The following is an 84,995-nucleotide window of genomic DNA, read 5'->3' as shown; positions in this document are numbered from 1 at the left end:
CGTCGCGGGTCATCGGGCCGGTGGTGTCTTGCGAACCCACGGTGGTCATCTTCGGTTCGCAGTAGGTACCCGGACGTACGCCCTGGCCTTCCGGCAGACCACAGGCGCGGCCAACCATCTTCTGTGCCAGCGAGAAGCCCTTGCCGGAATTGGCCGGATCCTTGGGCAGACGGAATACGGTGGACGGAGCCAGACCCAGCGCTTCACGCGCCTTGGAAGTCAGGCCACGGCCGATGATCAGGTTGATACGGCCGCCTGCGCGCACTTCGTCCAGCAGCACGTCGGACTTCAGCTGGAAGTTGGCAACGGTGGCACCGTTCTTTTCGATCTTGCCGTCGTACGGGTAGATGTCGATCACATCACCCATTTCCAGCGCGGATACGTCCACTTCGATCGGCAGCGAGCCGGAGTCTTCCTGGGTGTTGAAGAAGATAGGCGCAATCTTGCCGCCCAGGGTTACACCGCCAAAGCGTTTGTTCGGTACAAACGGGATGTCCTGGCCGGTGGCCCATACTACCGAGTTGGTGGCGGACTTGCGGGAAGAACCGGTACCCACCACATCGCCCACGTAGGCAACCAGGTGGCCTTTTTTCTTCAGGTCTTCGATGAACTGCATCGGACCGCGCTTGCCATCTTCTTCCGGCACGAAGGCAGCACCCGGACGGGTGTTCTTCAGCATGGCCAGGTAGTGCAGCGGGATGTCCGGGCGGCTCCAGGCGTCCGGTGCCGGCGACAGGTCGTCGGTATTGGTTTCGCCCGGCACCTTGAATACGGTAACGGTGATTTTCTTTTCCACTTCCGGACGGCTGGTGAACCATTCGGCATCGGCCCAGCTTTGCAGCACGCCCTTGGCGTTGGCGTTGCCACCATCGGCCAGCACTTGCACGTCATGGAAGAAGTCGAATACCAGCAGGGTTTTCTTCAGGCCTTCGGCGGCGATGCTGCCCACTTCGGCGTCAGCCAGCAGGTCGATCAGCGGCTTGACGTTGTAGCCACCCAGCATGGTGCCCAAGAGTTCGGTGGCCTTGGCGCGGGAAACCAGCGGCGAAGCCACGCTGCCTTCGGCAACGGCGGCCAGGAAGGATGCCTTGACCTTGGCCGCATCATCCACGCCCGGCGGCACGCGGAAGGTGATCAGCTCGACCAGCAGATCTTCCTCGCCCTTGGGCGGGTTTTTCAGGAGTTCGACCAGTTGTTCGGTTTGCTTGGCGTTCAGCGGCAGGGGCGGAATGCCCAGTGCAGCGCGCTCTGCAACATGCTGACGGTAGGCTTCGAGCATAGCTTGGGACCTTTTTGCTTGGGTTGTTTGCAATGAGTCAGCCGCCAGCGCGGGATCAACTGGCGGCAACCGTCCGGGGAGATTTCCTTCTACCCCGTTTTGATTGCTGGAAGATTACGCTCTCTGCATGCCAGTTACAAACGAGTAATCGAAACATCGTCTGTGAGTTATACTCACACCATGAGCACTTACCCCCCTCTTAATGCGCTGCGGATATTCGAGGCCGCAGCAAGGCTGGAAAGCTTTTCCTCGGCGGCAGACGAACTGTTTGTCACCCACGGTGCTGTGAGCAAGCAGATCAAGCAGCTGGAAGAATGGTTGGGCGTACGCCTGTTCGAGCGCGCCGGCGGACGGGTGAAGCTGACCGACACCGGCTGGCGCTACCTGATCCAGGTGCAGGACGGACTGGACCTGATCGCCAATGCCACCTCGCAGTTGCTGCAACCGGACAACCAGCGCCGGCTGACCATCAACTCCACCCCCACCATGGCCATGCACTGGTTAATGCCGCGCCTGCATGTATTTCGCGAAAGCTACCCGGATGTAGAACTGCATCTGGTGACATCCGACCGCGACATCAGCCGCCTGGACAGCCCGTTTGACATTGCCATCCGTCGCGGCCCCGGCGACTGGCCCGGCCATATTGCCAAACCGTTTCTGGAAGAATGCGAGCTGCCCTTGTGTTCGCCGGCGCTGCTCAAGCGTTTTCCGATTGAAAGCCCGGCCGATCTGGCGCAGCACACCCTGCTGTACGCCGACACACGCCCCACCGCCTGGCAGCGCTGGCTCACCCTGGCTGGCGTACCCGAGCTGAAACCGGCCTGCGGCTTGCATTTCGACCGTTTCTCGCTCGCCTTGCAAGCAGCGCTGGATGGCCTGGGCGTGGCACTGGGGCCGTTACCGATGGCGCAGGCGCTGGTGGATTCCGGCCAGCTGGTGGCGCCGCTTTCCAGCCCGGTGGTGCCGGTGCGGGATTATTGCTGGATCGTGCCGCGCACGGCATCGGGCGATTCCACCGTAGCTTCGTTCTGCCGCTGGCTGGAGCAGGAAGCCGGCCAGATGCGGCCCTTTCCCGCGGCCGGGCTGAATGCCAACATGATTGCCCACGCCTTCCCGGCGGATTGACCCTGCCCTGCACCAGCTCTTGCCGGTGCAGGAATCAGGGCGCAGGAGTCAGGCCGATTTCCCGTATTTCAGCCGGGGCGACTTCACGCGGCAGCCACTTGTTGTAGATGCGGCGGAAGCTGCCATCCTTTTTCATGGCGGCCAGCGCGTCGTACCAGCGCTGGATCACCTTTCCCGAAGTGCCACGGGAAAATGCCAGATACAGCTCCAGCGACTCCAGCACCTTCACAACTTCCACCGCGTCGGGTGGCTGACGGATATCCTTCAGCACCGCCCCCACCACAAAACTGCCCTCCACCCACAAGTCATAACGTCCGCCCAGCAGTTTTTGCGCCGTTACCTGTGGCGTGGGCGCCAGATCCACCTCCACAAATCCTGCCGCCGCAGCGGCATCGGCAAATATGCTGCCGCGGTAGGCACCCACCGGCCTGCTGTACAGCGCGGTTCCCGAAGCCAGCAGCCCTGCTGCTTCGCCCTTGCGACACAGCAGCACGGTTTGCGAAATGGCTACCGGTCCGACCAGCGTCATGATTTTTTCGCGCGCATCGCTGCGCCCCACGGTAAACAGCATGACATTGGGCGTGGTTTCCAGTTCGCGGTAGCCACGCACCCAGGGCACGACATCGATACCGCTATTGTCATGGATGCGGCTCTGGATCTCCCTGACCACTTCCACCGCCATGCCATCGGCCACGCCATGCCGCGAAAAGGTGATTGGCGGCCACTCTTCCGTATAAATGGACAGTGCAACGGCAGGCAGCGTATTCAGCAACAGGATCAGTAGCAGATTCAGGCGCATGGCAGCTCTCGTCACGAAATCATCTTTTATTGATAGCTGTTTGCGCATGACGATGCAGGCATATTCGTTATAATGACCGCCTGACATGAAATTCGCTGTGCCAGAACCAGGTCTGTTTTGCACATCCACCGCACGCAAGGAACGACATGAGCCGCATCACCCTTTCCCGCTTTCTGATCGAACAACAGCGCAAGGCGGGCACCCTGCCGCCGGAACTGCGCCTGCTGATCGAAACCGTTGGCCGCGCTTGTAAAGCCATCAGCTACTCCGTGAACAAGGGGGCATTGGCCGGCATTCTGGGTGAGGCCGGCACCGGCAACATCCAGGGCGAGGCACAAAAGAAACTGGACGTGATTGCCAACGACTTCCTGCTGGATGCCAATGAATGGGGTGGCAGCCTGGCCGCCATGGCATCGGAAGAAATGGAACTGCCCTATCACATTCCGGGCGAATACCCGAAGGGCGAATACCTGCTGATGTTCGACCCGCTGGATGGTTCCTCCAACATCGACGTCAACATTTCGGTTGGTACCATCTTCTCCATCCTGCGCTGCCCGGAAGGCATTGATCACCCGACTGAAGAAGCCTTCTTGCAACCGGGCACCAAACAGGTTGCCGCCGGTTACACCGTTTACGGCCCGCAAACCATGCTGGTACTGACCTTTGGCAGCGGCGTGCACGGCTTTACGCTGGATCGCGAACACGGCTCCTTCGTGCTGACCCACTCCGACATGCAGGTTCCGGAAAGCACACAGGAATTTGCCATCAACATGTCCAATATGCGTCACTGGGAAGCCCCGGTAAAACGCTATGTCGACGAAATGCTGGCAGGCAAGACCGGCCCGCTGGGCAAGGACTACAACATGCGCTGGGTGGCTTCCATGGTGGCCGAAGTGCATCGCATCATCACCCGCGGCGGCATTTTCATGTATCCGAAAGATGCCCGCGACCCGGGCAAGGCCGGCAAGCTGCGCATCATGTACGAAGGCAACCCGATGGCCTTCATCATTGAACAGGCCGGTGGCGCAGCCACCAATGGTTATCAACGCATCATGGAGATCCAGCCGCAAGGCCTGCACGAACGCGTGGCCGTGTTCCTGGGTTCCAAGGAAGAAGTTGAGCGCATTACCCGCTACCATCAGGAACAGTAATCAAATCAACCCTGTCGCTTGCGGCAGGGTTTTTTTATTGCCAATACTGACAGTTGCTCCAAGCAGCCTATAGTGAATCAACGTTTATCAGATAACGGATACCGCGCATGCTGTCTACCCAACACCTGATTGTCGCTCTGGCAGAAAGCTCTTCCGTGCAAGCGCAGATCATTCGCAATGAACTGGGCGAGCTGGGCATTACGCGCATGGAGGTATTTGAAACCGGCGCAGACTTGCTGGACTACATCAGCCAGTACAAGCCTGATGTGGTGATGAGTGCTTTCCACCTGCCGGACATGACGGCGGGCGAAATGATTTTCCGTATGCGCGGCCATCTGGAATTGCGTGACATCCCCTTCATTCTGGTGTCCAGCGAGACCAATCCGGAACTGATCGACCCTATGCGCCAGGCCGGGCTGATGGGTATTTTGCCCAAGCCCTTCGACCTGCCCCAGCTGCGCAAGGTCATCAACGACACAATGGATTTCCTGTCCGTCAACCAGAGTGACAACGACAGCGATATTGACTACGCCGACCTGAACATTTTGCTGGTGGATGACAGCGTGATGGCACGCCGCCATATCCGCACGGTGCTGGAACGGCTGGGCTTCGAGAAGATCACCGAATCCTGGAGCGGCAAGGATGCCTTGCCGCTGATAGACAGCACACTGTTTGACCTGGTGCTGACCGACTACAACATGCCGATGATGGACGGTTGCGAGCTGACCCGCTACATCCGCACCAACAGCATGCAAAGCTCGGTGCCAGTCATCATGATTTCCAGCGAGGAAAACATGGAGAAACTGGCCGCCGCCGAAGCTGCCGGCGTATCGGCCATCATGGGTAAACCCTTCGAAACATCGGCGGTGCGCCAGATTCTGCGCACCCAGCTGGCACAGCGCTGATCAGCGCGGCATCACCCACACCAGGCGCGAGCCGCCCTTTGCGTCGCTCAGCGCCTGGCGTCGCCAGTAGCCCTTGCTGGTATATACCGTAGCGGCCTCGGCCACCCCAGCCATGCGGCAATAGCTGACTTCCTGAAAACCTGCCTGCAACAATTGGCTGCGGCCCTTCTTGCGCGACTTGAAGCAAGTCGGATGACTGGCCAGCGCCACCGCATCTGCCGGGGCAGACTCCTCCCAGCCACGCACCATTTCCAGCCTGGGCTGGGTCATGACGGCCAGTCCACCCAACACCGTGCTCAACAACGCATGCCACTCCGGTGCCACCGTCGCCATTGGTGCGGCCAGTTCGCCGGGATAATTCACCAGCAAGGCCAGGCTTTGTTCGGTATCCGCCAGCCAGTCGCTTCCCGGCAGGGAGAAATCGGCCGCAATCAGCAGCAAGGCCACCGCGCGGCTATCCGGCAGGTGCATGACAAAGGCAGCACCTTGCTCACCGGCATGCAAGAAGAAGGCTTCGGCAGGCAAAGTGAGGCGATCCGGCATATTGCCTGGCAAGCGGGTATGCGACAGCGCCTGCATCAGGCCGGAGTCCAGATGCGCCATGACCCGGCCATGCTGGCAAAACTGGCCATAGGCATCGGCCAGCCGCTGTTCGGTGGCAATGCGTGCCGATGCAGCCGGATACACCTGGGCTGCGCGTTCCAGTTCGCGCGCCACCAGCGCCATGCCTTCCTGCTGAACTGCTTCGGCTTGCACCGCCTGGGTATAGAGTTGCCCGACACGTCTGGCCCAAGGCCGCGTGGCGGCATAACGTTGCACGGCATAAAGCATTTGGATGACAGCCCCCGGACAAGAAAAAAAGGGCCGCATTGTAAGCGCAAGAGGTGGTTTACCGCCAGTCCGGGCCAGGAGACGCCGTCGCGCGGGCAGTGAATCAGGCCTGGCTGTTACCGCTGGAAATATAGGAATAGCGGCAAATATCCTCGCGCCGCTGCCAGCCCTGCTTGTCCCAGAAACTCTGCGCCGCCGTATTGCTGCGGAAAACATCAAGATGGGTTTTGGCGATACCCTGGCGTGCCAGTTCGGCAATGCAGGCATCCACCAGACGCCGCGCCAGGCCCTGACGGCGGTAGGCTGGCAGCACCAGCAGATGCTGCAGATAACCACGCCGGCCATCGTGGCCGGACATCACACAGCCCACGATCTGGCCGTCGCACTCCGCCACAAAACTCAGGCCGGGATTGCGCGCCAGATAACGTGCGGTGGCTTCTGCCGAATCCGCATCGCGGATGGAAATACCAGGGGTTTGCTGCATCAGTTGCAGTACGGTGGGGTAATCATCCAGCGTCATCAAACGTATGACAGGCATGACAGTCCTTTCCTTGAGGCACACGCATCATGTTATGCCCGAAGGCCGCAGTTAGAAAAGGCCGGTGCAAATGCACCGGCCCTCAGACTGCTGACAACGTGAGTTGCTGCGATTTCACCAGACCCGGCAAAGCCGGGCCTGTCGATGAAGTGACTGATTGCGCAGCCGTCGCATCTACCACCCGCCTCCGTCCTTACCCTGCCAATTGAAGCAGAAAGCAAGAAGGGATTTGGGACTGCCAGCAGGTTTGCGTCACCACTTAATGCCGCCGTGCCAGTCGCTGCAATACTGCTACCAGGGTATCAACCTCTTCGCAGGTATTGTAGAAAGCCAGCGAAGGACGAACCGTGGCCTCCAGTCCGAAGCGCCGCAGAATCGGTTGGGCGCAGTGGTGGCCGGAGCGCACCGCAATGCCTTCCTGATTCAGCGCCTTGCCCACTTCCTCGGTGCGATAGCCCGGCAACACAAAGGACAGCACGCTGGCCTTGTTGGCTGCCGTGCCGACCAGGCGCAAACCCGGTACCGATTGCAGGCCGTGGGTGGCATACACCAGCAGGTCGTGCTCGTAATGGGCAATGGCTTCCAGCCCGATACGCTCGACATAGTCGATGGCTGCGCCCAGGCCCACCGCGTCCGCGATATTGCCAGTGCCCGCCTCGAACTTGTTGGGCGCCGGCTGATACAGCGTTTTCTCGAAGGTGACATCGGCAATCATGTTGCCACCCCCTTGCCACGGCGGCATGCTGTCCAGCAACTCCTTCTTGCCGTACACCACGCCGATGCCGGTGGGTGCAAACACCTTGTGCCCGGAGAACACAAAGAAGTCTGCATCCAGCGCCTGCACGTTCACCCGCATGTGCGAGACCGACTGCGCCCCGTCCACCAGCACCCTCGCCCCGGCGGTATGCGCCAGCGCCACGATTTCCTGCACCGGTGTCACCGTGCCCAGCGCATTGGATACCTGGGTGATGGCCACCAGTCTGGTGCGGCTGTTCAGCAGCTTGCGGTATTCGTCGAGCAGGATCTGGCCGCTGTCATCCACCGGAATCACCCGGATTTTGGCGCCGCTGGCTGCTGCCAGCATCTGCCAGGGCACGATGTTGGCGTGGTGCTCCAGCTGCGACACCACGATTTCATCGCCCGCGCCGATATTCTGGCGCCCCCAGGTATTGGCCACCAGGTTGATGGCCTCGGTGGCACCGCGCACGAAAATCACCTGATCCGGGCTGGGAGAGCCAATGAAACGGGCTACTTTGTTACGGGCCGCTTCGTAGGCATCCGTCGCCCGCGCCGCCAGTTCATGCGCGGCACGGTGGATGTTGGAGTTTTCGTGCTGGTAGAAATAGGCCAGCCGGTCGATCACCGCTTGCGGCTTGTGCGTGGTGGCAGCGTTATCCAGCCAGATCAGCGGCTTGCCATTCACCCGTTCGGCCAGGATGGGGAAGTCACGTCGCACGGCATTGACATCGAAGCCATGGCCGCGACTGGCCACCTTGCGGTCGAAATCCGGTGCCTTGCCATGCTGCGGCCATTCCTCGACAAAGTAATAGCCATGGCTGTTACCCTGCACCGCAGTTGCCACCACCGGCTGGCGACTGTCGCCGGCCAGCAAGGCGCGCAGCTCATCCGCCCCCGGCAGCCCGAAGGACTGTGCCGTCACCCGGTCATCCACCGCAACATCCGGCGCTGCGGAAGGATAACCGGCAGACTCACCGATAAAGTAATACGGCGAGGACGGTACGGCTGCTCCGGCAAAGGACGGGGCCGAAGGCTGGGCTGCGGCCAGTTGCGGAATGGCCGCGCCATAGCCCTCCGGGACAGCATAGGCATGCGGGCCGCCACGGCCAAAGCCATCCAGCGCCGCCGGTTCCGGCGTATGCGCGGCGGCAGCGGCCGGTTGTGGCGACAGCTGCGGACCGGCCACATCCAGATTCAGCCCATTGGATGCCGCTGGCGCACTGCCCGGCACCTGACCCGGCAAGGCGCTGAAGAAGGCATTGGCCAGATTCGCCAGCTGGGCGACATCCGGCAGGCCGTCTGGCAGGCCGGAAGGCTTACTTGTAGGTATCTGGGTAGTCATGGTACTTGCCAATCTCCACGTCTTCGAGCACGGCCAGCGCATCTTCGGTCAGCACGGCCAGCGAGCAATACAGCGAAATCAGGTAGGACGCGATGGCGTTGCGGTTGATGCCCATGAAGCGTACCGACAGGCCCGGGCTCTGTTCGCCAGCCACACCCGGCTGATACAGGCCGATCACACCCTGGCGCTTTTCACCCACGCGCAGCAGCAGGATCTTGGTCTTGCCGTCTTCGTCGATAGGCAGCTTGTCCGACGGGATGATGGGAACACCGCGCCAGGTGATGAACTGCGAACCGAACAGGCTCACGGTCGGCGGCGGTACGCCACGACGGGTGCATTCGCGACCGAAGGCGGCAATGGCCAGCGGGTGAGCCAGGAAGAAGCCGGGCTCTTTCCATACCTTGGTCAACAGCTCGTCCAGATCATCCGGAGTCGGTGCGCCGGTCAGGGTGGAAATGCGCTGGGTATCGTCCACATTGGCCAGCAAGCCGTATTCCGGATTGTTGATCAGCTCGGATTCCTGACGTTCCTTGATGGTTTCAATGGTCAGGCGCAGCTGCTCCTTGATCTGGTCGTGCGGGCTGCTGTAGAGGTCGGACACACGGGTGTGCACGTCCAGCACGGTGGTCACCGCATTGAGGAACAGTTCACGCGGCTGTTCTTCGTAATCGACAAAGGTTTGCGGCAGTTCGGATTCATCGCGCTGCGAGCAGGCCACCTGCACGCCAGCGGCATTTTCACCCGGTTCAGACGGAAAATGCCCGCTTCTACCGGCGACCATTGCAGCAGGTGCACCAGCCAGCGCGGGCTGATGGTGGACAACTGCGGTACGGTTTTGGTGGCATTGGCTAGCTGGCGCGCTGCGTTGTCGCCCAGTGCCTGTTTGACGTCCTGATGTTGAGACATGTCTGCTCCATAAGGGATGGTGGAAGAAACAAAACTGCAGACAACACAGCCCCCTTGCCGGCGGCCTGCAGGCAAAGCTCCGCCCTGTCCGCTGTCCATGCAGCGGGACGAGGTGGTCAAACAGTGATTGGTAGTGCTGCGATCAAGAAGGGGCTGCTTGCAGGCTGGCCTGGCTAATCTGGCTACCCGGCGGCACGCTGCGGGTGAGCCAGACATTGCCGCCTATGCTGGAACCCCGCCCGATGGTGATGCGCCCCAGCACAGTGGCTCCGGCATAAATCACCACATCATCTTCCACGATGGGATGGCGCGGCTGGCCCTTGAGCAGGCTGCCATCCTCGCCCTGTTCGAAGCGTTTGGCACCCAGGGTTGTCACTGCGGCACAGCAGCACCACGATGCTGGCCTTGCCGCCGGCCTTGCTTTCCAGTTCGCGCAGGAAGCGCGGGTTCTTGATCAGCGCCGTACCGGTCTGCCAGGCCACATGCAGCGAGCCTGGTACCTGGCCAACGAATTTGCGCTCTTCCGCCGTGCGTACATCCACCAGCGTGGCAACGCCCGCCTCCACCAGCGACCAGGCTTCCAGCGGGTAAAGCGCGCCGGTATAGGCAAGGCCGCTGTCCGCGGCACGCAGGCGGGCAATTTCCAGCAGCTCTTCGCTGGCACTGACTGCGTCGGTGGCACTGAGTTGATGGCCGCTAGGCCCGGCCTGGTTGGTATTCGGGGTGATGCTGGAGGTAGTGCTGGTGTGCAGTTGCGTCATCTTGGTCTCCCTGACTGGTGCCATCTGGCTTGCAGACCAATATACGCGGCAGCGTGCCGCTGACTAAGCAAGAAAAACTGCAGTGATTATGAAGAAAATGGATAACCATGCCGCTCTTATGGCATTTTCTGGCATAACAAAAAGAATCTTCATGCTCTGAGCAGGCAGGTGCTTACAAAACGATTGAAAGCAGGTAATGCATGGCTTGAAAAAACAAAAACGGGATGGCCGTAGCCATCCCGTCCGGGGCAGTCAGATCGTGCGTTTCAGGCTTAGAAAGCCGGAATCACCGCACCCTGGTACTTGGTTTCGATGAACTTCTTGGCTTCCGGGCTGTTCAGTGCAGCAGCCAGTTTCTTGATGGCGGCACTGTTCTTGTTGTCCGGACGGGCTACCAGCAGGTTGGCATACGGCGAGGTGGTTTCGGTGAACAGGCCATCCTTCTTCGGGTTCAGCTTGGCTTCCAGCGCATAGTTGGCGTTGATCAGCGCAACATCAACCTGGTTCAGCACGCGCGGCAGGGTAGCGGCTTCCAGTTCCTTGATCTTGATGTTCTTCGGGTTGGACACGATGTCCTTGGTGGTCGGGTAGATGTTCTTGCGGTCCTTCAGCTTGATCACACCGCCCTGATCCAGCAGCAGCAGCGCACGGCCGGCATTGGTCGGGTCATTCGGGATGGCCACGGTAGCACCCTGCGGCAGGTCAGCCACTTTCTTGTACTTGCTGGAGTAAGCGGCAAACGGCTCGATGTGCACCGGCTTGGAAGCCACCACCAAGTGGGTGCCACGGTCCTTGTTGAACTTGTCCAGGTACGGAATGTGCTGGAAGAAGTTGGCATCCAGCTGCTTTTCTTCTACCTGGGTGTTAGGCAGCACGTAGTCGTTGAACACCTTTACTTGCAGATCCACACCTTGCTTGGCCAGGGTGGGCTTCAGGGCTTCCAGGATTTCAGCATGCGGTACTGGCGAAGCAGCCACTACCAGTTTTACGTTTTCGGCGTGTACGGCCAGTGCGGCCACGCTCAGGCTCAGTGCAGCAAACAGCTTGGAAACGCGTTTCATCGTTTTTTTCTCCAGATCAATGGGCAAAGGGGGTCCATACAGCCGGTCACGCCCGGCTGCACAGGGATTCACAACAAAGGGAATTCAGTAATGTACTGGCGGCTGAATCAGCCGAAGCGACAGCGGCGTACCAGGGCATCGCCTGCGGTTTGCAGGGCTTGTACCAGCACCAGCAGCAGGGCCACGGTGACGATCATCACCTCGGTCTGGAAGCGCTGATAGCCATAGCGGATGGCCAGATCGCCCAGACCGCCGCCGCCGATCACACCGGACATGGCGGTATAACCCACCAGCGCCACGGCGGTGACGGTAGCCGCGCCAATCAGACCGGGCATGGCTTCGGGCAGCAGTACCTTGAACACGATCTGCGGCAGTTTGGCTCCCATGGATTGGCTGGCTTCAATCACGCCGCGGTCGATTTCGCGCAGCACGTTTTCCACCAGGCGGCCAAAGAAGGGAATGGCCCCCACCACCAGCGGCACGATGGCACCGGCCACGCCGATGGAGGTACCCACCAGCAACAGGGTGAGCGGAATCAGCACAATCAGCAAAATGACAAACGGCAGCGAGCGCAGCACGTTCACCAGGAAAGACAGCACCGCATACAGACGCGGGCGGGCGCGCAGCTGGCCTGGTGCGCTGATGTACAGCAGTACGCCCAGCGGCAGGCCGAACACGATGGTAAACAGCAGGGACACGCCCAGCATGGTCAGGGTATCCAGGGTGGCGGTGCCGATTTCCGGCCAGTCCACCGTCAACAACAGGCTTGGGTCGAATCCGCTCATGCCAGCACCTCGCAACGTACACCCTCGCGGGCAAAAATCTCCGGCAGGGCCGGCAGTTCCACATCAGACGCCACCACGCCCACCAGCAGCTGGCCGCAAGGCGTGTCTCGGATTTCGCTCAAGGTACCGCTGAGCAGGTTGACGCGCAGGCCGGTTTCGCGGCCCACCTTGTCCAGCACCGGGCTGAGCGTGGGTTCACCGACAAAGGTGAGCTTGAGCAGCGGCACGCCGATGCGCGCACGCCAGGCCTCCACCCGTTCGCCCTGACCAAAACCGGTTTCGGCCAGCAGGCTGCGGGTGACGGCATGCTGCGGTTGCAGGAACACATCCAGCACGCTGCCCTTTTCCACCACCTTGCCGTGATCCATCACCGACACGTGATCGCACAGTTGGCGAATCACGCGCATGTCGTGGGTAATCAGCACGATGGTGAGATTAAGCTGACGGTTGATGTCGGCCAGCAGGGCCAGGATCGAATCCGTGGTTTCCGGGTCCAGTGCTGACGTTGCTTCGTCACACAGCAGCAGGTCAGGATGATTGGCCAGTGCACGGGCAATGCCCACGCGCTGCTTTTGCCCGCCGGACAATTGCGACGGACGTTTGTCCTTGTGATCGGCGAGGCCCACCAGTTGCAGCAATTCGTCCACCCGCGCGTCCATTTGTGCCGGGGTCAAGCCACCGGCCAGCTCCAGCGGGAAGCGCACATTGCCGCCCACGGTGCGCGAACGCAGCAGATTGAAATGCTGGAACACCATGCCGATGCGCTGGCGGCGCAGTTGCAGCTCGGCCTCCGGCAAGGCGGTGAGTTCCTGCTTGCCCAGTGTCACGGTGCCGCTATCCGGACGCTCCAGCAGGTTGAGGCAACGGATCAGGGTACTTTTACCGGCCCCCGAGCGGCCGATGATGCCGTAGATTTCTCCGGCAGCCACTTGCAGGCTGACATCGTCCAGTGCGGCGATGCGGCGGCCTTCATGGCTGAAATGCTTGCTGAGATTGCGTACTTCTATCATACCGTCTGCGTTCTATCCCCTGCCCTGATCGGGCAGAAAGCGGGTGAGCGACGGGGGATAACCCGTCAGGAGTGGCAAGTCTAGCGGCTGCAAGCACAAACCAAAAATAATAAAAATTTCGTTGTATATCGTTTTGGAGAATATTGGATACAGAAAACTGCATGCACTCATCCTCCACCGCACGCCAGCGCGCAGCCAGCTTGCGGCGGAAGACAGGTGTCAGATCAGGCCAGCGTGGCGATCGACACTTCAGTGGATTTGACGAAAGCCACCACCGGCGAACCTACTTTCAACTGCAATTCGCGTACCGAGCGGGTGGTGATCACCGAGGTGACAATGCCGGAGGGGGTTTCCACATCCACTTCGGACAACACCGGTCCTTCGATGATTTCCTTGATCACGCCCTTGAACTGGTTGCGGACATTAATGGATTGAATGCTCATGATCTGCTTTCTATGTAATGGGGTTACAAGGCCCAGTGCAGCTGCGAGAAATGCAGCGACGCGAGCGGTGTTTCATTGATAAGCGGCGCATTGAAGGAAGGCCCTTGCAGTACGCGTTGCAGGATGTGCTGCTCCAGCGCGACAAAGCGGCTATCGGCCGGGTCGCGGCTGCGTGGCAGCTCCACCGGCAAATCCAGCGCCACCCGGCCCTCTTCCAGCAGCACCACGCGGTCGGCCAGGGTCACGGCTTCGCTGACATCGTGCGTCACCAGTACCGTGGTGCAGCCATGCTGCTGCCACAAGCGCTCGATCAGGCCCTGCATTTCCAGCCGGGTGAGTGCATCCAGCGCGCCCAGGGGTTCGTCCAGCAACAGCAGCGAGGGCTGATGCACCAGCGCCCGCGCCAGTGCCACCCGCTGGCGCTGACCGCCGGACAGCCGGGCCGGCCATTCCTGCGCCCGGTCAGCCAGCCCTACTTCGGCCAAGGCCTGCTCGGCTTCGCCACGGCGGCTGGCTGGCAAGCCCAGTGCCACATTGTCCAGCACGCTCTTCCACGGCAGCAGGCGGGCTTCCTGAAACATCACCCGCACGCTTTGCCCGGCCGGCTGCTGCAGCAGGCCGCCATCGGCCTGATCCAGCCCGGCCAGCAAACGCAGCAAGGTGCTCTTGCCGCAACCGGAGCGGCCGACAATGGCCAGGAACTGACCTTGCGGAATGTGCAGGTCCAGCGCGTCCAGCACCACGCGCTCGCCAAAGCGGCGGATGAGACCCTTCAACACAATCGGGCTGGCCGTCTTGAGATCATCCAGTTTCATCATGTTCTCCTCAGGCGGCCTTGAAATAGGACGGATGCCAGCGCAACCAGCGCTTTTCCAGTGCGCGGGCGGCCACATCCACCACCTTGCCCAGTGCGGCATACAGCAGGATGGACAGCACCACGATGTCGGTTTGCAGGAATTCCCGCGCATTGGATGCCAGATAACCAATGCCGCTGGTGGCAGACAGGGTTTCCGCCACGATCAGGATGATCCAGGCAATGCCCAGTGCGTAGCGGATGCCCACCAGAATGGACGGCAAGGCACCGGGTAGCACCACCTGACGGAACAGGGCATTACCGCTCAGTCCATAGCTGCGCGCCATTTCCAGCAGTTGCGGGTCCAGCGAGCGAATGCCGTGATAGGTGTTGAGGTAGACCGGGAACAACACCCCGAAGGCCACCAGGAACACCTTGGCGGATTCATCAATGCCGAACCACAGAATCACCAAGGGCAGGATGGCCAGCGGCGGGATATTGCGCAGCATCTGCAAGGTGGTATCGAACAATGCCTCGCCCAGCCGGGATACCCCGGCCAGCAGGCCGAATGCCAGACCAAGCCCGGCACCGATGACAAAACCGCTGGCCACGCGGCCAAAACTGACCGCCAGATGACGGAACAGGTCGCCACTGCTGAGCAATTGCCAGAAGGCCACCAGCACTTCGGTGGGTGCGGGCAGAACCCGGTGGTTCAGCCAGCCGGCCACCGAGGCCAGTTGCCAGAACAGCAGCAACAGGATGGGCACCAGCCAGGGCAGCAAACGCTGCCACAGCCCTTGTGCCAATGCATGTGTACGTGACATGGGCATGCTCCTCAGGAGGCCGCCGCCTGGCGGATTTCATTGGGCAACAGCTGGTTGGCCATCACCTCGCCTGCCGGTTGCTGGCCGATGCTGGCCTTGAGACGGTCCGGCAGATGCGGGAACAGCAGCTCGGCCACGCGGTAGGCTTCGTCCAGATGCGGGTAGCCGGAGAACACAAAGGTTTCGATACCCAGCTCAGCGTACTCCTGCATGCGTGCTGCCACGGTAGGGCCATCGCCCACCAGCGCCGTGCCTGCACCGCCACGCACCAGACCGATGCCCGCCCACAGATTGGGCGAGATTTCCAGCTTGTCACGGCTGCCACCATGCAGCGCAGCCATGCGGCGCTGGCCTTCCGAATCGGCCCGCGCCAGGGTTTTCTGCGCATTGGCAATGGTGGCGTCATCCAGACGGCTGATCAGCCGGTCGGCCGCGGCCCAGGCTTCCTCATTGGTTTCGCGCACGATGATGTGCAGGCGGATGCCAAAGCGCACCGTGCGGCCCAGTTTTGCGGCCCGCGCCCGCACATCGGCAATCTTCTTGGCCACTTCCGCTGGCGGCTCGCCCCAGCTGAGGTAGACATCCACATGCTCGGCCGCCAGATCATGCGCGGCATCGGACGAACCGCCAAAGTACAGTGGCGGATAAGGTTTGCTCACCGGCGGATACAGCAACTGGGCATCGCTCACCTTGATGTGCTTGCCGTCCAGATTCACCTTGTCACCGGCCAGCACACCCTTCCAGATATGCAGGAATTCGCTGGCGGCTTCGTAGCGCTCGTCGTGGCTGAGCCAACTGCCATCACCGGCCAGTTCCACCGGGTCGCCCCCGGCCACCACATTCACCAGCAGGCGGCCTTGCGACAGGCGGTCAAAGCTGGAGGCCATGCGCGCCGCCACCGTGGGCGACATGATGCCGGGGCGCACTGCCACCAGGAATTTCAGCTTGCGGGTCGCCGGAATCAGCGTGGCGGCGGTCACCCACGGGTCTTCGCAAGAACGGCCGGTGGGAATCAGCGCGCCATCAAAACCCAGGCTGTCTGCCGCGCGGGCAATCTGGGTGAGGTAGTCCAGGTCCACGGTGCGTGCCCCTTCCGGGCTACCCAGATAACGTCCGTCACCATGGGTGGGGAAAAACCAGAAAATCTGCATGTCCATTATTCCTGTCTTGTTCTTTGCTTGTTCTTGAATTGCGCTCAGGGCTTCCACACCGCGTCCTGCACCTTGATGGCCTTGGGAATCAGGCCCAGTGCATGGAAGGTATCGGCCACTTCCTGTTGCTGCTGGATGGTTTTGGCGTTGACATAGCTGACGCTGTAGTCCGGATGACGGCTGAGCATGGCGGCATAGGTTTCCGCTTCCAGCCCGGTGTAGCCGGACAGGGTTTTGGCTACTTGCTGCACATCGCCACGCAGCTGTTTGTTGTTGTCGGTCAGCGCCTTGAACACGATGGCAATCACCTTGGGGTTGGCCTGGGCAAAGTCACGTGCCGCCAGATAGAAGGTGTTGTTGGCGCTCAGGCCCTTGCCGGTGGACAGCACCCGCACACCACCGGCGCGGGTTGCCGCGGCGTAGTACGGGTCCCAGATGCTCCAGGCATCCACGCTGCCACGCTCGAAGGCGGCACGTGCCTCGGACGGCGTCAGATAAACCGGGGTGATGTCGCTGTACTGCAAGCCGGCCTTTTTCAGTGCAGCCACCGTCAGGTAGTGCGCACTGGAGCCCTTAGTAAAAGCCACGCGCTTGCCCTTGAGATCGGCCAGCTTCTTGATGGGCGAACCGGCAGGCAGCAGGATGGCGGAGGATTCCGGCTTGGAAGGCTCCTGGCCGATGTACACGATATTGGCCCCGGCAGCCTGGGCGAATACCGGCGGCGAATCGCCGGTCATGCCGATGCTGACACTGCCGGCATTCATGGCTTCCAGAATCGGCGGGCCGGCCTGGAATTCATACCATTTCACTGTCACACCCAGCGGTGCCAGCTGCTTTTCCAGCGTGCCTTGCGCCTTGAGTGACACCAGATTGATGGCACTTTTCTGATAGCCCACGTTCAGGTCCAGCGCGTGGGCTGCCAGCGACCAGCCCGCCAGCACGGCAAGACCCAGTGTTTTTTTCAGGAGAGATAGAGTCATGATGAAGTCCGGAATTACAGGCTGATCAGCCGGGAAATGAAATCGTTGGCATAGCGCGGGGCATGCGGGGCCGGGGCATTCACCCCCAGCAGGGCGGCAAACTCATGCACGGCGGTTTGCAGGCGCTGTTCCAGCTCCTCGGCCAGTTCAGCCTCGCCATTGGCATTGGCACCAATCTGCGACTCCACCGCATACACGCCCTGATGGATGGCGCTGGCCTTGAGCGCCGCCAGTACCGGCTTGATGGAGTAATCCACCGCCAGCAAATGGCCGGGGCTGCCGCCGCTTACCAGCGGCAACACCGGCTTCCCAGCGAGTCCGCCTTCCGGAATCAGGTCCAGCAGCACCTTGAGCGCACCGGCATAAGCCGCCTTGTACACCGGGGTGGCGATGATCAGCCCGCTGGCCGCACCGACCCGCTGCTGGAATTCCTGGATTTGCGGATGGGAAAACTGGCCATGCAATAGTGCATCGGCCGGAAAGTCGTGAATGCTGATGGTTTGCAGCTCGATATCCAGTGCAGTCAGCGCAACGCGGCTGCGCTCGATCAGGCGCGCAGTGCGCGAGGTTTTACTGGGGCTGCCGAGAATGGCGAGAACGGTCATGGGTGGGTTTTCCGCAGTGCGTCATGGCAATGGACTGCACCTTAGCAGAGCTGTTTTATATCCATAAGCAAGAAAAAACGAACTTGTTATCAGCAAAAATGCTTATGGAAAATGCAGATATGCTTTGCCGGAAAACCGCGCATGGTCAGCGGGGCCAAGAGGGAGCAAGAGATGAAAAAAGCCAGCCCGCAAAGGGCTGGCTTTGCCAGACAGGACTGCTTGACGCGTCTTCAGTGCTGAATACGCAGCCCCTTGCAGCACATGGGGCCGTGCAGGCTTACATCTGGAAGGAGCGGAACTTGTCCTGCAAACCGGCGGCCAGCCGGTCCAGCTCGGCCAGCGTATCGGTAGCATTCTGCAGGTCGGCCTCGGACTTTTGCATGCGGCCGGTCATTTGCTCGGCACTTTGTGCCATGGACGTGGTGGCCGATTGCTCTTCGCTGGTGGACAGGGCAATTTCTTCCATCTTGCGCCTTACCGTTTCCATGTTCTGCTGGATGGAGGCAATCTTCAGCGCTGCCTGCTCGGAGCAAGTCGAACCGGCGTGGGTGGATTCCAGCGTCTGCTTCATGTCGCTGACCGCGGCATTGGTTTGCGCCTGCATGCTTTCGGTCATCCGGGCAATCTGCTGGGTGGCGCTGCCAGTGCGCTCGGCCAGCTTGCGCACCTCGTCGGCCACCACGGCAAAGCCGCGGCCCTGTTCGCCGGCACGTGCTGCCTCGATAGCCGCATTCAAGGCCAGCAGATTGGTCTGGTCGGAAATATCCTTGATCACACCGGTGATGCCGCTGATCTGCTGCGAGCTCTTGCTGAGTTCTTCCAGCAGGGTGGACAGGCTTTCCACATCGCGCGCGGACTGGCCGGCCTTCTGTGCCACTTCGGCTACGGTCTCGGCAGATTCACCGGACAACTGGTTGGTATCCTTCACCAGGTTGTCCGCTTCGTTGGCGTTGTCGGCAATGTGCGAAATGCTGACGGTGATCTGTTCGATGGTGGCGGCATTGCTGGAGCTTTGGTCGGCCAGCGCACGGAAATCATCGGACATGGTGGCCAGCACCTGGTTGACGCTGTGCACGCCGTCCGTCAGCCGGGCCGCTTCGGTACGGATATCAAGGAACAGGCGGCGCAGGTTTTCCAGGAAAGTATTGAAATGCGCTGCGGTTTTGCTGATTTCGTCATTGCCGTCCAGCTGGATGCGACGGGTCAGGTCACCACCACCCTGGGCAATTTCCTGCATCAGCACATTGATGCGGCGAATACCCGAGGTAATGCCATTGGACATGGCATAGGCCAGGATAATGGCCAGCACGGTAAAGGCCAGGCCAACCAGGCCCACTTGCAGCATCAGCTGATGGGCACTGGACAGGATTTCGCTGCGCTCGATCACTGCCACGATCTTCCAGCCGCCACGCGAAGCGGCCAGTACCTTGCCCTCTTTTTCCACCCCGTTCAGGGTGTAGCGGAAGGTTTCCTTGTTGTTCTTGACCGCCTCGGTCAACTCCGGAATGTTCAGGCTGTCGACATTCTTGGCAATCAGGTCTTTCAGCTTGGGATGGGTCAGCACCGTGCCATCGCGTTCCACCAGAAAGATATAACCGGTGTCGCCAATCCTGATGGCATCCATGATTTCCGACAGATGCTTGAGGGAAATGTCGATGCCGCTGGCAAACTCCACATTACCGGCGGTATCGGTATAGGCCTTCACCACGGCAGTGACATTCTCACCACTGGTGGAGCGATAGGCCTTGGCGATGGTGGCCTTGCCCTTGTTGTACACGGCATCGGCGTACCAGGGGCGCTTGCGCGGGTCGTAACCGGCCTTCACCGTGCCGGTGTCGCTGGTGATGAAGCCGCCAAACCTGGTGCCCATGTATAGCTCGACATAGTCCGGGTGGGTGGCGCTGATCAGGCTGAAGTGGTTGAACAGGCCCTGCTCCAGCGGCGCACGGCTCAGGGTTTTCAGTTCGGTGACCGCGCTTTTGTCGGCATAGGACGTGATGCTGGCATCCACCTTGTGTACTGCCGGCTGGCTCATCATTTCCAGGTTGAGCGTGGCATTGTCCAGCAGGATGGAAATGACGTTATCCACCTGATGCAACTCACCGTCGGCACGGGCCAGGAAGTCCTGCTCCGACTTCTGGGTAACCGAATAATTGATCAGCATGATAATGCTGATAATGGGAACAATAACCAAGGCTGCCGAGGTCAGGAACAGTTTTTTCCTGATTCCTCCGCCAAACAATGCTGACACTGCCATACCACCTCCATTTATTATGTTTGCATTCGTGTCACCGCACGAATTTGCGCACAGTATTCCGCATGTCATCGATACTGACCAGTGCATTTTCCAAGCAGGCCGCAGACAGCCGACTGATCAGGATCAAGCGTGCATCATCCGGCATGGCAGCATGTCTCGGCTGAATGGCATGTTTTTTGCCGAAATGCGCAATTTTCTTGCGCATTAAAAAAGGCGTGCTTGCGCACGCCTTTTTGCTGGAACTGCAATATTCTCAATCAGTCACGCTTCACCGTCGCCAATGCAGGCTGATGATGACGGCCGAGATTGAACATCTTGTACACCACCGACACCGCCAACAGCAGGCCGGTACCGACAAACAGCGATACGCGGGTATCCGGGTTCACCAGCATGCCGAACAGCACGCACACCAGGAAGGCAATGGTCAGCCAGTTGGTGAAGGGGAACAGGATGGACTTGAACGGGTGGCTGTGCATTTTTTCGCTGTGCGCCAGGCGGAAACGGGCCTGACATACCAACACCACAAACCAGGGCACCATGCCCGGCAATACACTGGCGCTGTACACGTACACGAATACACGTTCCGGATTCGGAATGATGTAGTTGAGTGCGGAACCCAGCCCAATGCAGGCAATGGTCACCCAGATGGCGTTGACCGGCACCCCGCCCTTGGACACCTTGCCCAGGAAAGACGGCAGCTGCTTGTTCTGCGCCAGGGTATACAGCATGCGGCCACAGCTGTAGATGCCGCTATTGCAGCCGGACAGCGCGGCGGTAAGCACCACGAAGTTGATGACACCTGCCGCTGCAGCAATACCCACCTTGGCAAAAGTCAGCACGAAGGGGCTGCCGCTGGTGCCGATCTGGTTCCACGGGTAAATGGCAACGATGACGAAGATGGCACCGACATAGAAAATCAGGATGCGCCAGATGATGTTGTTGATGGCACGCTTGAGGGTGACTTGCGGGTCCTTGGCTTCACCAGCGGTAATGCCGACCAGTTCCACCCCCTGATAAGCAGCCACCACCAGACAGAGCGCAAACAAAAAGCCCTTGGCGCCACCGGCAAAGAAGCCGTCATGCGCGGTGAGGTTGCCAAAGCCGACTGCCGGCATGTCACCACCACCCACCAGGATCAGCTTCAGGCCCACCAGAATCATCACCACGATGGTGGAGATCTTGATCAGGCCGAACCAGAACTCGAACTCGCCGTACAGACGTACCGCCAGCAGGTTGGAGGCCGCCAGGATGGCGACAAAGGCAATGGCCGGAACCCACTGCGGCACGGTGGGGAACCAGTACTGCACATACACCCCGGCCGCGGTGATTTCCGAAATGCCCACGGCAATCCACATCAGCCAGTAAGCCCAGGCGGTGAGGTAGCCCCAGTAGGGGCTGAGGTATTTGTAAGCGTAATGGGCAAAGGAGCCTGCCACCGGCTCGGTGTGCAGCATCTCGCCCATGGTGCGCATGATGAAGAAAATGAAGACCCCGGCAATGGCATACGCCAGCAAGACCGAAGGCCCCGTCCATTTCAGCGTGCTGGCCGAGCCCATGAACAGACCGACACCGATTGTCCCGCCAAGGGCAATCAGTTCGATATGTCGTGCCTCAAGCCCGCGCTGCAGCTTTTTGTCACTCTGATTTTCTGACACGATTTTTATTCCCGTTGGTTTCACATATTTATCGAATATCCAATCCTGACGCTTATTCTGACAAACGCGGATTGCTTATTCTTTGATCTGACTACGGGACAATGCTAAACCCTTCATTTCTCTGTCGCAATAAAGGGAATCCCCTTTAAAACAAGGGAAAATTTGCAATTCGGAAACCCGAACAACAAAAACGGTATTTATTCGGTTATTCGAATACCAATTCGCAACAAACAAACAATTAATATCAGCCAAATGATTAATCATGTCGCAAATGCATAAATAAGCTCACCAAAAAAATTTACTTGTCACCAGACAAACTGGCCGCTTGCACAGTGGCATTCCTGCCCTGCTCCACCCCACGCCCTGCTTGCCATGACAGCTTCCGCAGCGGCCTTTGCGATGCTGCGCCACAGCAAGGTGGTCTGGCTTTGCGAGTTATTACTTTCAATACGCATTTTCGTTACCCATAATGGATAATTGCTCGCAACCCCAGGCAGGGCGGACCCGACGTATGGAAAAACTGCTCGCGGATTTACTGCAAACCTCCCCCATCGGCATTGCGGTGCTGGACAGCCAGCTGCGCTATGTCCACATCAACCGCCAGCTGGCCGACTCCAATGGCCTGAGCCCGGAAGAGCATATCGGCCGCACCCCGCGTGATGTGCTGCCCGATGTCGGCCCCGGGCTGGAAGACATCATGCGCACGGTAATGGCCAGCGGCCTTGCCGAGTGCAATTTCGAAGCCAGCGCCGAAATCCCCCCCGGTTCGGGCTGCATCACCTACTGGAATGCCAGCTACCACCCGCGCTTTGACAAGCAGGGCGAGCCTTGCGGCATCATCGCCATGGTGGAGGATGTCTCGCTGAAAAAGCGGGCCGAACTGGCCATCCGTGCCAGCAGCGAACGCATCCGCAAGGTGCTGGATGCCTTGCTAAGCTTTGTCGGCGTACTCAGTACCGACGGCATCCTGCAGGAGGCGAACCGTGCGCCGCTGGAACAGGCGGGGCTGGAGCTGGCCGACGTACAGGGCAAACTGTTCTGGGAGTGTTACTGGTGGAGCCACGACCCGCTGGTGCAAAGCGAGCTGCAACAGGCCATTGCCCGTGCAGCGGAAGGCGAAACCGTGCGCTACGACGTGGTCGTGCGCATGAAGAACGACAGCCGCCTGATCATCGACTTCATGCTGCGCCCCTTGCGCGATGAAAACGGCGTCATCAACAACCTGATTGCCTCCGGCATCGACATTACCGCGCGCAAGCAAAATGAACTGGCACTGCAAATCAGTGAAACCTATTTCCGTGAAGTGGTGGAATCCACACCGGACGGACTGATGATGGTGGACCAGCACGGCGTCATCCGCCTGATCAACACCCGCATGGAGCAGCTGTTCGGTTACAGCCGGCACGAGCTGGTGGGCGAACAACTGTCCAGCCTGCTGCCGGCAGATTTTCGCGCCACCCATGACAGCTATGTCACGCAGTTCTTTACCGCACCAATGGCGCGCGGCATGGCCAATCGCAAACCCTTGCTTGCCCAGCGGCGTGACGGTTCGCAGTTTCCCTGTGAAATCGGCCTCAACCCGATGCGGGTGGGCGATGAAGTACTGACGCTGGCCTGCATTTCCGACGTTTCCGAGCGCTACTATGCCAAGCTGGAACTGGAAAAGGCCCTGCAGGAAAAAACCGTGCTGCTGGGCGAAGTGCATCACCGGGTGAAGAATAATCTTCAGGTGATTTCCAGCCTGCTGAACCTGCAAGCACGCACCGCCACCCCGGATGCCAACAAGGCCTTGCTGGACAGCCAGAACCATGTGCGATCGATGGCGCTGATTCACCAGCTGCTGTACGAGCGCAATGATTTTTCCCGGATTCCGATGTCGGTCTACATAGAAAGGCTCACCCATCTGCTGCGCGACGTCAGCACCGGCTATGGCAACCATATTGCCTTCGTGTTCGAGCGCACCGGTCCCGAGGCCTTTCTGGAACTGCAAAACAGCATTCCCTTTGGCCTGATCCTCAATGAAATCGTGGTGAATGCCTGCAAGCACGCCTTCATGCCCGGCCAGCCCGGTCAGGTGAAAATCCACATGAATACCGAACAGCAGGTACAGCTGCAGATTCGTGACAACGGGCGCGGCTGCCCACCCGGCGTGTCACTGGGGCATGCCAACACGCTTGGCTTTCAGTTATTGCCCATGCTGACCGAACAGCTGAAAGCCACATTGGCACTGGAAACCGCACCGGATCAAGGCTGCTGTTTCACCTTGACCATTCCAGACCTTATCCGGGAGTAAAGGCATGGCTTACCGCATCCAGATTGTCGAAGACGAACGCATTGTCGCGCTGGACCTGAAAATGGCGCTGCAAAGCCTGGGCTTTGATGTGGTCGCCAGTTGCGCGTCCGGTGAGGAAGCCATCGCACGCGCCAAAGAACTCAAGCCTGACCTCATCCTGATGGACATTCATCTGGAAGGAAGCATGCCGGGTACCGAAGCCGCGCTCATCATCCGCCAGACGCTGGACATCCCGGTGATTTACCTGACTGCCTTTGCCGAGGAAAACATCCTGCAGCAGGCAGAAAAAAGTGCGCCCTATGGCTATCTGCTCAAGCCCTTCGAGCTGCGCGAGCTCAATGCCACCATCCGCATGGCACTGTCTTGTCGCAAGGCCGAGATAGAAGTCCACAAACAGCAAAAGCTGTTGATGCTGGCGGTGGAAACCGCCCAGCTGGGCATCTGGGAATGGGACCAGCAACAATCGCTGTTCACCGGCCAGGGCTACTTCGGCAAGATTACCGGCCTGGACATGGCACCGCGCCAGGAAAAAGTGCCGCCCTTCCTGCGCCTGCTGGAACATGCCGACCAAAGCCGGCTGAACCAGCTGCTGAAAGACCGTGGCCGGGTGGACATGATCACCACCATCACCCCGGACGATGGCGATTCGGTATGGGTGGAAATGTCGGTGCAGGAATACGAGCCGCAATGGCAGGAAAGCGCCAAGCAGATTGGCGTGCTGCGTGACATTACCGAACGCATCAAGTCCGAACAGCTGTTGCAACAGGCCGGTGCGGTATTCCAGTCCACCGCCGAAGGCATTGTGGTGGTGGACAGCGACCGGCTGGTGAAGTCGGCCAACCCGGCTTTTCTGCGCCTGACCGGCTTCAGCCTGATGGAAATCCTGGGGCAGGACATCGACGAGGTATTGCATGTCAAAAAGCACACACCGGACTTCTACCAGGGGCTGAGCCAGCTGGGCGACGCAGGCTGGCATGGCGAGGTGATGTGCCGCCGCAAGAATGGCGAAACCTTTCCCGCCTGGGAGCATATCTGCCTGGTGTCCTACGACCTGGAGCTGCCCGCCCATTACATCATCGGCTGTACCGATGTCAGCTCCATCAAGAAGGCCGAGATCGAACTGAACCGCATGGCGTTTCATGACGCCCTCACCGACCTTGGCAATCGTCACTTGCTTAACGAACAGCTGGCCATCGAACTGACACGGGCAGCCGGGGATGGCAGCCAGATGGGCCTGGTGTTCATCGACCTGGATGGCTTCAAGCTGATCAACGACGGCCTGGGTCATGCCACCGGCGACCAGCTGCTGAAGGTGGTTGCACAGCGCATCCGCGAGACCATCCGCCGGGCGGACATACCGGTGCGTTTTGGCGGCGATGAGTTCTTCATCATCTGCCCGCACAGCAGCGAGCAGGACTGCACCAGCATGGCCAGCCGCCTGCTGGAAAAACTGGAACAACCCATGCCGGCGGGCAAGGACAATATCGTGGTTACCGCCAGCATCGGCATTGCCCTGTATCCGCAACATGGCAGCAGTGCCGAAAAACTGCTCAGTGCCGCCGACAGCGCCATGTATCAGGCCAAGCTGGCCGGCAAGCGCCGCTACTGCACTTTTAATGAGTCCATGGCAGAAAAAGTGCACGAACGACTGCGGCTGGAACAGCGCCTGCGCCAGGCAGTGAAACAGCACAGCTTCACCCTGCACTACCAGCCCTTGATTCGGGTGGATGATGCCAGCCTGATCGGCTTTGAAGCCCTGCTACGCTGGCAGGACGAAGGGGTGAACATTCCGCCCGACCTGTTCATTCCGGTGGCGGAAGAATGCGGGCTGATCCAGGAGCTGGGCAGCTGGGTGCTGCAACAGGCCTGCATCGAAGCGCAGCACTGGAATGAGCGCTTTCACTACCCGCTGAAAGTGGCGGTGAATGTATCGGTGATGCAGTTTGTCGAATCAGACTTCCTGGAGGGCGTGGCCCGCGAGCTGCAACACAGCGGCCTGCAGCCGCACTTGCTGGAACTGGAAATCACCGAGAGCGTGTTGCAGTCGCTGGAAAACAGCAAGCGCATCCTGAAAGACCTCAAGCGCATTGGTGTATCGGTGGCGATTGACGACTTTGGCACCGGCTACTCGTCCATGGCAGTACTGAAAGACTTGGCGGTGGACCGGCTGAAAATCGACCGCTCCTTCATTTGCAATACCCCGGCACAGACGCAGGATGCCGCCGTATGCAAGGCCATCATCATGCTGGCACGTAGCCTGATGCTGGGCATCACCGCCGAAGGGGTGGAGGAAAGCGCGCAGGTGGAGTTTCTGCGCGAAAACGGCTGCGACACCATTCAGGGCTATTACTACTCCAAGCCACTGGATGCCGCAGCGCTGGAACGCTACCTGCAACAGGCTTTCAGCGCCGGGCAGGCCAGCACGACCAAGCCCGACAGCTGACACCTCCCAGGCAGTTTACTCGGCAGCCATTCCATTCAATCCCGATCTCCCTGCCTTTGCACTGCCATTTGAATAAGGCAGCTTCGCTTTCATTTCAGCAAGCGAGAAGGGTTTGTCAAAAATGAGGGCTGGCGCTTGCCAGCCGTTTTTCATGGCGATGTCAATTGATGTAAATGCAGGTAAAGAACCTCAAGCAGATCGTGATTTCACCGATAGTTCTTATAAATGCAATAAGGAATCCAACCATGTTTCTGGGCGCAGTCGGTTCATTCATCAGCACTTCGGGCGGGGCCCTGCTCAAGGCAGGCTCCTCCGTGGTGACCGAAGCGGCCTCCATTGTCGAAGCGCACCCGCTGCTGGCGGGCGTGGCGCTGGGGGTGGGCATTTACGAATACGCCACCAGCAATCCCGGCCATCTGGGTAATACGGTGGATACCAAGGCATGAGCAAGGCGCAAAAAAAATACGGAGAAGCCAGGCTCCTCCGTCAAACACTGACTGAGTCAGTTTCGGATTGCTACAGAGAAAAACCTACTGCGCCGCGGTAGCCGCGATAGCCGCGCGCAGTCCCAACAGATAGCTTTCGGTGCCAAAGCCGCAGATCTGCCCCTTGGCAATGTCGGCAAACACCGACTGGTGGCGGAATGGCTCGCGGGCGTGGATGTTGGACATATGGATTTCCACGATGGGCACGGTGAGAATGGCCAGCGCATCGCGAATGCCATAGCTGTAGTGGGTCCAGGCTCCGGCGTTGATCAGTACCGCGTCCACCCCGTCAGCATAGGCCTGATGGATGCGCTCGCACATTTCCCCTTCGTGATTGGTCTGGAAGCTTTCCACTTCCACACCCAGCTCACGGCCCAGCGCCTGCAGGCGCGCGTCAATTTCGGCCAGTGTCACCGTGCCGTACTGCTTCGGGTCGCGCTTGCCGAACATATTGTGGTTGATGCCGTGCAGCATCAGCATTTTCTTCATGATGCCAACCCTCAGTAGTTCAGCGTGGCCACTGCACGCAGTTCTTCCGGCGTGGCGCTGCCAAAGCCAAAGAATTCCAGGTAAGCCGGAATCATTTCAAACAGCATGTCGGTACCCAGCTGGATCTGACAGCCCTTGGCCCGAGCCGCCGCCAGCAGCGGGGTGATTTCCTTTTTCATCACCACTTCGCCAACAAAGGTGTCCGGGCTGACGCGGTCCATGTCAAAGGGCAGCGGGTCGTCGTCCTTCATGCCCAGCGGGGTGGCGTTGACAATCAGCTCGAACCCGGCCGGGTCGTTGCTGCCGACGGTAACAATCAGCTGCGGATAATGCTGACGCAAGCGTCCGGCCAGTGCTTCAGACGAAGCGGTATTGCTGTCGAACAAGGCCATTTCGGCCACACCGGCAGCCGCCAGCGAAGCGGCAATGGCACAGCCTACGCCACCATTGCCGGATACCAGCACCTTGCGGCCCTTGAGCGCAAAGCCCTTGCGCTCCACGCCACGCACAAAGCCGGCACCGTCAAACTGGTCGCCCAGCAGCGTGCCGTCCGGACGTACCAGGATGGCATTGCACGCACCGGCAATGGCGGCGGTGGGGGTGATTTCGTCCATCAGGCCCAGGGTGGTGACCTTGTGCGGCATGGTGACCAGTGCGCCGCGCAGATTGGTGAACTTGCGGATGCTGGCGATCGCCGCCACATAGTCTTCCGGCCTGACGCCGATGGGCATCACCACGGCATCAATACCCTTGCTGTCAAACCAGGGGTTGTAAATCATCGGAGCCTTGAAGCTCTCGGTGGGATAACCCAGATGGGCAATCAGCGTTGTCTTGCTACTAATCACACATGTCTCCAATCGTTTTGCTATCGAGATGCGCGTGCATCCGGCGGGATCAAACCGTCCCGTGACATGGCTGCATCATGGGCTGTTTGGCCGGGGCATCCAACAGCAAAATCGCTCTAACTGATATAGCAAAATCAGTTGTTCGACCGGGGAATATGTCATTGCAGGCATAGCAGCCCGCTGCGGCAGCGAGGTGAAAAGACGCAAAAAAGCCGGCGCACGCACCGGCTTTCAGTTTGGCAGGAAAAGCGCACTAACCCGCAGCAGCCAGCAGGGACTGACCGAGATACCCTCCGGCCTCCACACCGGGCAAGGCAAAGAAGTAGCCACCGCCAAAGGGCTTGATGTATTCCTCCAGCGGCTCGCCATTCAGGCGCTGCTGGGTGGCGATGAAACCGGTCTGCAAATTGGCCTGGAAGGAAACAAACACCAGCCCCATGTCCAGCTGGCCGGACCTGGTCAGCCCCAGCGAATAGCTGTAGCTGCGGCGCAGCAACCTGGCATCGTGGCGGCCATGCAGGCGCGGTTCGGCGCGGCGCATGTGGGAATCCAGCGGCACCTGCTGGCCATGCGGATCGGCGGCAAACTGCGGGTCGTCAAACTCCTGTTTTTTACCCAGCGGCGCACCGCTGTGCTTGTCGCGGCCAAAGATGCCCTGCTGCTCGCCCAAGGGCGTGCGGTCCCACTGCTCCATGGTGAAGCGAATCAGCCGTACCACGGCATAACTGCCGCCTCTGGCCCAGGAGGGTTCCTGGTCCTTGTCGCCCACCCACACCAGCGCATCCATCTGTTGCTTGTCCGACGTCGCGGGATTCCCCGTACCATCCTTGAAGCCGAACAGATTGATCGGCGTGCTGGCATGCCGTACCGCTGCGGCAGGCTGGAAGCCATCCATTTTCCAGCGCGCGGCCAGTTTGTCCGGGCAATGCTTGATGATGTCACGCACCGCGTGAATCACGGTCTCGCGGGAATTGGCACAGCATTGCAGCAGCAGGTCGCCGTCGCACCAGGCGGCATCCAGCGCGTCGTTGGGGAAGGCAGGCATGGCCGTCAGGTGTCTGGGACGCAGTGCCTGCAGTCCGAAGCGCCCGTCAAACAATGAAGCGCCCAGCGCCACAGTGATGGTAAGCGCGTCCGGCGACACGGTATCGCCCAGCAGGCCGGAGTCCGGCGGCGGCAGTTTGGGTGCATCCACCGGGGCCGGGCCACCCTGGGTCAGGAAGGCAATGCGCCGTGTCAGCAATTGCAGGGTTTCCTGCAGGCCCTTGCGGTCGCGGGCCAGTACGTCAAAGGCGATGAAAATGGCTTCTTGCGGTGTCGGGGTTGTCACCCCGGCCTGATGCACACCGGCAAACGGCACGCGCTGCGCTGCAGGGTCCGGTGATGCCTGCAGCTTCAACCAGCCGCCCGCCCCCACGGCCCCCGCCAGCACACCGCCGCCAAACAGGCCGGCACCACGCAGCAGATTGCGCCGCTGCCTGTCTGGCTGGCTGCCGGATGCGGACAGGGTATGGTTATTGTCTTGTTCTGTCATGAGTGAAATCAGTCCCGATGATGCTTGTTCGATGCTTACTCGACGATCAGCACACCATGCGGATTGCTCAGCAGGCCGCAGGTCATTTCGTATTTGCCGGGTTCCAGTTTTGCCGTCAGCTTCTGGCTGAAGCCGGGCGCGATGTTTTCCCGCTCCTCTACCACATACACGCCTTTGAGGATTTCCCACTCCACAGCGCGCGCGCTGTTGTTCTTGATCAGGAACTGGGTTTTGCCGCGCTTGACGGTCAGTTGCATGGGTTCGCAGGCTTCGTCGTTAACGCCGACATTCACCACGGGAATGGCCGGAGCAGTGGCCACAGTAGCAGGGGCTGCGCCTTGCTTGCCGCAGGCCGCCAGCAATACCAGCAGCACACACGGTGCCAGGGTTTTGAACATGAGTATTTCCTGAATGCTTGCTCGGGGCCGCCGGCTTACTGCTGGCTGCCCGGCATGGCTGATTGCCGCCGTGGGTCAGTTCACGGCGGCGGCAGTTGAATCAATCCAGACCCAGCACGCCACGCAGCTTGGACAGGTCTTCGGCCAGTGCCGTGATCGGGCCCTTCATCGCGGTGCGGTCGGCGTCGGTCACCTTGTCGTAGCTGACAAAGCCTTTTTTGTCCTCGCTACGGTATTTGTCCAGCAGGCCGTCCACTGTCTTGAAGTTTTCATCCACCTTGGCCAGCAGGTCCGGGCTGGCTTGTTGCAGCAGCGGGCGCAGCAGTTCGACAATTTTCTGCGCACCGTCCACATTGGCCTGGAAGTCCCACAGGTCGGTATGGCTGTAGCGGTCTTCTTCTCCGCTTACCTTGGTGGCCGCGACTTCTTCGATCAGGCCTGCTGCGCCACCCACCATCTTGGCCGGCGGAATGTCCAGTGTGGCCACGCGCTTGTTCAGCTCGGTGATGTCAGCCACCAGCTTGTCAGCGAACTCGGCCTGGCCCTTGGTGGTGTGGTCACCAAACAGTGCTTTTTCCAGACGATGGAAGCCGGTGAACTTGGGGTCGGCCGCTTTTTGCTTGAAGTCGTCTTCACGGGCGTCGATGGCAGAGTCCATGTCGGAGAACAGCTCGGCAATCGGCTCGATGCGTTCGTAATGCTGACGGGTGATGGCGTACAGGCCTTGCGCCTTTTTAAGGTCACCGGCCTTGATGGCGGCAGCAAAGGCCTTGGACTGGGTCAACAGGCCTTCCAGCTCGCTGCTGACATATTTCTTGTATTCAGCAATGGGGGCTGCCAGTTGTGCACTGTAGTCCACGGCAGGAGCGGATGCCGCTGCCGCCGAAGCCGCGGCCTCGGCCACAGGGGCGCTGCCTGCAGCATCAGCCGCCGGCGCATCCCCGGTTTTACCGCATGCCGCCAGCGTGGACAGCAGCAAGGCCAGAACGGACAGCTTGCACAGGGAAGTCTTTTTCATCAGTCAACTTTCTTCAGGATGGATAAACGGGGATTTCAACGAGAGGACAGCGAGGCGGACGACACGCCGGCCAGCGGCTTGCCATCACGCAGGAACAGAAACAGTGCCGGCAGCAGGTAGAGCAACCAGGCCAGCAGCTCGCTGACCGTGGGGGTGTCGTCATAGCCGAACATGCCGGAGAGGATGACGCCCAGCGGTGTATCCACCGGCAGCACACGGCTCAGGTCGATCACCACTGTTTGCAGCTGGTTCCACAGCCCGGCTTCGTGCAAGGCCTTGACGGCACCGGCCAGCAGCCCGGCGGCCACCAGGATGATGAACATGCCGGTCAGGCGGAAAAAACGGCGCAGATTGATGCGCACCCCGCCCTGGTAAATACCCCAGCCCATGGCCGTGGCCACCAGCAAGCCCAGCAAGGCGGCCAGCCAGGCCAGCGGATTGCTGCTTTGCTGCTGCACGGTGGCCAGCAGGAAGAACACCGACTCCAGCCCTTCCCGCGCCACGGCAAAAAAGGCCATGCCGACCAGCGCATAAGCCTGGCCGTGGCCACGGCTGAGTGCCGCATCAATGGAGTCCTGCAGCTGGCCCTTGATGGAGCGGGCGGCCTGCTTCATCCAGAACACCATGGAAGTGAGAATGCCTACCGCAATCAACGCGACGACAGCTTCAAACAGCTCCTGCTGCTTTTGCGGGAATTCCTGCTCGGTCAATTCCAGCACCACGCCCACGCCCAGGCTGAGCAGGCAGGCCAGCACCACCCCCAGCCATACCGCAGGCATGAAGCGCTGCTGACCGGACTGACGCAGATAGCTAGCGATGATGCCGACAATCAGTGCGGCTTCCATGCCTTCGCGCAGCATGATGAGAAACGGGATAAGCATGATGATGTCTTTGCTGATTCATGTAAATGCGAATCATGATCATTATCAATTGAACTGTCAACGCCAATTCTTGTCGTCATCCCGCGCTGCAATACTGCTTAACAATTAGCCCAAACCGGACAGCCATAAAAAAAGCCGGTCGGCACCAGACCGACCGGCAGGCAGCCAGGGGCTGCAGGCTCCGTTACAGCGTTAACTCAGTATTTGCATTTCAGTATTTCCACTTTACTGTGACACTGGCATTGACCGGTGCGGCATAGTAGGACTGGTCCCAGTACACGCTGGTCAGGTATTTGCGGTTCAGCACGTTGTACAGGTTTGCCGCCACGGTCAGGTGCTTGTCCACGTCGTAGCTGGCCATCAGGTTCCATACCGAATACCCGCCCTGGTAAGCGGCAGACGTGCTGCTGTAACGCGTTTCGCTCTGGTAATTCAGGCTGGCACCCAGTTTCAGCTGCTCCAGCTGCGGTACGCGCCAGGTGGTGGACAGCCGTAGCTGACGGCGCGGGACATACAGGCGCACATCCTCGCCGTTCTGGCCGGTAATCTGCTGTGCCACCACACCCAGGCTGGCCTGCCAGTTGTGGGCCAGCTCGCCGGACAAATCAAACTCCACCCCGCGCGACTTGGCCGAGATGCCACGGTAGTAAGCCTTGCTGCCAACATAACCGGCCTGTTCGGCAATATTGTCCTGCTCCACTTCAAACAGCGACAAGGCAGTGTTCAGTCGGCGTTGCAGGAATTCACCCTTGAGGCCGATTTCCTTGCCTGTGCCACGGGCGGCGGCCAGTGTGGCACCGCTGGCATCGGTCTTGGTTTCCGGGTTGAAAATCTTCGACAGGCTACCGTAAGCGGAAATCTCGCTGCTCAGGTCCACCACCAGGCCGACATAGGGCGAGGTGGCCGACTGCTCCAGCGCATGGGCCACGCCATAGCTGGCACCGGTGGAGCTGGCCTGGGTGTAATTGGCACCCAGCAGCAGCTTGACCGGGTCGGCCAGGTTCAGGCGTGTTGCCGTATAAACGGTCTTGCGGGTGTCCACATAGCTGCTGCCATCCACGCTGGCGTCAAAGCTGGGCGTGGCATAGCTGCCATTGAATGCACTGTTGCCAAACAGTTCGGTACCGATGCCCTCGCCGTAATGGCTGACGTCCGTCATGCGCGAGCGTGACAGGTTCACCCCGAAATTGAAGTCATGCTGACGTCCGGCCAGTGCGTACTTGCCACCCAGATTGCTGTCGAAATACACCTGCTTGTTACTGCTGTCATACAGCGAGGGATAGGCATACAGCCCGCCGCCAGTGCTCTTGTTGGGCGTGCCGTACACATAGAACAGCGCGCTGTCGGTATCTGCCTGGTTGTAGCCCAGCGTGCTGTTCCACTGCCAGCCGTTGTCCAGCGCATGCGCCAGCTCGGCAAACACGCGTTGATCCGTGGTGTTCAGGTAGGACCAGCTGGCCGAGGTGCTGGTGCCTACCGGGTAATTGGTGGCACTGCCGTCGCTGTACGCCATGGGCAACGCGCCCCATATGGCGCCCTTGCCTTCCTGTTTCTGATAGCTGTAGCCCACGGTCAGCGTGGTCTTGTCGCTCAGCTTGTTGGCCAGCACACCGTAAAACACATCACGGGATGGCTGGTAGCGGTCCAGATAGGAATGGCCATCCTCATGCGCCGCCACCACCCGGCCACTGAGCGTACCTGCCTCATTCAGCGGGCCGGACACGTCCACGTCCAGCCGTTTGGTATCCCACGAACCGATGGTGAGGCCGGCCGAGGCCTGGAAGTCGTCAGTCGGGCGCTTGCGGATGAAATTGACTGTGGCGGACGGATTACCGGTGGAGCTGGACAGACCATTGGCACCGCGCACGATTTCCACCCGGTCGAACATGGCCATGTCGATGTCGCCATATTGCAGGCCATAGGTCATCGGCACGCCAATGCCGTCCATCTGGAAATTGGTGATGTCAAAACCGCGGGCGGTGTAATACGTCCGGTTGGTTTCCACCTTCTCCACCGTCACCCCGGTGGTATTGGCCAGTACGTCGTTGATGGTAGCCAGCCGGAAATCTTCCATCTGGGCATGCGTCACCACCGAACCCGCTTGCGGGGTTTCCCGCGGACTCATGTTGAGCCGGGTGGCAGAGGTGCTGTGCTTGATGGTGTAGGTTTCCTGCTGATCGGTTGGTAGCTGGGTGCTGACCGCCTCGGCCGATACCGAAACCGCGGGCAGAACGGCAAGCCCGCCCGCCTTGTCGCTGGATGAGGCCGCTGTTGTTCCATCATCGGCCAGAGCCTGGCCGGCCACACCGGCAGCAGCCAGCCACACAGCCAGGCACAAGGGACGCAGGGTAAAACCGGGAATTCGGGAATGACGGGCAGCAGCAGGCCGGTGAACTTGCATGGGGTAAATATCCAGGATGTTAAAAAACGGAAATGAGTACACATTATCAAATGCGAATGGTTCTCGTTTTTATTTTCTGCATGGCATTTACCTGCTGTCAATCATCTTTACATCGGCAATTCACACCCTCTGCCGCGCTGCAAGTGGATGTTTCTGAATTTATTGCTATTGATTCGCATTTGCATATACACTGCGCAGCCATCACCCGGCCATGACCCACGGCAAGGCCGGTGATCACCGCCCGTCACAGGCAGGCAAGCAATCCTCCCCCACCCCGATGGCAACAGACATGAAACCGCATTTCCGACAGAACTTGGTCCTGATACACCGCTGGCTGGGCCTGACCATGGCCGGTTTCCTGCTACTGGCAGGCTGTACCGGTGCCGTTCTGGCGTGGAACGAGGAACTGGATCACTGGCTGAACCCGGAGTTGTTCTACAGCAAGGCACCCACTGCAGCAGCCCGGCCGCTGGACCCCTTGCTGCTACGCCAACACGTGGCGCAGGCATTTCCCGACGCGCAGGCCAATACGGTGCCGCTGGCACAGGAAGCAGGCAGAAGCGTGATTTTCTGGCTGTCCGGCCGGATGCAAGCCGATGGCACGCTGAGCGAACCTGCCAATGACCAGATATTTGTCGATCCTTACAGCGGGCGGATTCAGGGTGCGCGGCACTGGGGCGACATCAGCCAGGGCAAGCAAAACCTGATTCCCTTCATTTACCGCCTGCATTACTCGCTGGCGCTGGGGGATTGGGCCGGCACGGTGTTTGGCATCATCGCCCTGTTGTGGACTGTCGATTGCTTTGCCGGGGCCTGGCTGACATTCCCGGCTCCCCAGCGTAAAAACGTGGCCGCCCTGCCGACAAAAGCAGGCAAAAGCTGGCGGCAACGCTGGGCAGTGTCCTGGAAAATCCGCCGTGGTGGCGGCGGTTACAAGCTGATATTCGACTGGCACCGCGCCGCCTCGCTGTGGCTGTGGGCCATGTTGCTGGTGCTGGCCTGGAGCAGTGTGTCCTTCAATCTGCCCGCCGTGTACAAGCCGGTGATGCAGGCGCTGTTTGCCAGCCAGCCGGAACCCGGCCTGCAAGCTGCGGTGCGCCCGGGCGGGCAAGCGCCAAAACTGGGCTGGGATGCTGCCCGCACGCGGGGCCGTGCGCTGATGACGGCGCTGGCAGCACGCAAGGGCTTTGTCATTCTGGAAGAAGATGACCTGAGCTACGACGCGCGCAGCGGACTCTACAGCTTCAGCACGCGCAGCAGCCTGGATGTGAGTCGGCGCTGGGGCAGCACGCTGGTTTACTTTGACGGAAACAGCGGTGCCGAACGCGGGGCATGGCTACCGACGACAGAGGCCAGCGGCGACACCATCCGCAGCTGGCTCACCAGCCTGCACATGGCGGCAATCGGCGGCCTGCCTTACAAGCTGTTCATCATGCTGCTGGGCCTGGTAGTGGGTTCGCTCAGTGTGACTGGCGTGGCTATCTGGTGGAGGAAACGGCGTGGCCGGCAAAGCCAGGCCAGAGCACGGCAGCAGCAGTCATTGACGCTGCAGGATGCGGAGCAAGGCTGAATGTGCCGCTCAGTCCGCCGCCTGCCGTCTGGCATTCTTGTGGCGGTACATCAGGGTGTCGGCCTGCTCGATGGCGGTTTCCACCGTCCAGCGTTGCGGCGGCAGTGCCACCACACCGACGCTGGCACCGGCGTAATCCAGCTGATGCTCGCCCAGCTGGTAGTGCCCGGCAATCAGCTGCTCCAGCCTTTGCTGGGTGCGCAGGGCCGCGTGTTGCGGGTCGCCCTGCTGCGGGCCGGGGCCGATGAACAGGAATTCGTCGCCACCCAGCCTGCCAATGAGGTCGCTGCCACGCAAACCTCCCTGCACGCGCCGGGCAATCGCCTGCAGGAATTCGTCGCCGCCCTGATGACCATAACGGTCGTTGATCTGCTTGAAACCATCCAGATCTATCACCCCCACCAGGGTGGACACACCACTGCGCTCGGCCTGGGCCAGCAGGCGTTCCAGCTCAGCCACCATGGCGCGGCGGTTGGGCAGTCCGGTCAGCAGATCGGTCAGCGCATGGGTAGCCAGCTGGTCGTTGGCAGCCTGCAGTTTTTCCATCAGCACTTCGCGCTCGATGAAATTGCCGACGATATTGGCAAACAGGCGGAACAGCGCTTCCACCTGCTCGGTAATCTGCACCGTCCGGGTACTGGCAGCGCACAAGGTACCCAGCAGCTGCCCGTCGGCGTTGCTGATCGGCGCACTGACATAAGACTGGATATGCAAACTGGCGGCAGCGGTGGAATCGCCCCAGCGCTGCGGCACGCTACTGCAGGCCAGCTGGCCGCTATCGAGCGCACGCTTGCACAAGGTGTCCTCCCACTGCACGGTAAGTCCCTCGGCAATGTCCAGCTCGCCGCTATTACGCGCAAAGCGGATACGCTGGCTGTGGCCGTCCAGGTCCACATCGGTGAGGTAGGTGGACTCCATATTGGTAATCATCGCCAGCATTTCCAGCATCGGGCGCACCAGCTGATCGATGGTCTGTGCCGTGTTCAGCGAGGAGGACAGCTGCGACAGGATTCGATCCATTCCCATTCCCATACCCGATTCAATTTCAATGACGAGGAAAACCGCACCCAGCACATGCACGATGTGGAATAAACATATTCTAGTAGAAACACTTAGTTTATTCACCTAAAAGCGTGCACAGCACCAAGCAACCTTATTGCAACTGTGGCTTTACTGATATGCACCCTGCCACGGCCAGCAGCTTGCCCACAGCACTGCGACAATATGCCGCAGTCGCGATTGCGGTGACCTTCTTACAATGGCCACCGGATATCACTGCTGCACGGTGCAGCCAGCAGCCTGCACAAGCCAGCTGCAGCAGCGCCGGTGACGACGAAACAGACTACCGGTGCCAGCGTCAATGCGTTAGCATCCTGCCTCCGCGCCAGGGTGCCATATACAACCGTTTTACTTACCCGATAACAGGAGTTGTCATGCAAGCTTCCATCCGCTCTACCTTGCTGGTGCTGGCCACCGGCCTGCTCACCACCACGGCAGCCTGGGCTCATGCGCATCTGAAAGCTGCCGAACCGGCCGCCAACAGTGTGGTCAGCAGCCCGGCCAGCCTGAACCTGAGCTTTTCCGAAGCACTGGAAGTGAAGTTCAGCGGCATCAAGCTGAGCAATGCCGACAAGCAGGACATCGCACTGGGTGAACCCACGCTGGCCAATGGCGGCAAAACCCTGGTGGTGAAACCCGCCCAGGCCCTGCCTGCCGGCAACTACAAGCTGGAATGGCATGTGCTGTCGACCGATGGCCACAAAACCAAAGGCACTTACAGCTTCAGCGTTGGCAAGTGAGCATGGCTGAAGGCTTGCTGTGGCTGTGCCGCTGGCTGACTGATGGCGCAGCCATGTGGCTATGGGGCAGCAGCCTGTTTGTGCTGGCGCTGCTGCCTGCCGCATTGCGCCAGGACTTCTGGCAGCAGCAGGCCATCTGGAATCGCCGTGCCGCTCGCGCCCTGCTGCTGGCCACCCTGTCGGCCCTGCCCTTGCACAGCGCAATACTGGGTGATGGCTGGGCCGACAGCTGGCAAGCGGCCAGCCTGCTGGCCGTGGTGCGTGACAGCGGCATTGGCCATGCCTGGTGCTGGCAGCTGCTGGCAGCGCTGGCACTGTGGCTGGTAACAAGCCGTGCGGGCCATCGCCATACACTGCCTGCCACCGCAGGGCTGAGCGCCCTGCTGCTGGCCAGCCTTACCCTGAGTGGACATGCCGCCATGCAGCAGGGCTGGCCGGGGCTGCTACACCAGGGCAATGACTGGTTGCACCTGCTGAGCGCTGCAGCCTGGCTGGGTGCCTTGCCGCTGGTGCTGCAATTGCTGCGTCAGCCACCTGCAGCACTGCATGCCGCCCTGCCCGGCATCCTGCGCCGCTTCTCTACCACCGGTCATGCGGTGGTGCTGGTGGTGTTTGCCACCGGCCTTGGCAATCTGTACCTGATCAATGGCAGCCTGCTGCCGGACACACTGTCCGCCTATGCCATGCTGCTGGACCTGAAGCTGCTGCTGGTGGCCGGCATGACCGTGCTGGCGCTCTACAATCGCTACCATCTGGTGCCCCGCATGCCGCAAGGGCTGCCCTGCCTCAAGCGCGCCATCTGTCTGCAAATTGCCTTGTGCCTGCTGGCCCTGGCTCTGCTGGCAGTACTGGGTACGCTGGACCCGCATCAGGCCGGCTGATAAGGCTGCACCGCTTCCCTATCATCTGACAGCGCACCCTGGCGAATCAGGCAAGAGATCGCCAGCAATGGGCTACCGTCGCCCGCCTCCCCTCTCTTAGGCTTTGCACACATTGCGGACCGGCTGTCAGCAGCCGGCCCTGCCCTTGCGTCAACCTTCTGATTCTTGGAATGCCATGTCTTTGCCAGCCCCTCTTGCCGCCCGCTCCTGCCATGCAGCCGTGCTGTCCATGTCACTGTGCGTGGGCTTGCTGATTGCCGCCGAATTCTTGCCGGTCAGCCTGCTGACCCCGATTGCCGCAGACCTGCACACCAGTGATGGCATGGCCGGTCAGGCCATTTCCGTGTCCGGGCTGTTTGCCGTATTTGCCAGCCTGATGGTGGGAAAACTCACCGGCCAGCATGATCGCAAACCGGTGCTGCTCTGCCTCACCGCGCTGCTGTTACTGTCGGTGCTGCTGACTGCCCTGGCAGACAGCTTTGCCGTGCTGATGCTGGCGCGAGCCCTGCTGGGACTGGTGATTGGCGGGTTCTGGTCGCTGGCCACCGCCACGGTGAGCCGACTGGTGCCCGCTGAACAACTGGCCGCGGCGCTGGGCACGCTGTATATGGGCAATGCAGTAGCAGGTGCTTTTGCTGCCCCTGCCGGCAGTTATCTGGGCGGCATCATCGGCTGGCGCGGCGTGTTCTGGACGCTGGTTCCGCTGGTGCTGCTCAACCTGTACTGGCAGTGGCGCAGTCTGCCAGACCTGCCGTCACCAACCGGTCAAACTGCCGCCAACCCGCTGACCCTGCTGTCCTTGCGCCATGTGCGATACGCACTGGCCGCAGTGATGCTGACCTTTGGCGGCGCATTTTCCGCCTTTACCTATTTCCGCCCGTTTCTGGAGCAGCTGACCCGGGTCAGCCTGCCGCAGTTATCACTATTGCTGTGCGGTCTGGGGCTGGCCGGTTTTGTCGGCACCCGCAGCGCCAGTGCCATGGTGGAGCGTCATCTTTACCCGCTGCTGGGCCTGCTGCCATTGCTGCTGGCCTTGCTGACTGTGGGCTTGCTGCTGACCGGCAGCCTGTTGTGGCCGGTTGCCATGCTGCTGATGTTGTGGGGGCTGGTGAATGCTGCCATTCCGGTGTGCTGGTCTGCCTGGATGGCACAGGGTGTCGCCGGTGAGGCCGAGCGCACCGGCGGGCTGATGGTGGCCGCCATCCAGCTGGCAATCCTGTGCGGAGGGGCGGTTGGCGGGGTCCTGCTCGACCAGTGGTCCATTCATGCCACTTTTCTTGTCAGTGCCGGGCTGTTGCTGATGGCGACCTTGCTGGCAGGCGGCGGCAAGCGGCTGCGCCCGCTGAGCGCATGACAGATAAAAACACAAGTCGTTGTATTCATTAACAATTCATCCAGACCAGCACCGCACCCGCCGGTCAAAACCTGGTCAAAACCCACACCACCCTGGCTCTTGCCAGATCACATCAGGAAAGGAAACATGATGAAACACGCCCTGGCACTATGTCTGTCCCTGCTCGTGCTCAGCCCGCTCAGCCGGGCTGATACCGCGGCCGATCAAACCAGCTCCGTCAGTCAGCAGAACGGGCCGTCTGCCAATCTGAACGATGCCTTTTGCACGGCCGGCACCCCCTGCGCCGTGGTGAAACAGCGCAATGCCGGGCTGCACTGAAGCCTGGCAGCAGACGCAACAAGGCCCTCGGCATGCCGGGGGCCTTGTTGTATCAGACGATTATTCAGTCGGCGCGCTGGCTGCCAAGCGGAGCCTGCAGGTTTGCCGCAAAACGGCTGCGCATGGCGTCAAGGCTGGCCTCATCCAGCCCCATGGCACTGTAGAACGCCAGCGGCGCACGGTATTTCATGCCCACATACAATGCGGAGGCTTTCATCGGCGACAGCACTTCATCCATGGTGGCTTCGATCAGCCCGGCATGGCTGTAAGTAAATTCAGTGGCACCGGCGGTGGTGACAATCTGCAATTCCTTGCCATGCAGTGCCTTGCCTTCCGGGCCAAATGCCCAGCCATAGGTCCACACCTGGTTCAGGTAGGCCTTGAGCATGGGCGTGGTGTTGAACCAGTGGGTCGGATACAGGTAGATGATGCGGTCTGCCGCCTCATGTGCCTGCTGCTCGGCTGCGATATCAATTGCATTGCTGTCAGTGCCATACAGCTGGTCCAGGTGACGCACGGTCACCTTGTCCTGGGCTTCGGCCACTTGTTGCAGCGCCTTGATGGCGATGGATTGTTGCGGCGTGGGGTGAGAAACGATGACGAGGGTTTTCATGTGATGTCCTGTTGAAAGAATGAAATGTCAGACGGGCAGCCCGGCCAGCAGGAAGGCCTGGCAGCTGGCGGAGGCATGGCGGTGGCCGATGATGCTTTGGTAGTCCGGCGAGTGGTACCAGGCCTTGGCGGCCTCGGTGCTGTCAAAGCGGACAATGAAAAACCTGCCCTGTACGGCCGGGCCTTCCACGCTGTCCACCTCGCCACCGCCTACCAGCAGGCTGCCATGATGGGCGGTCACGGTTTCCTGCACTTTTTCCTGATACGGCAACATGCCTTGCGGGTCGTGAATGGCGGTGACATTGAAAACGAAATAAGCGGGGGTCTGCATGATGTGCTCCTGAACGGGTAGCCCTGTGCAATATGGGCCAGCGCCACCCTTGGTGTTGAATAAAGGTTGCAGGCTTGTCAAAACGCCAGCCATGCGGGACTGGCGGCTGCGGATAACAGGCTTACAGGCTGGCTTCGAATACCTGACGGCTGAGGGTCAGGCTGACGTCCCCCTGCTCGCCCAGCGCCGTCATGCCGTGGACTTCCAGCTGCCGCACCAGGGCGTCGATGTCGCCAGGGCCGATGCCGTAGTCACGCAGCCGGGTTTTCACGCCCAGGCTTTCAAAAAAGGTACGGGTACGGACGATGGCCTGGCTGATGCGCTCTTCCTCGCTGCCTTCGTTGATGTGCCAGACACGGCTGGCGTACTGCAGCAACTTGGCATGCTTGCCGGCCCGGCGGGCTTGCAGCATGGAAGGCAGCAGTACCGCCAGTGTCTGGGCATGATCGAGGCCATGCAGGATGGTCAGCTCATGTCCTACCAGATGGGTGGCCCAATCGTGTGGCACACCGGCACCGATCAGGCCGTTGAGCGCCTGGGTGGCGGTCCACATGAAATTGGCGCGCGAATCATAATCGGCCGGCTCCAGCACCACCTTCGGCCCCAGCTCGATCAACGTTTGCAGCAGGCCTTCGGCATAGCGGTCCTGTACGCGGGCGTCTACCGGGTAGGTCAGGTATTGCTCCATCACATGAGTGAAGGCATCCACCACCCCGTTAGCCAACTGGCGGGCGGGCAAGGAGTAGGTTTTTTCCGGGTCCAGCACGGCAAACTGCGGAAACACCAGCGGGGAGGCAAAAAATGCCTTGGTCTTGCTGGCCTCATGGGTGACCACGGCGTTGTGGTTGGTTTCCGAACCGGTGGCTGCCAGCGTGAGCACCGCGCCCACCGGCAAGGCGCTTTTCACCACCTGCCCTATGCTGGACAGAATGTCCCAGGCGTCGCCCTGATAAGGCGCGGCAGCGGCCACAAACTTGCTGCCATCAATCACCGAACCACCACCCACGGCCAGCAGGAAATCAATGCCCTGCTCGCGCACCAGTGCGACGGCACGCATCAGGGTTTCATAGCGCGGATTGGGTTCGATGCCGCCGAACTCATGCACCACATGGCCGCTCAAGGCCTGGCGCACCTCGGCCAGCGTGCCATTGCGTTCGGCACTGCCACCGCCATACAGCAGCAACACCCTGGCATCCGCCGGCAGCAAGCTGCCAAGTCGCTGGATGCTGCCTTTGCCGAACACCACACGGGCAGGATTGAAATACTCGAAATTCAACATGTTGCGCTCCTGTCTTGAAGCCAGTCACAACAGCGTGGCCAGCAGATGGAAGGCATTATGCAAGCCCGCACTCGCAACCATAAGTAGACTACCTGTTGAGTATTTATTAACCTTGATTCACTAGTGATTCACTGCAGGAGCGCAGCATGGACTTGTCGCAACGGGTGCCTTCGGTACTTTCCTTCGTCACTACCGTCGAAACCGGCAGCTTTGCCGCTGCGGCTCGCCAGCTGGGTATCAGCAATGCGGCAGTCAGCAAGAACGTGGCCGGGCTGGAACAGGCACTGGGCGTGCGCCTGCTGAACCGCACCACACGCACCCTGAGCCTGACCGAAGAAGGTGCCGCCTTCTTGCGCCAGGCCCGCATTGCGCTGGATGCGCTGGACGCGGCAGTGGATGCCATTGCCACCCAGCGGCTGGAAATCAGCGGCCCGGTGCGCATTTCCAGCAGTGCGGCATTTGGTCGCGACCATCTGCTACCCGTCCTGCCCGGCCTGCTGACCCGTTACCCGCAACTGGCGGTGGAAGTGGATTTTGACGACCGGGTGGTGGATCTGGTGGGCGGCGGCTACGACCTGGCGATCCGCGGCGGCCATATTGCCGACTCTGCGCTGGTGGCGCGCCCCATCTGCCATCTGCGCATGGTATTGGTGGCCTCGCCCACCTATCTTGCACAGGCTGGCATACCACGCTCGCCTGCCGAGCTGACACAGCACCGGCTGATCACCCGGCGCTTTCTGGGCGGCAAGGTATCGCCGTGGAATTTTCGTGATGCCGATGGCCAGATCACCACGCTGGATGTCTCGCGCAGCTGCCTCACCCTGTCCGCCCCGGAAGCACTGACCGACGCGGCGCGCCAGCATGCCGGCATTACCCAGGTGGGCGTGCACCATGCCTGGCCCTATCTTGAGCGCGGCGAACTCAAGGTGCTGTTGCTGGGCCAGCACGACCCCGGCGCTTACGAACTGGTGCTGCAATACCCGCACCGTGCGCTGATGGCACCCCGGGTAAAGGCCTGCATCGACTACCTGCTGGCACAGTTTGCCGCCACGCCTGCCTTGCATGTGCCATTGGCGGCACTGGCCGCCCATACTGCCTGAGTGCTTGCCTGATGTTGCGCAATCCTTGCCTGATCCTGCGTCAGCAGGAAAATCGGGCAGACAGCCAGCCGCCCAGCCATTAGGCTGAATGCAGTCAACCAGAAAGCCGACCCATGCCCGACACACCGCAGACACCTGCCAGCAGCCCGGTACTGCAGCATCTGTGCCAGATCATTGCCGCCCGTACCCATGGCGATGAGGACTGCGATACGGACATTCCCGAGCTGAGCTTCTTCCGCCGCGAACAACAGACCAATCCCTGTTCCTGCATGGTGGAGCCCAGCGTGGTGCTGGTGGTGCAAGGGGAAAAGCAGATGCTGGTGGGCGAGCAAAGCTACGCCTACGACACGCAGCATTTCCTGCTCAATTCGGTGGATTTGCCAGCCAGCTCGCAGGTGCTGTCGGCCAGTTCGACCGCACCTTGCCTCGGGCTGGTGCTGCGGCTGGATTTGCGCATCATGGCCGACCTGATCGCCCAGGGCTGCATTTGCCCGCCGGCAAGCCAGAGCAGCCAGCCCGGCATGGCTCTGGGCACGGTCACCAGCGCATTGCTGGATGCCTTCAACCGCCTGCTGGACTTGCTGGATCAACCGCAGCACATCGGCGTGCTGGCACCGTTGATCAAACGGGAAATCCACTACCGGCTGCTGATGAGCGACCAGGCTTCGCGCCTGTGGCAGATTCTGGCCACCGGCAGCCACAGCCAGCGCATTGCCCGCGCCATCGACTGGCTGAAAACCCATTACACCGAGCCGCTGCGCATCGAGGAACTGGCGGCAAGGGTGCAAATGAGCAGCTCCAGCCTGCATCACCACTTTCGCCAGCTCACCACCATGAGCCCGCTGCAATACGTGAAATGGCTGCGTCTGAACGAAGCACGTCGCCTGATGCTGAGCGACAAGCTGGAAGCCGCCACGGCGGCTTTTCGCGTGGGCTACGAGAGTCCGTCACAATTCAGCCGCGAATACGCCAGACTGTTCGGCCTGCCCCCCAGGCGCGATATCAGCCAGCTGGCGCAGGCCGGCGGCTGAAGCCATCACTCCCCGATAAAGCTGGATTTCTCTTCCACCACCAGCGCAGGCTGGGTCCGGGTTTGCACGCGGAACACGATGGGATGACTGCCCGGCCCGGCGACTTGCGGGTCCACCACCACCCGCACGCCCAGGCTCTTGCTGTCTGCCGCGCGGATGGACAGCAGGGTTGGCTTGGCAATCGCAATGCCTGACAGGCCGCTGACGCTGATGCTGAACTGCTGGTCCTGACTGGTGGTGTTGATCACGTTCAGCTGATAGCTGTTTTCCAGCAGCCCCTCCCCGGTTTCCTGTACCAGCGAGGCGCGATCGCGCATCACATCCACCTTGAAAGGCTTGCGCAAGCTGAACGAGGTGATGGCCGCACCGCTCACCAGCAGCAACAGCAAGCTATACAGCACCACCCGCGGTCGGCGCAGCCGGGACAGGATGGCGCTTTCCGGATACAGGCCGTTCAGCGCATTTTCCGTGGTGTAACGAATCAGCCCGCGCGGATAGGCCATCTTGTCCATCACCTCGTCGCAGGCATCAATGCAGGCGGCGCAGCCGATGCACTCATGCTGCAGGCCATCACGGATATCAATGCCGGCCGGGCACACCTGCACGCAAATGCCGCAGTTGATGCAAGACCCCAGCTGCTGTTGCTGCAGGTCGCTGCCCTTCTTGCGCGCGCCGCGTGGTTCGCCGCGGGCGGCATCATAGGAAATCACCAGCGTGTCGGCATCAAACATCACGCTCTGGAAACGGGCATAAGGGCACATGTACTGGCATACCTGCTCGCGCATCACCCCGGCCAGCAAATAAGTGCAAGCCGCGTAGAAGAAAATCCAGAACAGCTCCCACGGCCCGTAATCAAAACGTGGCAAGGCCGCCAGCAGCTGCTGGATGGGCGTGAAATAACCCACCAGCGTAAAACCGGTCAGCAGGGAAAAAGCCAGCATCAGCCCGTGCTTGCACAGCTTGATGCGCAGCTTGCGCAGGCTCCAGCCTTGCTGGTCCAGCTTGCTGCGCTGGCTGTGCTTGCCTTCGGTCCATTGCTCGATCCACAGCATGATTTCGGTGTACACCGTCTGCGGACAGGAATAGCCACACCACAGCCGCCCGGCAATGGTGGTCCACCAGAACAAGCCAAAGGCGCACAGGATCAGCAAGGCAGCCAGGTAGATAAAATCCTGTGGCCAGAAAATCAGGCCGAACAGATAGAACTTGCGCTCCACAAGGTCGAAATTGACTGCCTGGCGGCCATCCCAGCGCAGCCACGGCAGGCCGAGAAACACCAGCTGGGTAAGCACAACGGCGGCAATGCGCCAGTTGTTGAAGCGACCGTGCACGCTGCGCGGGTAGATTTTCTTTTGTGCAGCATAGAGCGATACCACTTCCGACCCGTCTGCGGCAGTGGCCGCAACAGGCTTGATGGGGATGGTGCGAGGCGGGACAGACATACATTCCTTGGCAAGTGGCGTCAGGCGCCACGGCTGGCGCATAAATATCGCAATACGATATTGTTTTGCATGCCATCTGGCAATAGCGCCGTCAGCCTGACACAGCGCCGGCAGACGCCTGCTGCCACGGCCGGATGGGAAATTAAGCATTTACAGTCAATAACTTGTAAAAACTCCGGCACAAGCGTGCAACTGCAATCAGCCGGAGCAATGACCTTGAACAGGCCATTAATATGTATTCCAAATACAACATAATAAGCTACCGTCTGCCCAGGCAGGCAGCGTTACAGCCGCATCAGCCCGTCTCGCTTCCCATTCCTGCCAAGGCAGACATCATGTCACCCACCCCTAGCAGGCGGATGCTGGGGTGCTGCGACGGCATGCCATCTGCCACTGCGAGGGCTTTCTGCACATGGATTTCGGGAAAACCCGTACTTTTAGACAGTTCACAAATCATGTATGATAATGATTCTCATTTATAACAACATGCATCATGAATACTGCCGCCTTCGTTTCAACATCCCTGCTGGTCCTCAGCCCCCTCGCCGCCCATGCCGAAGACACCGCTACCCTGGATACGGTGTCGGTCAGTGCCAGTAGCGACACCCAGAACACACACAGCTACCAGACCCGGCAAACCAGCGTGGCAGGCTACACGCAAAGCACGCTGGACACGCCCCAGGCCGTACAGTCCGTCACCCCGCAAACCCTGGCTGACAAACAGGTAAAAAGCCTGGCCGAAGCAGTGAGTACCGTCAGCGGCGTGGTGGAAAGCAATACCCTGGCCGGCATCCAGGACAGCTTTACCCGCCGTGGTTTTGGCGAGCGCAACGATGGCAGCATTTTGCGCGACGGGGTGCGCTCTTATCTGATGAGCAATTTCGACGCCACCACCGAATCGGTGGAAGTGCTCAAAGGCCCGGCCTCGCTGTTGTATGGCATCCAGGAGCCCGGCGGCGTCATCAACGTCATCAGCAAGAAACCGCAACGCGACGCGCAAACCACCATCAGCGCCCAGAGCAGCAGCTTTGGCGGCGGTGCGGCCACGCTGGACAGCACCGGGCAGATTGGCGATTCCAACTTCGCCTACCGCCTGATTGCCGACAAGCAGGACACCGACTACTGGCGCAACTTTGGCAGCACCAAGCGCAACATGATTGCACCCTCGCTGTCCTGGAGCGACGGACGCGACAGCCTGTTGCTGTCGTACCAGTACAGTGACTTCAGCACGCCGTGGGATCGCGGCACCGTGTTTTACAACGGCAAACCGCTGAACGTGCCACGCGAAACACGGCTGGGCGACACACTGGACGTGGCACAGGGCCACACCCAGGCCGCCACCGCCAGTTACAGCCACATGCTGAACAGCCAGTGGAAACTGGACTCCCGCCTGGCATGGAATGAAATCAGCTACAGCAACTACGAAACCCGCGCCACCGCCTATAACGCCCGCACCGGCGTGCTGACCCGACGTCTGGATGGCAATGTGGTAAACAACAGCACACTGGCGCTGGGCAGCAAGCTGCAAGGCGATGTCAGCCTGTTCGGTCAGCGTCACCAGCCGGTGATCGGACTGGACATCACCCGCGCACGCGAGCTGCGCTCCGACACCTTCCGCGGCAGCGCCAGCAGCGCCACCCAGCTGAATGTCAACAACCCGGTTTATGGCGTACTGAGCACAGCCAACACCAGCCTGAGCGCAACGCAAAGCGACAACCGCAGCACCATCGACACCCAGTCGCTGCTGCTGATGGACAACTGGGAACTGGCACCGCAATGGCAAACCAGCTACGGCCTGCGCTACCAGCATTACCAGCAGGAAGACGGGGTGGGCCGCCCCTATGCCGTCAGCGACCGCAGCGCGGGCACTACCGCCCTGCCCCAGTTTGGCCTGGTGTACAAGCTGAACCCGCACTGGTCGCTGTATGGCAGCTACAGTGAATCCTTTGTGCCCAACACCGCCAGCGACGGCCAGCATTTCGACCCGGAACGCGGCAGCGCTCGTGAAGCAGGCATCAAGCTGGAACAAAGCGGCCTGAGCGCCACCCTGGCTGTATTCCACATCGACAAGAGCAATGTGGTGGCCACCGATACCGACGGCATCGACAAGGCCATGGGCAAGGTACGCTCGCAGGGGGTGGAGCTGGATGTCAGCGGCGAAATCACCCGTCGCCTGTCCATGACCCTGGCCTGGGCCTACACCGATGCCATGGTCACCAAGGACCCGGTCTATGCCGGCAAGCAGCTTTATAACGTGCCCAAGCACAGCGGCAGCGTCAATCTGGCTTACCGGCTTGGCCAGGACAGCTTTGGCAACAACTGGCGCATTGGTGGCGGCACGCGCTTTGTCGGCGAACGTCAGGGCGACGCCGCCAACTCCTTCCAGCTGCCGTCCTATTTCGTGACCGATGCCTTCATTGCCTGGCAAACCCGCCTGCACGGCCAGAAGCTGGAAATCCAGGCCAACCTGAAAAACGTGTTCGACAAGACTTATTACGCCTCCAGCACCGGCACAACCACCACCAGCAACAGCGGCAGCGTGTCCACGGTGCGGCTGGGCGACCCACGCGAATTGCTGGTCAAGGCCAGCCTGAGTTTCTGATTCCCTGCCGGCACTGGCCGGCTCATGTCCTGCGCTGCGGCTGAATATCAACAGTCGCAGCGCTTTGTCGTGGAAAACCAAGTGAAACGCATCGTCATTCTGTTACATCGTTATCTGGGCCTGCTGGCCGCCCTGTTTGCCTTGCTGCTGGGCCTGAGCGGCAGCCTGCTGGCCGTGCAACAGCTGCTGCAGGGCGAAACCTACCCGGCCGCGGTGGCAAGCCATGCCGCCAGTCCGCACTATCAGGTGGTACTGGCCAGCTTGCGCGCCAGCTATCCGCAGGCTGATTTCACCCTGCGCCTGCCGCAAAACCCCGCAGACGCCATCGAAGTACGGGTACGCCAGCGCCAGCAGCCAGACCAGCTGCTATGGCTGGACCCGCAATTTGGCCGGCCAATGGCCACGCCGGAAGGCCGTGGCACCGGCTGGCGCTGGCTGCACGAAGTGCATGCCCGCCTGCTGCTGGAAGATGGCAAGACCTGGGTGGGCGTGGCCGGTATTGCCATCCTGCTGGTGCTGCTCAGCGGCATCATTCACTGGTGGCCAAAGGACTGGCGCAAAGCCTGGCGGCTGCGGCGCGACAAGGGCCTGGCGGTATGGCTGGGCGACCTGCACCGCATGCTGGGTGCCAGCATGTTGCTGCTCTTGCTGCTCAGTACCCTCAGTGGCCTGGTTCTGGCATTCAACCAGCCCATCCGCCAATGGCTAAGCCCGGCCAAGCACGGCCAGCCACGCACGGGCAAGCACATCACACCGGCCGGGCCGCAACTGGCGCTGGATGAACTGGTCGCCCGCGGCAATGCCCGTCTGCCACAGGGCAGGCTGAGCAGCATCAGTATCAGCACACGACCAGGTCAGCCGGTTGAACTACGCAAGCGGCTGGTCGACGAGTTGCACCCCAACGGCAGCACCCTGATTAGGCTGGATCCTTACCGGGGAACGGTATTGAGCGTGGAAAGGACGGAACAGACACAAGCCTGGCGGAAAATCGGCAGCTGGGCACAGGCCTTGCACACCGGCAGCCTGGGTGGTGTCTGGCACCAGTTGCTGATGGTCGTCAGCGGCGTGGTATTGATGATTCTGGGCGGCAGCGGCCTGTTTCAGTGGCAGGCCAGTCGGCGCAAGCAAGGCAGCAGGCAAGCGGCCATGGTGGCGACCAGGGCGCGCACTGCACAGCAGTGATGCGCCCACGCAATCAGATGTCGAGAAGGATGGGAAGACGTGGTGTGAAGCAAGCTAGAAATCATCGAGATTGCAGATGTCGGTGTCCTCTCCGATTTGCCTGAGCAGCAAAATCTTGATGGGAACCACCATCTCGCGAATATCCTCTTTGGCACGATAGACGTCCGCTTCCAGCTGACAGAGCACCAATTGATAAGCCAGATCCAGCATTGCATCGATATCGGGTTTTTTGCCGTCCAACGCTTTATACCTGCAGGGGGAAGTTGGGGAAATTATTGTAAGTCAAGCATGCATTACAGCAGTATCTGTCATTCTGGTCGCATAAGTCCACCATTGAGCACTGCTATCACCGGCATTTAATGGCCCAATGGCCAGTTTCAAAAAAAATGCCGGGTCAGCCGACCCGGCAAGAAGAAGAGACATGCAAGAAGGAGAAACAGAGACAACGGTACAACGGACAAATCATCAAACCGGCTGCGGCGTCAGGCGCAGATAGGGCCGCACGGCACGGTAGCCCTGGGGAAACTTTTCACGGATCAGTGCTTCATCCTGCAGTGATGGCACGATCACCACTTCCTCACCCTGCTGCCAGTTGGCCGGAGTAGCCACACTGTGGTGGTCGGTCAGTTGCAGGGAGTCGATCACCCGCAGGATTTCGGCAAAATTGCGGCCGGTACTGGCCGGGTAGGTAATGATCAAGCGCACCTTGTGGCTGGGATCGATGATGAACAGCGAGCACACGGTATGAGTGCTGCTGGCATTCGGGTGAATCAGGTCGTAGGCCTCGGACACCTTGCGGTCCGCGTCCGCCACGATGGGGAAATTCACCTCGGTCTGCTGGGTGTCATTGATATCGGCAATCCAGCCATGGTGGGCTTCCACCGGGTCTACCGACAGCGCCAGCACCTTGACATTGCGGCGGGCAAACTCCTGCTGCAATTTGGCGGTGGCACCCAGTTCGGTGGTGCACACCGGGGTGTAGTCGGCCGGATGGGAAAACAGCACGGCCCAGCTGTCACCCTTCCACTGGTGGAAATGCAGTTCGCCAATGGTGGATTGCTGGCTGAAATCCGGAGCGATGTCGCCAAGTCGCAGAGTCATGCTGGTTTCCTTTGTGCTGTGTTTGCGTGATGGGCTTACTGTAAGCACTGCCACGCCGCCCGTGAACCAAGGAAAACTGCGTTGCTTATCAGGCTGCGGCTGGATAAGCCAGAGCAAAGCTGCATAAGCCGCGTGCTTCACACAGTAAAAAGGGCCGCCCGTGATGGGCAGCCCAGGCTGCTGACAACGTTATTTGGTGCGTTTTCACCGGACCAGGCAAAGCCGGGCCTTATCACTAAACAATGACTTCCGCAGCCTTACCATCTATTCCCACGCCCTTACCCTGTAAGGGTGCCTCGCTTTCCTTGCCGAAAGCGAGAGGGGGCTGGCTTATGCCTGCAAGTCTGCGCGGCTTACTGCTGGCCGATGATGGTGCCGGCAGGCTGCGGGCCGTGGTCCCGATAGGCCGACACACGCTCGCCCCAACGCTCGAACGGGTAGTAATCCCAGATGGCGTGGTGCTGGGTGGCCCAGTTGTCCCACAGCAGCAACATGTCCGGCTGCCAGTGAATGCGCGCCTGGAAGGACTGGTGTTTTTCGATATGACGGTACAGCAGCTGCAACAGCGCATCGCTTTCGGCACGGCTCAGCTGCACGATATGCGAAGTAAACGCCTCATTCACAAACAGGAAAGGACGGCCGCTGACCGGATGACGTGCCACCACCGGGTGTTCGCTGGCATTGAATACCTGGCCGGGTTTCGGTTCGGCACCATAGCCATTGCTCCAGCCTTCCCGCCCGTCATGCACGGCAGTCAGCCCCAGCAGCAGTTGCTTGATGGGTTCGGACAAGGATTCATACGCCAGAAAGAGGTTGGCAAACGCCGTGTCGCCACCGCCTACTTCCAGCAGGCGGGTGACGCGCAGGAAAGACGCCCAGATGGGGTGCGGGTCGCAAGACACATCGTTATGCCAGGCGTCGCCCGCGGTGTAACGGGTGGTGCGGCCGGTTTTCCAGCCCAGAATTTCTGCGTCGCCACTGCGCGCGGTCAGCTGGGTGCTGTCGCCCAGCACGTGCTGGTGCAGGCTGCCAAACAGACGACCAAAGGCCTTGTGCTGTTCGGCATTGATGGCCTGACCGGGGAAGGTCAGCACCAGATGTTCGGTCAGGGCCTGGCGAATTTCCGCCAGTTGCGCAGGTGGCAAGGGCTGGCTGAGGTCGACACCACGGATTTCCGCCCCCAGTGCCGGGGACAGGCGTTTGAGGTCGAACGTCTGGTACTGGCTCAGTTCGCGGGTGTTCCAGCCTTCAATGGCCAGCTTGTCGTTGTAATCCTGATAAAAGCTCATCCTGGCAGCCTCTCAAAGCAAGGGGAATGAAAACACGGCCTGTCATGACAGGACATAACCATGTACATGGAGTGGATATTAAAAAACCACACCATGATTCCCAACCAAGAAAATCCGGATTGCTTATTCCCTCAGCCTTGTAACCAGAGCATGCCGCTGATGGAGAAGAACGATGTCACCGTAGCGGCCAGCAAGGTGGCCGCGCACAAGCCTTCGTGACCGTATTTCTGCCCCATGATGGGATAGATGCTCATCATCGGCGCGCAGGCAAACAGCACCGCCGCCATTTGCAGCCAGGCGGGTACTGGCAGCAGGAAATGCAGCAGCAGGAAGATCAGCAAGGGGTGCAACAGCAGCTTGCCCAGCACGATGGGGGAAATCCGGCGCACGATGCCACTGGTTTTCAGGCCAACCAGCGAGCCGCCGATGACAAACAGCGACAAGGCCACCGAAGCCTGCGACAACAATTCCAGCACCTTGCTGAATACGCCCGGCAGCTGCAAGCCCGCCAGCGAACACAACACCCCGGCGCTGATGGCAATCACCAGTGGCGAGCGCAGCAGCCGCCCGCCCACCTGGCGCAGCAGATGGCCCCAGCCCTTGCCGCTGGCATCATGGCTTTCCAGCAGGATCAGCGCCAGCGGAAACACCACCGCGTTTTCCACCAGCATGGTCATGGCCAGTGCAATGCCTGCCTTGGCCCCCAATAGCTGTGACACGATGGGAAAGCCGATAAAACCGCTGTTGGACATGGACATGCCCAGCCCGAACAGGGCACTGAGCCGAAAGTCATGCCCTGCCACCACGCGGGCAAACAGCATGCCCAGACCCAGCGCCAGCAAGGAACCCAATCCGTAGGCCAGCAGGTAGTGCAGGTCCACCACCTCGACAAAGGACTGCCGGGTCAGTGCACGGAATATCATCGCCGGCAAGGCAAAGGTGATGACAAACTGCCCCAGCGCACGAATATTGGCCTGGGCAAACCACTGCTGCCAGGTTACCCAGTAACCAAGGGCAATCAGGATGAAGATGGGTCCGGTGATACTTGCAATAGCCAGCACAATGCGACTTTCCGCCCGAGGAACCGCTAACAAAAACCCTGCTGCTGTGTTGCGCCTCTTTGCCCCAGGGACACTACGCTATTTTGTCAGCCGTTCGGAGGCAATCAGGTTTCGGAGGAATACCCCAGCCATTCGCGGATATGTTCGCGTATCAGCTCGATGAACAGCTGCTGGGTGAGTGTTGAGGGGTGACGCAGGCTGATGGCCATGGCCAGCTTGCTGGACAGCACCGGTTCTACAATCTTGCGCACGGTAAAACGCGAGGCATCGGCCAGCGAAGCCACCGCACTGCGGGTGAGCACCGCCGAGCCATAGCCATCTGCCACCAGCTCCAGAATGGCGGACACACCGTCGATTTCCAGTTCGATATGCGGACGGCAGCCGATATTGGCCAATTCCGACTCCACCAGCATACGGATGGAATTGGGGCGACTGGGGATGATCAGCGGCGTGCCGGCGACTTCACGCAGGGTGATGTTGTCCGGGGCATTGTCAAAGCGGGCGGTCATCAGGAACAGCTCTTCCTCCAGCAGCGGGAAGGTTTCCACCTCTGCCGACGGAATCACGTTGTACAGCAGGGCCACGTCCAGCCGCCCGGCTACCAGCGCCTCGTGCATGGTGACGGACAGGCCCTCGCAGATGGACAGCGAGGCATTGGGCAGCCGGGCGCGGAAGGTTTTGGTCAACGGCACCGCCAGCACCTTGAGCAGGCTGGGTGGCAGGCCCACCACCACATGCCCGGCCATGGCTCCACGCACCTTGCCCAGCTCCTCCTTCACCCGCTCCACCTGATGCAGGATGCCCAGGCTGTGCTCCAGCAACACCTTGCCCGCCTCGGTCATGGAAACACCCCGGCCATTACGGATCAGCAGGTTCTGCCGCAGTTCCACTTCCAGCATGCGTATCTGGCGGCTGAGCGCGGGCTGGGCAATGTTCAGCGTATTGGATGCGCGAGTGAAGCTGCCCAGCTCTGCCACGCAGGTAAAGTACTGCAACTGTTTCAAATCCATAAACCCAACCTTCTTGTCGTTATTGCTGCCCGCCCCGCAGGCGGTGCCTGTCATGCTGTCCCGGCCCGGCGGCCAAGCCAGAAGCATGGCATTGCCCTTGTCGTCTGTCCAAACAGATATTGGCAACATCAGTGGCGCTACTCCGGCTGCCGGCTTAATAACTGTCCGGCATTGCCCGGTAACTGCCACACATCCCATAACGCCAACAGCGTCAGGCCGGCCAGTACGACAAAGGCAAAATGATAATGCGTCAACGCACTGGCCTGCGGCAGCCAGGATTCAGCCATGCGCAGGCCGACGGCAGCAATGGCGATGCCCATGCCATAGGCCATGCGCAGCAGCATGTTGAACAGGGTATTGGCGTGGCTCATCTGTGCTGGCGGCACGTCGACAAAAGCCAGAGTGCTCAGCGTGGTAAAGGTCATGGAACGGGCCATGCCGGACAGAAGCAACACCAGCACCAGCCACGGCCACGGCGTATCCGGGCCGAAGGTGGCAATCAGCAGGGTCAGCACCACCAGTGCCAGGCCGCTGAGCAGCAAGGTCAGACGAAAGCCAAAGCGCCGCAGCGTACGGCTGGTCAGCACCTTCATGCCCAGGTTGCCGGCAAACAGGGTGAGCAACAGCAGGCCGGAACGGAAGGCATCCATGCCCATGCCCAGCTGGAACATCAGCGGCAGCAAAAACGGGGTAGTGTTGATGGCAGCGCGCAGCAAAGAGCCGCCAACAATAGTGGTGCGGTAAGTGCGGATGCGCAGGATGGACAAATCCAGCAATGGGGCATGGCTGCGGCGGCAATGTCGCCACAGGCCCGCCAGCAGCACCCCGGCACCTGACAGGCAGAGCATGGCCAGCATCAGCTGTCCCGTGCCACCCACCTGCTCCAGACCGCTCATCAGCAACAGGCAGGCCGTGCCGCACAGCAAGAAGCCCGTCCAGTCAAAACGGCTGCTTGCCATCCCGTCCTCCGAGGGTGGGATCAGCCACCACGCCAGAGCAAACGCCAGCACACCCAGTGGCAGGTTAAGCAGGAAAATCCAGTGCCAGGACGCATAAGTGGTGATGAAGCCGCCCAGCGCCGGCCCCAATACCGGTGCCACCAGACCGGGCCAGGTAATCATGGCGATGGCCTGCATCAGATTTTGCTTGGGCGTATTGCGCAATACGGCCAGCCGCCCCACCGGCACCATCATCGCCCCGCCCACCCCTTGCAGCACGCGCGCCAAGGCAAACTGCCACAGGTTTTGCGACATGGCACACAGCAAGGACGCCAGCACGAACACCACGATGGACGCCATGAACACGCGACGGCAGCCCATCCGGTCGGCCAGCCAGCCGCTGGCCGGTATCAGCAAGGTCAGGGTAAGCAGATAAGCGGTGATGCCGATATTGAGGTCCACCGGCTGCACAGCAAAAGTTGCCGCCATGGCAGGCAAGGCGGTATTGATGACCGTGGCATCAAGGTTTTCCATGAAGAACGCAGCCGCCACCAGCAAGGCGATCAGCGAGGAAGGGTTTGGTCGGTCAGCAAGTCGCATGGGCAGACAAACAGATAAAACCGCAGGACGGGTCGTCCCCACCCTGCGGTTGGGCTGGAAGCATCAGGATCAGAAGTTTTTCCACATGCCCACGGCCAGCGAGTGCTGGGTTTTGGCACCGGCGGCCGTGGCGCTGGGGTTGCCGCCCAGTACATAAGTCGCATTGGCTTCGTTATGCAGCTCGGTAAACAGCACATACACCTGGGTAGTCTTGCTCAGTACGCGGTTGTAAGCCAGCGTGCCCATCCTGGCGCCACTGTCCTGCACTGCTGCCGAACCCTTCCACGACGCGGCCTGGCCATACTGGGCGGAGAAGATGTTGGCGCCGTTGGTGTAGGTGCCGATCAGGCTGCCGTAGTTGCGGCTGCGGCTGTTACCGGTCTGGTTGATGTTGTCCAGGATGTCGTGCTCCACCAGGCCGCCTACATAGATGCTGCCGAAGTTGTAACCCACAGCCAGCATGTGCATCAGACCGTTCTGGTAGAAGTTGCTGGACATGGCCTGCATGGCACGGTTTTGCTGGAAGCCGTAACCCACGCGCAGCTGACCGTCGTCATAAGTCAGGTTGCCGGATACCAGCGTTGCACCGTGGCTGGTGGTTTCCGAGCTGCCGGTGCCCGTGGTGAGCGAATACTGGATGCGGGCGGTGACATTGTTGAACTTGGGCGTCTGATAGCTTACCGAGTTACCGACGCGTACATCAAAACCGCCGCTGGCCAGGCTGCCGCCGTTGGCCCACAGCGTGGCATCGTTGGAAATGCCGGTGGCGTACTGGAAGCTGTTGCCGGCAATGTAGTGCAGGTCGTCAATGGCCACCAGGAAGTTACCGGCCTTCAGCGTACCCAGTTGGGCAGAACTCAAACCGATGAAGCTTTCACGACCGGCCCAGGTATTGGAGCCGGTGCCGGAACCGTCATCGATGGCTACGCCGGATTCCACCTGCCAGATGGCTTTCAGGCCGTTGCCCAGGTCTTCACTGCCCTTGAAGCCGATGCGCGAGGTGTCGTTTTGCACCTTGTTGGTGGAAAACGCCGTGCTGGCTGCGCCGGACTTGGTGTTTTCAAAGTCGGCATGGATGCGGCCATAAATGGTGACCGTGGAATCGTCCGCCAGCGCGGCATTGGCCAGCAGCGGGGACAGGGAAGCCAGCAGCATCAATTGGGTCTTGTGTTTCACGATTATCTCCATTTCTGTTTATTCACAGATTCATATTTATTTAAACTTAATCCTCAATGCGGGCGCGGCCCATGCAAGTGGCCCCACCCTGTCCTGCGCTCCCCGCTCCGGGCGACGGCTGTCGCCAGATTGACATCTGTCATCAAAAGCGGGCAGATTCAGCCTTTATTGCCACTTCTCCTTTCATTGGTATCCGGTTTTGATGTCCACAGACAGCCCCAGCTTGCCCACCCGACGCAAGAACGACCCCGAAGGCATGCGCCAGCGTATTCTGGAAGCAGCCCAGACCGAATTTGTCCAGCACGGTTTCAGCGGTGCCCGGCTGGACAATATCGCCGAGCAGTCCAATACCAACAAACGCATGGTGGTGTACCACTTCCACAGCAAGAAGGAGCTGTACATCGCCGTGCTGGAACGGGTGTACGGTGAAATCCGCGATATCGAGAAACAGCTGCAGCTGGAAGGCCTGCCACCGCGCGAGGCCATGGCCCTGCTCACCGGCTTCACCTTCGACTACCACCACAATCACCCGGACTTCTGTCGGCTGGTGAGTATCGAAAACATTCACCAGGCGCGGCATATTGCCGACTCGGACATCATCCGCCAGCGCAACCGCAGTGTGATCGAGGTGGTGGAAGGCATCCTCACGCGAGGCATTGCCGACAAGGTATTCCATGACCGGGCCGATGCCATCGACGTCCACATGCTGATCAGCTCGCTGTGCTTCTATCGCGTATCCAACCGCCACACTTTTGCCAGCCTGTTCGGGCGGGATCTCACCCAACCCGAACACGCCAGCCGTCACCGGCAAATCGTCATTGATACGGTATTGGCCTATCTGGAGCGGGCGGCAGACTGAGTCCGCAGCCCGTCAGCTTGTCATCAGTGGTGCATGGCCTTGCTGGCAGCAGCACTCACCGGCTGTACCGGCAAGCCCTTGCTGGCCAGGTTTTTCAGCAGCAGCGACAGCACGATGATGCCGGCAGGTACCGCCAGGGCAGCAAAGACCTGGGAGAAGGTCCAGCCCCAGGCCAGCATCTGGCCACCGGCAAAGGCGCTGAGTACCGCGCCGATACGGCCCACACCATGCATCCAGCTGGAACCGGTGGCACGTGCCGCAGTGGGGTAGAAGCCGGCAGACAGTGCATTCATGCCGGTATTGGCACCGTTGAAGCAGAAGCCCACGGCGAAGGTAAGTGCGCACAGCAGCGGCAGTTCATGGGCTACCGAGGTGAAGCCGAACAGCAGCACCGCACCCAGACCATAAGTGATGGCCAGCACCTTGTGCGGATTGGCACGGTCCATGCACCAGCCCATGAACAGGGAACCTGCCGGGCCGCCAAACTGGAAGAAGGCAGCAATGAAGGCAGCATCCGCCAGGGTGTAACCGGATTCTTTCACCAGCGTCGGCATCCAGCTGCCCATCAGGTACACCACGAACAGCGCCATGAAGTAGCCCAGCCACAGCATGAAGGAACCAAAGCGGTACTGACGCGACAGCACGGTACGGATGGAATTGCCCTTGGGCGCGGCATCCGCATTGCCCATGGTGAAGCTGGCGTCCTTCATCGACAGGTCTGGTGCCAGGCGCTGCACGATCTTGGCAATACGGGCGGCCGGGGCATTACGCACCACCAGGAAACGCACGGATTCCGGCAGGAACAGCAACAGCGCGATGGATACGGCAATCGGCAGCACACCACCGAAAATCAGCACGCTTTGCCAGCCGAAGTGCGGAATCATCCACGCCGACAGGAAGCCACCACCGGCTGCACCCACGGTAAAGCCGCAGAACACCACGGTCACCAGGAAAGAGCGACGGCGTTCCGGCGCAAACTCCGACACCAGCGTGCCGACATTGGGCATTGCTGCACCAAGGCCCAGGCCGGTGAGGAAGCGGAAGATCACCAGATGGGTAATGTCGGTCGAGGTGGCGGTAACCAGCGTCCAGAAACCGAAGAAGAACACCGACAGCACCAATACCACCTTGCGACCCAGATAGTCTGCCAGCGGGCCGGCAAACAGCGCACCCAGCGTGAGGCCTGCCAGCGCGGCGCTGAGCACCGGCGCCAGCTGCGGGTTGGTCACATGCCACAGGCGTTTGAGTTCCGGGGCGATGAAACCCATGATGGCCACGTCAAAACCGTCGGCCGCGATAATGCAGAAACCAAAGAACACCACCAGCCACTGAAAGCGGTTGATGGGACGATCGTCGATCAATGACCGAACATTGATGACATTGCTGGCGTTACTCATCTGTTTGTCTCCTGTTGCAGCGCTGACTATCAATCGCTGCCTTGTTGTTCTTGCTATCTGCCCTGCCCTTGCCGGTCAGCTGCAGGCTGTTGAAGCTGCTGTCCCTTGCCAGCTTCTTTCCTGTTGAGAGGAGGAGTCTGCCTGTGATGACTGGCCGGTCCGGCCGTGTACTGCTTGCTGCCTGGTGCAGCCCGAGCTTGGCATGCTTGTCCATGCGTCTTGGGCATGGAATGCATTCTGACTTGGCATGAATCTTCAAAACATACCGCAAAAAATCTATCAGTTATACCGATTTACGATAACTGCGCCCCATCCATGTGCAGATATCCATAGCATGCACCAACGCCTTGTTTTTGTAGTTTTCCTACGCCAAATCAGCACATTAAAAAAATACAACAGCCGGTAAGCAGCAGTTAAACACCATTCCCTGCCCCGTTTCAGTGCGGGAAATCCCTGAGTCCTGCCACACCACAAATACAGGCCCGGCCTGCATTTTCCGGGTGAAAACGGACAGCAAAAGCGCATGCCTGCCGCCTGTCAGCCATGGCTGCCGGGCACTGCACATCAAACAAAAAATCAAAACAAAGTTATTTTTTTGAATTGCATTCCGTTTTTTGCGATTGCATACTGCCCAGCCATCAGCCACCGAAAAACAGACTGGCCAACACGGGGGATGCCACCGCGCCCACCCGCCTGCGCCAGCTACACAGGAGAGACTCATGCCACCACGCCAGCTCGCCCTTGCTGCCCTCAGCATGCTGGAGCTATCCCCGCCCGACATGGTCAGCTGCGCTGCTGCTGCCGGCTTCAGCCATGTCGGCCTGCGCCTGCTGCCCGCCACCGCCCAGGAGCCGCAACACGACATGCTGGGCAACAGCCCGGTGCTGCGCGAAACCTTGCAGCGCCTGCAGGACACCGGCCTGCAAGTGTCTGATGTGGAAATACTCAGGCTCAAACCGGAAGTGGATGTCGCCAGTTATCTGCCCATGCTGGAAAGTGCCGCCCGGCTGGGCGCACACGAAGTACTGGTGGCAGGCAACGACCCGGACTTTGCCCGTTGTGCGGACAGTTTTGCCCGCCTGTGTGAACTGGGCGCACCACTGGGCCTGAACATGAATATCGAACCCATGCCCTGGACCGACATCCGCGACATCGCCATGGCCATGCAGTTGCTGCAGCAAGCCGCCCAGGACAATGCCGCCCTGCTGGTGGACGCCATCCACTTTGACCGCGCCGGGGACGCCCCGGCCATGCTGGCCGAGGTGCCGCGCCAGCGCCTGCACTACATGCAGTTGTGTGATGCCCCGGCAGCCAAGCCCGACAGCATGGAAGAACTGCTGTACCAGGCCCGCGCCGAGCGCATGCCACCCGGCCACGGCGGGCTGGCGCTGGGCGAACTGCTGCTGGCATTGCCGCCGGACCTGCCGATTGCGCTGGAAGTACCGATGCACAGCAAGGGCCATCTGCGTGCCGTGGAGCGGGCCAAGCTGCTGCGCAGTGCTGCACAACAGGTATTGCAGCGCACCTACGGTGCAGCGCTGGAGTCGGCTGGCACGTAACAATCTTCCATTAAAAAAAATTCTCAAAACGTACCGACTGGTTGCTTTTATGCAACAAAACGGACGCAAGACAGCAATACGGAGAGACTGACATGCTGTTGCAACTGGAAAACCTGCCTGCACAAGGCAGTGAATTTGATGTGGTGGTCATAGGTGCCGGCGGTGCCGGGCTGGCTGCCGCACTGTTTGCCGGCCTTGCCGGACAGAAAGTGCTGCTGGTGGAACACAGCGAATACGTGGGCGGTACCACCGCCCTGTCCGGCGGCACTACCTGGATACCCGGTACCCTGCATAGCGCGCGGGTGAATCCGCAAGACACCCTGGCCGAAGCAGCGCGCTATCTGGACAATGCCATTGGCGAACGGGCTGACCCGGCACTGCGTCAGGCCTTCCTGCAAGCCGGCCCGGCCGTGGTGGCTGCGCTGGAAGCCGCCACCGAGGTGAAATTCCGCCCCTACCCCAAACACCCGGACTACATTTCCGACCTGCCCGGCTCCACCCTCAATGGCCGTGCACTGGAACCCTTGCCCTTTGATGGCCGCCTCCTGGGCGAGCTGTTTGCCGTACTGCGCCCGCCCATCCCCGAATTCACTGTGCTGGGCGGCATGATGGTGGACCGCACCGACATCAACCACCTGCTGAAGCTCAAGTCCTCGCTGCCTTCGTTCAGGCACTCGCTCAAGCTGCTGCTGCGCCATGCCAGCGACCGCCTGAGCTACCCGCGCGGCACCCGGCTGGTGATGGGTAATGCGCTGGTGGGCCGCCTGCTGTATTCGCTGTCGAAACTGGGCAATGTGCAGCTGGCACTACGAACCCAGGCCAGCGACATCAGGCACGATGAGCGCGGCGTGCACGGCCTCACCCTGCGCCAGGGCAAGACCAGCCGCAGCATCAAGGTGAATCAGGGGGTGATTCTGGCCAGCGGCGGTTTCAACCGCGACCCGGAACAACGCGCCCGCCTGCTGCCGGGCATAGAGATGGACTGGTGCCCCGGCGCGCCCGGCCATACCGGTCAGGCACAGCAGCTGGCACGCGGCCTTGGTGCAAAACTGGCCGAAGGCAGCCTCAGCCCGGCGTTCTGGGCACCGGTATCACTGCGCCGCCGTGCCGATGGCAGCCAGGCGGTGTTTCCGCACTTCATGCTGGACCGCGCCAAGCCCGGCATGATTACCGTCAATGCCCGTGGCGCGCGCTTTGTGAACGAAAGCACCTCCTACCACCTGTTTGGCCTGGCCATGCAGGAAGCCAACCGCAGCACGCCCAGCATTCCGGCCTTCCTGATCTGCGATGCTGCCGCCTTGCGCCAGTACGGCATCGGCATGGTGCGCCCCGGTGGCAAGAACCTGGAACCCTACCTGGCCGATGGCTACCTGAGCGCAGGCAACACACTGGCCGAGCTGGCCAGCAAGCTGGGCATGGATGCAGCCACGCTGGAGGACAGCGTGGCGCGCAACAACCGCTTTGCCGCCAGCGGCGTGGACAGCGACTTCCACCGTGGCGAAACCGCCTACCAGCAAAACATGGGCGACCCCTCACGCGGTCAGCCCAATCCCAATATCGGCCCGCTCGCCGAAGCTCCGTATTACGCGGTGCGGCTCTATCCGGGCGACATCGGCGCGGCCACCGGCCTGCAAACCGACACCCAGGCCCGCGTGCTGGGCCGCGACGGCCAGCCGATTGCCGGCCTGTATGCAGTGGGCAATGACATGCATTCCATCATGGGTGGGGTGTATACCGCGCCCGGCATCACCATCGGCCCGGCGCTGGTATTTGCCAGCATTGCCGCCACCCACGCCAGCCAACGCCACACCCGCGCCACGACGCGCGACACCGTTACCCAATAAGGAGAGCACAACATGACCCAAACCCTGCAACTGGATGGTGCCACCCGCGTACTGGCCATCGTGGGCGACCCGATCGCCCAGGTGAAATCCCCGGCTGGCGTCAGCGCCGCCCTGCAACAGCAAGGCCGCAACGCCATTCTGGTGCCCAGCCATATCAGCCCGGCCAATCTGGATGCCTACGTCAAGGGCATCAGCCTGGCGGGCAATCTGGACGGCATCATCGTCACCGTGCCGCACAAGTTCGCCATGTTTGCCCAATGCAGCAGCAGCAGCGACCGGGCTCGCCGCCTGGGCGCGGTCAATGTGATGCGCCGCAATGCCGACGGTAGCTGGCACGGCGACATGTGTGACGGCGCCGGCTATGTAGCCGCCATGCGCGCAGCTGGCTGCCAGCCGGAAGGCAAGCGCGCACTGCTGGTGGGTGCTGGCGGTGCGGGTTCGGCCATTGCGCTGGCCCTGCTGGAAAACGGTGTCAGCGAACTGGCCATCCACGACGCCGACACCAGCCGCCGCGACCAGCTGATTGCCCGCCTGTCTGCCGGTTTCCCCGGCCAGCTGCGCATAGGCAGCAACGACCCCAGCGGCTTTGCCATTGCCATCAACGCCTCGCCCACCGGCATGCAGGCCAGCGACCCGCTGCCGATTGATGCCGGCAAGCTGGACGGCACCATGTTTGTCGGCGACGTGATTACCGACCCGGCGGTCACCCCGCTGATTGAAAGCGCCCGTGCACTGGGCTGCCAGACCGTGGTGGGTGGCGACATGTTTGCCGCCGTGCGTGAACTGATGCTGGACTTCCTGCTGGCGCAGGGTCCGCTGGCGCGCTGAGGTTGGCCGTGGACAAGCAAGAACAAGCCAACACCCTGCACTGCGACCTGCTGGTAGTGGGCAGCGGCGCCGGCGGGCTGGCCACCGCCGTCACCGCCGCCCGGCTGGGGCTGAAGGTGGTGGTGGCGGAAAAAGAAGCCGAATTCGGCGGCACCACTGCCTGGTCGGGCGGCTGGCTGTGGGTGCCGCGCAACCCGCTGGCCATCGCCGCCGGGATAGACGAAGACCCGGCCCTGCCGCGCCAGTACCTGCACAGCGAACTGGGAGAGGACTTCGATCCCGCCTTGGCCGATGCCTATCTGAGCCACGCGCCGCGCATGGTGGACTTCTTCCAGCGTCACAGCCTGCTGCGCTTCATCGACGGCAATCAGATTCCGGACTTCCACGGCCACAGTGCCGGGGCGGCCAGCGGCGGGCGTTCGGTGTGTGCGGCTCCGTTTGATGGCCGACTGCTGGGCGCGCATATTCACCAGCTGAAAAAACCGCTGGACGTGATTTCGCTATGGGGCATGGGCATCGCATCCGGTGTGGAGCTGCGTCATTTTCTCAATGCCAGCCGTTCGCTCGCCTCCTTTGCCTATGTCACCCGGCGCATGCTGGCCTACTGGCGCGACTGCCTGCTGCATGGCCGCGGCATGCGGCTGGTCAACGGCAATGCGCTGGCCGCCGCGCTGGGGGCCTCGGCCCTGCAAGCCGGGGTGGAACTGCGCTTGTCCAGCCCGCTGCGCCAGTTGCTGCGCGAACAGGACAAGGTGAGCGGTGCGCTGCTGGATACGCCGGACGGCCCGCTCACCGTGCATGCCAGCCGTGGCGTGGTGCTGGCCTGCGGCGGCTTTCCGCACGATGTCGCCCGCAAACGCCAGTTGCTGGCTCACGCCCCTACCGGGCAGGAACACTGGTCGGCAGCGCCGGTCAGCAATACCGGCGACGGCCTGCGGCTGGGTGAAGCCGTTGGCGGCGTGATGGGCGAGATGGCCTCCCCCATGGCATTGGCACCGGTATCGCTGGTGCCACGCGCCGATGGCAGCACCGCCCACTTTCCGCATCTGATCGAGCGGGCCAAACCGGGGCTGATTGCCGTTACCGCCAATGGCCAGCGCTTTTGCAACGAGGCTGACTCCTACCACGACTTTGTCTCCGCCCTGCTGCGTGCCACCCCGGCAGGTCAGCCGGTGCAAGCCTGGCTGGTGGCCGACCACCGCTTTGTCCGCCGCTACGGGCTGGGCGCGGTCAAACCCGCCCCCATGCCGCTGGGCCGCTGGCTGCGCAATGGCTATCTGCAACGTGGCAATACGCTGCAAGAGCTGGCCTGCCGCTGCGGCATCAACCCCGTAGCGCTTGAACAGCAGGTGGCACGCTACAACCAGCAAGCCGCTACCGGGGAGGACAGCGACTTTGCCAAGGGCGACACCCCCTATAACCGCGTACAGGGCGACAAGGACAGTGCCTGGCCCAACCCCTGCATGGCCCCGCTGCAACACGGGCCGTACTACGCGGTGAAGCTGGTCCCCGGCAGCCTGGGCAGCTTCGCCGGGCTGGCCACCAATGCCAGCGCGCAAGTGCTGGATGAACAGCAGCATCCCATCAGCGGCCTGTACGCGGTCGGCAACGACATGCACAGCATGATGGGCGGCCACTACCCCAGCGGCGGCATCACCCTGGGCCCGGCCATGACTTTCGGCTATCTGGCGGCACACCACGCCGCCGGACGCCAACCCGACACAAGCATTTGAACATTTTCAATATCAAGCAAGGACACACCATGTACTACGAACTCGCCACCCTCACCCTGCCCTTTGGCACCACCGCCCAGGCGGCCCAGAACGTACAGGCCTACACCAGCGACACCGCCGCCGGCGGCGAACTGCTGGGCTGCTGGTATAGCGATATCGGCCAGCTCAACCAGCTGCTGGTTTTGCGCGGTTTTGACAGCCTGGCCGCACTGGAGGCCGAGCAGCAACGCACCCGCCTGAGCGCCGACCCCTACGGCTGCGGCAGCCTCGCCACCAGCATCGACCGGCAGGCGTATCAGGCTTTCCCGTGGATGGCCCCGCTGCGCCCCAGCAGTGAAAGCGGCATCAGCGGCCCGGTGTATGAAATCCGTACCTACGGCATCAAGACCGGCGGCCTGCAGCACACCATGGACCTGTGGCAGGAATACTTGCCGCCGCGCAGCGCCCTGTCGCCCTGCCTGGTGGCCATGTTCGCCCTGCAAGGCCCGCTGCGCTTTACCAATATCTGGGCCTACGCCAGCGTGGACGAACGCAGCCGCATCCGTGGCGAAGCGGTTGCCGCCGGCATCTGGCCGCCCAAGGGTGGCCCGGCCTGGCTCACTACCGACATGCACTCCACCATTGCCCTGCCCACCGCCGTATCGCCGCTGAAGTAAGCAGCTGGCAATAAAAAAAGGGACACCTGCCAGGTGTCCCTTTTTACTGCCATACGCTGTGGCTCATGCCCTCTTAGTCATACCAGTTGCTGCGCGCCTGCTGCCGCGCCCGCGACTGGGCCTGTGCGGCCAGGCGCACCGCCACATTGGCGGCACCGTATTGCTGGTAACCGGCGCGGCGTTGCAGCAGTTCGAAGAAGAAGCGGTCTTCAAACTGGGCGGTGTACACATGCAGCATTTCACCGCCTTGGGCATCGCGGTCGTACAGGATGTTGGCTGCGGCCAGGCTGGCGACAAATTCATCCGGCAGATCGAAGCGCGCAGCCAGGTCGTCGTAGTAGTTACGCGGAATTTCCAGCAGGGGCACGCCGCTTTCCCGCGCCGCGGCCACCGCAGCAAAGATGTCGTCGGTAGCAAAGGCAATGTGCTGCACGCCGGAGCCGCGATAGGTGGACACCGAGCGGGCAATGGCGGTATTGCGGTTTTCCGAGATATTGAGCGGAATGCGGATGCTGCCATCCGGGCTGTGCAACACGCGGCTTTTCACCAGTCCGTAGGGGTCGGGCAGTACGTGCTCGTTCTCGGCCTTGAAGCCATACACGGCGCGGAAGAACAGCATCCAGGCGTCCATGGTTTCCGCCGGCAGGCCCAGCGCGAAATGGTCGATGCTGGTGAGCAGACCTGGCTTGTCTTCAGCCCCCGGCAGCATGTCGAAGTCGGACTGGTAAATGCTGCTGCCGTCCGTGCCGGGGTCCACCAGGTATTGCAGGCTGCCATCCGGCGCACGCACGGCGGGAATCTGCCGCTCGTTGGGGCCGACGCGGCTTTCAAACGAGCGGGCGCGATACTGCTTGGCGCGTTGCAGCGCCTGGGCGCTGTCATTCACCCGGAAGGCGGACGCGCACAAGGACGGGCCATGTGCCACGAAAAAGGCATGGGCGAAGGAGTCAGGCTCGGAGTTGAGAATCAGGTTGATGTCACCTTGACGGTACAGGTTGACGCTCTTGGATTTGTGCTGCCCGGCATGGGCAAAGCCCAGTTTGCCGAACCAGCGCGCCAGCCGGCTGGCGGCGGCCTCGTCCACGGCGAATTCCAGAAACTCCACCCCGTCGTACTGCTGCTGCGCTGCCGGGACAAACAGCTGCGGCAGCACGGCGGCGGCACTGGGTTCCGCGCTGGCAGCCAGCTGCGCGCGGGTGGTTTCTTCCAGATACAGCAGGCCACGGCGGCCATCTGCCGCAGTACCGCCGGTGGGTGCGGCGCGGAAACCGTCGTTGAAGATTTCCAGACTCAGCGGGCCCTGATAGCCGCTTTGCAGGATGGGGCCAAGGAAGGCCGGCAGGTCAAACTCGCCCTGACCGGGGAAGCAGCGGAAATGGCGGCTCCATTCCAGCACGTCCATATTGAGGATGGGTGCATCGGCCAGTTGCAGGAATACGATCTTGTCGCCCGGAATCTCCGGCAGGCGCGACAGGTCGTCCTTGATCGACAGGGTGTGGAAGCTGTCCAGAATCACGCCCAGATTGGGGTGATCCACCGTTTTGATGATGTCCCACACCTGACGGTAGGAATTCACATGCTGGCCCCAGGCCAGTGCCTCGTAACCCACCAGCACTTCATGTTTTGCCGCCAGCTCGGCCAGCTGGTGCAGGTCGTCGGCAAGCACCGCGTTATCGCGGATCACGTCCGGTTGCACATTGCTGCACACCAGGATGCGGTCGGTACCCAGCTCGTGCATCAGCTCGAACTTGCGTTCGGCCCGTTCCAGATTGTGTTGCAGGCGGTCGCGGCGGCAACCTTCGAAGTCGCGGAAGGGCTGGAACAGCATGATCTGCAAGCCCAGCTCCTGGCACAGGCGGCGTACATCCCGTGGCGAACCGTCGAAATACAGCAGGTCGTTTTCAAAGATTTCTACGCCCTGAAAGCCGGCAGCGGCAATCGCCTCCAGTTTCTCGGGTAGGGTTCCGCTCAGAGAAACGGTGGCAATACAGTGTTGCATGGTGGTCATCCTCAATGGGGAAACTGGCGCTGGCGGCGCACCGCTCTGGGTGTGAGTCCTGGTCTGGCGATGCTGCCGGTTTACTTATTTCGTACCAACAGGTACATTTCAATCTTAGCGTGAAAATTTTCACTGCACCAGTGCGTTTCCCTGTTCCCGCCATCCGGCTCACGGCCTGTCCCGTGTGCGGGATGCATGCCGCCCGCCGCGGCAGTCAAGCAAAAAAAGACCAACACATGCCTGCATCCACATCCGCTGCCAATACGCTGTTGCTGGGCCTGATAGGCCAAAGCATCCAGGGCTCGCGCTCGCCACAGCTGCACGAAGAAGAAGCCCGCCAGCTGGGCCTGCGCTGTCTGTATCAATTACACGACCTGCCGCTGGACACCGGCACTGCCGAGCTGGACACGCTGCTGACCGCCATGCAGACCGTGGGCTATGCCGGCTGCAACATCACCCATCCGTTCAAGCAAACCGTGCTGGCCTGTCTGGACAGCCTGTCCGACGACGCGGCCGCCATCGGCGCGGTGAATACCGTGCAATTGCGTGACGGCAAACGCATTGGCCACAACACCGACTGGTGGGGCTTTGCCCAGTCCTTCCAGCAGCAATGGCCGCAGGCCAGGCTGGACAAGGTGGTGCAACTGGGTGCCGGCGGTGCCGGTGCCGCCGTTGCCCACGCCATCCTCACCCTGGGTGCGCAAAGACTGGCCCTGCACGATGCCGACCCGGCCCGTGCCAGTGCGCTGGCGGCACGGCTGAACCAGCGCTTTGGTGACGGACGGGTGGTGGTGACAGACGATGTGGCCGGAGAACTGGCCAGCGCCGACGGGCTGATCCAGGCCACGCCGATTGGCATGCAAGGCCACCCCGGCCTGCCGCTGCCAGTGGAATGGCTGCATCCGGCCTTGTGGGTGGCCGACGTGATTTACTTCCCGCGCGAAACCGCCTTGCTCAAGGCGGCAAAAGCGCTGGGCTGCACTACCATGAATGGCGGCGGCATGGTGGTGTATCAGGCTGCAGGCGCATTCCGCCTGTTCAGCGGCCTGAACCCGGATGCCCAGCGCATGGCCCGGCATTTTGCCAGCCTCAGCGACTGCAGCTGACAGATTGAACCGGCAAGCTCTTGTTGAACCCGCAGCCCTTACCAGACAGGTTCCCCATGTCCGACACCCTTCCCTTTAGCAGCCGGTCCAACCCCATGGGCACGGACGGCATTGAATTTGTTGAATTTGCCACCACCGATCCGACAGCCCTTGGCCAGCTGCTGCGGGCCATGGGTTTTCGCTGTACCGCCCGGCACCGTTCCAAACAGGTGCTGCTGTACCGTCAGGGCGATATCAACTTCATCGTCAATGCCGAGCCGGACAGCTTTGCCCAGCATTACGCCCAGCAGCGCGGCCACAGCATTTGCGCCATTGCGCTGCGGGTGAAGGATGCACGCGCAGCCACCTTGCGCGCCCGCGAACTGGGGGCATGGGAAGTGGATATGGGCACCGGGGTGATGGAATTGCACATTCCGGCTTTCCAGGGTGTGGGCGGTTCGCTGCTCTATCTGGTAGACCGCTATGGCGAGCACTCCATTTACGATGTGGACTTCCTGCCGCTGAACGCGGATAGCCAGGCTACGGATGCCGGACTGAACCGCATCAGCCTGCTGACCCAGAGCATGCCGGGCGAGCGCATTGGCGACTGGCAGGACTTCTACCAGCACCTGTTCGGTTTTGCCGAATCCGCCAGTGACAGCACCGCCGACAGCCGCCTGCTGCTAAGCCCTTGCGGCAAGATCCAGCTGCGCTTGCAGGCCGCCTTACTTGAAAATGGCATCAGCGAGGGCATGACCGGCGTCACGCTGGCCAGCCATGACATGGCCCTCACCCGCCAGCAGCTGCAACAACAGGGACTGGGCCTGTCCGGCCCGAATCAGCTGGTCCGGCACGCGCTGGAGCATGCCGGCTTGCTGCAATTTGCCATCAGTAACGAACAGGGGAACTGACATGGACGCCAGCCGCTTTGCCATTGATACCGCCCCCTTGCAGGGCAAGCTGCAAGACAAGCTGCAGGCCATGTCCGCCGCCGGTTTCTCCCGCCTCACGCTGTGGGCGCAGGACCTGATGAACGAACAGGAAGGCGGCCTGGCACAAACCGTGCGTACGGTGCGCCACAGCGGCATGAAGGTGATCGGCTTCGAGGCGCTGCGCGACTTCGAAGGCATGAGCGGCCGTTTTCTGGAATACAAGATAGACCTGGCCAAAACCATGATGCGCATGATGCAGCAGGTGGGGGCCGAACTGCTGGTGGTATCGGCCACCACCTCGCCCAATGCGGTGGGCGACCTGGAAACCACCGCCGCCCATCTGCGCCTGCTGTCCACGCTGGCCACGCCCCTGGGCATCCGCATCGGCTTCGAGCCGCTGGCCTGGGGCCGTTATGTGCACGACTACCACGCGGCATGGCAGGTGGTGGAAATGGTGAACCGGCAGAACGTGGGCCTGGTGTTGGACAGTTTCCACCTGTTTGCCCGTGGCATTCCGCTGGACGACCTGTACCGCATCCCCATGCACAAGCTGTTTCTGGTGCAGTTGTCCGATGCCATGAGCGACTACCTGCCGCTGCTGGAAGAAATGGTGCACATCTCGCGTCACCAGCGCTCCTTCCCCGGCGAAGGCGTGCACAGCATGGCAGTGGTGGACATGCTGGTGCGGCTGGAAATGGCCGGTTATCAGGGCAATTACGCCTTTGAAGTGGCCAATGACGAATTCCTCACCCAGGACGCGCACAGCGTGGCCAGCCGCGCCGCCCGTTCGGTGGACTGGCTGTGCCGCACCGTCAGCCAGCGCCTGCAGGACAGCGGCTGCTAAGCGCGGCTGACAAAAGCCCTGCTGCTGGGTTGCGCCTCCTGGCCCTGCTTTTATGTACGGTCGGCGTCGGCGCGATTTTGTTAGCCGCGCTGAGTCATTCCAGAAAGAAGTATCAGCCCGGCAGCTGTGCCGCCAGCGCCTGCTGCGTCACCTGTTCCAGCCGCTGGCGCAGCCAGATGTGCAACGGATCGTGGCGATGGCGCTGGTGCCATACCAGATACATCGGCATGTCCGGGCAAGGAAGCGGCGGCGCGCAACTGGCCAGCCCCGCCAGCAGATTGCTGGCCAGCAAGCCCGGCAAAGTAGCCAGCCGGGCACTGCCCTGCACAAAGGGCGCGATACCGGCAAAACCGGGCAGCCAGGCAGTAATGCGCCGCCTTACCCCCTGCCCGGCCAGAAAATCATCAATATCCAGCATGCGCGGTGGCGTATAGCCCACCGTGACATGTACGGCCGCCAGATAGTCGTCCAGACTGGCCGGTGCCGCGCGGCAGCCTGCGTCGTAAAACACCCGGTAGTGATCGGCAAACAGCCGCTTTTGCACGATGTCGCTGCCATCCGGCGGGCGCGGGGTAATCACCAGATCACATTCGTCGCTGCGCAGCATCTCCACCGTGGGGATGCCGGAAGGCAACACCCTTAGCGACACGCCCGGCGCTTCGGCCTGCAACAGGTTCAGCAGGCGCGGCAGCAGCAAATCCCGTTGCAAATCGTTGGCGGCAATGCTGATGGTGCGCTGCAAACGGGCCGGATCAAAACTGGCGGCACTGACAAAGCGGCGCATGTCTTCCAGCAGGCTGCGCGCATGCTGGGCCAGCGCCTCGGCCCGTACCGTGGGCGAGATGCCACGGCCGGACTTCACAAACAGCGGGTCGTCCACAATCAGCCGCAGCTTGTCCAGCGCATGGCTGACTGCGGACTGGGTCATGTCCAGCCGCTCTGCCGCACGGGTGACCGAGCGTTCTTCCATCACCGTCAGCAGTAATTGCAGCAGCCGGCCATCCAGCTGCAAATGATCGAAATTTTTCATGTATGCCATCCGGTTTACCGCATTTATCTCCATACCGCAAACAGGGACACTGAACTCACCAGAATCAACAAGGGAGAACAAGTGATGGCGGAGCAACAACGCGTTTCCATTCCGGGAACCACCCTGTTTGACGACATTCAGGCGCAGAAGGGTTATGCCCTCAACAAGATGTGCTTTTCCTTCAACGACAAGGCCAACCGCGACGCTTTCAAGGCCGACGAAGCCGCCTACTGCGCCCGCTTCGGCCTGACCGCGCCGCAACTGGCTGCGGTACAAAGCCGCAATGTGCTGCAACTGATTGCCGCTGGCGGCAATGTTTACTATCTGGCCAAGTTTGCCGGCATCTTCGGCCTGGACGTGCAGGACATCGGTGCCCAGCAAACCGGCATGAGCAAAGACGAATTCAAACAGAAACTCCTGAACGCGGGACAATAATCATGGCAAAAATCGTAGGCAGCATCGTTACCTCCCACGTTCCGGCCATCGGCCGTGCCATTGCCGGCAATCTGCAGAACGAACCGTACTGGAAGCCGTTCTTTGACGCCTTCCCGCCCATCCATCGCTGGCTGGATGAAGTAAAACCCGATGTCGCCGTGGTGGTGTACAACGACCATGGCCTGAATTTCTTCCTGGACAAGATGCCCACCTTCTCGGTTGGTGCTGCGCCGGAATACCGCAATGCCGACGAAGGCTGGGGCATTCCCACCCTGCCGCCGTTTACTGGTGACACCGAGCTGTCCTGGCACCTCATCAATCAGCTGGTGAACAAGGAATTCGACCTCACCACCTGTCAGGAAATGCTGGTGGACCATGCCTTCACCCTGCCCTTGAAACTGCTGTGGCCGCAAGAAGGCGCCTGCCCGATCAAGGTGGTGCCGGTGTGCATCAACACCGTGCAGTTCCCCATTCCGTCGGCCAGCCGCTGCTACAAGCTGGGCGAGGCCATTGGCGAAGCCATTGCTGCCTGGGATTCCGACACCCGCGTGGTGGTGATCGGCACCGGCGGCCTGTCGCACCAGCTGGATGGCGAACGCGCCGGTTTCATCAACAAGCCCTTCGACCTGCAATTCATGCAAAGCCTGGTGGACAAGCCCAAGTGGGCCACCCAGTACACGGTGGAGCAACTGGTGGAGCATACCGGCTCGCAAGGCATCGAGCTGCTGATGTGGCTTGCTGCCCGCGCCACCATCAAGGGTGATGTGCGCGCACTGCAAAACACCTACCATCTGCCGATTTCCAACACCGCTGCCGGTGTGATGTTGCTGGAACCGGTTGCCTGAGGACCGACCGCAAGCCGCCCCGCTGGCTGGCACACGCTGTCAGCCGGGCCGGCAGGTCTCAAAACCACACACTGTTGTCAGCATTTCTCCTCCTTCGCTGAGCACCCGGCCTTGTGCCGGGTTCTTTTTTGCCCCTGCCCTGTCAGCTGAAGAAGTTGAAGAAGGCGATACAGCGTTAGCCACTGCTTTACAGGCAAAAAAAGGCCGACAGGAACACCCCGTCGGCATGGGTTCACACCCCAGATGGAAGCAATGGTGTGGTCATCTCCTGTCCGGCTATCAGGCTGACTGAACAGAAACGCCAAATTCTTCGGTGTCGATTTCCTGCTGGGTGGCGGCGTTGTAGCGTGCACCGCTCACGGTGTTTTCATTGACGATGGCGTCCAGACGGGTCAGCACTTCCATGTCCAGCGTCACCGTGTCGGCCGACAGGTTTTCCTGCAGATGTACCACATTGCTGGTGCCCGGAATCGGAATCACCTGCTCGCTTTGCGCCAGCAGCCAGCCCATGGCCAGCTGGGCCAGGGTAAAGCCGGTTTCGGTGGCCAGCCCCTGCAATGCATCCAAGAGGCGCAGGTTGCGTCTAAAGTGCTCGGCCTGAAAGCGCGGCATGGCGCGGCGGATGTCGTTGGCGGCAAAACCGGACGGGTCGCGCACGCCGCCCGCCAGGAAGCCACGGCCCAGCGGGCTGAAGGCCACCAGCGCCACTTGTTGCTCGCGGCAGGCATCCAGCAGCGCAATTTCCGGATTGCGCGTCCACAAGGAGTATTCGCTCTGTACTGCGGCAATCGGGTGCACCGCCTGCGCGCGGGCCAGCGTGGCAGCAGAAACCTCGGACAGGCCGATGCTGCGGATCTTGCCCGCGGCCACCAGATCAGCCAGCGCACCAACCGAATCCTCAATCGGCACCTGGCGGTCCCAGCGGTGCAAGTAGTAGAGGTCAATCACATCGGTTTGCAGACGGCGCAGGCTGTCCTCGCAGGTCTGGCGCAGGGTGTCCGGCCGGCCGTCTATCACCCGTTTGCCTTCCACCCCGGTCATGCCGCACTTGCTGGTGAGCACAATCTGCTGGCGATGCGGCTTCAATACACGACCCACCAGCTCTTCATTGGCACCAAAGCCGTACAGCGCGGCGGTATCAAACAGGGTGACGCCTGCATCCAGCGCCGCCAGCAATACCTGGCCGCCCTGCTCGGCAGACGGTGGCACGCCATAAGCGTGACTGAGATTCATGCAGCCAAGGCCGATGGCAGAAACGGTAAACGGGCCAAGCTGTCGCTGTTTCATGGAACTGTCCTTGCACTGTCTGACGGGGACCCTGCAAGAAAAAGACAAGGTCAGCCGGTTCTGGTGAACCGGACTGCCTTGTTCAGGAGGGTCGCTTACAAAGGGATTTCAAACGATATTTCAAAAGAAACTAATCAAATCAAGAGCTGCCAAGAAAAAAGCGAAGTTTCCCTGGGGTGCAGCTTTTTGTCAGCTGCGCCTCACACCAGCTGCTGCTCCAGCGCGTGCAGCACCTGATAGCACGGCAACACCTGACTCAGGCTGGAGTTGGGTTCGCGGCCTTCGCGGATGGCGGCAAAGAATTCGCGGTCCTGCAGTTCGATGCCGTTCATCGATACGGCCACATGCGATACGTCGATCTTCTCTTCCTTGCCGTTCACCAGATCGTCGTAGCGGGCAATATAGGTGCCGGTGTCGCCGATATAGCGGAAGAAAGTCCCCAGCGGGCCGTCGTTGTTGAAGGACAGGCTGAGCGTGCAGATGGCACCGTTGGCCGCCTTCAGCTGGATGGACATGTCCATGGCGATGCCCAGGGTGGGGTGGATCGGGCCCTGGATAGCGTTGGCCTTCACGATGGGGCTGCCAGCCTGATAGGCGAACAGGTCCACGGTGTGGGCAGCGTGGTGCCACAGCAGGTGGTCGGTCCAGCTGCGCGGCTGGCCCAGCGCGTTCATGTTGGTGCGGCGGAAGAAGTAGGTCTGCACATCCATCTGCTGGATGTTGAACTCGCCTGCCGTGATCTTCTTGTGCACCCACTGGTGGCTGGGGTTGAAGCGGCGGGTGTGGCCGCACATGGCCACCAGGCCGGTTTCCTGTTGCAGCGCGGCGGCGGCTTCGGCACCGGCCAGGGTGTCGGCCAGCGGAATTTCCACCTGCACGTGCTTGCCAGCCTTGAGGCAGGCTGCGGTTTGCCCGGCGTGCATCTGGGTGGGCGTACACAGGATGACAGCGTCCACTTCCTTGATGGCCAGGGTTTCGTTCAGGTCATCCGTGACATGGGCCACGCCGTATTTGTCCGCCACTTCGCGGGTTTTGGCCAGGTCGCGGCCAATCAGCGATACCACTTCCACATCGGCAATGTTCTTGATGCCGTCCAGATGCTTGATGCCGAACGCGCCTGCGCCAGCCAGTGCTACTTTGATTGTCATGACAGGGATTCCTTATTCCTTGTTTTCCAGAATGGCGTGACCCACGGCGGTATTGGAAGCCGGGACATGATAGAAACGGTGCGTCACCTGCGGCAGCGGGCCACTGCGCTCCCCGTTGTTCACGTCGGCCATCGCGCCGCGGGCAATCAGCCACATCACCAGTTCGATACCTTCGCTGCCGGCTTCACGCACATAGTCGATATGCGGCACCTGGGCGCAGGCCACCGGGTCGTTGATCATCAGGTCCAGCCAGTTGTTGTCCCACTCGCGGTTGATCAGCCCGGCGCGTGCACCCTGCAACTGATGGCTCATGCCGCCGGTGCCCCAGATATGCACATTGAGGTCTTCGTCAAAGCTCTCCACCGCCTTGCGGATGGCCTGACCCAGCGCAAAGCAGCGCTGGCCGGACGGCACCGGGTACTGCACCACGTTGACGGCAAACGGAATCACCGGGCAGGGCCAGGCGTCCTTCACCGGGTCCAGCTCGCCGCACATCAGCGACAGCGGCACGGTGAGGCCGTGGTCCACGTCCATCTTGTTGACGATGGTGAGGTCGAAATCCTGCTGGATCACGCTTTGCGCAATATGGCTGGCCAGCGCCGGATGCCCCTTCACCACCGGCACCGGGCGTGCGCCCCAGCCTTCGTCGGCCGGTTTGTACTCGGCAGCCGTGCCAATGGCGAAGGTGGGAATCATGTCCAGGCTGAAGGCGGTGGCGTGGTCGTTGTACACCAGGAAAATCACGTCCGGCTTGTTGTCCTTCATCCATTGCCTGGAGAAGTCATAACCGGCAAACAGCGGCTTCCAGTAGTCTTCCTGCGTCTTGTGCAGGTCCATGGCCACACCGATGGCCGGCACGTGGGAGGTATAAACGGATGCGGTAATGCGTGCCATATCAGTTGCTTTCCTTTTTACCAGCAGCGCCTTGCGGCTGGCGGTGCGGCTGGGCGTCGCCGTCTTCACCGATGTAACGGTTGCCTTCCACCGAACGGCCACCGGCCAGCATCATGTTGCGGTATTCCTCTTCGCTCATGCCGGTCATGGAGCCGGCCATCTGCTGGAAGCTCTTGCCGTCGGTGGCACCAATGCGCGCCAGGAAGTAGATATTGCCGCCAAGCGCCATGCAGCGGTTGAGGTCGCGCGCCATCACCGCCTGCTTTTGCTCTTCGGTCATGGCCCATTCATCGAGATAAGCCCGTTCGTCGGCCAGAAAGCGGGCGCGGTTTTCCGCCTTCATCAGGCTGGTGCAGAACTGGTTCAGCCAGTAGCCCAGGCGGCTTTGCTCGGCATCGAAAATGATGGTGCCGGGCACGTCTTTATACGGTTTGTCCAGTGCCATGCAGGCTCCTCAGCATTCTTCCGGCCAGTACAGGCGCATGGGGTTGGTGACCAGCAGCTGTTGCTGCAATTGCGGCGTCGGCGCGATATGGGGGATGAAATCCACCAGCAGGCCGTCGTCCGGCATATGGTCTTTCAGATTGGGGTGTGGCCAGTCGGTACCCCACAGCACGCGGTCGGGGAAGGTTTCCACCAGTTTGCGGGCAAACGGAATCACGTCGTGGTAGGCATGGCGTTCGCCATCCAGCGCTTTGGGGCCGGTCACGCTCAGGCGTTCCGGGCAGCTGACCTTGGACCAGATATTGTCATGTTCGCGCATCAGTTTCACGAACAATTCAAACTGCGGCCCGTCCACCGGCAGGCTGACATCCGGCCGGCCCATGTGGTCCACCACCACGGTGGTGGGCAGGTTGGTGAAGAAGTCCCACAGCTCCGGCAGGTCCTGCGCCTCGAAATACACCACGATATGCCAGCCCAGCTTGGCAATGCGGCTGGCAATTTCCATCAGCTCGTCCTTGGGGGTGAAATCCACCAGCCGCTTGACGAAGTTGAAACGCACGCCGCGCACACCGGCCTCGTGCAGGCTTTGCAGCTCTTCATCCGTTACTGCGCGCCTGACGGTGGCCACGCCACGCGCCTTGCCCTTGCTGGCACGGCAGGCATCCACCATGGCGCGGTTGTCGGCACCGTGGCAGGTGGCCTGCACAATCACATTGCGGGCAAAGCCCAGATGGTCGCGCAGGGCAAACAGATCAGCCTTGCTGGCATCACACGGGGTGTATTTGCGTTCCGGCGCATAGGGGAATTCCGCCCCCGGGCCAAATACGTGACAGTGGGCATCCACCGCGCCAGCCGGCAGGGTGAAGGCCGGTTTGGCCGGGCCGTCAAACCAGTCCAGCCAGCCTGCGGTCTTGCTGAAGTCGCCACTTACGGGTTTGCTCATGCTGTCGTCCTCAGTCGATATAACGCAGACCGGCCTTGGCCAGTGGCTCGCGCATTGCATACATGTCCAGACCCAGCACGCCGGAAGCCAGCCTGGTGCGTTTCTCGCCTTCAAACGACTCGCGCTTTTGCGCCGCCGCCAGGGTTTCCACCGCACGGGCAGCCGGTACGCACACCACGCCGTCGTCGTCCGCCACAATCACATCGCCCGGATGCACCAGCATGCCGGCGCAGACAACGGGAATATTCACCGAGCCCAGCGTGGCCTTGATGGTGCCTTTGCTGCTGATGGCGCGGCTCCATACCGGGAAGTCCATTTCCTGCAGGGTTTTGACGTCGCGCACACCGGCGTCGATGATCAGCGCCCGTGCACCGCGTGCCTGGAAGCTGGTGGCCAGCAGGTCGCCAAAGTAGCCGTCGGTACATTCCGAGGTGACGCCTGCCACCACGATGTCACCGGGCTGAATCTGTTCTGCCGCCACGTGCAGCATCCAGTTGTCGCCTGGTTGCAGTAACACGGTGACGGCGGTGCCGGACACCTGCTTGCCCGGGTAGATGGGGCGCATATAGGGCTTGAGCAGGCCGACGCGGCCCATGGCTTCGTGCACGGTGGCCGAGCCCAGCGCTGCCAGAGCATCGGCAGCAGCGCGGTCGGCGCGGGTGATGTTGCGGTATACCACTCCGAGTTCGTACATGGTGTTGTCTTTCCTGTTCTGTTTTCTGGGCTGACCGACTTACAAGCCGCGGGCTTTCAGGGCGGCATCCAGTCGCGGATACACCCGACGGGCATTGCCTTCAAAGATTTGCTGCCGCTCGGCATCCGTCAGCGCTGCCGCTTCGATGTAGCGCTTGGTGTCGTCGTAGTAGTGGCCGGTTTCCGGGTCGATGCCGCGTACCGCGCCGATCATTTCGCTGGCAAACAACACGTTGTCCACCGGAATGACACGGGTCAGCAGGTCGATGCCCGGCTGGTGGTAGACGCAGGTGTCAAAGAAGATGTTGTTGAGCAGGTGGTCCTTGAGCAGCGGCTTTTTCATTTCCTGCGCCAGCCCGCGGAAGCGGCCCCAGTGGTACGGCACTGCACCGCCACCGTGCGGGATGACAAAGCGCAGCGTGGGGAAGTCCGTAAACAGGTCGGAGGTCAGGCATTGCATGAAGGCGGTGGTGTCGGCGTTCAGGTAGTGCGCGCCGGTGGTGTGGAAGGCACAGTTACAGCTGGTGGACACATGCACCATGGCCGGGATGTCGTACTCCACCATTTTTTCGTAGATGGGGTACCAGTGGCGGTCGGACAGCGGCGGGCTGGTCCAGTGGCCGCCGGACGGGTCCGGGTTGAGGTTGATGCCGACAAAGCCGTAGTCCTTGATGCAGCGTTCCAGCTCCGGGATGGAGGTGGCCGGATCGACACCGGGCGACTGCGGCAGCATGGCCGCGCCGATGAAATTGTCGGGAAACAGCTGGCTGACGCGGTAGCACAGCTCGTTGCAGATGGCCGCCCAGGTGGAGGACGTGTTGAAGTCCCCGATGTGGTGGGCCATGAAGCTGGCGCGCGGGCTGAAGATGGTGAGGTCGGAGCCGCGCTGCTTCATCAGGTGCAGCTGGTTGCTCTCGATGGTGTCGCGCAGCTCGTCGTCGGAGATCTTCAACTCGGACGGTTTGGGGCCCAGTTCCGGGGTGGAGAGGTTGTCGATCTGGCGTTTGCGCCAGTCTTCCAGCGCCTTGGGGGCGGTGGTGTAGTGGCCGTGGATGTCGATGATCATGCTTGCTGTCCTTTCCAGATGGCGGAGGGAATCATGACCTCTCCGCGCATGATGAGCCGTGCGGTGCGCAGCAGCGCTGCGCGGATGACGTTTTGCGGGTTTGCCGGGTCCAGCTCCAGGTCCACCGAGAATTCGCCGGTGGGGTGTTCCACCGACACCAGATGACGCAGGCCGGCCTGCATCTGTGCGATGCCCTGGGTGACCGAGCCTTCCAGCACGCAGGCGGTGCCGACCGTCACTGCCGCCAGCACGCCGATGGCGTCGTGGCAGACGTGGGGGATGAAACAACGGGTGCTGATGCTGCCGCCCTCACGCGGCGGGGCAACCAGGCACATCTTGGGATAGGTTTTCTTGCTGACATCGCCCAGGCCCATCAGATGGCCGCATTGCAGGCGCAGCGCTTCCAGCCGGGTTTTCAGCTCGGTATCGGCATTCAGTTCGGCCACGCTTTCGTAACCGCTGCGGCCAACATCGGCAGCGCGCAGCATCACCAGCGGCATGCCGTTGTCGATACAGGTGATTTCCAGCGCGCCCACGCCTTCCAGCTGCACCACATCCTTCACCTTGCCGGTGGGCAACAGGCCGGAGCACACCGAACCGGCGGTATCCAGAAAGTTGATGGTGATGGGCGAGGCGCTGCCGGGCACGCCGTCGATGCGGGCTTCGCCGTCGTAGCGCATCTGGCCGCCCGGCGTTTGTACCGTCACGTCACACTGCATGCCGGTATTGAGGGTGAGCACGCGGAAGGTGCTGGTTTCACCCTGCGCCGTCACCAGGCCGCGCTCCAGCGCAAAAGGCACCACCGCTGCCAGCATGTTGCCGCAGTTGGGCGTGGTATCCACCGTGTCCTTGTCCGGCTGCAACTGGGCAAACAGGAAGTCCAGGTCCACGCCGGGCTGACTCCCGCGGGAAATGATGCCGACCTTGCTGGTCAGCGGGTGTGCTCCACCCAGGCCGTCAATCTGGCGGCGGTCGGGAGAGCCCATGACAGCGAGCAGCACACGGTCGCGCAATGCCTGATCCTGCGGCAGGTCGTCTGCCAGGAAGAAGGGCCCGCGTGAGGTACCGCCACGCATGAACAGAGTCGGGATAGAGGTTTGCATGCGAGGATTGTGTTCCCGCGCCATGCATTAAAAAAGAGCACTATCGCTCTATCAGATATAACACTTTGCTATACATCGAGCCCATGAATGGCAATGGCCCGACAAGCGGGCCATGTATGGAAAAACAGCGCAAATCAGGACTTGAAGTACAACGAGCCCAGCGAGGCTTCACCCAGTTCGCGTGCGGCATCCTGCAACAGGCTGCCCAGCTCCGGCAGGCGTTCGGCCGGAATGCGGCTGGTGGGGCCGGCCAGTGTCACCACGCCCACCACCTTCTGGTTGAGCGGGTTGATGATGGGCGCGGCCAGCGAGGTCATGCCCGGTTCGTAGCTGTCCACCGCCACTGCATGGCCACGCTTGCGGGTGGCATGCAGCACCTCGAGGAAGGCGGCAATGGTGCGCGGCGCATTGGGGCCGTAGTCGTGGCCATTGCCAAAGCCCTGCCGGGCGACAATCTGCAAGGCCTGTTCATCGTCCAGCCGGGAGAGCCAGGCCGGGCCGCTGGCGGTGCAGAACAGCGGCGGGTTGCTGCCCATGTCCGGGTCGTAGCGCAGGCCGGAGCGTGCGCCCTGCGCCTTGGCCACAAAGGTGATCAACTCGTTTTCGATGATGCCCAGCCGCGCCAGCTCGCCCGAGCTGCGCGCCAGGTTTTCCAGAATGGGTTGCGACACATCAGCCACGCCGCTGGTGGACAGGTAGATCAGCCCCAGCGAAACCAGCTTGAGCGATAGCTGGTATTCGCCCTTCTCTGCATGCTGGCGCACATAGCCTTGCTCGATCAGCATGGCCAGCAGCCGGTGCGCACCACTGCGCGGCATGTTGAGGGTGTCGGCAATGACATGCAGCGGCAGTTGCCCGCCATTACGGGCCAGCAATTCCAGGATTGCCAGCGAACGCTCCATACTGCCTGCCATGTCGTTTCTCCTTGCTGAGTGGTTCCGGATTTGAACACAGTTCAATTTGACCAGCAAGCCGCCCTGCCTGCGCCTTGCCCGTCCCGGAAGCGGTCACACCTGGAAACGGGCAACCGACTGGTGCAAGGCTTCGGTCAGTTGCTCCAGCCGTGCCACATGCTCGCATGCCTGTGCCACCACGTGGCTGGACTCCTCCATGCGGCCGGATATCTGCTCGATATTCTGCGCCACGCTATTGCTGGCCTGGCTTTGCTCGGTGGTGGCAGTGGCAATGCTGCGCACCTTGTCCAGCGCCTGGGCCGATGCGCTGTTGATCTGCTGCAGCGCATCCCCGGCCTGAGCCGCCATCTGCACCCCATTGCCACCTGCGGTGCCATGGCCTGCATGCCCTGCACCACGGCAGCGGTATCCGCATGCACCGCCTGTACCGTGCTGGCTATCTGCGCGGTGGCGGTGCTGGTGCGCTCGGCCAGCTTGCGCACTTCGTCCGCCACCACGGCAAAGCCACGGCCCTGCTCGCCCGCGCGGGCGGCCTCGATGGCGGCGTTAAGCGCCAACAGATTGGTCTGGTCGGCAATATCGCGAATCACGCTGGCAATATCGCCAATCTGATCAGTACGCTGTTCCAGCGAGCCAATCAGCCGCGAAGCATCATTCACCTGGCTGGCAGCACGGCTGATTTCTTCACCGGCATGCAGCACCAGTGCCGCGCCACGCTCGGCCAGCGTGGCGGCCCGGCCGGAATTGTCCTCGGTTTCCCGCGCGCCCTGAGAGATATGGTCGACACTGACCGCCAGTTGCTCGATGGCCGCAGCACTGGAAGCAATGGCAGCGGAACTCAGGCGCGAGGCGTCGTTGATCTGCGCCATCTGCATGGCCAGATGATGCGACAGCTGCCCCACCTGACTGGCATTGGCCTGTATGCCGCCAATCAGCCCGCGCAGATTGCCCTGCATCAGCGCGATGGAGGCCATCAGGCTACCCGCAGGGGCAGTTGCATCCAGTGACTGGTTCAGCTTGCCATCGGCTATCTCCCCAGCCAGCCGGGCCGCCAGTTCCGGCTCGCCGCCCAGTGCGCGGTAAATCTTGCGCGCCATCCACACCGCCACCGCACCAATGGCGACAAACAACAACAGCCCGGTCAGCATGTAGCGCAGCGCCGCCTGCCAGAAGGCGGCCTGGATGTCATCCGTCCAGGCTCCAAAGCCGATCACCCAGTCCCAGCCGTCAATGCGGGTGACGCCGTTGATTTTCAGCACCTCGTCACTGCCGCCGGGCTTCACCACCATCAGCTCGACAAAGCCGATGTCCTGCGTGGCCAGCACATCAAGATAGCGGTTGAAATCATGCCGGCCATCTGGCAGCTGCTTGCCGAAATCCACCTGCCCCACGCCCTTGTCACCGGGCAATACCAGACCCAGCGCACCGGTGGTACGCGCCCACAGATACAGGCTTTTCTGGTAGCGCATGCTGCGCAAGGCATCGATGGCACGGCGCTGTGCCTCGGCACGGCTCAGCTGCCCGCCCTGCTCCAGCTGCTGAAAGTGCTTTACCTGCTGCGCCGCCAGCGTCAGCACGGTACGAATGGCTTCATGGCGTTGTTCCAGCATGGTGCTGCGCAGCGACAGCAGGCCCATGACGGCCAGCAACAGCCCGCCCGCTGCCGCCAGCCCCACAATCAGCCCCAGCCGTGTTGAAAGTTTCATGTTTCGTCTCCTCCTTGTTGTATGCAGCGCCGTCCGGGCTGTGCCATCATCATTGCCCTGTGCCGGACATGCGCTGGCGCACCATTCTGGTGACTTGCATCCATGAGAAGTAGTCGACCCGGCCACTAGCAGTTATAACAAGCTGCTATGACTGACCCTTGCAGGAGACCGACAGGTGTTTAAGATCGAGGCGGTGATATTTGATTGCGATGGCACGCTGGTGGATAGCGAAAGCCTGTCCGCGCGGCTGATCGGGCGCATCCTGCAACAGCATGGCCATGCACTGGATGAAGCCACCATCCTGCAGCATTTCCGTGGCCGGCCTTATGCGCGCTTTCTGGACGACATCAGCCAGCACTTTCCGCAACTGGACCGTGAATTGTTCAGCCGTCAGTTCCGTGAGCAAAGCCTGCCACTGCTGGCAAGCGAACTGGACACCATGCCCGGCGCGCATGATTTGCTGGCCGCACTGCAACTGCCGCGCTGCATAGCCTCCAACGGCCCGCGCGAAAAGATAGAAACCAGCCTTAACAGCACCGGGCTGAAACCCTATTTTGGCGACGCCATCATCAGTGCCTATGAAGTCAATGCCTGGAAGCCGGACCCGGCGCTGATTCACCATGCGCTACGCCTGCTTGGCGTAGCCGCTGCCGATTGCCTGCTGGTGGAAGACAGCGCCTCCGGCATTGCCGCCGGACTCGCCGCCGGCGTGGCCGTGGCAGGCGTACACCTGCATGAGGACACCGCCGCCTGCTTTGCCGGGCAGATTGCCATCTTCCCCGGCCTGCCCCAGCTGGCTGCGGCATTGGGTTTGCCGGTTGGCAGCAGTAGCGCCCGCTAGCACAACAAACATCGCCCCCACGCCCTCAGGCTGCCCCCACCCGGCAGTCCATTACCCCTCGGCTGATATCAATCACTAGCAAGGACAGGGCTGCACATGCCCCCTTGTCTGCCGTGCATCTGCCCGCCCTGCATTTGCCTGGCCTCATTGCGCGTCGTCACCGACATCGCCCCCATCACCATGATTACGTCTTTTGATCAGGACGGCCGGTAAAACTGGCTGAACAGACATTGCCGGTCACAGGCTCGCCCGGTGTAATGCCCGATCCATTTCCACCGGCACGAAGGGTCACCACGGCATGGCAGCACCTGCAAACCAAACACAGCAACGCTTGTTACCACCCTGGCAATGCCTCCCTTGTCAGGCAACGCGCAGCACCATCTGACCCACCCCAGGCCCCAGCCCATGCGTAACCCCTACCAGCTCACCTTCCCCACCCGTTTCCAGCTCGCACCGTCCGTGCATTCCTTTCAGCTTGAAGAAGCACTGGACAGCCCTTACCACCTCA

Annotated in this window: 81 protein-coding genes and 2 pseudogenes; 27 read left to right on the top strand and 56 right to left on the bottom strand. The window is 61.1% G+C overall.

Going from position 1 to position 84,995, the window contains the following annotated elements:
• A pseudogene (locus tag ACE3SE_RS16675) lies at positions 1-1,279 on the bottom strand (bifunctional aconitate hydratase 2/2-methylisocitrate dehydratase); the annotation flags it as partial.
• A 180-nt stretch (positions 1,280-1,459) separates the two neighbouring features.
• Between ACE3SE_RS16675 and gcvA the strand changes: the two are divergent.
• A complete protein-coding gene (gcvA, locus tag ACE3SE_RS16670) occupies positions 1,460-2,404 on the top strand; it encodes a transcriptional regulator GcvA (RefSeq protein ID WP_045844958.1) in 945 nt (314 codons plus the stop codon).
• A 34-nt stretch (positions 2,405-2,438) separates the two neighbouring features.
• On the opposite strand, the gene ACE3SE_RS16665 is transcribed toward gcvA, so the two are convergent.
• A complete protein-coding gene (locus ACE3SE_RS16665) occupies positions 2,439-3,203 on the bottom strand; it encodes a substrate-binding periplasmic protein (RefSeq protein WP_374556925.1) in 765 nt (254 codons plus the stop codon).
• Between the two features lie 146 nt (positions 3,204-3,349).
• Here ACE3SE_RS16665 and ACE3SE_RS16660 point away from each other — a divergent pair, with 146 nt between their 5' ends.
• A complete protein-coding gene (locus ACE3SE_RS16660) occupies positions 3,350-4,354 on the top strand; it encodes a class 1 fructose-bisphosphatase (RefSeq protein ID WP_374556923.1) in 1,005 nt (334 codons plus the stop codon).
• A 107-nt stretch (positions 4,355-4,461) separates the two neighbouring features.
• On the top strand, positions 4,462-5,259 hold the full coding sequence (locus ACE3SE_RS16655) for a response regulator (RefSeq protein ID WP_131360349.1): 798 nt from the start codon (positions 4,462-4,464) through the stop codon (positions 5,257-5,259).
• Here the strand turns inward: ACE3SE_RS16655 and ACE3SE_RS16650 are convergent, their stop codons facing one another.
• The 20 genes and pseudogenes from ACE3SE_RS16650 to ACE3SE_RS16555 all read right to left on the bottom strand — a co-directional run bounded on the left by ACE3SE_RS16650 (position 5,260) and on the right by ACE3SE_RS16555 (position 21,939).
• On the bottom strand, positions 5,260-6,078 hold the full coding sequence (locus ACE3SE_RS16650) for a hypothetical protein (protein ID WP_374556921.1): 819 nt from the start codon (positions 6,076-6,078) through the stop codon (positions 5,260-5,262).
• Between the two features lie 115 nt (positions 6,079-6,193).
• Complete coding sequence (locus ACE3SE_RS16645; protein ID WP_062789156.1) at positions 6,194-6,628, bottom strand: GNAT family N-acetyltransferase; 435 nt, start codon at positions 6,626-6,628, stop codon at positions 6,194-6,196.
• 259 nt (positions 6,629-6,887) lie between these two features.
• Positions 6,888-8,708, bottom strand: coding sequence for a family 2A encapsulin nanocompartment cargo protein cysteine desulfurase (locus ACE3SE_RS16640; protein ID WP_374556918.1), 1,821 nt, complete (start codon positions 8,706-8,708; stop codon positions 6,888-6,890).
• On the bottom strand, positions 8,683-9,426 hold the full coding sequence (locus ACE3SE_RS16635; RefSeq protein WP_374556916.1) for a family 2A encapsulin nanocompartment shell protein: 744 nt from the start codon (positions 9,424-9,426) through the stop codon (positions 8,683-8,685). Before ACE3SE_RS16635 ends, ACE3SE_RS16640 begins: the two co-directional genes overlap by 26 nt.
• Positions 9,336-9,614, bottom strand: coding sequence for a hypothetical protein (locus ACE3SE_RS16630; protein WP_374556914.1), 279 nt, complete (start codon positions 9,612-9,614; stop codon positions 9,336-9,338). Before ACE3SE_RS16630 ends, ACE3SE_RS16635 begins: the two co-directional genes overlap by 91 nt.
• Positions 9,615-9,756: 142 nt before the next feature.
• The gene (locus ACE3SE_RS16625; RefSeq protein ID WP_445290654.1) at positions 9,757-9,912 is read right to left on the bottom strand and encodes an acetyltransferase; all 156 of its coding nucleotides are present in this window, start codon (positions 9,910-9,912) and stop codon (positions 9,757-9,759) included.
• Entirely contained in the window at positions 9,902-10,375 is a 474-nt protein-coding gene (locus ACE3SE_RS16620) for a rhodanese-like domain-containing protein (protein ID WP_374556912.1), read from the bottom strand. The genes ACE3SE_RS16625 and ACE3SE_RS16620 overlap by 11 nt, the downstream gene beginning before the upstream one ends.
• A 272-nt stretch (positions 10,376-10,647) precedes the next feature.
• Positions 10,648-11,436 carry a MetQ/NlpA family ABC transporter substrate-binding protein gene (locus tag ACE3SE_RS16615; protein WP_374556910.1) on the bottom strand — a complete coding sequence of 263 codons (789 nt, stop codon included), beginning with the start codon at positions 11,434-11,436 and terminating at the stop codon, positions 10,648-10,650.
• A gap of 107 nt (positions 11,437-11,543) precedes the next feature.
• Complete coding sequence (locus tag ACE3SE_RS16610) at positions 11,544-12,221, bottom strand: methionine ABC transporter permease (RefSeq protein WP_045844950.1); 678 nt, start codon at positions 12,219-12,221, stop codon at positions 11,544-11,546.
• On the bottom strand, positions 12,218-12,448 hold the full coding sequence (locus ACE3SE_RS16605; RefSeq protein WP_374556928.1) for an NIL domain-containing protein: 231 nt from the start codon (positions 12,446-12,448) through the stop codon (positions 12,218-12,220). The genes ACE3SE_RS16610 and ACE3SE_RS16605 overlap by 4 nt, the downstream gene beginning before the upstream one ends.
• Before the next feature lie 51 nt (positions 12,449-12,499).
• A pseudogene (locus ACE3SE_RS16600) lies at positions 12,500-13,231 on the bottom strand (methionine ABC transporter ATP-binding protein); the annotation flags it as partial.
• Positions 13,232-13,455: 224 nt separating this feature from the next.
• Entirely contained in the window at positions 13,456-13,674 is a 219-nt protein-coding gene (locus ACE3SE_RS16595; protein ID WP_103525746.1) for a TOBE domain-containing protein, read from the bottom strand.
• A gap of 23 nt (positions 13,675-13,697) precedes the next feature.
• Positions 13,698-14,492, bottom strand: coding sequence for an ATP-binding cassette domain-containing protein (locus ACE3SE_RS16590; protein WP_374556907.1), 795 nt, complete (start codon positions 14,490-14,492; stop codon positions 13,698-13,700).
• Between the two features lie 7 nt (positions 14,493-14,499).
• Positions 14,500-15,291: an aliphatic sulfonate ABC transporter permease SsuC gene (ssuC, locus tag ACE3SE_RS16585; RefSeq protein WP_045845041.1), complete on the bottom strand. Its 792-nt coding sequence runs from the start codon at positions 15,289-15,291 to the stop codon at positions 14,500-14,502.
• 11 nt (positions 15,292-15,302) lie between these two features.
• Positions 15,303-16,442, bottom strand: coding sequence for an FMNH2-dependent alkanesulfonate monooxygenase (gene ssuD, locus ACE3SE_RS16580; protein WP_374556904.1), 1,140 nt, complete (start codon positions 16,440-16,442; stop codon positions 15,303-15,305).
• A gap of 44 nt (positions 16,443-16,486) precedes the next feature.
• A complete protein-coding gene (locus ACE3SE_RS16575; protein ID WP_131360365.1) occupies positions 16,487-17,422 on the bottom strand; it encodes a sulfonate ABC transporter substrate-binding protein in 936 nt (311 codons plus the stop codon).
• Positions 17,423-17,436: 14 nt separating this feature from the next.
• Entirely contained in the window at positions 17,437-18,027 is a 591-nt protein-coding gene (gene ssuE / locus ACE3SE_RS16570; protein ID WP_059285565.1) for an NADPH-dependent FMN reductase, read from the bottom strand.
• A 277-nt stretch (positions 18,028-18,304) separates the two neighbouring features.
• Entirely contained in the window at positions 18,305-20,191 is a 1,887-nt protein-coding gene (locus ACE3SE_RS16565) for a methyl-accepting chemotaxis protein (protein WP_374556902.1), read from the bottom strand.
• Positions 20,192-20,315: 124 nt separating this feature from the next.
• Positions 20,316-20,489, bottom strand: coding sequence for a hypothetical protein (locus ACE3SE_RS16560; RefSeq protein ID WP_374556900.1), 174 nt, complete (start codon positions 20,487-20,489; stop codon positions 20,316-20,318).
• A 52-nt stretch (positions 20,490-20,541) separates the two neighbouring features.
• Positions 20,542-21,939 (bottom strand): amino acid permease, encoded by a 1,398-nt coding sequence (locus ACE3SE_RS16555; protein WP_131360371.1) that lies wholly within the window; start codon positions 21,937-21,939, stop codon positions 20,542-20,544.
• A gap of 511 nt (positions 21,940-22,450) precedes the next feature.
• Between ACE3SE_RS16555 and ACE3SE_RS16550 the strand changes: the two genes are divergently transcribed.
• Entirely contained in the window at positions 22,451-24,232 is a 1,782-nt protein-coding gene (locus ACE3SE_RS16550; RefSeq protein WP_374556898.1) for a PAS domain S-box protein, read from the top strand.
• 4 nt (positions 24,233-24,236) lie between these two features.
• Complete coding sequence (locus ACE3SE_RS16545; RefSeq protein WP_374556896.1) at positions 24,237-26,675, top strand: two-component system response regulator; 2,439 nt, start codon at positions 24,237-24,239, stop codon at positions 26,673-26,675.
• Between the two features lie 15 nt (positions 26,676-26,690).
• Here the strand turns inward: ACE3SE_RS16545 and ACE3SE_RS16540 are convergent, their stop codons facing one another.
• Positions 26,691-26,828, bottom strand: coding sequence for a hypothetical protein (locus ACE3SE_RS16540; RefSeq protein WP_374556894.1), 138 nt, complete (start codon positions 26,826-26,828; stop codon positions 26,691-26,693).
• Between the two features lie 92 nt (positions 26,829-26,920).
• Here ACE3SE_RS16540 and ACE3SE_RS16535 point away from each other — a divergent pair, with 92 nt between their 5' ends.
• A complete protein-coding gene (locus ACE3SE_RS16535; protein ID WP_374556892.1) occupies positions 26,921-27,121 on the top strand; it encodes a hypothetical protein in 201 nt (66 codons plus the stop codon).
• An 84-nt stretch (positions 27,122-27,205) separates the two neighbouring features.
• On the opposite strand, the gene aroQ is transcribed toward ACE3SE_RS16535, so the two are convergent.
• From aroQ to ACE3SE_RS16500, 7 genes are all read right to left on the bottom strand, one after another.
• The gene (gene aroQ / locus ACE3SE_RS16530; RefSeq protein WP_062789145.1) at positions 27,206-27,649 is read right to left on the bottom strand and encodes a type II 3-dehydroquinate dehydratase; all 444 of its coding nucleotides are present in this window, start codon (positions 27,647-27,649) and stop codon (positions 27,206-27,208) included.
• An 11-nt stretch (positions 27,650-27,660) separates the two neighbouring features.
• A complete protein-coding gene (locus ACE3SE_RS16525) occupies positions 27,661-28,494 on the bottom strand; it encodes a shikimate dehydrogenase family protein (protein ID WP_374556890.1) in 834 nt (277 codons plus the stop codon).
• Positions 28,495-28,747: 253 nt separating this feature from the next.
• Complete coding sequence (gene efeB / locus ACE3SE_RS16520) at positions 28,748-30,028, bottom strand: iron uptake transporter deferrochelatase/peroxidase subunit (protein WP_374556888.1); 1,281 nt, start codon at positions 30,026-30,028, stop codon at positions 28,748-28,750.
• Positions 30,029-30,063: 35 nt separating this feature from the next.
• The gene (locus ACE3SE_RS16515) at positions 30,064-30,426 is read right to left on the bottom strand and encodes a cupredoxin domain-containing protein (protein WP_199101889.1); all 363 of its coding nucleotides are present in this window, start codon (positions 30,424-30,426) and stop codon (positions 30,064-30,066) included.
• Between the two features lie 100 nt (positions 30,427-30,526).
• Positions 30,527-31,444 carry an iron uptake system protein EfeO gene (gene efeO, locus ACE3SE_RS16510; protein ID WP_374556884.1) on the bottom strand — a complete coding sequence of 306 codons (918 nt, stop codon included), beginning with the start codon at positions 31,442-31,444 and terminating at the stop codon, positions 30,527-30,529.
• Positions 31,445-31,479: 35 nt separating this feature from the next.
• Positions 31,480-32,325 carry an iron uptake transporter permease EfeU gene (gene efeU / locus ACE3SE_RS16505; RefSeq protein WP_374556882.1) on the bottom strand — a complete coding sequence of 282 codons (846 nt, stop codon included), beginning with the start codon at positions 32,323-32,325 and terminating at the stop codon, positions 31,480-31,482.
• A gap of 211 nt (positions 32,326-32,536) precedes the next feature.
• A complete protein-coding gene (locus tag ACE3SE_RS16500) occupies positions 32,537-34,726 on the bottom strand; it encodes a TonB-dependent siderophore receptor (RefSeq protein ID WP_374556879.1) in 2,190 nt (729 codons plus the stop codon).
• A 289-nt stretch (positions 34,727-35,015) separates the two neighbouring features.
• Here ACE3SE_RS16500 and ACE3SE_RS16495 point away from each other — a divergent pair, with 289 nt between their 5' ends.
• A complete protein-coding gene (locus tag ACE3SE_RS16495) occupies positions 35,016-36,296 on the top strand; it encodes a PepSY-associated TM helix domain-containing protein (RefSeq protein ID WP_374556877.1) in 1,281 nt (426 codons plus the stop codon).
• A 9-nt stretch (positions 36,297-36,305) separates the two neighbouring features.
• On the opposite strand, the gene ACE3SE_RS16490 is transcribed toward ACE3SE_RS16495, so the two are convergent.
• Complete coding sequence (locus ACE3SE_RS16490) at positions 36,306-37,316, bottom strand: GGDEF domain-containing protein (RefSeq protein ID WP_374556875.1); 1,011 nt, start codon at positions 37,314-37,316, stop codon at positions 36,306-36,308.
• Positions 37,317-37,729: 413 nt separating this feature from the next.
• Between ACE3SE_RS16490 and copC the strand changes: the two genes are divergently transcribed.
• From copC to ACE3SE_RS16470, 4 genes are all read left to right on the top strand, one after another.
• Complete coding sequence (gene copC, locus ACE3SE_RS16485) at positions 37,730-38,095, top strand: copper homeostasis periplasmic binding protein CopC (protein ID WP_374556873.1); 366 nt, start codon at positions 37,730-37,732, stop codon at positions 38,093-38,095.
• 2 nt (positions 38,096-38,097) lie between these two features.
• Positions 38,098-38,976: a copper homeostasis membrane protein CopD gene (copD, locus tag ACE3SE_RS16480; RefSeq protein ID WP_374556871.1), complete on the top strand. Its 879-nt coding sequence runs from the start codon at positions 38,098-38,100 to the stop codon at positions 38,974-38,976.
• 175 nt (positions 38,977-39,151) lie between these two features.
• Positions 39,152-40,330, top strand: a complete 1,179-nt coding sequence (locus tag ACE3SE_RS16475; RefSeq protein ID WP_374556870.1) for an MFS transporter — start codon at positions 39,152-39,154, stop codon at positions 40,328-40,330.
• A 126-nt stretch (positions 40,331-40,456) separates the two neighbouring features.
• Positions 40,457-40,648 (top strand): hypothetical protein, encoded by a 192-nt coding sequence (locus ACE3SE_RS16470; RefSeq protein WP_045844931.1) that lies wholly within the window; start codon positions 40,457-40,459, stop codon positions 40,646-40,648.
• Between the two features lie 64 nt (positions 40,649-40,712).
• Here the strand turns inward: ACE3SE_RS16470 and ACE3SE_RS16465 are convergent, their stop codons facing one another.
• The 3 genes from ACE3SE_RS16465 to ACE3SE_RS16455 all read right to left on the bottom strand — a co-directional run bounded on the left by ACE3SE_RS16465 (position 40,713) and on the right by ACE3SE_RS16455 (position 42,870).
• Complete coding sequence (locus ACE3SE_RS16465) at positions 40,713-41,261, bottom strand: NAD(P)H-dependent oxidoreductase (RefSeq protein ID WP_374556867.1); 549 nt, start codon at positions 41,259-41,261, stop codon at positions 40,713-40,715.
• A 27-nt stretch (positions 41,262-41,288) separates the two neighbouring features.
• Entirely contained in the window at positions 41,289-41,591 is a 303-nt protein-coding gene (locus tag ACE3SE_RS16460) for a DUF1330 domain-containing protein (protein ID WP_374556866.1), read from the bottom strand.
• A 121-nt stretch (positions 41,592-41,712) separates the two neighbouring features.
• Positions 41,713-42,870 carry an iron-containing alcohol dehydrogenase gene (locus tag ACE3SE_RS16455; protein ID WP_374556864.1) on the bottom strand — a complete coding sequence of 386 codons (1,158 nt, stop codon included), beginning with the start codon at positions 42,868-42,870 and terminating at the stop codon, positions 41,713-41,715.
• A 146-nt stretch (positions 42,871-43,016) separates the two neighbouring features.
• Here ACE3SE_RS16455 and ACE3SE_RS16450 point away from each other — a divergent pair, with 146 nt between their 5' ends.
• Positions 43,017-43,970 carry a LysR family transcriptional regulator gene (locus tag ACE3SE_RS16450; RefSeq protein WP_374556861.1) on the top strand — a complete coding sequence of 318 codons (954 nt, stop codon included), beginning with the start codon at positions 43,017-43,019 and terminating at the stop codon, positions 43,968-43,970.
• A gap of 113 nt (positions 43,971-44,083) precedes the next feature.
• The gene (locus tag ACE3SE_RS16445) at positions 44,084-45,001 is read left to right on the top strand and encodes an AraC family transcriptional regulator (protein ID WP_374556858.1); all 918 of its coding nucleotides are present in this window, start codon (positions 44,084-44,086) and stop codon (positions 44,999-45,001) included.
• Between the two features lie 5 nt (positions 45,002-45,006).
• Here the strand turns inward: ACE3SE_RS16445 and ccoG are convergent, their stop codons facing one another.
• Complete coding sequence (gene ccoG, locus ACE3SE_RS16440) at positions 45,007-46,443, bottom strand: cytochrome c oxidase accessory protein CcoG (protein WP_374556855.1); 1,437 nt, start codon at positions 46,441-46,443, stop codon at positions 45,007-45,009.
• Between the two features lie 493 nt (positions 46,444-46,936).
• On the opposite strand from ccoG, the gene ACE3SE_RS16435 reads away from it, so the two are divergent.
• Together ACE3SE_RS16435 and ACE3SE_RS16430 are read left to right on the top strand one after the other, a co-directional pair.
• The gene (locus tag ACE3SE_RS16435) at positions 46,937-49,045 is read left to right on the top strand and encodes a TonB-dependent siderophore receptor (RefSeq protein ID WP_374556853.1); all 2,109 of its coding nucleotides are present in this window, start codon (positions 46,937-46,939) and stop codon (positions 49,043-49,045) included.
• A gap of 81 nt (positions 49,046-49,126) precedes the next feature.
• Positions 49,127-50,227: a PepSY-associated TM helix domain-containing protein gene (locus ACE3SE_RS16430; RefSeq protein ID WP_374556851.1), complete on the top strand. Its 1,101-nt coding sequence runs from the start codon at positions 49,127-49,129 to the stop codon at positions 50,225-50,227.
• 54 nt (positions 50,228-50,281) lie between these two features.
• Here ACE3SE_RS16430 and ACE3SE_RS16425 read toward each other — a convergent pair whose 3' ends face one another.
• The 7 genes from ACE3SE_RS16425 to ACE3SE_RS16395 all read right to left on the bottom strand — a co-directional run bounded on the left by ACE3SE_RS16425 (position 50,282) and on the right by ACE3SE_RS16395 (position 57,402).
• Positions 50,282-50,467: a hypothetical protein gene (locus ACE3SE_RS16425; protein WP_374556849.1), complete on the bottom strand. Its 186-nt coding sequence runs from the start codon at positions 50,465-50,467 to the stop codon at positions 50,282-50,284.
• 225 nt (positions 50,468-50,692) lie between these two features.
• Positions 50,693-51,328, bottom strand: coding sequence for a peroxiredoxin (locus tag ACE3SE_RS16420; protein WP_374556847.1), 636 nt, complete (start codon positions 51,326-51,328; stop codon positions 50,693-50,695).
• A 353-nt stretch (positions 51,329-51,681) separates the two neighbouring features.
• Positions 51,682-52,617 carry a TauD/TfdA dioxygenase family protein gene (locus ACE3SE_RS16415; protein WP_374556845.1) on the bottom strand — a complete coding sequence of 312 codons (936 nt, stop codon included), beginning with the start codon at positions 52,615-52,617 and terminating at the stop codon, positions 51,682-51,684.
• A gap of 131 nt (positions 52,618-52,748) precedes the next feature.
• Positions 52,749-53,678 carry an AEC family transporter gene (locus ACE3SE_RS16410; protein WP_374556843.1) on the bottom strand — a complete coding sequence of 310 codons (930 nt, stop codon included), beginning with the start codon at positions 53,676-53,678 and terminating at the stop codon, positions 52,749-52,751.
• A 104-nt stretch (positions 53,679-53,782) separates the two neighbouring features.
• On the bottom strand, positions 53,783-54,688 hold the full coding sequence (locus ACE3SE_RS16405; protein ID WP_374556841.1) for a LysR substrate-binding domain-containing protein: 906 nt from the start codon (positions 54,686-54,688) through the stop codon (positions 53,783-53,785).
• A gap of 137 nt (positions 54,689-54,825) precedes the next feature.
• Complete coding sequence (locus tag ACE3SE_RS16400) at positions 54,826-56,226, bottom strand: MFS transporter (protein WP_374556838.1); 1,401 nt, start codon at positions 56,224-56,226, stop codon at positions 54,826-54,828.
• A 69-nt stretch (positions 56,227-56,295) separates the two neighbouring features.
• A complete protein-coding gene (locus ACE3SE_RS16395; protein WP_374556836.1) occupies positions 56,296-57,402 on the bottom strand; it encodes a porin in 1,107 nt (368 codons plus the stop codon).
• 202 nt (positions 57,403-57,604) lie between these two features.
• Between ACE3SE_RS16395 and ACE3SE_RS16390 the strand changes: the two genes are divergently transcribed.
• Entirely contained in the window at positions 57,605-58,261 is a 657-nt protein-coding gene (locus ACE3SE_RS16390) for a TetR family transcriptional regulator (RefSeq protein ID WP_045844918.1), read from the top strand.
• A 23-nt stretch (positions 58,262-58,284) separates the two neighbouring features.
• Here ACE3SE_RS16390 and ACE3SE_RS16385 read toward each other — a convergent pair whose 3' ends face one another.
• Both ACE3SE_RS16385 and ACE3SE_RS16380 read right to left on the bottom strand, forming a co-directional pair.
• Positions 58,285-59,658 carry an MFS transporter gene (locus tag ACE3SE_RS16385; protein WP_374556834.1) on the bottom strand — a complete coding sequence of 458 codons (1,374 nt, stop codon included), beginning with the start codon at positions 59,656-59,658 and terminating at the stop codon, positions 58,285-58,287.
• Complete coding sequence (locus ACE3SE_RS16380) at positions 59,651-59,872, bottom strand: hypothetical protein (RefSeq protein ID WP_374556832.1); 222 nt, start codon at positions 59,870-59,872, stop codon at positions 59,651-59,653. Before ACE3SE_RS16380 ends, ACE3SE_RS16385 begins: the two co-directional genes overlap by 8 nt.
• A 505-nt stretch (positions 59,873-60,377) precedes the next feature.
• Here ACE3SE_RS16380 and ACE3SE_RS16375 point away from each other — a divergent pair.
• The 5 genes from ACE3SE_RS16375 to ACE3SE_RS16355 all read left to right on the top strand — a co-directional run bounded on the left by ACE3SE_RS16375 (position 60,378) and on the right by ACE3SE_RS16355 (position 66,278).
• The gene (locus tag ACE3SE_RS16375; protein WP_374556830.1) at positions 60,378-61,217 is read left to right on the top strand and encodes a sugar phosphate isomerase/epimerase family protein; all 840 of its coding nucleotides are present in this window, start codon (positions 60,378-60,380) and stop codon (positions 61,215-61,217) included.
• 92 nt (positions 61,218-61,309) lie between these two features.
• On the top strand, positions 61,310-63,061 hold the full coding sequence (locus tag ACE3SE_RS16370) for an FAD-dependent oxidoreductase (protein ID WP_374556828.1): 1,752 nt from the start codon (positions 61,310-61,312) through the stop codon (positions 63,059-63,061).
• A gap of 12 nt (positions 63,062-63,073) precedes the next feature.
• Positions 63,074-63,889 (top strand): shikimate dehydrogenase family protein, encoded by an 816-nt coding sequence (locus ACE3SE_RS16365; protein WP_374556826.1) that lies wholly within the window; start codon positions 63,074-63,076, stop codon positions 63,887-63,889.
• A gap of 8 nt (positions 63,890-63,897) precedes the next feature.
• Positions 63,898-65,622 (top strand): FAD-dependent oxidoreductase, encoded by a 1,725-nt coding sequence (locus tag ACE3SE_RS16360; RefSeq protein ID WP_374556824.1) that lies wholly within the window; start codon positions 63,898-63,900, stop codon positions 65,620-65,622.
• Between the two features lie 29 nt (positions 65,623-65,651).
• A complete protein-coding gene (locus tag ACE3SE_RS16355; RefSeq protein ID WP_045845030.1) occupies positions 65,652-66,278 on the top strand; it encodes an NIPSNAP family protein in 627 nt (208 codons plus the stop codon).
• 73 nt (positions 66,279-66,351) lie between these two features.
• Here the strand turns inward: ACE3SE_RS16355 and ACE3SE_RS16350 are convergent, their stop codons facing one another.
• Positions 66,352-68,277, bottom strand: coding sequence for a bifunctional sugar phosphate isomerase/epimerase/4-hydroxyphenylpyruvate dioxygenase family protein (locus ACE3SE_RS16350; RefSeq protein ID WP_374556822.1), 1,926 nt, complete (start codon positions 68,275-68,277; stop codon positions 66,352-66,354).
• Positions 68,278-68,513: 236 nt separating this feature from the next.
• Between ACE3SE_RS16350 and ACE3SE_RS16345 the strand changes: the two genes are divergently transcribed.
• The 3 genes from ACE3SE_RS16345 to ACE3SE_RS16335 are packed head-to-tail and all read left to right on the top strand — an operon-like array spanning position 68,514 to position 71,138.
• Positions 68,514-69,383 carry a shikimate dehydrogenase gene (locus tag ACE3SE_RS16345; RefSeq protein WP_374556820.1) on the top strand — a complete coding sequence of 290 codons (870 nt, stop codon included), beginning with the start codon at positions 68,514-68,516 and terminating at the stop codon, positions 69,381-69,383.
• Positions 69,384-69,439: 56 nt separating this feature from the next.
• On the top strand, positions 69,440-70,273 hold the full coding sequence (locus tag ACE3SE_RS16340) for a 4-hydroxyphenylpyruvate dioxygenase family protein (protein ID WP_374556818.1): 834 nt from the start codon (positions 69,440-69,442) through the stop codon (positions 70,271-70,273).
• A gap of 1 nt (position 70,274) precedes the next feature.
• A complete protein-coding gene (locus ACE3SE_RS16335; RefSeq protein ID WP_062791126.1) occupies positions 70,275-71,138 on the top strand; it encodes a sugar phosphate isomerase/epimerase family protein in 864 nt (287 codons plus the stop codon).
• Positions 71,139-71,250: 112 nt separating this feature from the next.
• Here the strand turns inward: ACE3SE_RS16335 and ACE3SE_RS16330 are convergent, their stop codons facing one another.
• A complete protein-coding gene (locus ACE3SE_RS16330) occupies positions 71,251-72,168 on the bottom strand; it encodes a LysR family transcriptional regulator (RefSeq protein WP_374556816.1) in 918 nt (305 codons plus the stop codon).
• 84 nt (positions 72,169-72,252) lie between these two features.
• On the opposite strand from ACE3SE_RS16330, the gene ACE3SE_RS16325 reads away from it, so the two are divergent.
• Both ACE3SE_RS16325 and ACE3SE_RS16320 read left to right on the top strand, forming a co-directional pair.
• Positions 72,253-72,603: a protocatechuate 4,5-dioxygenase subunit alpha gene (locus ACE3SE_RS16325; protein ID WP_045844910.1), complete on the top strand. Its 351-nt coding sequence runs from the start codon at positions 72,253-72,255 to the stop codon at positions 72,601-72,603.
• 2 nt (positions 72,604-72,605) lie between these two features.
• Positions 72,606-73,448 (top strand): class III extradiol dioxygenase family protein, encoded by an 843-nt coding sequence (locus tag ACE3SE_RS16320; protein WP_374556814.1) that lies wholly within the window; start codon positions 72,606-72,608, stop codon positions 73,446-73,448.
• Positions 73,449-73,727: 279 nt separating this feature from the next.
• Here the strand turns inward: ACE3SE_RS16320 and ACE3SE_RS16315 are convergent, their stop codons facing one another.
• From ACE3SE_RS16315 to ACE3SE_RS16270, 10 genes are all read right to left on the bottom strand, one after another.
• Complete coding sequence (locus ACE3SE_RS16315) at positions 73,728-74,735, bottom strand: aldo/keto reductase (RefSeq protein ID WP_374556812.1); 1,008 nt, start codon at positions 74,733-74,735, stop codon at positions 73,728-73,730.
• A gap of 200 nt (positions 74,736-74,935) precedes the next feature.
• On the bottom strand, positions 74,936-75,883 hold the full coding sequence (locus ACE3SE_RS16310) for a Gfo/Idh/MocA family oxidoreductase (RefSeq protein ID WP_374556810.1): 948 nt from the start codon (positions 75,881-75,883) through the stop codon (positions 74,936-74,938).
• Positions 75,884-75,895: 12 nt separating this feature from the next.
• Complete coding sequence (locus ACE3SE_RS16305; protein WP_374556808.1) at positions 75,896-76,777, bottom strand: class III extradiol dioxygenase subunit beta; 882 nt, start codon at positions 76,775-76,777, stop codon at positions 75,896-75,898.
• Position 76,778: 1 nt separating this feature from the next.
• Positions 76,779-77,222 (bottom strand): protocatechuate 4,5-dioxygenase subunit alpha, encoded by a 444-nt coding sequence (ligA, locus tag ACE3SE_RS16300; protein WP_374556806.1) that lies wholly within the window; start codon positions 77,220-77,222, stop codon positions 76,779-76,781.
• A 9-nt stretch (positions 77,223-77,231) separates the two neighbouring features.
• A complete protein-coding gene (locus ACE3SE_RS16295; protein ID WP_045844904.1) occupies positions 77,232-78,164 on the bottom strand; it encodes an amidohydrolase family protein in 933 nt (310 codons plus the stop codon).
• 10 nt (positions 78,165-78,174) lie between these two features.
• A complete protein-coding gene (gene ligK, locus ACE3SE_RS16290; RefSeq protein ID WP_062791132.1) occupies positions 78,175-78,858 on the bottom strand; it encodes a 4-carboxy-4-hydroxy-2-oxoadipate aldolase/oxaloacetate decarboxylase in 684 nt (227 codons plus the stop codon).
• A gap of 39 nt (positions 78,859-78,897) precedes the next feature.
• Complete coding sequence (locus ACE3SE_RS16285) at positions 78,898-79,923, bottom strand: amidohydrolase family protein (protein ID WP_374556803.1); 1,026 nt, start codon at positions 79,921-79,923, stop codon at positions 78,898-78,900.
• On the bottom strand, positions 79,920-81,026 hold the full coding sequence (locus ACE3SE_RS16280; protein WP_374556801.1) for a 4-oxalomesaconate tautomerase: 1,107 nt from the start codon (positions 81,024-81,026) through the stop codon (positions 79,920-79,922). The genes ACE3SE_RS16285 and ACE3SE_RS16280 overlap by 4 nt, the downstream gene beginning before the upstream one ends.
• A 134-nt stretch (positions 81,027-81,160) precedes the next feature.
• On the bottom strand, positions 81,161-81,940 hold the full coding sequence (locus ACE3SE_RS16275; protein WP_045844901.1) for an IclR family transcriptional regulator: 780 nt from the start codon (positions 81,938-81,940) through the stop codon (positions 81,161-81,163).
• 134 nt (positions 81,941-82,074) lie between these two features.
• Positions 82,075-83,646, bottom strand: a complete 1,572-nt coding sequence (locus ACE3SE_RS16270) for a methyl-accepting chemotaxis protein (RefSeq protein ID WP_374556799.1) — start codon at positions 83,644-83,646, stop codon at positions 82,075-82,077.
• 175 nt (positions 83,647-83,821) lie between these two features.
• Between ACE3SE_RS16270 and ACE3SE_RS16265 the strand changes: the two genes are divergently transcribed.
• Positions 83,822-84,487 carry an HAD-IA family hydrolase gene (locus tag ACE3SE_RS16265; RefSeq protein WP_374556798.1) on the top strand — a complete coding sequence of 222 codons (666 nt, stop codon included), beginning with the start codon at positions 83,822-83,824 and terminating at the stop codon, positions 84,485-84,487.
• Positions 84,488-84,995: the final 508 nt, after the last annotated feature.

It is taken from the genome of Aquitalea pelogenes (assembly GCF_041914625.1).
Lineage (GTDB): Bacteria > Pseudomonadota > Gammaproteobacteria > Burkholderiales > Chromobacteriaceae > Aquitalea > Aquitalea pelogenes.
Note: the sequence above shows the minus strand (reverse complement) of the source record. Positions and strands in the feature narration are given on the sequence as shown.

Coding starts and splice junctions, on each gene's coding strand:
- gcvA (WP_045844958.1), top strand. CDS start 1,460: ATGAGCACTTACCCCCCTCTTAATGCGCTGCGGATATTCGAGGCCGCA.
- ACE3SE_RS16665 (WP_374556925.1), bottom strand. CDS start 3,203: ATGCGCCTGAATCTGCTACTGATCCTGTTGCTGAATACGCTGCCTGCC.
- ACE3SE_RS16660 (WP_374556923.1), top strand. CDS start 3,350: ATGAGCCGCATCACCCTTTCCCGCTTTCTGATCGAACAACAGCGCAAG.
- ACE3SE_RS16655 (WP_131360349.1), top strand. CDS start 4,462: ATGCTGTCTACCCAACACCTGATTGTCGCTCTGGCAGAAAGCTCTTCC.
- ACE3SE_RS16645 (WP_062789156.1), bottom strand. CDS start 6,628: ATGCCTGTCATACGTTTGATGACGCTGGATGATTACCCCACCGTACTG.
- ACE3SE_RS16640 (WP_374556918.1), bottom strand. CDS start 8,708: ATGACTACCCAGATACCTACAAGTAAGCCTTCCGGCCTGCCAGACGGC.
- ACE3SE_RS16630 (WP_374556914.1), bottom strand. CDS start 9,614: ATGTCTCAACATCAGGACGTCAAACAGGCACTGGGCGACAACGCAGCG.
- ACE3SE_RS16620 (WP_374556912.1), bottom strand. CDS start 10,375: ATGACGCAACTGCACACCAGCACTACCTCCAGCATCACCCCGAATACC.
- ACE3SE_RS16615 (WP_374556910.1), bottom strand. CDS start 11,436: ATGAAACGCGTTTCCAAGCTGTTTGCTGCACTGAGCCTGAGCGTGGCC.
- ACE3SE_RS16610 (WP_045844950.1), bottom strand. CDS start 12,221: ATGAGCGGATTCGACCCAAGCCTGTTGTTGACGGTGGACTGGCCGGAA.
- ACE3SE_RS16595 (WP_103525746.1), bottom strand. CDS start 13,674: ATGAGCATTCAATCCATTAATGTCCGCAACCAGTTCAAGGGCGTGATC.
- ACE3SE_RS16590 (WP_374556907.1), bottom strand. CDS start 14,492: ATGATGAAACTGGATGATCTCAAGACGGCCAGCCCGATTGTGTTGAAG.
- ssuC (WP_045845041.1), bottom strand. CDS start 15,291: ATGTCACGTACACATGCATTGGCACAAGGGCTGTGGCAGCGTTTGCTG.
- ssuD (WP_374556904.1), bottom strand. CDS start 16,442: ATGCAGATTTTCTGGTTTTTCCCCACCCATGGTGACGGACGTTATCTG.
- ACE3SE_RS16575 (WP_131360365.1), bottom strand. CDS start 17,422: ATGACTCTATCTCTCCTGAAAAAAACACTGGGTCTTGCCGTGCTGGCG.
- ssuE (WP_059285565.1), bottom strand. CDS start 18,027: ATGACCGTTCTCGCCATTCTCGGCAGCCCCAGTAAAACCTCGCGCACT.
- ACE3SE_RS16565 (WP_374556902.1), bottom strand. CDS start 20,191: ATGCTGATCAATTATTCGGTTACCCAGAAGTCGGAGCAGGACTTCCTG.
- ACE3SE_RS16560 (WP_374556900.1), bottom strand. CDS start 20,489: ATGCGCAAGAAAATTGCGCATTTCGGCAAAAAACATGCCATTCAGCCG.
- ACE3SE_RS16550 (WP_374556898.1), top strand. CDS start 22,451: ATGGAAAAACTGCTCGCGGATTTACTGCAAACCTCCCCCATCGGCATT.
- ACE3SE_RS16545 (WP_374556896.1), top strand. CDS start 24,237: ATGGCTTACCGCATCCAGATTGTCGAAGACGAACGCATTGTCGCGCTG.
- ACE3SE_RS16540 (WP_374556894.1), bottom strand. CDS start 26,828: ATGAAAAACGGCTGGCAAGCGCCAGCCCTCATTTTTGACAAACCCTTC.
- ACE3SE_RS16535 (WP_374556892.1), top strand. CDS start 26,921: ATGTTTCTGGGCGCAGTCGGTTCATTCATCAGCACTTCGGGCGGGGCC.
- aroQ (WP_062789145.1), bottom strand. CDS start 27,649: ATGAAGAAAATGCTGATGCTGCACGGCATCAACCACAATATGTTCGGC.
- efeB (WP_374556888.1), bottom strand. CDS start 30,028: ATGACAGAACAAGACAATAACCATACCCTGTCCGCATCCGGCAGCCAG.
- ACE3SE_RS16515 (WP_199101889.1), bottom strand. CDS start 30,426: ATGTTCAAAACCCTGGCACCGTGTGTGCTGCTGGTATTGCTGGCGGCC.
- efeO (WP_374556884.1), bottom strand. CDS start 31,444: ATGAAAAAGACTTCCCTGTGCAAGCTGTCCGTTCTGGCCTTGCTGCTG.
- efeU (WP_374556882.1), bottom strand. CDS start 32,325: ATGCTTATCCCGTTTCTCATCATGCTGCGCGAAGGCATGGAAGCCGCA.
- ACE3SE_RS16500 (WP_374556879.1), bottom strand. CDS start 34,726: ATGCAAGTTCACCGGCCTGCTGCTGCCCGTCATTCCCGAATTCCCGGT.
- ACE3SE_RS16495 (WP_374556877.1), top strand. CDS start 35,016: ATGAAACCGCATTTCCGACAGAACTTGGTCCTGATACACCGCTGGCTG.
- ACE3SE_RS16490 (WP_374556875.1), bottom strand. CDS start 37,316: ATGGATCGAATCCTGTCGCAGCTGTCCTCCTCGCTGAACACGGCACAG.
- copC (WP_374556873.1), top strand. CDS start 37,730: ATGCAAGCTTCCATCCGCTCTACCTTGCTGGTGCTGGCCACCGGCCTG.
- copD (WP_374556871.1), top strand. CDS start 38,098: ATGGCTGAAGGCTTGCTGTGGCTGTGCCGCTGGCTGACTGATGGCGCA.
- ACE3SE_RS16475 (WP_374556870.1), top strand. CDS start 39,152: ATGTCTTTGCCAGCCCCTCTTGCCGCCCGCTCCTGCCATGCAGCCGTG.
- ACE3SE_RS16470 (WP_045844931.1), top strand. CDS start 40,457: ATGATGAAACACGCCCTGGCACTATGTCTGTCCCTGCTCGTGCTCAGC.
- ACE3SE_RS16465 (WP_374556867.1), bottom strand. CDS start 41,261: ATGAAAACCCTCGTCATCGTTTCTCACCCCACGCCGCAACAATCCATC.
- ACE3SE_RS16460 (WP_374556866.1), bottom strand. CDS start 41,591: ATGCAGACCCCCGCTTATTTCGTTTTCAATGTCACCGCCATTCACGAC.
- ACE3SE_RS16455 (WP_374556864.1), bottom strand. CDS start 42,870: ATGTTGAATTTCGAGTATTTCAATCCTGCCCGTGTGGTGTTCGGCAAA.
- ACE3SE_RS16450 (WP_374556861.1), top strand. CDS start 43,017: ATGGACTTGTCGCAACGGGTGCCTTCGGTACTTTCCTTCGTCACTACC.
- ACE3SE_RS16445 (WP_374556858.1), top strand. CDS start 44,084: ATGCCCGACACACCGCAGACACCTGCCAGCAGCCCGGTACTGCAGCAT.
- ccoG (WP_374556855.1), bottom strand. CDS start 46,443: ATGTCTGTCCCGCCTCGCACCATCCCCATCAAGCCTGTTGCGGCCACT.
- ACE3SE_RS16435 (WP_374556853.1), top strand. CDS start 46,937: ATGAATACTGCCGCCTTCGTTTCAACATCCCTGCTGGTCCTCAGCCCC.
- ACE3SE_RS16420 (WP_374556847.1), bottom strand. CDS start 51,328: ATGACTCTGCGACTTGGCGACATCGCTCCGGATTTCAGCCAGCAATCC.
- ACE3SE_RS16415 (WP_374556845.1), bottom strand. CDS start 52,617: ATGAGCTTTTATCAGGATTACAACGACAAGCTGGCCATTGAAGGCTGG.
- ACE3SE_RS16405 (WP_374556841.1), bottom strand. CDS start 54,688: ATGGATTTGAAACAGTTGCAGTACTTTACCTGCGTGGCAGAGCTGGGC.
- ACE3SE_RS16400 (WP_374556838.1), bottom strand. CDS start 56,226: ATGCGACTTGCTGACCGACCAAACCCTTCCTCGCTGATCGCCTTGCTG.
- ACE3SE_RS16390 (WP_045844918.1), top strand. CDS start 57,605: ATGTCCACAGACAGCCCCAGCTTGCCCACCCGACGCAAGAACGACCCC.
- ACE3SE_RS16385 (WP_374556834.1), bottom strand. CDS start 59,658: ATGAGTAACGCCAGCAATGTCATCAATGTTCGGTCATTGATCGACGAT.
- ACE3SE_RS16380 (WP_374556832.1), bottom strand. CDS start 59,872: ATGGACAAGCATGCCAAGCTCGGGCTGCACCAGGCAGCAAGCAGTACA.
- ACE3SE_RS16375 (WP_374556830.1), top strand. CDS start 60,378: ATGCCACCACGCCAGCTCGCCCTTGCTGCCCTCAGCATGCTGGAGCTA.
- ACE3SE_RS16370 (WP_374556828.1), top strand. CDS start 61,310: ATGCTGTTGCAACTGGAAAACCTGCCTGCACAAGGCAGTGAATTTGAT.
- ACE3SE_RS16365 (WP_374556826.1), top strand. CDS start 63,074: ATGACCCAAACCCTGCAACTGGATGGTGCCACCCGCGTACTGGCCATC.
- ACE3SE_RS16355 (WP_045845030.1), top strand. CDS start 65,652: ATGTACTACGAACTCGCCACCCTCACCCTGCCCTTTGGCACCACCGCC.
- ACE3SE_RS16350 (WP_374556822.1), bottom strand. CDS start 68,277: ATGCAACACTGTATTGCCACCGTTTCTCTGAGCGGAACCCTACCCGAG.
- ACE3SE_RS16345 (WP_374556820.1), top strand. CDS start 68,514: ATGCCTGCATCCACATCCGCTGCCAATACGCTGTTGCTGGGCCTGATA.
- ACE3SE_RS16340 (WP_374556818.1), top strand. CDS start 69,440: ATGTCCGACACCCTTCCCTTTAGCAGCCGGTCCAACCCCATGGGCACG.
- ACE3SE_RS16335 (WP_062791126.1), top strand. CDS start 70,275: ATGGACGCCAGCCGCTTTGCCATTGATACCGCCCCCTTGCAGGGCAAG.
- ACE3SE_RS16330 (WP_374556816.1), bottom strand. CDS start 72,168: ATGAAAAATTTCGATCATTTGCAGCTGGATGGCCGGCTGCTGCAATTA.
- ACE3SE_RS16325 (WP_045844910.1), top strand. CDS start 72,253: ATGGCGGAGCAACAACGCGTTTCCATTCCGGGAACCACCCTGTTTGAC.
- ACE3SE_RS16320 (WP_374556814.1), top strand. CDS start 72,606: ATGGCAAAAATCGTAGGCAGCATCGTTACCTCCCACGTTCCGGCCATC.
- ACE3SE_RS16315 (WP_374556812.1), bottom strand. CDS start 74,735: ATGAAACAGCGACAGCTTGGCCCGTTTACCGTTTCTGCCATCGGCCTT.
- ACE3SE_RS16310 (WP_374556810.1), bottom strand. CDS start 75,883: ATGACAATCAAAGTAGCACTGGCTGGCGCAGGCGCGTTCGGCATCAAG.
- ACE3SE_RS16305 (WP_374556808.1), bottom strand. CDS start 76,777: ATGGCACGCATTACCGCATCCGTTTATACCTCCCACGTGCCGGCCATC.
- ligA (WP_374556806.1), bottom strand. CDS start 77,222: ATGGCACTGGACAAACCGTATAAAGACGTGCCCGGCACCATCATTTTC.
- ACE3SE_RS16295 (WP_045844904.1), bottom strand. CDS start 78,164: ATGAGCAAACCCGTAAGTGGCGACTTCAGCAAGACCGCAGGCTGGCTG.
- ligK (WP_062791132.1), bottom strand. CDS start 78,858: ATGTACGAACTCGGAGTGGTATACCGCAACATCACCCGCGCCGACCGC.
- ACE3SE_RS16285 (WP_374556803.1), bottom strand. CDS start 79,923: ATGATCATCGACATCCACGGCCACTACACCACCGCCCCCAAGGCGCTG.
- ACE3SE_RS16280 (WP_374556801.1), bottom strand. CDS start 81,026: ATGCAAACCTCTATCCCGACTCTGTTCATGCGTGGCGGTACCTCACGC.
- ACE3SE_RS16275 (WP_045844901.1), bottom strand. CDS start 81,940: ATGGCAGGCAGTATGGAGCGTTCGCTGGCAATCCTGGAATTGCTGGCC.
- ACE3SE_RS16270 (WP_374556799.1), bottom strand. CDS start 83,646: ATGAAACTTTCAACACGGCTGGGGCTGATTGTGGGGCTGGCGGCAGCG.